Here is an 83,525-nt window from a genome sequence, read left to right on the forward strand (position 1 = left end):
TAGCATCTTCAGAGGCCACCTTTCCTTAAAACCTGATGCCAGGTCTTAAGCGTATCCGGTATTAGCCCTCGTTTCCAAGGGTTGTCCCGGCTTGTTGGGTAGGTTACCCACGCGTTACTCACCCGTCCGCCACTAAAACGCTCTCTAAGTAAACTTAGAGGTTGTTTCCGTTCGACTTGCATGTGTTAGGCACGCCGCCAGCGTTCGTCCTGAGCCAGGATCAAACTCTCCAAAAAAGTTATCTCACTTCTTCAGTAGAAGTTGATGTCTTGCTCATGATTTCATGATTCTTTCGGAACTCTTGCGAGTCCCTCTCATTGGCTGTCCTTGTTGTTTAGTTTTCAAAGACCACGGAATTGCATTTTAGCATTTTCAACATATGTTGTCAATAACTAATCTGCATCAATTTGATTTAAAAGCTCGAAGTTTTTAATCTCAGTCTCTTAAATCTTAGCGCTTCGTTTTGGCGCTCTGTTAGAATACATCCTTTAGCTCTTATTGTCAACTGTTTTTTTTGAATTTACATTGTAAGATAGTTCTCTTTTAAAAAATCCAAAAACTCTTGAGCCGCGTGGGGGAGATAACGACCTTTTTTCCATACTAAAGCCAGTTGAAGGTATAACTGTGAATCGGAAAAGGGACGGGAAACAATAATTTGAGAATCAAGTTCTTTGCAAATCTTGCTTGGCAGCAAGGCTAAACCCAGCTTAGCCGCCACCATTTGAGTCATCAACTCTCTCTGGGAAGTTTCGAAGGCAATCTCCGGATTAACTCCAGCTTTTTTACACTTATCTATAATCAGGTCATGAAGTTTATAATCGCTATTAAATAAAATGAGTTGTTCGCCATAAAAATCCTCATACTTAACACTGCCGCATTGGGCTAAAGGATGCTCCGGGTGCATAATTACGCTGAGCGGGTCTTGCTCGAACCAAATCCATTCAAAAAGATCACTGTCTTCGGGAGTAAAGATACCGATATCCAGCAATCCTTCCTGAAGAGATGCTTCTATTTTTTTGGGGCCAAACTCAAAGAGTTGAATTTGAATTTTAGGATACTCGTTTTTAAATGCGCTAAGCAAATGAGAAAATGTTGTAACCGCAGTTATCGGGGGTAACCCAATATGTATTTTTCCCGTTTGCAGTTTAGTAAGCCCTTCTAATTTGGTGTTGAGGTTGCGAAAAGATGCTACTATTTGTTGAGCCTGCTCAAGTATGATTTCTCCTGCATCTGTTAATTCAACATATTTAGTGCTGCGGTAAAATAAAGTTTTTCCTAATTCTATTTCTAAATCCTTAATCGCCTTACTTATAGAAGGCTGAGAGGTATGAGTAACCTCAGCGGCTTTACTGAAACTTTTGTGGCGTGAAACTTCGATAAAATATTCCAAATGTCTTATTTCCACTTACTTTTGCCGCCTTCCAAGTTTAAAGTACCTCTCCGAAATTATATCATATTTTAAGCCTGCTCTAAGACAGGAGGAGTGATAATTCGCGTTCCCTCCAACTTATAATAAAACGGCATTTGAATTATGATTTAAAATGCCGTTTTATTATAAGTTGTTCTTTGTTTTCAACTTACGAATTTGAAAAAGGTTATAAAAAAGAGCCTTAACTAGAAGGCCAATTTGTACACCAAAATTAAGCAACGGCAAAAATTTAAATCGCAAGCAACCACTAAGTTATTTTTACTGCAAATAGCAAGAAGGAGTATCACTTGCCACTTAAAAAAGTAGTTGCGACACTCCCGTGGTTTTTAGGGCTGTTCCGTCAATAATAGTTCAGGCTTTTTGTTTTACACTCTATCCCAGGCCAGATTCAGAACTCTTTTGGCATTCGCTATAATCAGATCAGGGTCCTCATCGCCGACAGGTTTGACTTCAAGGCTGACTACGGGCCGCTTTTCTTTGTTCAGATAGCCAATAGACAAGAGCACTCTAAGATAGGCTGCAACTTCAGCAACGTCATTCTCGCTGCCGGGAAAACCAAATCTTGGATGAGCGTCTCCATAGACGGGACAAGACTTATCTTTAACAACGGCATTACCTATGTGGGCATGGATTATGTGATCCCTGACGGGAATAAGGGATTCTTCCGGCGTTTCCCGCAGCTGCGGCAGGTGGCTTAGGTCTACCATGAGCCCGAAATTATCAAAGTCCTTACGAATTTCTTCGGCATATCGCTTCACTAGGTTAACCGGACCAATAACTGAACATTTGTCAACGTCATAATCAAAAACCTCCAGAGCCACTTTCATAGCTCCTTTTGCTTTGGCATAGGCACACAATTCTTTCGTCGACCTTATCAGCGCCTGGTAGGCCTGCTCCTTTTTATCTTCGGAATACTTGCCGCTCAGAAAAGCAAAATCCAGAGCCTCCATCTCATAGGCTTCGTCAATTCCTTCTTTCAAGTTAGCCAGAGCCTGCAGGCGTTCTTCCTCGTTGAGGCTATTAATATTCTGTTTGGTAGTCAAGAGCCTGGGCATACCGGCGTAGGCAAATTCCAAGTGCGATGTTTTAATGATATTCCTGACTTTGCTTCTGATTTCCGGGTCTTTTATCCAGGTCATTTCAACAACCTCAAAGTAATCGTCCGAAGCAACCCTTTTTAAGGTCTCCAAAATTGGCCCCTGGCCCTGCTCTGTGCTGGGGTAAGCCATAAAATGGACCAAACCTACTTTCATATAGCTTCGCATAGGCTCATTCATAAAAAGCACCCTCCATCAGATTCTCTAAAAAATTCATTTCTTCCGCCGTTGCGGCAACTAAGGGCAAGTGAGCTCCCGAATACCGTCGCGACAAGTACGATGACGGTATTGCCATAACGATTAAAATTCCTTGATGTTACTTAATCTTTTTGATTACTCTACTTCGATGATAAGGGGCTTACAAGGAATAGTAAAATATTGGTTTCGAATATACCGTATTTATTTAAAGAATAAATAACACCGGACTTTGAGGAAAAGAAAAGGGCTAAAGCTGCTCTGATGAGCCTCGATTGGCGACCATTTATTTAGCGCTTAAATACACTGTATTCTTAACCGGTATTTTACTTATCTTCAGGAGCTATCTACAATGAAGGTGAAACAAGCGCTTGTGAGATTTTGTTAAATAAAGGGGAAATGACCATGACTGTTATGAGATCAATGCTCTATGTTCCTGGCAACGATAAGAAAGCTCTGGAGGAAGCCTTAACTTTTAATGCTGATGTCATTGTTTTGGATCTTGAAGATCTCGTTCCGCCTGCCGAAAAAGAAAAAGCCCGGCAAATGGTTCGTGAAAATATTAAGTTATGTGGTTCAACCGGTGCGGAAGCTTGGGTGCGGGTTAACAGCTGGGAAACGAATATGACCAACGATGATTTGGAAGCTGTCGTGTACGCAGGACTCAAAGGGATCAATCTTACCAAAGTCGGGTGTGCCGCCGACGTACAGCGCCTTGACTGGAGATTGGAAGAACTGGAACGCAACCGCGGCCTGGAAACAGGCAGTATTAAAATCTGCCTGCTGGTGGAAACAGCTCTGGGTATCGTTAATGCCTATCAGTCTTGTGCGGCAAGTCCCCGCGTTGTCGCCGCCATCTTTGGCGCCGTTGACTACACTCGTGACATGCAAGTCAAATTGACATCCGAGGCTGTCGAGCAGCAATTCGCCCGGGGATATCTGGGCGTAGCGGCCAAAGCGGCCCGCATACTCGCCATTGATGCGCCATACCTTTCTTACCTGGATATCCCCGGATTTGAACGCAATGCCGCCGAAGGGCGGCAGATGGGCTATAAAGGCCGCATGATTGTTCACCCCAATTTGGTCGAAGCCTCAAACCGTCTTTATTCTCCGGACCCGGCAGATGTCGCATGGGCCAAAGACATCGTAAAAGTCTTCGAAGAAGAAGCTATCGCCAAAGGAAAAGCGGCCGTTTCTTTCAATAATAAAATGGTCGACACGCCGGTTTATCTTAACGCCCTTGATCTGCTCAAGGCCCAAAGTGAAATCGAGGCAAGGCTAAAAAAATAATCCGGCCTGAATATGTTAACTTCTGCAATTCCCCTATTCTAAACAAAGGACGGTGCCCTTTATGTCATTAAAAGATGATGCTTTAAAACTCCATGCTGATCATAGAGGAAAGATCGAAATCGCTCTAAAAGTTCCTTGTCGTGATCACAATGACTTAAGTCTTGCCTATTCGCCAGGTGTTGCCGAACCCTGTATGGAAATTGCCAAAGAACCCAAGCTGGTCAATGTCTACACGAACAGAGCCAACACCGTAGCCGTGATCTCAAATGGAACAGCCGTTCTTGGACTCGGTGATATTGGGCCGCGTGCCGCCATGCCCGTGATGGAAGGCAAATCCCTCCTTTTTAAGCACTTTGCCGGCGTCGATTCATTTCCGATCTGTGTGGATACAAAAGATATTGCTAAAATAGTGGAATTAGCTAAGTTGTTAGAACCCACCTTTGGCGGTATCAACCTGGAAGATATCAAGGCGCCGGAATGTTTTGAGATTGAGGAAAAATTGAAAGAGATTTATGACGGACCTGTCTTCCACGATGACCAGCACGGCACAGCAGTCGTAACCTTAGCCGCCATATTAAATGCTTTGAAAGTGGTTGACAAAGATTTGAAGGATGTCACTATTGTTACGAGCGGCGCGGGGGCAGCGGGTATGGCTATCGTCAAACTATTAATGGACTGCGGCCTTCAAAACGTGATCATGTGCGATACGAAAGGGACAATTTATGAGGGGCGTACGGAAGGGATGAATAAATATAAAGAAGAGATTGCCAGAAAGACCAATCGGGCACTGATCAAGGGCAATCTCGCCGCTGCCTTGAAAGGGGCCGACGTCTTTATCGGGATATCCGTAGGCAACACTGTCACTTCGGAAATGGTTCAAGCCATGGCAGAAAAACCCATCATTTTCGCCCAAGCCAACCCTGTTCCGGAAATTTGGCCGGAAGAAGCCCTGAAAGCAGGCGCAGCCGTGATTGGAACCGGCCGTTCCGACTTTCCCAATCAAATCAATAATATCCTGGCTTTCCCCGGTATTTTCCGAGGCGCCTTTGACTGCCAGGCCAAAGAAATTAACGGGGCCATGAAAATTGCCGCGGCCCAAGCTATTGCCTCTATCGTCAGCGCCCCGGAGCTCTCCGCGGACTATATTATTCCCAAGGCCTTTGACAACAGAGTTGCCCCTGCGGTGGCTGCCGCTGTCGCCACTGCAGCCATGGACAGCGGTGTGGCCAATAAGAAAGTAGATCCGGCAGATGTAGCCCAAAATTTACGCAACTTGCTTGCTTAAGATAGATAGTTGCATGATCTCAAACCGATTGCTTCTTTAATTACCTTTTTTAAAATGAAAAGGCTGCTTACAACCAAACCACAAATAGCTTTCCCCTACAACATCTTTAAGAATGGGGCAGTAACAAAATTACCTAACATTTGTTACTGCCCCCAATTTGCTATTTAGTTTTTTCGAAGTACAAATAAGGCCCAAAATAAACTTTTCCCGAGGTATTGAACTCCTTAAATAAACTATGAAAACTATAGTAATTTCTAATATATTACATAAAGCATCTGTATTTTTGTATTCGAAATAGTTTGCTAAGCTAACAATGAATAGCCGCTAAATTCAGAAGGGTGTGGTACTATGTTAGATATGCTCAAGCAGTTCATACCGCTGCTCTATGAGGCAATTTCAGGAAAGGGAACCGTTGTTGTTTTCGATCGGGAACATTATCTCGACGTAAAGCAAGGAACCCGTTTGGCCTTGAAGGTTCATGCCGGAGACAAGCTGCCCCCGGAATCCGGGGCTTTGGAAGCTCTTAGAACAGGAAGATTAGTCGTTAAAGAAAATGGACCTGAAGTTTTTGGCTTTCCCTACTATACTGTAGCTGTACCCTTTAAAACAAACGAACATGTTGTTGGAGGGATAGCTTTTTTAATTCCCAGCGCAGTAAAAAACTTGGAAGAGCAGTTAGTTCATTCGTCTCAGGAACTCGCTCATATTACAAAGGAAATTTCAGTCCTGACCAAGAATATGCTTGAACATTCCCTAAACCTCACTGAGTCCGCACAAAACTTATTAGAATCAGCCGATCTAGTCGAACAACATGTCGGCGAAACAGAAAGGCTGATGCAGTTTATTAATTCCGTTTCCAGGAATACTAAATTGTTAGGTTTGAACGCTTCTATTGAAGCGGCCCGCTCCGGAGAGCACGGACGCGGTTTTAAAATAGTCGCGGACGAAATCCACAAAATGGCTGATTCCAGCGCCAATTACGCTACGGAAACTCAAAACGTAATCCATGGCATTAATGACTTAATGGCAAAAGAAGGATTAGAGATTGAACAGGTTGCTGAGGGAATTAAAGCGGTTCACGCGGCAATCCAACAAATCAACAGGGCAATTGAAGTCATTGAAAATACCGCTGAGAATCTAAACACGCTTGCTCACAAAATTTAAATTGAATTAAGTTTTAATTATAAAAAAGAACAATACGTTGGCCGACATGTATCTTTTCGGCCAATGCATCGTTCTTAACTTAATTTAAAGCAGAATTAAGGTTGAATAACCGGCGTCGGCATTCCGACCAATAGCTCTTTGTTGTGAGACATCTTCTTTTCAGCTCTCTCTATTCCAGACAAAATTTCCTGAATTTTTACTTCACCTATTGTTCCGGAACAGGTGCCTTACAGGCTGCTTTGCTTTCAGGTTTCTGACCTAACTATAAAGGTTGAGATAGTCACATACAATCTAGATGTCTTATCATAAGCATTGAGCAATTCAATATATCGACCTTTAGCTATTTAAATATTTCTAAATCTTATCAGGAACAATTAACGCTTTTATGGTTAAGGAGGCATTTTTTGTGATTGCAGAATCGCTTAAGGTCTTTGTCACGGTTGTCGAGCAAAACAGTTTTTCTCGTGCCGCCGAAGAACTCTTTTTATCTCAGCCAAGCGTCAGTCTTCATATCCGCAACCTGGAAAATGAATTTGGGGCCAAACTTCTGCATCGCTCCTCCAGGCGCCTCAGCCTCACCCCAGCGGGAGAAGCTTTGCTTCGGCATGCCAAGGAAATTCTCATCCATTACGATCAGGCTAAAAATGAAATTAATGATCTCCGCCATGTTGTCAGTGGAACTTTGAAAATCGGCGCGAGCTTTACCATCGGCGAGTATGTGCTCCCCCGTTTTTTGGCAGAAGTTTCGGTAAATTATCCGAATGTTGATGTGGCGGTGACTATCGCCAATACGGAAGAGATCACTCAACTGCTGCACCAAAACCACTTGGACATCGGGATTGTTGAAGGACAGGTGACCCTTCCCGATATCGAAGCAGAACCTTTCATGCAGGACGACATGCTCTTAATCGTTCCCATCGGCCATCCCTTGAGTAAGCTCAGCAAAGTTTCAGCCCAAGACCTTCAGGACCAAGTTTGGATTTTGAGAGAATCCGGCTCAGGGACCCGTTCCTTCAGTGACGATCTCCTAAAATTGCTGCAAGTGAAAGTTAACCGTTCCTTTGTCTTTAGCAGCAACGAGGGTGTCAAAGAAGCCGTTATTAACGGCCTGGGAATCACGATTGTTTCCCGGCTCGTCGTTCACAAGGAAATCGCCGCCAAGGTAATCAAAACGGTGCCGATTAAGACAAAAGAAAAACTCCAGCTTTCCCGCCGCTTGAGTATTCTGCACAGTAAAGAACCGGCAAGCTCTAAAGCCGTTGAGGAATTTCTGGAGAAATTAAGACTGTTTGAATTATAAATTCCAGGGTTTCAGTCTATTAAGGGCAAATCCTTTAACTGATCGGAACCTAAAGAGAGCAGTTTGAACCCAAATTTCATTAACTGAACATCATCGTGACTGATCCTATCTAAAGCCTCTTCATCAAATTCTAAGTTCATCGCTTTAAACAGCTCACGATGGGTCATTAAGAAATCCTTGAAATTATCCAAATCATAACAGACCGTAAAAGACAGTTTTGCAATCCTTTCATCCGTTTCCTGGTCAGCGGTGAGCTTTAAATGATGAGGTATCTCCTTAAATCCTTGTTCCATTTCTTCATAAATCAACAAACCTTGATCCTGAACCCATTCCTTTACGGTTTGCGCCTTAGTCTCGTTTAAACCATGACAACGGCTGCTCTCAAAAACAAAAGAATATTTCCCTCCGCCCAGCATGTCCACCGGTGCAATCCGACAGGACCAGGGCCGCTCCGGGTAAACCCGGCATCCCTTCGGTGTGATAAAGGGACATTTCAGATTATCCGCCTCAGACATCTTGATCTGAACTACAGAGAAACCCGTCTGAGGTATATGTACTTTAAGAGTATAGTTTTCCAGAAATTCGCCCGACGAGAGGCCCAGGAAATTTTTCATCCGCAGCACATCGTAAGGGGTAAGAAAAATATTAATATCCCGGCAGCACTTTTTAAAACAATCCAGCCCGTCATGGCAGTGGAAGTTAAACTCACTGTCTTCCTTCAGGACTAAACGTCGGTGATCCATAAATTCGCCTCCTTTCAATCCTTTTTATTATAAAGCCTAAGACAACTTAAATCATTCTTTTACTGAAATTAAGCTGCGGTTCCCGGGAAGAAAAAATAGCTGCCCAAATTCTTTTAGGCAGCTTGCTTATCAACGTACTTATTTACTGCTTTTTAAATCGCTGTTCAAATATATATCCACTGCGTGCCCGGTATCTCTGTGACAGTCGAGGCAAGATTGAGACTTTCTGATAGTTTGATAATGATTCACCTTTGCTGTGTTTTTTAATCTAAGGGCTTGGGGAAATGCCGGGTTATCGCCCAGATGACATTCCAGACAATTTTGGTCAGATATAATTGCTCGAGTTGGTACGGTATAATCACCGCTAACATGTTGAAATACATAATTCAAGCCTCTGGCCTTGGCATGAAATTTTCCTAACTCTCCCCTGGGCTGGTGGCATTCAAGGCAATTGACGCTTTTATGGACCGACCCTTGCCAAGATGCCGCATATTGTTTGATCTCATGACATGATACACAAAATAGAGGATATGATGTAGCGTAATATCCGACTTGAAATAAGGCGTACAAACCTACCAGCGTTATTCCAACTCCTAAAATGATTTTTTTCCACATTGATGTCACCTCAATTAATACTTCAAAGGATAGTGTATGTAAATTTGCGATTGCTATTATCCCGGCTACTAACATAACCAACAAGTATTCCGAGGCTTAATCTCTGAAGTATTTCCTTTGGTTTAAATTAAACTCTCATACTAATTTGCGCCTAAAAGATTAGATATTTCACAATTCTTGACTGCCATACAGCTTTGTTACAGTGTCTTACCTAAATGAGAAATGTAATATATTAAACACAAATTAGTATCACAAGCGTTGCCCAAAAAATAAGAGATAGCCAAGTTTCTGATGGCTATCTCTGTTTCACATTTAAAATTTGTTTTAAGTATTTCCCCGTCTCATTGACTATTCTTCAATAGTAATGCAGTGTGCCGGGCAACCTTCAGCCGCTTCTTTAGCAGCTTCCTCACACTCACTTGGAACCGGGTTAGTGTAAGCTTCCGCCAATCCATCGGCCCCCATTCTAAATACTTCGGGGCAGAACGCCGGGCAGGATTCGCATCCGATGCACTCATTTTGATCTACTTCAGCAATCATAACTATAACCTCCCTAATTTTTAAAGGTTTTTCACAAATAGTTTACCACGAGATGCCCGTCTTGGGTAGTTTATCTATCCATAATAGCAAAACAGTTTTTCCCAGCTGCCCTAGTCCTCTGTCTGCCCTGATTTATGGCAATGCCAATGGTTTAACTCCGGCAAAACTAACTTTGAAACATGCACTCCAACAGAGAAATCCCGCTTTTCGTCTTAAAATATTTCTCTTTAAGAAGCTTTATGGCCTGTGCACTTAAATTGTCTTCAAAAATATTAACCAACAAATCTGCCTCCACCAAGATCTGAAAATCTCTGTTGTCTATTTTACTGTAAGTATGATGGTTTCCGATCAGATAACAAACCCTGTCAATAAATTCCCTTTCCAGTTGGAAATCAGATAAGAGTTTCCGCGCTATCGGCGGGCCTTCGATCTCCTGATAAGTTCCCGAGGATGAATTATGTTTTCGCTCGCTTTCCTTAATCCCGATATCATGCAGTACCGCCGCCACTTCCAGAACCTGAAGCTCTTCCCCACCAATTGTCTCAAGTTCTCCTAGAGTCTTAGCAAAACCATAGACTTTCAAAGCATGATTAATCCTTCTTACATCGTTGCCAAAATACTGGATCATTTTGAAGACTACATCTTTAGCCAGAGTATTTGTATTCACAACACCATCTCCTTTTCTTCTACAAATTAGAGCTAAATAATCGGCCAGAGCAAACTGGGCTGCGCCTCCTTTTCTTTATTCCTTTTGGTTATTTGAGCCAAGGTTTTCGCCAGGCGCTGCACACTTTCAAGCAAAATTGTTTCATTGTGGGCTGCAAAACAGAGGCGAAACTCCTGATCGCGGGAGGACACACTATAGAAGGCCTCTCCAGGTACAAAGGAAATGCGCTGCTTTGCAGCTTCTTGTAAAAGTCGCTGGGAAGAGACGGCCTGTTTCAATTGGCACCAAAAATAAAACCCTCCTTCAGGGATGACAAATTCAAGATCGTTGGCACAAAAACGCCGGAGAGCTTTAGCCATTGTATCCCGGCGTTTTTTATATTCCCTGTGCACTGTGCTCAGATGCTGAGCAAGCTTTCCTTCGTGCAAAAACATCGCCAAAAGCCATTGAGCTATGTTGTTGGAATGCAGATCAATCAATTGTTTTTCTAAAGCAAGCCGGTTGATTAGAACAGGCGGGCCGGCAAGATAACCTGTACGTAAACCGGGAAAGAGAATTTTCGAGAAAGTTCCCAGATAAATAACTCCTCCGTAAGAATCCAAAGCTTTTAAAGCCTGAGGAGGCCGTTCACCATAATATAAATCGCTGTAAGGATCATCTTCCACTATAACGAGCCGATGACGTTGGGCAAGGTTTAGCAAATCCCGGCGCTCGTTTTCCGGCATCACCCTACCCGTCGGATTTTGATAAGTAGGTATAACATAAAACAGTTTTGGCCGGTAGCGAATTAAAAAGTCCTCCAACAGTTCTAAAGACAACTTTTCCGAACACGGCAAGCTTAACACCCTTGCCCCTGCGGCCTGGAAAACCTGAATGGCGCCGATAAACGTCGGTGCTTCCACCACGACATAGTCGCCTGGCTCCACCAAGACTTTGCTAAGCAAATATAATCCTTGTTGAGACCCGGAAAGAGCAAGTATGTTTTCCGTCGAAGCTAATATACCTTTCTCATTCAACATAGCGGCAATTGCCAGTCGAAATGGCTGGTAACCTTCTATGGGAATATGGCCAAAATCGGCGGGAGAAGTCCTGCCAATTCTGGAGTTAAACAGCTCTCTAAAGGTATCCAGCGGATAAAGATCCGGATCAGGCATGCCGGCAGCCAGGGATATTGTTCCCGGCGCAGGGCTGGAAACTATCTCCCTCAGGATTGAAGCCAAGGGATTTTGAGGATAAGCCGTAAACAATTGAGGCCAGGGAACTTCTGACAGAGGCTCAGCATCCCTTGCCTGCGCCACATAAGTGCCGCTGCCCACTTTTGTCCATACCAATCCTTGTTGTTCTAACTTTCGATAAGCATTGATGGCAGTTGTACGACTTACCGCAAAGAGGTCGGCTAACTCCCGCTCCGGAGGGAGTTTCAGACCGGGAGGCAGAATCTGCTTTTGAATTTTATCCGCAACAACTAAAGCAATTTGCAGATAAAGCGGCCGCTTATCAGAAGCATTTAGTTCTGCTCTATTTAGATATTTGGTTATATCCACTTTCCACTTCTCCTTGTTTTATATCCAATTTTTATTATATATAGCTAATTGGATATTTACAATGTTCCTATTACTTATTAAGATTTAGGAAACTATAAGATGGGTGGAATAATTATGCAGTTGTCAAATCTCCTCACTGACAGAAGCAGGCGGGCAGAAGAAGCGTGGACAGCACTCTGCGACTGTATCCCAGTGGTGCTTGGGGTAGTGCCTTTCGGCATTACCTGCGGGATAATGGGCTTCGCGGCAAAAATGTCAGGAGCGGAAACCATTGCCATGTCGGTCTTTGTGTTTGCCGGCGCCTCACAGTTCATTGGCATTACCATGCTGGGAGCAGGCGTAACAGCTTGGGGAATTATCATAGTAACTACCTTAATGGTCAACTTGCGCCACTTAATTATGGGATCATCTTTAGCACCTTATATGATTAAACTGCCGCTTCCCTTCCAAGCGCTCCTGGCTTTCTTTTTGACCGATGAAGCTTATGCTCTGACCATCAGTCGGATTCACAAGAATGGCTACAGTGTGCTCTATCAATTAACTGTGAGTACGGTGCTTTATCTTGCTTGGGTTTCAGCTACTGCGGCCGGGGTCGTTTTGAGCAGCTATATTTCCGATCCTTTAACCTGGGGGCTCGATTTTGCCATGCCGGCAACGTTTTTGGTATTGTTAATCCCCCTCTTGAAAGACCGCACAAGTCTGATTGTCTTCGGCATTTCAGCGGCGGTCTCAGTATTTGCCGCCCAGTACTTGCCAGGGAAATGGTATATTATCATCGCCTGCCTTACAGCAAGTTTAGTCGGGGGCCTTTCCAAGGGGGATAGCAAACATGCGCAATGAAATTCTTAACATCATTATAGGCATGTCCCTGGTTACTTACTTCACTAGATTCGGTGCTCTGGCTTTGTTCCGCTTTACAGGAATGCCCACGTGGTTAGGCAGGTGGTTAAAATATGTCCCGATTGCTATCTTAACAGCCTTAATTGTACCGTCATTGCTTTTGCCCAAAGGATCTTTGGACATCAGTCTGAACAATCACTATCTAATCGCGGGTATAGCCGCTGCTTTCGCAGCTTATAAAAGCCGCAATATTATTGCCACCTTAGGACTTGGAATGTCGGTACTGTTTATTCTGAAGTTGTTATAAAAATTCCCTTGGGCCAATCCGGACAATAAAAGCAAGCGGCCTCACTGGTCGCTTGTGTGGTGAAAGCCTAATACGACATGTCACCCGGCATCAAAAGCCGATCCAGTCAATTGAAGCTTACCCAACAATATCTTGTCATAATATGAACCATCGATAAAATAATAGTCTTTCAATCGCCCTTCGCGCTTAAAACCGTTCTTTTCCAGTATTCGGAGGGAACCAACATTAGCTTCCACCACTTGGGCATGAAGTTTGTGGAGGTTAAGGGAACCAAAAGCGAATTCAGCCATTAGCGAAAGGGCTTCCGTGCCATAGCCCCGGCCCCAATGACTGCTATGAAAGACATAACCAATTTCGGCATGGTTTGCTTCATGATCAAAATTGAAAATCATGACTGTCCCGATGACTTCTTGGCTTAATTTGAGTACAACGGATGCATATAAATGGCTACCCGCCGCTTCACGTTGTAACATCTCTTCAATGTGCGTATGAGTTTCGTCTAAAGTTTTCATTAAGCGCCAGCCAATAAAACGTGAAACATTTTCATCCGATGCGTAGTTATGTATCGCCTGGATATCCTTTAATTCCAGGGCTTTAAAACGAATGTTCCCGCCTTCCAGCTTGTGAAATAAGTTTATATTCATCGTAATCCTCCATTTGCTAATGTTCTTAATAAATATACTTTGGAATTTGAACTTCTTTGCTTTTTATCACTACTTCGCCAGTAAAGAACATTTTCCTGAAAAATAATTACCAACTCAATTTTAAAGCCTATAATGTTCATTATAGCAAACTTTCCGGCTAGGTATAAAAAAGAAGAAGTCCTATAACCATGCGGGTTTCCGCAGTAAGGGCTTCTCCTTTTTGCTCGACTGTTCCTCTATAATGCTACTTACTGAGTAATACTATTCCTAGCAGTCATCGGGCAGGTATTATTCATCTATAGCCTTAACTGGCTGAAACAGTTGGAATTATGAGACTCTGGGTTCCTAATGTATAACCGGCATAATTAGTCGTTAAGGTGTAAGTTTGGCCGGCATTCAGAACTGCGCTGATTGTATAAGTCGCTCCTCCGTCGGTTGTTGTCACGCTTGTAATAACGATACGATTTCCCAAACTATCCAAAAGGGTAAAATTGTTTGTAGTCAGACCATTAAGTGGTGAGCTCAATCCCACTGTAAGCCCTGTCGTTGAAAGACCGCTGACAGTCAATGTTTCGTTGTTCGCACTGTAGGGCACTGTAAAGCTTTGCGCTGTTCCCAGAGTATTGCCCGCATAATTGGCTGTTAAAGTATAAATCTGGCCGGCTGTCAAGGCTGCACTGATTGTATAGGTCGCTCCTCCGTTGACGGTTGTCACGCCTGCAATAGGTACGTTATACCCCGAGCTATTGAGGAGAGTAAAGTTGTTTATGGTCAAACCATTGAGCACCGGATTTAATCCCACCGTGAGCCCCGTCGTTAATGGATTGCTGACAGTCAATGTTGTGCTGTTTGTGCTGTAGGGCACTGTGAAGCTTTGCGCTGTTCCCAGAGTATTACCCGCATAATTGGCTGTTAACGTGTAAGTCTGACCGGCAATCAAAGCTGCACTGACTGTATAGGTCGCTCCTCCGTTGGCGGTTGTCACGCCGATAATAGGTACGGTATACCCCGAGCTATTGAGGAGAGTGAAGTTATTTGCGCTTAAACCATTGAGCACCGGATTTAATCCCACCGTGAGCCCTGTCGTTAATGGATTGCTGACAGTCAATGTTGTGCTGTTTGTGCTGTAGGGCACTGTAAAGCTTTGCGCTGTTCCCAGAGTATTGCCCGCATAATTGGCTGTTAAAGTGTAAGTCTGACCGGCAGTCAAAGCTGCACTGATTGTGTAGGTCGCTCCTCCGTTGACGGTTGTCGCGCCTATAATAGGTACGGTATACCCCGAGCTATTGAGGAGGGTGAAGTTGTTTGCGCTTAAACCACTGAGCACCGGATTTAATCCCACCGTGAGCCCCGTCGTTAATGGATTGCTGACAGTCAATGTTGTGCTGTTTGTGCTGTAGGGCACTGTAAAGCTTTGCGCTGTTCCCAGAGCATTGCCCGCATAATTAGCTGTTAACGTGTAAGTCTGACCGGCAGTCAAAGCTGCACTGACTGTATAGGTTGCTCCTCCATTGACGGTTGTCACGCCTGCAATAGGTACGGTATACCCCGAGCTATTAAGGAGAGTGAAGTTGTTTATGGTCAAACCATTGAGTGCCGGATTTAATCCCACTGTAAATCCTGCTGTCGATGGGCTGCTTATTGCAATGGGAGCAGTTCCTGGAGATGTCGTAGAGTCTCCGAAGATCTCGTTGACTTGATTGATTACCCAATCAGGAACACCAACTGTTCCGCCAAGAACATTCACTTGTGGATTACTGCCTGTATTTCGAATAGTTATTAGATAATCTTGAATCGATGGGGGCAACTGCCTGGATTTTGGATCTATTAACAGAATTGGCGCATTGTTTTGCGCTGCCAATGTACTTCCGGAAAGTGCATCGGAATAATCAAGGCCGTTGGCAAGATAAATCTGTGTTGGGTTAGGGTAAAATTTCGTTAAGATTTGAGATAAGGTTTCAAACCGGTCCTGGCCGCCAAACCGCTGTATTTGGGCGTTAGGAGCTATACTCTGGAGTGCTGTTTGAAGGGAATCGTTGATCACGACTTTGCCCCCAACAATATAAATATTGGTAGGTTGATCTGTCGTAATGAAGTTTTTAACGGCATCGGGCAATTGGTTAGGGCCGCTCAAAAGAATTGGCCACCCTTTACTGGCAGCAAGTGAGGCAACGCCCAGCGCATCCGGAAATTCATTGCCGCTGGCAATAATAACGGGCGTTCCGGGGCTTATATTAAGGTTGCTGACAATCAGAGAGTTCGTGGCATAACGATCCAGGCCCCCCATACGCGACACGTGATAGCCCGCTTTATGTAGCCATTGTTCCACCTTTTGATTGATTATCCCTACTCCGCCGATAATTGTGACATTTCCTCCAGCTTTTAAATGGCTTTTAATAAAGTTCAAACTGACCTGTGAATCATTCACGTCAGTGCCTACAAGGATGATCGATGCTTTAAGTTTTGTTGCCAGAGTGCTCGCAGACAAAGCGTCAGGATAACTATAGGCTGAGGCAATTACTACATTTTGCATTTGTTGTCCCTGAAATTCCTGCTGGGCTATAGCCGTAGAGGTTTGGAACCGGTCATTACCTGCAAATCTGTTGTAATAGGGCCGAGCTTGAACAGTTCCAACCAATGTGAAGATGAGCAAAGTACTCGTTATAGCCGCCGTAGTCAATTTAGTTTTCTTTCTCAAACTTTTTCCCTCCTAAAAATTCATCGACAGCACTTTCTGTCTCAAAAAAATATACGGTTGATTTTCTGATTTTCAGGGGGGGTAAAAAGTTTCTATTAATTTTTTGCCTCAATCTTCTTAATAAAAGCCCAATACTTTATACGCTTTGAAGAAACTGAAAATAACCCCATTTGAGGGGTTATTCCAGAAATTGTTTACGATAAGGAGCCTATTAAGCTTACGATGCTTATTTTCTTTTTCTAATCACTGCTTTGCCATTTTCTTTCTCTTTTAAGCCGTTCTCCTTAGCTAATGGATCTGGTTTTTTGCTTTCATAAATGTGGGACATATGGTCTTTTCCGTTTCTTCTATTTTTTTGATTGTTTTTATGTTTACTGTTCTGACCGTCGTTTTTTTCCTTGTTATCTTTATCTTTCGATGGTTGTTCAAACCGTCTCCCCGGGTCGTTTGGAATATTAGCTGAAGAAGAGGATGGCAAGCCATCAGGCATAGATTTTTCTTTGGTTTTATTTGGATTATCTGTAGAGCCGGAATCTTGTTCCGCAGTCTCTTGCGTTCGAGGTAAGCCATACTCCAATCCCCGCTTCTCCACCTTGATCTGTGCCTGTACCTGAGGGTCTTCAAGTAAGCGAACCCGTTCTGAAGTGTCCTTTAATTTCTCGGGTTGTGTCACAGCTCCCGCCTTTTGGGCAGTTTGCCAAAGTGCATACTCTCCTAGAGTCAAGTCTCCTTGCTGCGCAAGCTCACACTCCTGAGAAGTCAAAGGGAACACTGCAACTTCTGGGGTAAATCCACTTTTTTTAACTGCCCCAGTAACCCATAAAGCGATCTGATTATCATTGATTTCTTGAGGCATTTGGCCTGCTGCTTTATCTGATAGCGGAGAATATCCTACCACAACCCATTGTTGCTCTGAGGTGAGAAATTTTTGATTGTAGGACTGGGTGATAATTTCTCCCAATACCTCATCAATTGGCTTTCCTGTCAGATTAACCTGGCTCAGCATACGCTTAGCATCATCGTTTTGCGTTTGAAACTTCAGGAGATGTCCCTGTGCGTCGATCGTAAATTGCAAACTCGGGTTAATATCGACGGATAACAAAGCCACCGCCGTCGGAGCCTGATATAAATTCCAGCCTAAAATGGCCGTTATGATTATAAGAAATAGTGCAGCTGCTCCTGCCCATAAGCGCAGCTCTCCAAAGCCAACTTTCCTTGTCGAAATCTCAATTTCTTCGCCGACTTCAGCATTTCGCCTCCTATAAATGTGGCGAAAGCTGCCGTCATTTCCTAAGACAGTGTAACGCAATCCGGATTTTTCCAAAACAACGGCTTTCATTTTACTCATCCTCTCCCCCCTTTCCCATTAGAGTACGTATTCTCTCAAATAAACATAGTCATGCTGATGCGCAATAAGTAAGGCAACGGCCAAGATATACTTTCGTCCCCGTTCCAAAACTTTTGGATGAATCTGAGTTTTCAAAGCTAAAGCCTGCATAGGGACTTTTCCAGTCCGTTCAGTATGTGCCCAAAGTTCTGCATCAGATGCCAATTCTCTGGCTGCTTTGAGAAGTGTCTCACGGGAATCCCGATGTTTTGGCGAAGCTGCAACTAAGTCCTGAAAGGTAAGCTTAACCGCCGCTAAAGCTTTGGTGAATTGCCGAATTTCCGCCACCCGTTCACCGGCTTGTTCTTTTTCTTTAAATTCATTCAAACTCAGATGAATTTCAACCTCTCGCCCAAAGCTCTCTTGGTCAAGGGAATTGGCCTGCTGCGATTTCTGTTTGCGATAGTAATCAATAAGCCGACGTTTAATCAAAATCCGTGCATAAGCTAAAAACGGCACCCCTTTATCTGCTATAAACCGGTCTATCGCTTCATTGAAAGCGATTAAGGCCTCTGACAATTCTTCATCTCTGCCCCATTCCAGAAACCGGAAACACACCTGGCTGGCCACATGACAAATAAACATTTGAGATTTGGCCAAGAAATCCTCTCGGATTTTTGAATCCTCTTTCAAATGCTGCCAGGTTAATTGGTCTTCCCATTCCGGCATGCCTTCCTCCTCCTACCTTTTTATACGCTGGAATTTCTATCTTTCAGGGGGCTTTTGCCCTAATCTCTGCAAATAGCTTCAATTATAAAAGAAATAAACTCTTTAACTTTCCTCTAACCTAAAAAATCCTTGTAACAATCTATTGAATTAATGAAGATCGAATAGATTCGGTAATTCGACATTTTATTGGCCATTTCCTTTTAAAACAACAGTATCGCCTCATGGAAATATCTTACATAGACAATTCTTTGGACTTGACTAGTTTTGTACACCATCTCAAAGCCACTTGAACACTCCCTATTCATCTTGATCTGAGCAGAAATAAGATATGAACAGCAATAAAATAACACATTAAATTTTTCACATCTATAGTTCTTTCTGCCCATTAGATAATTCATTTTAAGAATCCTTCAAATATAATTATTTAATTATTAATAGTAAAAAGCCCGGTATGCAGGGCTTCTTACTATTGTACCTATTTATTTTGGCGCTCCGATTTTCTCGAAAATAAATTTTATTTACTTCATAAACAATTTGTCCAACCTTTCGCTAAAACTAATGACTGTATGAGACGTTAATCGTTTCCCCAGGGCTACTCTATTAAATTAATTATGTTTTTAACTGTGTATCGGTTTTATTTCCTCAAGCTTTAGCGAAATCATTAGAAAAAGCCAATTGAATTTTTTATTGTGTAATCAGAAGCCATCATTGCATGTTCTCATGAACTGTAACTCCGTCTGGTCCAACTTGACTTTCATGTAGAAAGCTGGAAACACTTTCCCTTTGCATAAGGAAGCTTGTTTCTGAACCATCATCTGCTATGATTTATGTAGATAAGGGAGGGCAAGCATTGAAGTATACATCTGTTACAGTTGCTGAATTTATAAAACGGCCTAATAGATTTATTGCTCATGTGATGGTAGGCAATGAAGAAGAAATTGTTCATGTCAGAAATACGGGGCGGTGCAGAGAAATACTGCGAGAAGGAGCTGTGGTAGTCTTAGAAGCAGCCAAAAATAAGGAACGGAAAACAAAGTACTCAATAATAGCCGGATATAAAGGAGATACGCTAATCAACATTGATTCACAGATCCCCAATATGGTTGTCTATCAAGGAATTATAGAAGGAAACATCAAAGAATTTCATGACATTACAAAGCTGTCCAGAGAAACTGTTTACGGCAATTCCAGATTTGATTTGTACTTTGAAACTAAAGAACGAAAAGGATTTATAGAGGTAAAAGGAGTAACGCTGGAAACCGAAGGCATTGCCATGTTCCCGGATGCCCCAACTCAGAGGGGCTGTAAGCATATCTATGAAATGATCAAAGCTGTGGAAGAAGGATACGCCGGTTTCATTTCCTGATCCAACTGAAGGGAGTAAAGTATTTTACCCCCTTTGAGTTAAGGGACCCTGAATTTGCCAAGGCACTAAAATTTGCAAGTAAAAAAGGAGTGACAATCCTGGCCTATGATTCTGTAGTCCAGGAAGACGAAATAACTATAGGAACTCCAATAGAAGTCCGCTTTTAACATCGGACTGAATATTATTATAACTTCTTTGTATTGCAAAATTATTGTATATGGACTAATATGCCTGGCTTTAACAGCAACAATTTGGGGCGGAATTTACTTGGCTGGCCTTTTCTTGGTGAGCAAGCTTAATTTAAGGCCCATAATGTTATATCTTCTTAAGAGCCTTTCACTGTTCTAAAAACATAAGGTTACGGATATTTGAATCCGAATTCGAGACGTTCAATCGATTGATTATTAATGAATCTTATATTTAGAATCTAAGCCCCCAGATTGTTTTGTGCTTAAAAAATTATATAATAACTATATCTAGCAATTTATCCCAGAAAACTGCATATGTACTAAAACGTTTCAAGATTATGACGGGGAGGTAAAAACAAAATGATTGTAGAGGAGCAGTACAAGAAAAGATATAACTCAGGCGATACTCCCTGGGATATTGGCAAGCCCGACTTCAACCTTATTCAAACTATAGACACAATGGCTATCAAACCTTGCAAAGCACTGGACATTGGGTGCGGGTCCGGTAATAACTCAATCTGGCTTTCTCAAAATAATTTTGAGGTGACTGGTATTGATGCTTCGGAGATTGCCATACAAAAGGCGTTAGAGGAAGCTTCAAAAGCTGGTGTCAAATGTACTTTTGCGGTCAATGACTTCCTTAAAAACAAAGTCGCACAGGCCCCATTCGGCTTGGCCTTTGACAGGGGCTGTTTTCATTCCTTTAATTCAGATGAAGAACGGAAAGCGTTTGCTGAAAATGTAGCTTCCCATTTAGATAGGAATGGTCTGTGGCTGAGCATTATCGGTAATGCTGACGAGCAACGCAATATTCCAGGTCCACCGAGGCGTACTGCCAGAGATATTGTCATCTCCGTCGAACCTAATTTCGAAATCCTTTCACTCGTTTCAAGCCATTTCGGATCTAACCGTCCCAATCCCCCCAGAGCCTGGGTTTGCTTAATGCGTAAAAGAAACCTTGAATAATTCTACCGATCCTATCAACATGATTCTCGCAATTCGGAGGTGCCAATTATAATTGGCACCTCCGAATTATATAATAATAATTGCACAGTGGTAAGGTTCCTTGACATTGTCCTCAATTTTCTCATGGTTTACCAACCAACTTCTACTATAACGTTTCATAGGTATTCTTTAGTAATAAAGCATCCTTCTCCACTAGAGGCCCCTCCAAGATTACACATCCTTTGATGTCAAAATCTTTTATGGCTTTTAAACAGTCCACATACTTGAAATCACTGTCTAACAAGGGAAGATGGTTTTTCTCCCCTTTCTCATTATAATTTATCCCACCCATATGAATGTGTAAATCACTGAGAGCAGAACCTCCAAGCTCATCCTTAACATATTGCAGTATCTGGGCAAAATCATGATAGTCTTTTAAACACCCATTTCCTCTGGCATGAATATGAGAAAAGTCTATACATAACTTACAGGTATCAACTTCTTTACAAAGTAGCACTAACTCTTCAAGAGTCCCAAATTGGCTTACCTTCCCTGTCGTCTCCAGCCTATAATCAATTTCTTTGTAAGGAAGCTTCTGTAAGTTTTGTTTTATCGTTTTATAGGCTTCTTCTTTAGTGTCTTGCAGATAATAACCGGGATGAAATATCAAACTCCGGCCTTTAACCTTTGACAATCCTTCTATTGCTTTTATTATTCTTTCCCTCGACTGTTCCTGTTTATCAGATTGTTCTGCGTTTAGATTTATATAGTGTGAACCATGAGCCGACAGATAGAATTCATTGTCCAATTTAGCTTTTAATATAAGATCCTTATTTTTTTCCGTCACATTTACATTTCGCACAAAAAGGAGTTCCATTGCATCCAGGCCTATCGATTTTAAATATTTAATTCCCGAAGCATAGTCGATCTTTTTTAATCCGCTGCTTATTGGCAAGCCTGAAATTCCAAACAATAATTTATCCATGTTTCTATCCTTGTCTAAATATCTGGGCTCCTCTTGACCATCTACCCCTCAGCTTATATCTCCTAAATAAATTCTCCCTTCAAGTAAACCATCCTCTAAAATAAGGGATTTCAATATCTTGGGATAAAGTCTGTACTTACCCAGAGATTTCAATTCTACCCATTCTACGCCTATTTGCATCGTGTCCGGGACAATACCATTTCTTGCTTCAAATCCAGTATTCACAGAACAAATAAACATATATTCAATTTGATGTATTTCTGAGTCCTCAACGGAGAACTCGTGATTCTTGCCTATGTAGTCCCGCACATATCTTATATCCAGAACATCAACCTCCACTGATATTTCTTCGAGGCATTCCCGTTTCAACGCATCAACAATTGACTCGCCCGCTTCTTGTCCGCCACCCGGCAGCAAATAGAAAATTCCAAGTGAATCCTGATTTTTAGTAAGTAAGATTTTATTGTCTTTAATGATTATTGCTTTCGCAGAATTCCTAATTTGTCTCATTTTTATCCACCCCTTACGCAGATTACTCAGAAACTGGGCAGTTTTCTTAAGCGGCTGTCGTTATTGTAATGGCTGGCATATCCTCTGGAACGGAAAAGCATCAAACGCTCTTCTACAATGGTTTTCAAATTTAATGCAAGGCAAATTCAGTCTTGTCACATAGGATTAAGGAAATATGGCATACCAGCTAATGGATTTGCATAGGCGAATTTCCAAAGGTCTCGAATCACTTTCAGACTTTTCCCACCTGATAATATCTTTGGACAGATGGAAGAACTGTAACTGCTTGTATCATCAAGCCTAAGAAAACATAGAAGACGTGTATTCCCGCCATTTGTTTAATGAAAAAAGCCTCAATGGCTATCCAAATAATCAAAGCAAATCCTGTATAAAGAGAGTATGCCCACGACCAATGCATTTGGGAAAATAAATTCAGTCTATCAGCTGCTTTCCAATCCCATTTGGTGATAAGTGCATATGAAACAATTAAAGGTAACACACCGATTATTACAAAAAGAATAATTCCTGGTATCAAAAAATTGTTAAATGGAGAATTCTCCAGTAAGGTAATAGGCATCTTTATCAGCCCTCCACTGGGATCAATTATCAAAACCGTTCCACCAAAAACAGCTCCGATCCCCAAGATAAGGTGCAATGAAATAAGAATTAGACATGTAAATGGTTTCTTGCTTATTGAATTCGCCAAATTATCTCCCCGTTTCATAAAACCTTACATCGATTATTGCAATACCGCTACTGCCGACCTTGTCACTATCAGCCATCACGTCACATTCACAATTATTCCCTATCTCCTGCATAAAATAGTCAACTTGCGAAGTTTCCAGCCCCCACGACACTATTCTTCATGGTTCTTTACATAGAGCACATGTCTTCTTAATTTGTGACCCAATTCAACATTAGGGTTTTCAAATTCCTTCACATAGCTCATACCAATTCTTTTCATTACATTCATGGATCTTTCATTAAAAATAGAGGTGAATGAAACTATTCTCTTTAATCCTAATCTTTTAAATCCATAGTTGAGACACTCCCGGGCAGCCTCCTGTGCATATCCCTTGCCCCAGTAATTATAAGCTAACCGCCAACCCACTTCCACACATGGAGTGAAATCAGTCTGAAAACGCGGGATTGATAGCCCAACAAACCCAATAAATTCTTTCGTGGCTTTTATTTCAGTTGCCCAAAGGCCAAATCCATTATCAACTATGTGTGTATTTATTTTCTGTACCATTTCCAAAGTCTCTTCTTCAGACAGCAACTTCGGGAAAAACTCCATCACTTTAGGATCTCTATTCATTTCGGCAAATTTAGCCGTATCCGAATCCGTCCAGTTACGCAGTCCAAGTCTTGTTGTCTCAATGATATACATAAAAACCTCCGCTACCTAAATTTTTACTTCAACAAAGCATCACTGATATTCAATAGTTTTGTCGCAAATTTTTTCCGCAAATTGATTAGCTTTAAGTAGTAGTATTTCGATTAAACAATTTGATCTTCCGAATAATAGATATTTAAGGAAATATTGTGTATCAGTTATTCCGCTTCCTTACTAAGTATACAAAGCTCCCAAACTGTGCCTTTTCTTGATGGGCAATGAACTCTATAAATAGACCTGTCATCAGCCTCCCATGAGGGGAAACCTAAAGTTACTCTCCATATATACCAATCTAAAACATGCAACAAGGCCGCACATACCCCATTAGGCTTATGATAGGGATTTTTATACAAAAATTCATCCCCAAGGCTGTGATGGCATAAACCAGTTTTCTCTATCATTTTTATTTGAATAGGTCCTAGCCTACTCCACATTTCTTTATATTCCTTATCAGTCATATTTTTCTTGTCCATGTAATTCATTCCGTTCACTCTCCTATTCCTAAAAAGATTATACCCCGGTAAGTTCTAGATGGTTTTTTAAGTGCAAAAAGCCATCTTTACCATATACTTCCTCAAGTATATCATAAAAGATGGCTTCAATAATATTCAGGAACTTTTTTAGTCATTTGAATACTTACCGCTTGTAAATATCACTCACAAGCAACTGATATAGCTGCATATTCTGTTTTCTCGTGCGGTCGAGCTGTTCAACTTCACGCGGAATATTCATATTTGCGTAAGCATGGAAATAAAATACTACTTTATTGGTTATTATTGGTTCACTAAGAGTTACCTTTAGTGAACCATCAAATTTTGCCGGAGTCATTTAAGAAAACTCCAATCAGTACAAAAAAGAAGATACGATACAGATCTTCTGCTTTCTAATCTATGTTTATTTAGTCACCCAACAATCCCTACACCATTTTCAATTCTAATCCTCGTGCCAAATTCCACTGATAGTTCGCGCATCTCTGCAAGAATTCGTTCACCATCTTCTGCTGATGCGCATCCCGGAGACCCTTTTCTAGAACGATGACGATTAAAACCGAGTGAGACAGGATAAATAACTATATTTTGAACATTACCATCAATTACATCGAAAGAAGCGATAATAGACTCAAAGAACTTAGGATTGGTTTCACCAAGTATCCCACCTGATGCAATTCGATAGTCATACCCATCTGCTGTACATTGGTCAGAACTTAGATTACCAAACTTTTCATAGAACTCCGTAGGCGCCTTTTCAATCAACTCACATTGATAAAAAAAGTCACCAAGTCCATGAAAAATTGGGCGTTCCTTATAAATTTCAATTCCTCTTAAGACATGCGGACCATGACCTATATAGGCATGTGCACCCTCATCAATACACATATGAGCAAATTCACGTTGGAAATCGGCTAATTGTTCCTTGGCACTTCCTTTCATTTCATGTGAATGACAACTGACTAAAACAATATCTGCCTGGCGCTGGGCCTCTTTAATGGATTTTCTAATCCTCTTTTCATCCATTTCATCCAGCTTCGTATAGGTTCCGGGTTCACCAATTTCAAAGAGTTGATCCCCAAATTTAAAAATTTCTTCAGCTTGATTGGTAATTCGCTTGTTTATTTCTGTTTGCCCAGCAATTAACTTTAAACAATTTAATTCCTCTTCCCTGACTCTGTGTACAGTCATAAAACCAAGAGCATTTATTCCGGGTCTTCCAATAAAATCTCGTCGTTGTTCACCAGCGGGATGCCAATCACGAAAACTGGTATTAACCGCGATGAGGGCTACTCGGCCCTTAGAGGTTTCTAGATACTTAGGCCGACTTGCATCCGATAAATTTTTTCCGATACCAGCATAGACAATGCCTTCCCGGTCTAAATTTTCCATCGTTTTAAGAAGTCCTTGATGGGACCAATCTAAACTATGATTATTTGGCGCTCCCATCAAGTTGAACCCCAACCATCCTAAATCCGCCAATACAGACGGAGGTGCAGCAATCCAATCCCCTCCACTGTGCCTTGAAGGGTAAATATCGTCTTCATAATTATGAATTGAACTCTCTAAATTTGTAAATCGAACATCCGACTTGAGCAGAAGATCGCGAATAGCCAATAGTTTTGGATCATCCTTTGGCAAGCGAGTGATAGTAAGTGAATCTCCCGTCACTGAAACGGATAACTTCATGTTCATATTAATTAATTCTCCAATTTCTCAAAGCGTATAATTTGACCCCCTTCTTCATGAACCGTTCTGCCGAAATCAGCCAGTTGATCATTGCCATCAATAATAGTGAGAAAGTGGTTGCCAGCAATATTTCCATTCGGACAAGCTAGTACACATCCTCCCCAAGGAATAAAGATTTCTCCGCCCATTTGAAGATGTGGTACTCCACCTGGATACATCATAACTTCACCTTTAGAAGGTCGGCTCGACGCGTTTTCAAAAGGTACCGAGTGCCCTAGATCTTTTAGGCGAATAAAGCTCGCTTGCCCGCTCCAAGAAACATGGATAATTGTTTCTTGATAGGGAAGTAAGTTAAGAAACCATTCACAGGTTTTTGGAGATTTTTCCTCTTCTAAACGTGCAATAAATGTGAACTTCCCAGATGTAATTTTAATTTTTGTCATTTCAATTCCTCCATTTTTTTGCTTTAAGCTTTAGGGCTCTAATAAAATCAGAACATGCAATAATTATGCCAACCTTGTTAATTCAACGAAGTCTTCTTTACAAAAACGGCTACAAAAGCTGCCAGAACCAGACTGATTATAATCGCGAAGAACGTAGCGCTGTAATAACCCTTATTGACCTGAATCAGATAACCTAAAAGAAAAGGAGAAAATAATCCTGCTAATTGACCCGCTGTATTAACGAGTCCAGACGTCGATGCAATAATATGCCTGGGCAGCCCGTCAAATTGCATTCCTCCATATGAACCAAACGCTATAAACATAAATATTGCTGCCATACATTGGTAAATAATTGTTAATACATTCGTTTTGGCACTAAACATTAAATACATCGAAGCTGCTGCGAGTATAGCCGTTGGAATGAAGACCCATTTTCTTCTGCCCGTAAAATGATCGGAAAGATATCCACCGAAAATCATAGAAACCGTTCCTAAAAGATACGGTAAGGAACCTAAAATGCTGGTTTTAATTAACGAAAAACCTCTTTCCTTCATCAAATAAGAAGGAATCCAGGTTGTATAGCCCCAGTAGGTAAAATCAAAGAAAAACCATATTAACGCTAATTGCCATAGAATAGGTTTCGTCAGAAACTCTTTATAGGAAATTTGTGAGGATTTTGCCCTTGAACATTTAGGCAAATCCTCATCAAGTTCCATAAGTTCCGCTCTCGTTATTCTTGGGTTATCCTGAGGATCGTCTTTAAACCTAAACCATAAATAACTTGCTACAAGAAACATTGGAATACCCAGAACGATAAAAGTAATACGCCAACCATGAATCCCAATGATCGCGGCAGCCAACAGGGTCGACAATGCTGGTGCTAAACTATTTACCGAACCGCATATCGCATTAGCTGTAGCATACTTACTTCGCGGGAAGTACGTTGCCATCACTTTCATTTGTGAACCAGAGGATATTGACCCTCCAGCACCTAATAGAAATCGTGAGATTACTAGCATGGGATAAGTGTATGCCATTCCGGTTAAGGGAATAAAGAGCGCTGCCCATGCAGCCGATAAAGTCATTACTTTACGTGGGCCGATTTTATCGGTAATTAATCCACCGGGAATTTGAAACAGGGTTACACCTAAAAAGCTAAAACTAATGAGAAATCCTTGTGCCGCCTCATTAATATTAAACTCCCTGCCAATTAAGGGCAAGGATACATTCAGTATCATACGATCCATTAAATTAAAAAGCGAACAAAGTGTAAGAATCGTTAAAACCGAATATCGCGCTTTCCATAAAGGCGCACTTATCGGACACTGTATCAAACGGTCAATCAGTATGCCCCCTTTCCAGTAACCATCAATGACTCAAACCGGGATGGCAAGTTTCAGGATGGTTTGATATAACACATTGGCTCCATCCGAACAATCCTCTATGGAACTCCATTCCTTCGGGCTATGACTAATGCCATCTCTAGAACGTATAAAGATCATGCCCATTTGACAGAAATCTGCAAAACTGCCCGAATCATGTCCAGCCCCACTTGGAAGTTCGAAAACAGGGATGCCTAATGTTTCACAAGCCCCACTAATCACAATTTTCATGTCTGCATCGCATAACTTAGGTACACTATCTTTATTAAAAACTTTAAATTCCAATTCAACCTTACGTCGGTTGCAAATTTCTTTTGCCTGCAAATATATGGCATCAAGAACTGCGTCTCGGATAGCCGACGTTTGATCTCTAACATCGATACTAAATTCAACTTGCCCCGGAATGATATTTACTCCCCCGGGATGGGCATTGATTTTCCCTACAGTGGCTACCGCAGTTCCTGTTTTAGCAGCCTCTGTTTCGACCACTTGAATGATTTCTGCAGCAGCGACTAGGGGGTCTCTACGTAAATTCATTGGGGTTGCTCCGGCGTGACCAGCCTCTCCTTTGATCGCAAACCGCCCCCGTGACTGACAACAAATACCCGTTACAATACCAACTGAAAGATTTCTACTTTCGAGAACTTTTCCTTGCTCAATGTGTAACTCCACATGAGCCTTTGCGTATCCTGGAGGGAGTACTGCCTCATAAACTCGTTCTGGATCAATTCCTATATCTCTTAAGGCCTGACCAATGGAGATTCCCTCTCTGTCAGTATGGTCAAATATATCTGGCCGTCTTATCTCCATTAAACATCTTGCACTTGAATAGCCGGTAGAAAAGCGCGTCCCTTCTTCATCTCTGTATGCATAAACCTCAATCGGATGTAGCGTTACGATTCCTTGTTCATTCATCGTTTGAAGCACTTCGATACCTCCAAGGATACCCAGCCGTCCATCAAACATACCCCCATTATATACAGTATCAATATGCGACCCTGTCATGACCACAGGAGCTTGTGGGTTTAGCCCTTCTTTTCGGCCAATCAAATTTCCCGCCGCATCCATGCGCACGTCTAACCCTGCTTGTCGCATATAGCTAGCAACTAAGTTCATTGCTTCTTTCTCTTCTCGTGACAGGGCGACACACGTGACACCACCAGTCTCGTTTTTTCCTATTTGACCGAGTTCTTGAATACGATTATAGAGTCTTTCTTTATTAATCATCGTTTTTACCTCATAACTTTCAATTCACATATTCTGAGCGACAAAGATAATTCCTTGGCTTCTCGTCAGCGGAAAATGACAAGCCAAGAAATGATCCTCTTCATTTCCCATGAATTTTGGCTCTTCTAGCTTACATTTTTCGAATTACTTCCCACCTTTCAAAGCGGACATCCCAAAATCCATCTAACTTTTGAACTTTAGCTACTTATCTGAAGTTTTATGCAATTACCATGCCAGCCTAGACATTAAGCCAGAAGCGCTATACCGTAATAAAGTGATCTAAGCAAGATCTTGACTTTTAAGGGATGGTCAGCTATTATTTGGGCAATACTCGGTTATCTATTGGTTAGCTATTAATCACCATTAAAAGATAATAACCACTTCTGCTCTTACACAGAAATGGTTAATACTTAAATTATAAAAAAACCGAAGAAACCATAGGAGGTGGAGCAGAATGATGAGATTAGTGCTTATATCGGGTACCGAATCAACCCGCATTATGTTATTACAGCAGCTAAAAGAACTGTTACCAGAAGATATCCATATCGCAAGTTTCTCGATCGAATTAGGCATTAAAGAAAAATTCAATAATTCGATTGTTCTTTTTACAACTAGAAATGTATATAACCAAGCTGCGGGCTTTATTGATGACACTTGTAAAGCCATCGTGGCTCGTAGAACGTTGAATTTTTCCTACCTGGACAAACTTTACTCCATTCAAGATAATAGTAAAATTCTACTGGTAAATGACACCTATGGCTCAGCTTTAGAAGTGATAGAACTGTTTAAGCAAACAGGATTTAGTAACTTTTTATACACACCTTATTATCCAAATTGTGACCTGAAGTCTTTAGATTTTGATTATGTCCTAACTCCTGGAGAATTAGCTCTCTGTCCTCATGACATAGCTCCTATAATCAATATAGGAGGTAGGATTTTAGATATTACAAGCATTGTCGAACTTTTACACGCACTTGGTTTACTTGACGAACGGGCACATCTTGTTTCTGCCAAATACATTAAACAAATTATTTCTCAAGGTTGGGAACTCCACAATCAAACTCAAGATATTAGAAACATCAATGAATTCCTCTTTAAAGTGATCGACAGTGTTGATGATGGATTACTTTCGTATGACAATCAAGGATTAGTAAACCTAATTAATACGAATGCTTCGAAGGTCCTTAATATTCAATCCGGAAAACAATTGAAAACTTCATTGTTAATTCCCCACGAAGTTCAGAACTTTTTTCTAAATGAAACCATCGTCAATCAAATCTTTAGCATTTCTCACGCGGAATACCTATTTAATAAGTGGTATATTGATTCCACTAAATCTTATATTTGTACCATTAAAAATGTTCGAGAGCGAATTAATATTGAAAATCGCTTACGTAAAGAACTTAAAAAACAAGGATACTTTGCAAAGCATTCTTTTGAAAGTATTATACATAAATCACCAGAGATAAAGACAACGCTAGAAAAAAGCAAAAAATTAGCGGCAAGCGATTATAACATCTTAATTCTTGGCGAAAGCGGTACTGGAAAAGAACTCTTTGCTAGTGCGATTCATAACTATTCCCAACGCAGCTGCGGACCGTACCTAGCCGTTAATTTCTCCGCTCTGCCAGAAGAATTGATCGAGAGCGAACTTTTTGGTTACGAAGAAGGTGCTTTTACGGGCGCAAAAAAAGGTGGGAAAATTGGATTGTTCGAATTGGCTAATGGGGGAACTATTTTTCTCGATGAAATCGGAGATATCCCTCCAAAAATTCAACTTAGCCTTCTTCGCGTACTTCAAGAAAAGGAAATTCTCAAGGTCGGGGGAAACACTATAATCCCTGTTGATGTCCGTGTGATTGCAGCCACTAACAAAGATTTACTAAATCAAGTTGAAAAATCACTCTTCCGTGAGGATTTATATTATCGCCTGAAGAAACTCTATATTAACTTACCTCCTTTGCGGGAGCGCAAAGAAGATATAATCCCGTTATTTCAGCATTTTATTCAGGTCAAAAGTAGAAATAGTTATAAGATTTCTCCCGAAGTTGAAAAGATTCTACAGAACTACGGTTGGCCTGGAAATGTGCGCGAATTAGAGAATACTTCGGAATATATTTTGGCAATTTGCGATGAAGATATGATTATGCCCTATCATCTACCCGATGATATATGCGAAAGTAAAACTATCAATCTTCAATTAGATGAGCAAGAAAACTTCCTCCTTCAGGTTATCTATGACCATAATCAACGAAGAATAACAATTGGAAGAAAAAAGCTCTCCGAGCTTTCATTCACTGAAGGCCTTAACTTATCTGAACAACAGGTCAGAACTAGGATTGATAAGTTAGCAGCAAAAGGTTATATTAGGAAAATTCGCGGTAATCGAGGGCTTGAGTTGACAAATAAAGGAGAAGAGTTGACCAAAATTTCCTTATTGCAGGATACTAATACAAATGGCTGCTCCTGTATTATTTCTCCTTTAAAGCTATGATTGCATTTAAATTCTAGTATCTTTCGGTAATTTACCAACCTGGTAGTATACAACATTACCTGTTGTAATACAATTCCTGTCGTCCTCCGATTCTTTATCGGGCATTTTTCAGGTTCCTCTCAATCGCTTACTTATGTAGTTAAACCAAATACTTGTTATTTCATATATTCCTTCGCAGGATTTATGCCAATCTAATGTTGTAGATTTAAAAAGAACCATCCATGTCAATTGACAGTGATGGTTCTATCGTTTCTCGCATCCTTAATTAAGAAATTTATGAGACATGTTCGCTAAATTCACCCTCGTTAAAACTTAGTTCGGCAATTTGACCAGTTAAGACATCCCTTGCGCGATCTAAATCAAGTAAGCCTTCCCAACGAGCAACTATGAAAGTGGCTACAGAGTACCCCATAATGTTGACAAAGGTACGAATTTTACCCATAAATTGGTCAGGTCCAAACATAAGGGTTACAGCCACCGCAGGTATCATACCGGTAGCTGAGGCACTAGCTGTTAAGGCTACGTACGCTGAACCAGGTATTCCTGCCATACCTTTTGAAGTTAACATGAGAATTCCAACCAATGTCACTTGCTGTGTAAGGTTCATATTAATATTCAATGCCTGGGCAAGAAATACGACCGAAAGTGACAAATAAAGCGTAGCGCCATCCAAATTAAAGGTGTAACCCGTTGGTACTACCAAGCCAACAACAGAACTATGACAGCCTGCATGCTCGAATTTAGCCATTAATCGCGGCATTATGACTTCTGATGAACCGGTCGCAGCAGCAATGATAATTTCTTCTTTAATATATCGAATTAGCTGCCAAAGTCCTATCCCTCCAAAAACTCTTACTATAATGTGGAGTATAATGAGGAATATGAAAGAGGCCAAAACCATAGCAAAAATTAGCCTACCAAAAGAAATCAGCATTGCCGTTCCATACAGTCCAATACTATAAGCCATTGCGGCAAAGGTAACTGGTACAGAAAGCTTCATGATGAAACCGATAATTTTAAAGATTACTTCATTAAAATGTTCAATAACGTTTATAATAAGGTCGGCCCGTTCTTTTTTTATTTTCAAAAGTGCAAAACCAAACAGCAATGAAAATAGTAAGACCTGTAATAATTCATTATTCGCAAATGCACCGACGATACTATCGGGAATCATATGAAGAATGAATTGCGCTGTAGAGGGAATCTGAGCACCTTTCGTCTGCGCTAATAGGTCCTTCTCACTTAACTTAGTAGGATCGATATTCAACCCCATTCCAGGATGATAAATATTAGCGACTAGCATCCCTATAACCAAGGCTATTGACGTAACGACCTCGAAATAAAGAATGGTCTTTCCACCAATACGTCCGACTTTTTTGATATCCCCTACTTTAGCAATGCCGACCACAACGACTCCAAAAACTACTGGGGCAATAACCATCTTGATTAATTTAATAAACCCGTCTACGAAAGGTTTTAGTGGCGAGCCAATTGCCGGCCATAACCATCCTACAATAATTCCAAGGACCATTGCTGTAACAATTTGAAAAAACATGCCTTTATAAAAAGGTTGTTTAACTACTTTTGCTTTTTTAACATCGTCTTTTCCTAGCATATTTAGTTCCTCCCTTATTAAAAAGAATTAGCTATGAAATTTGTCGAAATCTTATAACTGGAGTTTTTTTAACTTTAACGCTATTCCTTAATAAGTGTTCTCCAATTGGGATAAAAGTCGCCTGGCCACTCCAACGCGCTTGAATCATTTTTGCTTTATACGGTAGGAGTTTGAGGAACCATTCAGATGTTTTTGGAGCGTTCTTTTCTTCCAACTTTTGCAATAAAGACAAATTTACCGGATGTGACTTTAATGAGTGTCATAATGCTAGATCCTCCAAAGGTTTTTGACTTTACGTTAGCATCTTAATTCGAAACCTTTTAACCATTTCATTGCGTCATAAAATCCCCCCATGTCTCATTTTGTCAAAATAAGTTAGTGATGATGTAATAGGCTATTTGCAATTACCGTGCCAGTTCAGTTAGTTGTTTAAAAAAATAAGTAATTTCTGAATAGCCCTAGTAGATTGAGAATTTCCCTACTAAAAGAAAATCAATCAAACATTTAGCATCATTTATATGAATGTAAAATGTAGTTCAATTTGCCTAGATTCTTTATTCGGTTATAAAATGGGTCCTAATGGTTAATATACTTTTAACCATTAGGACCCAAATCCAAGCCTGCAGTAAATTTAATGCAGCATGCCAATCTCTTAAATAATAAACGTGCTGTTTTTTCTATGCACAGTTGATTTAATAGCGGTATGCTCTTATAGCGTGTCATGTATATTTGTTTATCTCCCTGAGACTAATCGCTAATTCGGCACAGAAATATTTAGTTAAGCAAACCAACTTCCATTAATAATGTCTTTTGCATCACGTGTGAGAGGAATTACGTCGCTCTGGTCAATATAATTTACATTGAATTTTCGGTTTAGCGCAGCAAAATGTTGCAAACCAAAAGAAACACGTTTCAAATAAGAGTATGCACCTATGGCTCCGGTAGAGAACTGATTTGAAACATCACCATATAGACCCTTCAACTCCGATAATTCAATAAAGAGGTCTTCTTTGGTCTCACCATATCTTTTTAAATGAGGAGGTACCTGGCGATTTGCCTCAAGCATCTTCCCAATCTTTTCACCAACCATTGCTGCAGCCATGGTAGCACGACAAAGGCCCACAGCCGTAATATAAGGTGCGCCAATAGCCAGGGCTTTATATACTTGGTCTTCCGTAGTAAACCCACCCGTAATGCTAATTGCCGGAATGGTCCTGCCTTCCCCCTCCAACCTTTTACAGATAGATACCAAAGCGCTTTCTATGCAAATCGCTGGCAAACCCCATTCGTTCATCATCTTATTAGGGCTATAACCAGACCCTCCACCAGCACCGTCAAAGGTAACCATATCCACATCTGCTGCCATAGCCATCTTTAGCACCCGCTCCAAATCAGCACGATCAAAACCTGCCATTTTAAAATAAACATTTTTTAGCCCCATGGTACGTAACCTTTCAATACGAGGAAGCAAATTTTCCTCTGTCCACATAGGTAATCGGTTATAACTCCAGAAATTTGAACAGGATTTTTTTCTATAAGCTTCCTGGACAGCTGAATCACTGGGGTCGGGATGAACAATTAGCCCTTGTGCTTGCTTTTCCAATGCTTCTTTAAGCGACTTAATTCGGACAGCTGGCTGGGTACCTTTAGCCGATTGTCCGAATTTGAATTCAATGGCTGTGGCACCGCATTCTTTTAGTGCATATTCCGGTAGACCAGCCGCGTCATCCTCAGTATTGCATTGGAGAACGATTTGACCATAACCTCTGTCATATTTCCGGAATGAATTTAGTATCTCATTCAACATAGGGAAATAAGTAATCTTGCCATTATTATCATATTGCAATGCTGAATCTTTACTGGGAGATCCTTCTCCAATTACGCAAATATTGCACCAAATACCCTCCCGTTAATATTAAAGTGGGAAAAATCAATGGGCATATTTTTTTCAGAAGCTATTTGATTATTTCCAGTATTGGTAGGGTATACGGCAGCAGCGCCTAACACGGCGGATAAACCTATTTCACAAGGGCCTACGCAATCTGCTGTGCAAAATGAACACATGCCGGAACCAGGCGTAATGCGATTGCTGCGCATTTTAGTATCATTAAAAGCAGATTCAAGATTTGGACTGTAAGACATCATCGTTCATCCTTTCTTTAATCCCGCTGTTCTCCAGCTTAGCAACACTAGGTTCTGGGAGGGACAACTTTTCCATTTGTGCTAAACTTTGTTCGTGTTCTCTCAAGACTATTTCAAAATAGGTACCCGCCTCTCCCAGAATCACCATTAAATTATTGAAGACCTGCTGAGTCTGCCACTCTATATCATCCTGATCGATTTCTCCTGTCTGGATTTACTAGTAGGTGTCCTGTGGTAAAGATAAAATCCTCTACCTCAATCGCCTGGAAATATGGCCTGACCGTAACAACCGCTTTAGTCGTTAAAATTTCTTTCATAACAAGAACCTCCTTTTAGCATATTTATTGCAAACTTTATGCCAACATAGTTATAAATTACGACAAATTTAAAAATAACTCATACATACCTTGGAATATGTAAAGAAAATGGCATACCTAATTTGATGTCCTTAGGTATGCCATTTCATTTGTAGATTGTATTTTTCACCTTAAAACAGAACCAGTTATTAAAACATCCCTAGTAGACCTAATACACAAACTTAATTGTAAAAACGCATACTTAATTTGGTAAGAACAAACTCATTTTTTAAAGTACAAACTTTATTGAAAATACAACTACTGTCGCATGACAATAAAGTTGGTAACTAATTCAGGTTGGAAGCCCTTAATTTATGAGACGAATTGCTAATTAGCTTTACAATAAAGTTAGTAACTTTTGACTCATTCTTACAAAAAAATACTTTAATTTTTACAATAAACTTGGCAATAAGCGCTGTATCCCTTGATATAGACGGAAAGGACGAAGATTTTACCTTCGTCCTTTAACTATATAAGTTACCAACTTTATTGTGTCACTACAAACAACTTACCTAACCAAAATTCTTTACTCCACCGTCACGCTCTTCGCCAAATTCCTCGGCTTATCCACGTCACACCCTCTGGCAACGGATACATAATAAGCCAGAAGTTGAAGGGGAATGACGGTGAGGAGTGGGGCCAGTTCGTCTCTTGTCTCGGGAACGTAGATCACCTGATCCACAGACTTAGCCAGGCTGGTGTTGCCTTTATAAGTCAAGCCAAAGACTTTGGCATCCCGTGCTTTAACTTCTTTGATATTGGAAACAGTCTTATCAAAGACGTCCCGTTGGGTTGCCAGAGCTAAGACAGGGGTCTGTTCCGTAACGAGGGCCAGGGTCCCGTGTTTAAGCTCCCCAGCGGCATAGGCTTCGGCATGGATGTAGGAAATCTCCTTCATCTTCAGCGCTCCTTCCATAGCTACGGCCCAGTCCAAGGAACGGCCTAAGAAGAAAGTATCTTCTACGTCGACAAACGACTTAGCCAAGTCACGAAGAATGCTTTCCTGATCGAGGATTTCTTGTACCTGAGCAGGTACCTTTTTCAGGTCGCCAATGATTTCCCTGATCTTGGCGGAGGACAATGTCCTTTTGACTTGGGCCAGATACAATCCGAGTAATACCATGCCTTCCAGTTGAGTGGTATAGGCTTTCGTTGAGGCCACGGCAATTTCCGGACCCGCCCAGGTAAAGATCACATCATGGGCTTCCCGGGAGACAGTGCTGCCCACCACATTAGTTACGGCAATGACACGTGCTCCACGGTTTTTAGCTTCCCGCAGAGCCGCTAAGGTATCGGCGGTCTCACCGGATTGACTTACAACCACCACAAGGGTGTGTTCATCTATGAGCGGTGAGCGATAACGAAACTCAGAGGCAATATCTACCTCAACCGGGAGATGAGCCCAACGTTCAATCAACGTCTTTCCGACTAACCCGGCATGCCAAGCTGTCCCACAGGCGACGATATAGACTTTGTTAATTTGCGCAAGCTCTTCCGGCGTCAAATCTACTTCCTGAAGAACAACCCTTTCCTCTTCCAAGCGACCGAGCATTGTATCTCTCAAAGCGCGGGGCTGCTCGTGAATTTCTTTAAGCATGAAGTGCTCATAACCGCCTTTTTCGGCTGCTACAGCATCCCATTTGACATCCATAATTTCTTTGACACGAGGATTTCCGGCAAAGTCTGAAATATTAACTCCAGCTTCCGTGAGCACAACCATTTCCCCATCGTCAAGAATATACACCTTACGAGTATGGTTTAAGATGGCCGTAATATCACTTGCTACAAAAAATTCTCCGGTTCCAAGACCCACTACCATCGGACTGTCTTTACGGGCGGCCACCAGCTTATCCGGATCTTTGCGGCTGAGTACAACAATGGCAAAGGAACCGTGAATCACTTCCAATACTTTCCGGACAGCTGCTTCCAGATCTCCTGCGTAAGCATCTTCAACGAGATGCGCTAAAACTTCAGTGTCTGTTTCCGAAGCAAAATGATGTCCTTTTTCCAGGAGCTGATCTTTTAATTCCAGATAATTTTCTATGATGCCATTGTGCACGACTACAAAGTCTTGTCCGCAATCCCCGTGGGGATGCGCATTAACTTGGGAAGGCCGGCCATGAGTGGCCCAACGTGTATGCCCGATGCCAATGCAAGATTGGGAAAAGTTCTCCCCGATCTCTTCCTCCAAAGCAACCAGCTTGCCTACGCTTTTAGACACGGATATCCCTTCAGTATCCAATACAGCTACCCCAGCCGAGTCATATCCCCGATATTCTAATTTCTTTAAACCTTCCACCAAAATCGGAATAGCCACTTGTTTCCCTATATATCCAACAATACCACACATAGTTTCTTAACTCCTCTCAATCTTCAACATTGTCTAATTATCTTCTATCCATTCTCAAGCTCGATTTGAAGTAATCTCTTTAACTGTTCAAGCCCTAAAGGTTTCCCTTTCTAAGCAACATCTGATTTCAAATCTCTAAACACTGAATTCAAGGCATCACAAAAAGTCGTCCCGACCGGACGACTTCGTTGCTTCAGCTTCTGGGTATTGCACTTAAAAGGGGGAAGGAAAACTTGGCCGCTGCTCAAGGCATTGTCTTTGCATTTATCAGCCTTAGTGTGCACAACCACCCACTGACCTAATTATACTGCTGAGGGCATCCAACAAGGTTATGCTCTCCAAAAGTATAAAAAGGCAGACTATCCCCTTATCTTGTTCACTTACCCTTTGTCCCGGAAATTACTCCCCGGCTTTATGTAAGCGTAACGGTAACAAGCCCACCGAGAGGGACCCGCCGAATCCTTCGATAACCCTCTTCCTCGTCAACCTCAGGCGGAAACCCGTCTAAGGTCCTGGCGCTTCAACTATTCTGAAACAACGCAATATTAGGTTTGAACCCGCAGCAATTTCTAACTTCCCTTATTTTTCTTTTCTCAAGCACCACCTCTTTCAGATCGTAACCCGGCTCAACTTCTTTGGAGCGAGTTTCGGCCTTAAATTGCGCAAACAGGTTCATGCACTGAAACTTGATACGTATCTTTTATCACAAAGCTCCGTAAACTATCCTCTATCCTAAAGCATTTGGATACTATTAAACTATGCATTTAGGTGAGCACCTGTTCCAGCACATGAACCATTATACGCTAAAACTGAAAATTATCCAATGGTATCTTTATGCATCCTGCTGATTAATTATGTCGATGATGCTTTGGGCTAATTGCGTTAACTTATCCTGGTCAGGTCCTTCCACCATCACCCGAATCAAAGGCTCTGTTCCTGAGGGGCGAACCAAGACACGGCCTCGTTCACCCAAGGCATCTTCAGCTTCCTTAACCTTCGCCAGCACTCTTTCATCAGCCATAAGCCGTTCTTTATTTTTAACCCGGGCATTAAGGAGCACTTGAGGCAAACGCTGCATTTGAGAAGCAAGCTGAGAAAGCGGGGCTTGCCGCTCCTTGACCACAGTCAGCAAATGAAGGGCAGTTAGAAGTCCATCCCCCGTAGTGTTGTGATCCAAGAAAATAATATGCCCGGACTGTTCTCCGCCTAGTTTTGCTCCTGTTTTCAGCAGCTCTTCCATGACATAGCGGTCCCCCACTTGAGTCTCATAAACAGTAATTCCTGCTTCTTTGAGAGCAATGTGCAGCCCTAAATTGCTCATAACCGTTACAACTACGGCGTTTTCCGCTAGGTTCCCTTTCTCTTTCTGGGCCAAAGCGCAAATCACCATAATGAAGTCGCCATCCAGGATATTTCCAAGTTCATCTACGACGATCAGGCGGTCGGCATCACCGTCATTAGCCAGTCCTAAATCTGCGTCATGCTCCAAAACCGCACGCTGCAACTGTTCCGGATGGGTCGAGCCACAACCCGCATTAATATTTATCCCATCCGGTGTGTTAAAAATCGGGATAACCTCTACTCCAAATTCCCGCAGCACAGCAGGTCCGACATAGGATGCCGCACCATTAGCGCAATCTAAAACCACTTTAAGCCCGTCAAGACGTCCTATAGATTCTTTAAGAAAGTCTATATACCGTCGTCCGGCATCACCGACCTCAATCACCCGTCCGATTTCCCCGCCGATGGGAACTTCCCAAGGTTTTTCTTCACTTAAGACGATACTTTCAATTTCATCCTCGATAGCATCCGGCAGTTTAAATCCCGTAGCATCAAAAAACTTTATCCCATTGTCCTGAACCGGGTTATGAGATGCTGAGATAACAACACCCGCACTGACATCCAGGGTTCTCGTTAAATAAGCAATTCCTGGTGTCGGCAAAACACCGACGCGCAAAACATCCGCTCCCACAGAACAAATTCCGGAGATTAAGGCCGCCTCCAGCATATCCCCTGAAATCCGGGTATCCTTGCCTATTACAATTCGAGGGTGTGGATGCTCCTTGCTTAAAACATACGCACCTGCTTGCCCAAGACGAAAAGCAAGGTTCGGTGTCAACTGACTATTGGCCACGCCGCGTACCCCATCGGTTCCAAAGAGTCGCCCCAAGTCTTTTCTCTCCCTTTTTCTCTAAATTTAATTTAAGTCGTTTTTTAAATTTAACCTGGCACCATGTGCCCCTATAATTATAAACTTACAGACAAAATGTCAATACTTCTCAACTACTGATTTTTAATTCTTCACCCATGATTTTACGTCTGAAGAAGTCTTTTTGACACTCTCTTATTCTACTCTACCTTGGCGTATTGCGCCATAAGCTGCTCGGCCATTCTTAAGCCGTCTACAGCCGCACTGGTAATCCCTCCGGCATACCCAGCGCCTTCACCTGCCGGGAACAGCCCTGCCAGGCTTAAAGACTCCCCCCGTTCATTGCGCGGGATGCGAAGAGGAGAACTTGTCCTCGTTTCGACCCCTGTCAAAGTCGCTTTACTCCCGGCAAACCCTTTAATCCTGCCGTTAAAAACCTGCAAAGCTCTTACCAGTACTTCTCCTACCTGTCGCGGGAGAACGTCATGGAGATTGCAGGACACAACACCCGGGGTATAACTCGCGGGCAAATCTAAATGGCCGGATACCTTGCCCTCCAGAAAATCGGGAACACGCTGTACCGGGGCGCGATAAGCCCCTCCCCCGGCCGCAAATGCTTTCCGTTCCCATGTTCTTTGAAACTCCAGGCCTGCTAAAGGATGAGCCGTTGGAAAATCCTCCGCGCCCACCGTCACAACGATAGCACTGTTGGCAAAAGCCGTGTCCCGGGCAAATTCGCTCATTCCGTTAGTGACAACTCCTCCTTCTTCCGAGGCTGCAGCCACAACCTTTCCTCCCGGGCACATACAAAAAGCATAAGCCCCCCGACCCGTCTGTATGTCTTTGTACGTCAATTGATAATCTGCCGGCCCGAGCAAAGGATGTTCCTCAACACCGTATTGAGACAAATTGATAAGTGACTGCGGGTGCTCCACACGCAGCCCGACGGCAAAGCCCTTTCTTTCTAAACTAATGTTCTGAGCAAATAAAAACTCATAAACATCCCGGGCGCTGTGCCCGACAGCCAAAACTACAGCTTCCGCGGGAATTTCTTCCTGACCATTAACCGTGACACATTGTATCTGACCGCTTGAGGACGCTTTTAACCCTGTGACTTTAGCGCGAAAACGAATTTCTCCACCCAAGGATTGGATTTCCTGGCGAATTCCCCTGACCACTTCTTTGAGGATGTCCGTGCCAATGTGAGGTTTGGCCAAAAACAAAATCTCAGGTGATGCTCCGTGCTTCACAAAGGTTTCTAAAACTTCGCTAATCCGCCGGTCTTGAATGCGGGTCGTTAGTTTACCGTCTGAAAACGTTCCTGCCCCGCCTTCTCCGAACTGAACGTTGCTCTCGCTATCCAACAGCCCCGTCTGCCAAAACCCTTGAACTTTGCGCGTGCGTTCCTCCACTGAGTCACCCCGCTCCAGGACCAACGGCGCATATCCTCTCCGGGCTAAAGCAAGGGCAGCAAAATACCCCGCAGGACCGGAACCTACCACGATGGGACGATGTTTTAAAGTCCTGCCGGGTTGCGGCCAAACTATGGGAACCTCTTGCACAGCTTCTTTGAGTCCGGGAATTCTTGACAAGAGGCGATATCCTTCTTTATGAGAGATTTCCAGGGAAAATCTCAGGGTATAAACAAAAATAAGATGAGGTTTTTTGCGAGCATCCAGCGATCGGCGCAAGAAACGAAGACCCTGAATCATTGCTTCAGGGACCTTCAACTTGCGGGCCATCATAGCTCTCAAAAAGCCATCATCTTCCACCGGAATTCTAAGATCTGTCCATATTAAGTCCACTCTGACTGTTCTCCTTTAGCCATGAGTTTTAAGGCTATAGCTTACTTGCGGTGTTGTAGGCATGGTTACTCCCGGCGGGAGCTGCCAGAAAACCGATATGTTCGTATAGCTTCCCGCGGCTTGACCGGAAGCATCTACCCAAAGTTGGATTTGATCAGCAGTCACGTTTTTCAAAGTATCCGGAAGACCCTCAACCACAACATTAATTGGTGCTATGGGTTGGTCAATATCAAGGCCCGCACCCACATTCCGGATCTCAACCGGTACACTGGTAATGGTTTTTTGAATTGGCCCCGGCCCGATTTGAACAATAACACTTATGGTTGTCCCATCAAGGAACGAGACCCCCGCCGGCAGGGTAATTTTATCCAAAGGAATCTGAAAGGTCTTGTCCTCCGTAAGAGCGCTGAGATCAATGGGGCCAAGGCTCAAAGAATCAAATCCCTTTAAAGCCTGCGGTGTGCCGGTAACCTGCACGCTGGCCGGCGAAGGCAGTAAAGAGCTGAGTACCTTGCCTTGAGGCACCGTCCCGGTTGTCGTCACTTTTAGAGGAATCATTTTGGATGCCAATCCTTGGGACATGACCGGGACAATGACATCCACGCTGCTTGGGTAAGCAGTCAAAATATCCACACTCGGGTTGGGGCCTAAAATAGGCTTACCTTCTTTGTCCCGAAAACTAATCGGACGGGACGTTTGAACTGTATCGTCAGCTCCCGCAACGCTGACCTCTGCGACTACCTTATCCAACCCCCCGACAATCGTACTTGGACCTCGAACATTGACGGCCGAAGGTTTGACAATAGGAGTACCCGCCTGGAAACCGTCCGCAGGATTGCCCATTACGACAGCCTGTACCGCCACCGTCTTCTCCTGGACACTGTCTAAAACTAATTTAACACTTGCCGGTTGAACATCCACAACATTCGTTCCTGTTGGAGCATTGACATTAATTTTGTAACTGTGCTCTCCCGCAGTACCTCCCGTGAGGTCAATCTGAGCATAAATGTCTTTAATATTGGCACTGGGGTTAATCCCTTGGAAACGAACACTGACTAAAGGGAGCTGGCTCATAACGATCATATTCTGAGGCAAGTTGCTGACCACCAAAGGCACCGTTAGTGTCTGATCCGGTATTAACTTGTCGGAGGTAGTACCCTGGTTCATAACGAATACCCAAAAAAGAATTGCAAATAAGAAGGAAAGCAGCTTAACTCCAAGGTTTCGCCGTAAGATCTCTACCATGGACTACCACCTCCAAAACGGAATCGTCAGTGAAGAAGAGCTGTTGAGTTCTAATTCCTTCAGCAACAATTCGCGCAGCATTTTATCGTCCATAAAACGGGTCAGAGCACCATCAAGCCCGACGGAAATTGCCCCGGTTTCCTCAGAGACTACAATAGCTAAAGCGTCTGTGATCTCTGTCAACCCCAAAGCCGCCCGGTGTCGCGTACCCAAATCTTTTTGGATATTAGGATTTTCCGAGAGAGGAAGAAAGCAGCCGGCTGCAGCCACGCGATCCGAACGGATAATAACCGCACCATCATGCAGAGGGGTATTGGGAATAAAAATATTGACAAGAAATTCAGACGAGACCATCCCGTCAATTTTAATCCCGGTCTCTACAAAATCCTGTATTCCGGTTTTTCGCTCAATCACAATCAGAGCCCCTATCCGGTTCTTGGAAAGGACCTGAGTACAGCGCACCAATTCCTCGACAATTTGTTCCAAAGAATTAATACCTTGGGTTAAGGGATGACGAGTAATAAATCTTCCTCGTCCGAGTTGTTCTAAAAGTTTCCTAAGCTCCGGCTGGAATACTACCGGAATAGCTATAACAAACATTTGAAATAATTTAGCGAGTATCCAACTGATGGTACGCAACTGGAAATATTTCGCCAAGAGGTAAACAATTAAAAGTACCATGACACCCTTGACTAGCTGTACGGCGCGGGTTCGTTTAATGAGCATATAGAATTGGTAGAAGACCACAGTCACCACGAGAACATCAATTGCATCCAACCATCCAAAATTACGAAACTGAGACAAGACTTCAGTCATGGTCTTCCCCCCTTCTTATATACTCCATTTGGCAACAGAGTTACTTTCTAATCTATTTGATTCTCCATCGGTCTGAAAATCCCTTGCCCTTTTAAATATATTTTTTGGCAAAGAGTTAAATGATTTCCATACCTGCCAGAAGACCAAAACATCCTGTTAACATCATATCCCCATAAGGGGCTGCTTCATACCACTTAAGTGATTTTACCATACTTCTTCGCGGTCCGGTTACCACTACATATTCCCAACCCGGCTGCATCTCCGGATGCTGTACAGCTCCGTGGCCTCCGTTTTCGAAAATTTCCCCATTCGTTAACTCCGCTGCCTGAAAGCTTTGGATAAATTTAAGCAGAGTTTCAAGTGTCAGCATACCGGTGTGATGTTCAAAAATTCCGTAGACTCTCTGTCCGCGGATGGCCGCCGCGAGAGTATGAGAGTTTCCGATGTTTAGGGCTAAAATTCCTTGCTCCAGAAAAGGTTTAACGGAAGGATCGGCCATAATTCCTAAAAGCGCGGCAGTCCCCGTATCTGAGAGAACAGCAGCGGGTAAAATCTCCCGGACGGCCCGCATTCGCGTATAAACCTCAGGGATACCCCCCTTAAAAACAAGCGTCCGCAAATCCCCTCCATGGAATACAAAATCTTTCCAGAGCTTAAAGCGCAACGTTCGATTGCTTTCCGTTGTACTGAATCCGTGATCCTGCACCGCGACAGCCCAATTCTGAGGGTACTCCAAACCGAAGGCGGCGATAGCCTGTTTAAGGGCCGGGCTATCGATGTCTCCCAGCCTGATAGAGATTGCTGAAGCGGGAGCTTCCGCACAAAGCTCAACCCCCATGTTCTTGACAGTCTCTAAGTTATCGTTAAAAGTCAGGGCAGCCTGAGGAGTCGCGTAAGTTTTAAGGCCTGAGGCTAGATGCTCCTTTAGAGCAAGAACACAAGCCCCTCCACCCATCAGATGCCCTTGGAGGAAAATCTCCCGGCCTTGTGCGGTGGCCTTGCGAATCTCCGCGGCAACGATCTGAGTTCGGCTGGGTACAATAAACTTAGGACAGTTTTCCAAGGGTTTTCCCGGCTGATAGAGGAGAATATCCTGAGTGCCGGACCCTACATCGATAGCAATTATATTTTTAACCATGTTGAATCCTCCAACCTAGAATACAAAGGGGAATAGGATTGGCTCATTTAAGAAATTTCTTTCCCACCCAAGGTTTGAAAATTTTCACGGCTTGCTGCGGACAAAGCTCTTGGCAGCAAAAGCAGCGAATACAAGCTTCTAAATCAACGGCTGGGTGCTTCTGTTCATCCATCGTCAAAGCCTTTGGGGGGCAATTATTGATACAATCTTTACAGCCAACACACGCCGCGGGATTAAAAACAGGGCGCGGGCGCACACGATTAAGTACAAATTTCTTGGCTGCTTGTGGTAAGGGAACCATATCTAAAAAATTGGTAGAGACTGCTTTGGGGATTACAAAATCCTGAATACGCCAGAGAGAGCGGGCATCCCCTTTAAGTTGGATTTCCTCCATTCTGCTGACCAGCTCCCGATGGCGAGCCGCCATCACGGTTGGAACTCTTTCGGGTTTGAGGCCGATCAAATCAGCCGCTACGACATCCAGAGCGAAGGGGTCCGTACTTAATATCAGAGCACCGATGCTGCGTGGGCTGCCTGCAGAAGGTCCGTCCCCTTCCATCCCCACAATTCCGTCCATAATATTTAAGCTTGGCTTAGCCCAAGCTGCAATATCCACCAAAAGATCGGCAAAATCCGGAATTTTAAACATTTTAAGATGATACTCCGCCTTGAGGAGACCGGGGATAATTCCGAAAAGAATCTTCACTGCCCCGGTAAAGGTCATCATGCCATGAGTTTTGAGTTTGGAAAGCGGAATAATTACATCCGCATTGAGGGCGCAATTCGTTACGGTAAGGCTTTTCACCAGCTTTCCTTCCGGGTATTGGAGTGTAGTTTGACCGACATCTTCATTGAGAAGTGCTCCCGTCCGTTCAGCCACGTCGCGAAGACCCGAGCGCGTATAAATTGCCTGCAGAGCATTGACAGTATAAGGTCCGCCCGGACTGTCCCCGATAATGGGAATCCCGCCTGCTTCCTGAACCAGGCGAACTACGGCTTCAACGACACTGGGGTGAGTCGTTACAGCTTCTTCCGGCCGTTTTTTCATCAGCAAATTAACCTTAAGCAACACTTTTTGGCCGGGCTTGACAAATTCGGTCATACCTCCCCATTCTGCCAAACCGTCCCGTAAGCTCTGTTCCACATCGGCAGTATAATCCGGACAATATTTCAAGACTACTTTTGACTCCACATAAGGTCCCACCCTCTCCAGACTTTAAGAGATCTTCTCCTCCCATTTTCCTTCAACGTTTGCGATGGGCAAAGATGAGATGCCTAAGTCCCGAATTCAAATTCCTTTCAGTCTAATAACTAAATCAGTGTCTTATAATTCTCGCTAAATCTTGAATTTTATTATACCTCTTTTTATTCTGAGAGGGAAATTCTCCTTGCTTTAACGGTTCCTATCGTCCATAACTTACCATTTAGCTAAACCAACTTACCGTGTTATACTAAAGTTGTCATCGACAAGATTTCTTGTTTTTCGCTTAATAACTCGCGAGGAGGATAATTGTGAAAAAAACGTCAAGGCTTCTAGTTGGAATTCAGACCGTTTTAGTCATGACCATAATTGCCGCGCCTGCACAAGCTACCGTACTTATTGGTGCTCCTCAGTCTCTATCAGGTTCTGTCGTTACCCTTAACAAGACTAATTTAGGGGCGTCACCTTCAACCGCCGGCAATGTTGTTTCCTTAGGGAATTACGGCAATCAACCCGCTTCAACTCCGGTGACCGTTACACAAACTCCAAACTCCGCCTCTTCTCAGGGGACGCAGACAGTAACCGTTTCATACCCAACTGCCAATCAATCCCCGACAATAACCATCGGGCAGCCAAACCAAGGCGGAAACGTTGTCTCCCTAAAAAATATTAACACCCAGTCTGCCTCTGTTCCTGTAACAATCACTCCTACTACGCCAACAACTACCACACCCGCCGCACCGGCTTCAACAAATACGTCCTCATCAACATCTTCCCTTCCAGCCATTCCAACAGTGACTTCTCTGACAGCCGACAAACAGCAAATGGTGGATATGATTAATCAAGAGCGTATAGCTGCCGGTGTAAGCCCGCTCAAAGTGGATCTTCGCCTGGTCGCAGTGGGACAAGCCAAGGCTGATGACATGAAAGCCAACAACTACTTTGACCACACCTCTCCCACCTACGGAAGTCCCTGGGCTATGATGGAGCAAGTGGGACTAACAGTGGGTTGGGCCGGAGAAAACATCGCCGGCAATAATTCTGTTGCCGGAGCTATGGCGGCCTTTATGCAAAGCCCCGACCATAAAGCGAATATCCTTGATCCGCGCTTCACAGATGTTGGCATAGGGATTGCTTACGGAAGCGCTTATGGCAACTTGTATGTTCAAGAATTTTTACAAGAATAACGATTTATGTGACAAGGGCCTCCTGAACGGGGCCCTTTCTGTTTTCCTCACGTCAATGGATTTGGCGCACCAGTAAGTCATAATTTTTCAGGCACCCCACCTAAAATAATTTTTACAATTTTGCGGCTAACGTTAACCGTCTGATACTCCGGCGGCGGTTCCCAATCCCATCCTTGTGCTAAAACCGTTTTTACCGCCAGCGAGATTGCTTCAGGCTCGCATCCTGAAATGAGATTACTTCCTACCTCCAGGGTTTCCGGCCGTTCAGTGACATCACGCAGCGTCACGTTAGGTATTTTATAAAGACAGCACTCTTCCTGAACTGTCCCGCTGTCACTTAAAACACAGTAGGCATGTTGCTCTAGGGAAACAAAATCAAACAATCCCAGCGGCTCCACAACTCGAATCCCTCCTCCGGCCAGAGTTTTGTCTTGTCTTTCCAACTGGGACCGAGTGCGCGGATGCAGGCTGCAAATAAAAGGCATCCTGTATTCATCGACGAGCTTCCGCAAAGCAGCAATAAATTTGGTCAGTCGTCCTTCGTCGTCAACATTTTCAGCCCGGTGTAACGTCACCAGAAAATATCCTTTGCTGGTTAATCCCATCCTGTGCAACGCTTGGCTTTGTTCAATCTTGCCCGAGTAATACCTAAGCACTTCCCCTATGGGATTACCAGTGACATAAATACGTTTTCCTTCTATCCCTTCCCTCAGCAAATTTGCCCTGCTCCGTTCAGTATAGGGCAACAAGACATCGCTGCAGTGATCAACGATTCGTCGATTAATTTCCTCCGGTACCCGGTCATCATAACAACGATTGCCGGCCTCCATGTGATAGACCGGAATCTGCAGTCGCTTGGCGACCATTGATGCCAAAGCGCTATTGGTATCTCCTAAGATTAAGAGGCGATCAGGCTTTTCTCTAAGCATTACTTCTTCACACCGGCGCAGTATCTCAGCAATCTGTCCCATTAGGGTCTGGGACTGACAATCAAACAAGTAATCAGGTAGTCTAAGCTTCAATTCATCAAAGAAAATCTCACTTAAAGATCGATCAAAGTTTTGACCTGTATGCACAAAAATATGATTACACAAGTTATCCAAAAGGGGAATAATTCGGCTCAAGCGAATGATTTCCGGTCGTGTACCAAGTATTGTCATTATTTTCATCACAGGAATCCCCTTCTGCGCCTGGCGTTAACGTCTTAAATCAATGGTCGCTATAACGGTATTGGTGCTTCCATTAATGACTGAGAGCGTGTTATTGCCTTCGTTTGTTATATAAATTCTATTTGTTGTCGGATTAATCGTTATACCCTCCGGAAACGCCCCCACCAGAATATTGGCTATAACAGAATTAGAATTCCCGTCGATAACCGAAACTGTGCTGCTATTCCGGTTTGTAACGTAGATCCTATTCGTAGCAGGATTCACGCCTATTCCCATCGGGTTTGCGCCGACGTTCACACTGGCTATAACCGTATTGCCGGTTCCCTCAATGACCGAGACAGTATTGCCGGTATAATTGGCGACATAGATTCGGTTAGTTAGGGTATTGATGCCGATACCTAAGGGCCCTAAGCCCACTGAGACTGTGCCTTTAAAGCTATTGGATATTCCTTCGACGACTGAGACATTGTTACCGCTGAAACTGGGAACGTAAATCTGACTATTCGTTGACGAAACCATGAGCTCTTCCGGCAGAACGCGATAATTAAGTGTCAAATTTCCGGCAGAATCTTTTCCCCAAGCCGAGATTTCTATAGTATCCGAACTGGTGATAAACCGAAATTCAAAAGAATCAAACTGGGCGTAATAAATCTTATTTATTTCGTTTTTAGGCTCAACTGTCAGAATGTCTAAAACGTACTCCGTCTTAACCGTTTCATTCACATTCAGATAGAATCCCCGTATTTGAATGGAAGCACTAAAAAGACCCTGATTTCCAATCTTTACTGAAACCGTGGAATTTAGTTTTGCGCCGGAGATTCCATTATTCTTAATCAATCCGGTTGTTAATATCGCCATTGTGCCGCCTCCTTGACAAACCTGCTTTTTTCTTAAGCAGAGACTTCTGTACCTGGAAGCCTCTGCTTGTAAAGACAATTGAGGAATATTAGCTGAAGGCTTATTTCAACCACTCAGGAAAAAATTGTTTGGCTCTCTCTCTAACCGTCACAGAACACGCTTCGTCCGGATTTTGACTCATATTTTTGCCGTGCCAGCGGTAGGCCAGCAGATACTCCGACAAATATCCGCAATTATAATAACGCAAAAATCGAAACCACAAATCATAATCATGGGCTTGTGGCAGCTCTACATCGAAATTGCCCACTTGCTTTAAGGCAGAATTTCTCATCATCACGGACGATCCATTAATAAAACAGCCTTCCATAAGCTTTGTCACCATATCCTGCTTGTTGGGATAGTACGGAGAATCTACAGCATACTGTTCTTCACCGTCAGCATTGACAACTACAAAGCTCGTATAGCTAAAACCTAGGCTCGGATCAGTTTCCATTAAGGCAACTTGCTGGGCCACTTTGTCTCCTCTCATGGCATCGTCTGCACTTAACCAGCAGATGTACTTGCCAGTTGCCAGAGTAAGCCCCAGATTCAAAGCGCTGGGGGTCCCTCCATTTTTCTTGTAGACGTAATTGATTCTTGATTGATATGCTGCCACTACTTGGGCTGTCTCGTCTTGGGAACCATCATCAATCACCAATACTTCCAGATTGGGATATTTCTGTTCAAGCACACTATCTATTGCCTGGGGTAAATAGTGAGCGTGATTATAGGTTGGAATGACAACAGTAACTTTAGGGGACATCATTAGTGTCCCTCCCGGTAAATTTTCTTCATCCACTCCACTGTTATGGGCAATCCTTCTTCCAGCGTTACTTTCGGATCATGCCCAAGATCAGTCATTGCTTTGGTAATATCCGGCCGTTTGCTGACCGTATTGTGTTTATCTTCCGGAAGATAATTGACTAGCTTGGGATTGCCGCCGGTAAATTTAAGAACTAAATCACTTAAATCTTTAACACTGCGATACTCCATTCCACCGATGTTATATACCTCACCTGCTTTAAAATTACTGGCTACGTTAGCTATAGTTGGGATTAAATCGTCGACATACATAAAGACCCGATAGTATCCTTCAAAAACATCATAAGGTATTCCCAATAAAGCTCTATAAACAAACAGGCAAATCACGCTGCGGTAGGGATGATAATACTCCCCGGGGCCATAGGCGTTGAACAGACGCAGTCTGACGATATCAGATTGGTATCTTTTCTCGAAATTGATGATTTGAACTTCGTTGGCCCACTTCGTTAAGGCATAGTCATTATGCTGGATGATAGTTTTTCTCAAGGGCAAGTCCTCGGTTAAAAGAGGTTCCGCCGCTTCCCCATATATTTCAGAAGAACTTGTAAAGATCAGTTTGAAACCTTTCTTTAACTGCCATTCTAAAATATTGCGTGTCCCGATAACATTGGTCTTCCACAAAGTGTCATAATAATGCTCCCCGTTGATGCGGCCGAATTCAGCCGCCAAGTGATAGACATAATCATAGTTTTGTTCGAAAACACGTTCTAACTGACGGTATTCAGCAATATCAGCCCTAAAATATTTTTCTCCGGGATGATGTTGTAAATCAAGTTCCCAAACTTCATGCCCCCGTCGTTTCAAAACTTCAACCAGTCTGGAACCCAACGTTCCATGACTTCCGGTCACCAATATTTTGGCCATCTTATTTGCTCCTTTTTCCACGAATTTTTGAGAAGAATTTTGAATTCTTTAATTCCTGAGCCGTTCTGCGCCTGGAGATAGTATTAGGGGTTAAAGCTTTTTGTCGCTCTAATACCACCTGATTGACATCCATTGTCAGGTCCTTTTTTCCGCGTTCCTGATCATCCTCAACATAAACCTCAAAGCCTGCATCTTTCAGCTCAGTGGAAGTGAACAAAGGATCTTCCACCCAAACCGTATTTCCGGCCGCCTCCAAAGCTTTAACTAAGTCAACACCTCTGCTGTGCTTGAGATCCTTAACTCCGGTCTTATAGCTCAACCCTTTGACAATAATCTCTTTGCCGCTGCCAACTTGCCGTACAATCCTGTCACGGTACTCTTTATCTGCCAGCTCGGCACCTGCCAGCAAGGGAGAGTCACAAACAGTCCGCAAGAAGCCCATATCCTTGGGCAGGCACTCGCCGCCAATACCCCAGTCTGTGCCCAATAGTTCGACATTGCTCTTGCTGTTGACGGCTCGTCTCAACTCTTCATAATCCATACCTTGATCAACACAATAACCGTAAATTTCTTGCGCAAAAGCTACGTCAAGATAACGCTTGACATTTTCCACAACTTTAGATAGCTCCGCCACTTGGATATTAGAGACTTCAACCAGAAGAGGCACCAACGGGTTATAAAATTGACGCCCTTTTTCCATGCAGGCATTTGTAAAAGCTCCCATCACCCTTGGCGTATCGCAGACAGTTTTATCAACTCCGAACATAACCCTATGCGGTACATGAATCAGAAAAATGTCTTCCCCCAGAACAAACCCCTTTGTCTCTAAAAACTCACGTACACGCCGCATTGTCCCTAGTGGCAGTGTTGATTCAATAGAAATTAAAGAACCCGGAGTAATTTGCATATTGTTTAAAGCAGAAAATAAGTTTTCACCCTGGCTGCCTGTAGAAGGGGCCATTAACCAAACATCAATTCCCTGGATATCTTTATAATCCCCTGTCACGCTATAACCTTGTTGCTGTAATTCTTTGACCCTATGCTCATTCACATCAACACCTATGACATCACCTGAGTATTTTTGATCCAAGTAGGTGAAAAGATTAAAACCTATATTGCCTAAACCTACGACACATATTTTCATTATTGGACCCATCCTCCCCCAATCTCATCACTATAAGGTATGGAAGTCCACCTGATATTGACACAGTGTCAAAATGTTTCTCATAATTATTGCTACTTTGCCGCGATAAGCTACATACACTGTAAAGATACTGAAATATTCGACTCGGTCTAATACTACCCGACATTCGTCTTTGAACTGCGCTGACAGGATGGCCGAACACCCCTGTAGTCATGGACAGCGAGAATGGGCCGCCGGTCATGATAAATCGAGTGCACCTATAGTCCCAGCAAGGAGGATTTAGAATATGAAAATTGTTATTCCCGTATTAAGTCTGGAAACCGGAGGAACGCGCTTTATCTACCAGTTAGCAAATGAACTGGTAGATAAAGGACACAGCGTAGAAATTGTTCTTCCTGAACATGCCTGCGTAGCCTGGCCTTTAAGAGCAAAAATCACCCGCGTTAAAGAACTTACCCGAGACACCATACCTGCTGCTGATTTCCTGCTCCCTAATTTCTATCCCACTGTATTTCCCGCTTGGGAATCTAAAAAAGGCCGTGTCGTTCGACTTAGCCTTGGCTATGAACCTATATGGGTAAATGAAAAAGAAACGGCCCTGGCGTCCTACCTTATTGACGCCCCGATCATTTCCTTATCTCAATGGCACCGTCAGTTGATTCTCCAGGGAACTGGGCGGGACAGTACAATAATACCCGGAGGAGTTGACACTTCGATATTCCGTCCCTCTGCCAAAAAATCGTTGTCAACCGGACGTCCGGTGATTGCTTATATCCTGCGTTCCAAGGAACACGGCTATACTTGGAAAGGCAGCGATGACTTTTGGGAAGCCTGCCGGCAGCTTATTCAATTGGTTCCTAACTTTGAACTTAGAATTGTTGCTACCGAGGGAGCGAATTACCAGGCACCTCTTCCTTATGAGGTGGTGAACGCTCATTCAGATCTTGAAATGGCTCAATTTTACGCCCAAGCAGATATTTTTGTGTCAACCTCCTATTTTGAGTCGTTTTCTATGCCGCTTTTAGAGGCCATGGCCTGTTGTACAGCGGTTATAGCCACTGATAATGGCGGCAGTCGCGATTACACCAAAAATGGGGAGAACTGTTTACTTGTCCCCCCCAGCGATATTAAACAACTTACCCATGCGATGGCCCAACTATTAACTCAGGCAGAAAAGCGCAATCAGCTTGCTTTAAACGGCTTACAATTCGCTCAACCTTGGACCTGGCGGCGCTCCGCCGATCTGTTAGAAGCTTTGTTGTATCGGTTAATGCACACCTAACTATCAAGGTCAGCAATCCTTCCAAGCTAAAAGGGCATCCATTGGTTCGGCATTTTCGCCATAAGCCTCTACAAAGGCTTTATTTTTTTGATCATGAAACTTATTGAATATCACAATATTGTAATTGAGCTTTTGAAAGTCCTCAACTTCCCATCCCGAGCGATGCCGTTGATAAGCTTCTCCGCCTAGGCCATAATGGTCAAAGTCATTCTGGTGGAAAAAACCTCTTGGAGTAAAGACGATAACTTTTTTTACAGCAATCTCCTCCACTTGACGAAGAACGTCAAGGCCAATCTCCTTGTCCAAATGTTCAATGACATCAATCAACGTAACACTGTCCAGGGACTTAGGCAGGAATAGCTCACTGATACGCTCTGCTCTGTAATTAATTTTGATAAACTGCTCGCCTAGGTCAGCTTTCTCTAAATAAGGTCGATGAGCATCAACACCGATTTTGAAGGGGCAGCGTAACCCTTTCAGAGTTGCGCCCATACCACAGCCAACATCGAGAACAGTGTTAGATCCCAACAGCAGTTCGTTAATTGTGTCGAGGAAATTATCCTGATTTACGACATTGATAGTCACTGGCTGAAACTTCCTTCCACTCTGCATTTATTCATTTACTCAATATATGGTATTCAAAGTTTCCACTTTAGTACCGCCTGACACATAAACTAATTACAAGCATAATCTGTAGTATCGCAAAGTAAAAGGGAGGACAATCACGTTGAAAATTGTGTTTCCTGTTCTTAGTTTAGAAACTGGCGGAGGGGCCCGCTTTATATATCATCTCGCTAATTCCCTTGTGGATAAAGGACATGACATTGAAGTAGTAATGCCTGAAAGTGGAGCCCAAGTATGGCCGTTGCGGGCTAAACTCAAACGAGTAAAGGAATTAACCCCTTCCTCAATTCCTTCCGCGGATTTTATCCTGCCGAACTTCTATCTGACGGTTAAGCCAGCCTGGGAATCCGGAAAAGGGCGAGTTGTGCGTTTAAGCCTTGGCTATGAGCCTCTTTGGGTTCCTGATTCAGAAACAGCCAAGCAAACCTATATGATTGGCGCCCCAATAATGTCGATATCCCAATGGCACCGGCAAATTCTGCTTCAGGAGACCGGCTTGGAAAGTACAGTTATCTCCGGTGGAGTAGATACTTCGGTTTTCCATCCTTATCCTAAGCATTCCGAGCGCACAGGCCGCAAGAACATTTATTACATCTTGAGGGACCCTGCCTCCGGATATACCTGGAAAGGGGGAACCGATTTTTTTAATGCTATAACCCGCTTGAAAAACAGCGTTGACTTCGGGCTGACCATTTCCGTTCCTGAAAGTATTCCCTTTGCAAGTCTTTTCCCTTGCGAAATTAAAACAGCTGCGACAGATTTTGAGCTGGCTCAATTATATGCCAGTGCGGACCTTTTCGTTTATACCTCTTACTTTGAAGCATTCGGCCTGCCGCCTCTTGAAGCAATGGCTTGCGGCACAGCCGTAGTGACCACCGATTGCGGCGGAGTTCGTGATTATGTCAGAAGCGGAGAAAATTGCTTGCTGGTCCCTCCAAGTGACAGCGACCAATTAAGCAAGGCTATTTACAATCTCTTGACAAGAGATGCCGAACGTCAGCAAATTGCCGCCAGAGGGCATCTACTCGCTCAAGCTTGGACCTGGCAGCGGACCGCTAATCAAGTCGAAGCATTTTTACAGAGTCTCTAAGACAGAAAAACGGGTGGTGCTTATGCTCCACCCGTTTTTCCGTCTTTTTGTTTATTTGTTTACCTCGGAGAAACTTTTCCCAAGAAATGAGTTTGTAATAATTATCAGGTTACGTTTCCGAAGGCTTTATTTCTAAGATACCCTCTAAATACTTTTTGTTGTACAAAACCTGAGAATTATCCGGACGATATTTACGGGCAATTTCGTTGTGCTTGTAAGCAAGCTCATGTTTACCCAAGCGATCATAACAAACACATAATTGCAAATGTGGCAGCCACGTCCAGCAGGCTTCAATCATTGGTCCCCAGCTATTAGGCTTTTCCAACTGAGTTGCAAGTTTGTACCAGAAAACCCCTTGCTCATACTGCCCAGCGCCTAAGAAATGAAAGCCTAAGCGGCAACAAAATTCAGCTCTCGGAGGGGCATATTCAAAGGATTTAAAAGTATATTCAAGCTGCTTTTCTTTATCTCCCAATTTTTGAAAACAATCAGCTAGTTTCCCACACGCGGAAATATTATCTTCAACCCATCCTTGCCCGGTCTTTAAAAATTCTAAATAAGATTCAATAGCTTGATCATAGCATTGGTGCTCCAACAATTCATTAGCATAATAGTACAGGTCACGTGGAGAGAAGGTTTTACCTCTAGCTTTTTGTTTCTCATATATTTTAAGGTTACGGTCGGAATCATCACTTGCCGTCCCTTTATGCGTTACACAGATATCAGAATTCACAACATGTCCGTACACCTCTAAATACTCATGTACGGCTCCAATCCACTGAAAGTTCTTGCTTCGTTTAACCAAACGATTCCTGCGCAAACTAAAGGTAACCGCTCCATGCTGATCAAAGGCTAAAAGATAAGGCATATTGACAACATCAATTGAGGTGTCAAAATTCTTTTTAAGGTTTAATAATTTTTCACGGTCAGAGTCGGCTAATATATCATCAGCATCCAGCCAGAGAATATAGTCCATAGTTGCATTGCTGAAAGCAAAATTGCGAGCGGCGGCAAAATCATCAATCCAAGTAAACTCCAGGAGTTTATCCGTAAATTGTTTTACAATCTCCTTGGTACGATCTATTGAGCCTGTGTCAACAATAACTATTTCATCAGGTATATCCCTAACTGAGTTAAGACATCTTGCTATTGTAGTTTCTTCATTACGAACAATCATGCAAAGACTAATTTTGATTTCTTTACTTTCCATCTTCTTCTCCTTTAAAACATGTTACTACATAGTATTCAAAAATAAGCAATTGGGAAGTTAAACTACTTAAAATAGTCCCTTGGCAAAGCCAAGGGACTACAGCTTAAATTACAGTTGAAAAACATTCGATGGAACTAATAATTTCAATCTATTAGGGTCCAGTTGCTCCCGTGGCTCCAGTTTCCCCAGTCGCTCCTGTGGCTCCGGTATCGCCTGTCGCCCCGGTGGCTCCTGCGTCACCCGTTGCCCCAGTCACTCCTGTTGCTCCCGTCGCTCCGGTATCGCCTGTCGCCCCTGTGGCTCCTGCATCACCCGTTGCTCCAGTATCGCCTGTTGCTCCCGTCGCTCCGGCATCACCCGTCGCCCCGGTGGCTCCTGCGTCACCCGTTGCCCCGGTCACTCCTGTGGCTCCTGTCGCTCCGGCATCACCCGTCGCCCCTGTGGCTCCTGCGTCACCCGTTGCTCCAGTATCGCCTGTTGCTCCTGTCGCTCCGGTATCGCCTGTCGCCCCCGTGGCTCCTGCGGCTCCCGTCGCTCCGGTATCGCCTGTGGCTCCTGTCGCTCCGGCATCACCCGTCGCCCCTGTGGCTCCTACGGCTCCCGTCGCTCCGGTATCGCCTGTTGCCCCTGTCGCTCCTGCGGCTCCCGTTGCTCCGGTATCGCCTGTGGCTCCTGTCGCTCCGGTATCGCCTGTGGCTCCTGTCGCTCCGGCATCACCCGTCGCCCCCGTGGCTCCTGCGGCTCCCGTCGCTCCGGTATCGCCTGTGGCCCCTGTCGCTCCTGCGTCACCCGTTGCTCCAGTATCGCCTGTTGCCCCTGTCGCTCCTGCGTCACCTGTTGCTCCGGTCACTCCTGCGGCTCCCGTCGCTCCGGTATCGCCTGTGGCGCCTTAGGCTCCAGAGTCTACTGGTGCGCCCGACGCTCCTGGGTCTCCCGTCGCTCCGGGGGCTCCAGGCGCTCCCGTATCGCCTGTGGCCCCTCTCGCTCCTGGGTCACCTGTTGCGCCGGTCACTCCTGCGGCTCCCGTCGCACCGGTATCGCCTGTTGCCCCTGTCGCTCCTGCGGCTCCTGCGGCTCCCGTTGCTCCGGTCACTCCTGCGGCTCCCGTTGCTCCGGTCACTCCTGCGGCTCCCGTCGCTCCGGTATCGCCTGTTGCCCCTGTGGCTCCTGCGGCTCCCGTTGCCCCGGTCACTCCTGTGGCTCCCGTCGCTCCGGTATCACCTGTCGCCCCTGTGGCTCCTGCGGCTCCCGTTGCTCCGGTCACCCCTGTCGCCCCTGTGGCTCCTGTAGTTCCCGTTCCAATGGCTCCTGTTGCCCCGGTACTTCCTGTCATTCCTGTGGTTCCCGCTCCGGTAGCTCCTGTTGCCCCAGTTCCGCCCGTGGCTCCTGTTGCCCCGGTACTTCCTGTTGTTCCTGTGGTTCCCGCCCCAGTGGCTCCTGTCGCTCCGGTAGCCCCAGCAGCTCCAGTAGCTCCTGTTATACCTATAGGCCCCAAAATATCAAGTTCTGCGGGCAGTACGCGATGAGCCGGGACTAAGTTCCCTTCAGAATCTTTCCCCCACGCTGATATTTCCACAGTATCTGAGTTTGTTAAAAATTGAAACTCGAAGGCGTTAAACTGTGCAAAATAATCTCTCTCGGTGACATCCCCAGCTTCCAATGAAAATATTTCTTCAATATACTGTGTCTTTGTAGTCCCCGTTACGAAGAAACCTCGGATTTCAACGTTAGCAGTCACTACATCGTCATTAGCGATTCTCACTGTGAATGTTGACGATGGTCTTACACCGCCGACCGGAGTATTATCAATTAATCCGGTGGTTAATTCGGGCATTTTCTCCTCTCCTAACTTACTTATATTTAACTTTGTAATGTTCAATATATTTTTAGATATAGTCTTCTACTATTCTATTGTCCAAGTTCAGCTTTTGTGACTTGATCAATATTGTTTTTTTTGCTGTTATAATACAACTTTAAAAGAATATTTTTGCTCGCCGTCTTCAGATTCTGCCTCGCGGCGGCGCCCTTGCGTTAGGCTTCAGTTACTGCTACCTTCCCTCACTTCATAAGATAATTCTCATACCGGGCGCACTGCAAAACGAGAACATACCCGAAAGGATATGTTCTCGTATAAAGGGAATTAGACAAGGCGTATTACAGTAAGGGTAACACCGGCACCGCCCTGAAGTGTTGCCGCACCCAGCAGACCGAAGAATTGAAGCTGAAGCTGATCTCCAGCGGTCAGCGGGACGATGGTAGTGGCGCTGAAAGCTGAGGCACTAACGGCGGGGGTAAAAACAGATCCGGGAATTTCCGTGCCGTTTTGAAGTACCCGAGTGGACATAAGCAAAGCTGCGGTAACATTAGCCTGGTAAGTTACCAGATAGGTGCCCGTACTAGGAACGGTAAAGATTGAGTTTGTTCCATTGACAGTGAAGCTATCCAGGTTCTGGTTGTCGGGCAGGATTATCGTAGTACCGCCTAAAACCACGGCAATGGTGTCACCGGTGGCATTTTGTGCACTCATGGAATTTTCTGTGACAGAAGTCCCAGTAGCACCAGTTGCTCCGGTGTCGCCTGTCGCTCCCGCTGCTCCCGTGGCCCCTATCACTCCTGCTGCTCCTGTAGCCCCCGTAGCTCCTGTGGCCCCTGTCGCTCCTGTATCCCCCGTGGCCCCTGTCGCTCCTGCTACTCCTGTAGCTCCTGTGGCTCCTGTGGCCCCTGCTGCTCCTGTATCCCCCGTGGCCCCTGTCGCTCCTGCTACTCCTGTAGCTCCTGTGGCCCCTGCTGCTCCTGTATCCCCCGTGGCTCCTGTCGCTCCTGCTACTCCTGTAGCTCCTGTGGCCCCTGTCGCTCCTGCTACTCCTGTAGCTCCTGTGGCTCCTGTGGCCCCTGCTGCTCCTGTATCCCCCGTGGCCCCTGTCGCTCCTGCTGCTCCTGTATCCCCCGTGGCTCCTGTCGCTCCTGCTACTCCTGTAGCTCCTGTGGCTCCTGTGGCCCCTGCTGCTCCTGTATCCCCCGTGGCCCCTGTCGCTCCTGCTACTCCTGTAGCTCCTGTGGCTCCTGTGGCCCCTGCTGCTCCTGTATCCCCCGTGGCTCCTGTCGCTCCTGCTACTCCTGTAGCTCCTGTGGCTCCTGTGGCCCCTGCTGCTCCTGTATCCCCCGTGGCCCCTGTCGCTCCTGCTACTCCTGTAGCTCCTGTGGCCCCTGCTGCTCCTGTATCCCCCGTGGCCCCTGTCGCTCCTGCTACTCCTGTAGCTCCTGTGGCTCCTGTGGCCCCTGTGGCTCCTGTGGCTCCTGTGGCTCCTGTGGCTCCTGCTGCTCCTGTATCCCCCGTGGCCCCTGTCGCTCCTGCTACTCCTGTAGCTCCTGTAGCTCCTGTAGCTCCTGTAGCTCCTGTGGCTCCTGTGGCTCCTGTGGCTCCTGTGGCTCCTGTGGCTCCCGCTGCTCCCGTTGCTCCTGTAATTCCTGTCAATCCAATTGGCTCCAGCTCTGCAGCCACCAAACGGTGAGCTGTGGTTAGATCTCCAGCGGCGTCCTTTCCCCAGGCAGAAATCTCAACTGCATCAGAGCTGGTAAAAAACTGAAATTAAAATTCATCAAATTCCGCATAATAAATTCTTGTTGCTACTTCACCGGGATCTAAAACAAACAACTCCAAAACATACAATATTTTCGTAGTCCCAGCCACGTAAAAACCTTCAATTTGCACCGTTGAAGCAACTGTGTCGTCATTCGTGATTTTTACGGTAAACGTTACCGATGGTCTTATACCGGCGACTGGCGTATTTTCGATTAATCCGGTAGTTAATGAAGCCATTAGCCTCTCTCCTATTATTTTTGATATTGCCTATTGAACTAAATCAACTTCTTCGGCTACAATCCGATGAGCTGTCGTAAGGTTCCCAGCAGCGTCTTTTCCCCAAGCGGAAATAACAACGAACTGTGAACTAACGGTAAACTGAAACTCAAAAGCATCAAATTCAGCATAATAATTTCTTTGGGCTACTTCGCCTGGTGCAAGATTGAAAAGTTCCTGCACATACATTATCTTTGTAGTTCCACTTTGGTAGAACCCCTCGATTAGAACAGTTTCGTTAGCACTATCATCATTGGAAACCAGCACCGTAAGGGTTGAACTTGGTCTTACGCCTGAAACAGCAGTATTGTCAATTAAACCGGTTGTTAATAAGGCCATTCACTGCACCTCCTTTTTATGGGTACTTTATACTACGTAACTTGTACCAATTGTGTTACTTCGAACAATTTCCCCAATGACTGCATATCAAGTAATAATCCTTTCTGCAAATGAAATGAAAAATTCAATCCAAAACCTTTGCCTGAACCACTTACAAGAAAGCTAATGATCATAATCTCTCACTAAACGATTGGGCTTCTATAGGCATAATTGGATAAAAAGCAGTGAGGGTTCCAGCCGAATCCTTTCCCCGCACAGAAATAGCAACATCTTGAGAAGTAACAAAAAATTTAAACTCAAAGGCTTCATACGAGCTATAGTAATTTCGCAAATCTACAGTTCCTGCAGCAAGGATAAAAAAATCATCGACATATTTCACTTTTTGAGATCCGTTGTAAAAAAATCCATCAATTTGGATTGCCACGGCGGAAGTATCCTCGTTCGAGATCTCAACTAAAAATCGTACACTCTGGTTTTTATTTGCAGACTCTTTATTACTAATTAGACCCGTCGTTAAATAAGGCAACTAATTTCACCTCCAAATTATGGGCTTATTCATAATATTACTAATGTCCATTTTCTGTTACATAAAATTTCCTTTAAATCCATATCTGCGAAATGCAATGTCTCAAAATTAGTTTAAATGGCATGAGAATAAGAAAAAGCCAGGGGCAGTTCAATTTGCAACCCTGGCTTCCTTATTTTTTATAGCTTTCCCCACTCTTTGCCTTCATTCCTAACTATTTTACCGATTCTGGAAAAATACAAATTTTTGTTATAATCCCATTCAGGTGGACCCCCACCTTCATAATAGCCTTTAGCCCTCGGATGGTACAGATGCACCGTTATCGCATCCGTGTGACAATATTGACACCCGTTTTTCAACAAGCGATCAATCAAATCTCGATCATCGTAAGCAATTCCCACAAAATCTTCATCGTAGCCCCCAATCTCCATGAATTGGCTGCGATGCAAAGCCATCAAAAACGGCATCCTGGTGTCCAGGTTTATACATTTATTGTACGTTTCAAGATCAAATTTTCCGGCATTTTCAGTAAGGTATTCTAAAAAGACTCCCTCACGGTCATCTTTGCCAATCGGTATGCCTAACAATTTGGGGTTATCGGTAATTGCTTTCGTAAGCGAAGCTATCGTTTGATTGACATGGAACATTTCAGCACAGGAGAATACTAAAATATCCCCTGAAGATTGCTTGGCCCCGATATTAATCGCAAAACCAGGCACACGCCAAACAGAATGGCCATTAAGGTTTCTTTGTCCTGTAAATATATACTTTAAATTAAGTTTTTCTTTAAATTCATTGCAAATCTCTTCAGTTTCATCCTCAATCCCGTCATTAAGGACGATTGTTTCAAATTCATAGGGTATTTCCTTCAAAGATAATGAATATAATCCCCATCTTAATAGATGAGTTCTCTGAAATGTCGTTATGATAATCGACACTTTATGCTGTTCGAATACCTTTTTACGATTGGCTTTTTCAATCATCAATTTTTTGTGGATATCCTTGAGCAGGTACTGCCACTTTTGTTTAGAATCCTGAGTGGACCGTGGGATTATCTCAAAATCATGCTCCGGATAATCCAAAACAGTTTGAGCTGAATTTGCTACAAACTTATCAGCCCTCACTAAATTGATCTCTGTATTTGCATTTTGCATGCCTGAACTTTGCAGATTATCCTGCAACACTCCTATTGTATAGCGCGACGTGTCGATTCTACAGTTTGATAAGGCATCCTGCACAATTATTTCCACATCCGGATAATGGTCTCGGATATAAGTTTGCACATTGACCGCATAATCTCCCTGGTCCCCAATAAGTTGTTTATTGATCAACACCGAGGCAGGCAAAGACTCTTGTAAAAATCGCCAAAATTCCTGTTCGCTGCTTGAATCCAGGTTGGAATCATGACATAAGGCTATCTTTATTTTTCCCTGCCCACCTTCTATGGAAGCTAAACTGTCAAGCTCTCCCCACTGAAAATGATATACCAGGCTGTCAAACGCAGTTTGGTGCTTAATCCCCATGGCCTGAAGCTTCATGCTTAACACAGTATCTCCTGATATACAGGTTTCACCTCTTTTGGCAATCACCGGACGATATAAATCGCTGCCTAGGAGAACCTGCCCTTCAGGATACCCACCCACTTTTTCAAAATGTTCCTTGCGGATTAAGATAGGCATAAAGAGACCGCCGTCCAACAGCTTTTGTTCGGACAAATCCCGGGCAAACCGCTGAAATTCCCGTTCTTGATAGGAGGCATAATCCCTGCCGAAGTCCTTTTCCACGCCATATTGACCGCTGCGCAATTTACCGGACTCTACCAAACGAGACGCAACACAGTTTTCTCCGTTATAAGCCTGCCAAAGGCTGTCAAACCACCCCGGTGAAAAAGCCATATCCGTATTAATAAGCACAACAAAATCTCCCTGCGCCTTGCTGACCGCAAAATTATAGGCGCGGTAAACGTTATTGACATACCATTCCTTTTGCTGCTCGGGGGTATTTTCAAAAACATAGTGGGGTATATAATTATCTTCCAAATACTTGAGCACAGCAGAGTTAGCATCGTTAGCGACAAAGAAAAACTCTTTGTCACTCATATCCGTATACTTAAAAACTTGCTCATAGACAAATTTCAGCCATTCAACACTTTTATAAACCAAACAAATTATAGAAAATCTTGGCTTAAACACTTCGGCCCGATATTCCTCAACATAGGCTAAAGACTCCGCGAAGGTCATTGCTTGAGGCGCCTCATCGTCAACCCAGAGTCCTTCCGGGAAAAGCTCCCGGGGAACTTTTTCCGTCACAAGCTTTTCCTCACTGATTAAGCGGTCGAGCATATCATAGCCGCGTTGCCCGTGGGATTTGTAAACAAGATACTTGTAGGCTAAACGCTGCTGCGAAGAAAAGCCATAGTGCAATACTTGAACATCGAGGGTCCACTTCACAGTGCGAATCGTGGAAGGAAAAAGCGGCTGGTGAAGCCCAGGTTTTGTCTCATGAAAACAAATACCGGGAACAACTCGCCAAAGACGGCAGAACCATCCCGAATCATATAAACTGTCCATCCGTCTCCAGGAATTGCTCCGCCAAAGATTGATCTCATGCATATTTACGGCATCTATCTGGTTTTCATCACAATGGGCACATAATTCCTGAAGTTTCTCGGCCGCATTGGCAGTTAGGACTTCGTCTGCGTCTAACCACAAGATAAAGTCCGGCTGAAGTTTCAGGGCTTCTTGAAGCAGCAATTGTTTATGACTTCGCTCATTGACGAAATCGTTTTTAGTGGCTCGAATCACATAAGGAGTTTGCTTAAGCATATATTCATAGCTGCCGTCCGTGCTTCCGTCATCGTAGACAACCAAATCACTGACAACAGGCAAAATATTGCTTACAAACCGCTGCAGGTTGCCTTTACACAACTCATTATAGATTTGGCATATACAAACAATACGATAGTCCTTCACCGCAAAAATTCTCCTTTACCCATAGAGTCTTGATCCACGAGCAGATGATGCTTGCGCAATAATGCTTCCGTTTCTTCATAAGTCATGAGGAAATCTCCCGAGCTATACTCTTTCACCAGCGCTTGTTGAGTTGGTTCCGGTACAAAGAGTTCGGGAAGCATTGGTTTAATCGCATAGTAATCGCCGCGATCATAGGCCCGCCACGCTTCTTCTTCGGAAATCAGCACTTCGTGAACCTTTTCTCCTGGGCGAATTCCCGTATAGTTTATGGCTACCGTTCGCTTTCCGATTAAAACTTTGGCAATATCTTCGATACGTGCCGCGGGAATCTTCGGAATATAGATTTCCCCTGGTTTAGCCCCCAGTAAAGCTGCAAAAATGGTATCTACCGCGCTTTCTAAAGGCAGCAAAAATCTTGTCATTTCCTTGGTTGTAATTGTCAGCGGGCCACCGTGCTTAATTTGTTCATGAAATAGAGGTATGACAGAACCCCTGGAGGCAAGTACATTCCCGTAACGCACACAGATAAACCTAGTCTTGGGCAGCATCACATTTGCGGTAATAAAAATCCGTTCCTGCATCGCTTTGGAAATTCCCATAGCATTAACCGGCTTGCACGCTTTATCGGTAGAAACACCGACAACCGTTTCAACGCCGAGAGCCTTTTCATCAATAGCTCGCAGAATATTTTCCGCACCAATGATATTGGTCTGCACTGCCTCATAAGGAAAATACTCACATGAAGGCACCTGTTTGAGGGCAGCAGCATTGATAATAATATCCGCGTCTTTTAATACTGAACAAACAGAATGAAAATCACGAATATCTCCTATGCGAAACTCGATTAACCGAGCAAAATTATCATAAATCACTTCATCGGTCACATTTCCTTTATGCTGGTATTCAACTCGCATAGTATGCTGTTTGGCTTCATCTCGTGAAAAAATTATAATTTTTTGGGGAGAGCCGAGTTCTTTCTTAAGAAGCCTTCGAGTTAATACCTTGCCAAGTGAACCTGTGCCGCCGGTTATCACGATGACTTTATTATTAAAAATATCCATTATTATCCCCCTTGGCTTAACCGTTTTGATAGGGGCCCTGCAGATAATCTTTATACATTTCATGGACCAGGTCTTTCCATCCCGGTGGGTTATAACCGGTTAAGGTGCGAAACCTGGTCGAATCTAAGGACCGATCAACTAGAACACTATTATCCGGTTCGATGTTGATTGTTTTACCGTACTGAACAGCAATAAGTTTTAATAATTCATATTTGGAAATTGGATCTGAAGATACGTGGTAGAGACCTGCCATTTCAGGATAAGGGATTACAAAATCTCGAATAATTCGCGCCAATTCAACAGTCGGAAAACCTGAATAAATAGCTTTTCTAAAGCCACGTACCGTATCTTCTTGCTTGAGGAACCATTCAACTAAGCCATGGCTTCCTTTCAATTCATGCCCAATAATTGAAGTTCTTAAGGTAACACAATGAGGAGAAGTGACTTCTCCAAGGAATTTTGTTCTGCCATAGAGATCCGGGGCATTGGAAAAATCCTCTTCCGTGTAACTTCCTTTTTTTCCGTCGAAAACACAATCTGTGCTGACATGGATCATTCTCGCGCCCGCCGCACTGCAGAGCAAGGCAATACGATGCGGTAAAAGTGCATTCATGGTTATTGTCATCACCGAATCTTGAGCCTTAGGCACTTGTTTAATAATGCCAATACAATTCACGACTAAGTCCGGTTTGACCTCTGTAAAAACCCTTACAAGGCTATCTTCATGAAGGATATCTACATCTTGAAGCACCATTTTTTTTCTCTCTGTTGACAACCACCCTGACAACTCTTTCGAAGAGCGGACGGAAGTGTAAACTTCAAGTCCCGAATCTTCCGAAAGAAAGCGGAACAGGGCATGCCCTAACATCCCTGATCCCCCCAAGATCAACACCTTACTCATGCCCTTCGTACTCCTATTCACACGATTCCCTTTAGAGAAGCTTCAATTGGCTATACTTTTCTTTAGCTTTTTCCAGATCGGCTATCGTTCCAATATCAAACCAAAGATCCTCGCTTTCATAGCTCACAGCCTTGGCCTGTTCTAAGATAAGGCGCTGAACCAAATCCGGCATATCAAAGCGCGCATTCTCAGGAATTAAGGGAAGAATCCGTTTGTTTATAACGTAAATCCCCATACTCGCCCAGTAATCAATCGTTGGTTTTTCGGAATAAGCGGTAATTTGGCCGTTCTTAGTTTCCAAGACACCGAATGATGAGCAAACTGACTTTTTCTGCACCGCTACCGTCATATCTGCCTGCATAGCTAAATGATGCTTATACAACGCTTCGAAATCTAAAGTCGTTAACTCGTCTCCGTTAACGACAAGAAAATTATCCTCTAAATCTTCAATCAGCCTTAAGGGACCAGCCGTTCCCAAGGGATCTGTTTCTACCGAATAGCGAATTGTCAAGCCAAAATAACTGCCGTCTTGAAAATATAGTTTAATGAAGTCGGCCAGATATCCCAGACACATGATAATTTCATCAACCCCTGCCCGTTGGAGTTGATGCACAAGTATCTCGGCTATCGGCTTATCCCCGATGGGAAAAAGGGGCTTGGGCAAAATTCGGGAAAACGGGTCCAGGCGTACTCCTCGACCTCCTGCTAATATAATAGCTTGCATTGTATCTCCCCTCTTCCCTTATATTTGATATTTACCTATTTGAAAGCGATCTAAATGAGAGGCGATCCAAGCCATTGTTCTTTTCACGCCTTCTTCGAGAGGAACCTGAGGCTCCCATCCCAGCGTTTCTTTAGCCAGACGATTATCTGCCAACAGGCGGCTAACCTCGCTTCGGCTTGGGCGGACCCTGGACTCATCCACGACGATCCTGGCCTTACTCTGGAGGCTTTTAATAACTACCTGGGCTAATTCTCCGATAGAAATTTCCTTTCCTGAGCCTACGTTAATCACCTTTCCCAGCGCCGCTTGCTTTTGAGCCGCTCGCATGAAACCATCGACAGTATCTGTAACAAATGTGAAATCACGCAAGGTTTCAGTATTGCCAAGACGTATTTCTTCACAAGCAAGAGCCTGGGTAATCAGCGTCGGTATGACAGCGCGCGCAGACTGCCGGGGCCCATAACAATTGAAAGGTCTCACTGTCGCCACAGGCAGGTTATATGAAGCATAAAAGCTCTCCGCTAATTTATCTGCCCCGATTTTACTGGCTGAATATGGAGACTGACCTTGAAGGGGATGTTCTTCATCGATTGGGACATAACGTGCTGATCCATACACTTCGCTTGTAGACGTATGGACAATCCGCTCTACACCAAGGTCTCGTGCCGCTGTAAGAATGTTAAACGTTCCCATGATATTAGTTTCGACGACCTCACGGGGATTCTTATAGGAATAAGGAATACCTACCAATGCACCCAGATGAAAAATCGTATTGCACCCTTTTACTGATCGTTCAATGACATCGGCGTCGCGCAGATCACCGGCAACTATTTCCAACTCAGAAAGCAACTGGGGATCTAAATCCTCCAGATTTCCACGACCATCTCGAGAATTATAGCGAATAAAGACACGGACTCTAGCACCTGCTTTAACTAAGGCCTCTGTTAAATGACTCCCGATAAAGCCACCCGCTCCTGTTACTAAAACCTGCTTTTGCTCCCACATTACGTTTATCCCCCCTCTGCAATAACTGATATATCGTATGTTAGTGTTTGTATATCTGACACACGTTGTACATCATGGGAAGTGCAAGCCAATAACTTGCAGAGGAAGAGAAATGAGGTACCCTTTTAGGTACCCCAAAGTGAATACTTCATATATGTATAAAGACTTTACTGAACTTGCCGGCTCACGGGAAACAATGGGACAGAGCCTGCGCAAAAGAGGGACCTTTCAATACAGAAGGGTCCCTTTTCATACCTAAACTATCGGATTCAATTCTGCAGGAAGTACACGTTGAGCTGCAATTAAATCTCCGAGGGCATCCTGACCCCAAGCGGAAATTTCCAGGCTTCCGGCGGTAACAAACTGAAATTCAAAAGCATCGAAGTCCGCAAAATAATTTCTAAGAGCTGCTGTATTGGGTGGAACGGCAAACGACTCCAATACATAAGTGTCTTTTACAGTATCTCCGATTAAACGTATTCCTGTGATTTGAACAGTACCGGGTATAGCTAGATCTTCATTAGAGATTCTTACCTGAAAATTCGCCGCAGGTCTCAGGCCCAAAATAGGATTATTATCAATCAGCCCTGTCGTTAAAATAGCCATTTGAGTTCATCACTCAACCTTTCCAATTGCTTTGCGTTATTTTATAAAATGTTAACTAGTCCATTATATGAGCGGCTTGTCTAATTGTGTAACTGTTTGTTGCTGTTTAAGCTGAGAAACATAGAAATTATTATCCTCTTGTTTTCTCCAAAGCCTTTAAATATCTTGGAGCAAGCCGCTCCCATTCTAAGCTTAAGGCCTTTTCATGCCCGTTTGCCGCTAAAGATTTTAAGAACACGGGATTATCGATAGCTGTTCGCAAAGTATCGGCTAACTGTTTCACATTACCGGGTTCAAAGGTTAACGCACAAGAGTCCGAAACTAGTTCGGCCAACCCGCCGGCTCTTGAAGCAATTATAGGGATTCCAATTGACATGCCTTCTAAGGCGACTAATCCGTAGGCTTCACGGCGGCTTGGGACAACAAGGGCTGCCGACCGGCCCATCCATCGCCATAATTCCGAGCTCGGCTGCCAGCCATAGAATTTTATCCAGCTGCCAAGCTTTTTTGATTGGACCAATCTTCTCAAATGATCTTCATAATAAGCCGCTCCCTTGCCGATTATATTCAACCGAGCCTGACGTCCGCTTTGCTTTACTAACCAAACGGCCTGGATTAAATCTTCAATTCCTTTATAATCCAACAATCTGCCGACATAAAGGAATTCATTGGTGCTCTCAGGCTGCCAGTGTTCCTGCGGACAGGTTATGCCGAGAGGCAGGACCTCCGTTTTAGAAAAGTATTGAGGATATCGCTCTGTTAGATAGTTTCTTTCACTCTGACTTATAAGGTGAATGCGTTGACAGCGCATCAGCAAATCTTCCTGGATTTTGAACTGAGCTTGCAGCTCCGGTTCCGGGCCATCTCCTAATTCCTTACGCAAAAAAGAATATACAGTGTATAAAATAGGAACAGTTCCTTTTGAAAGCGTATAAGCCAATGGAATAAAGTTTATAGCATGGCAATGTATTAAATCCCATTCTTGTTTAAGTTCGGGAAAAGTCTGCAAAGCAGCTTCGCTATTAATCATTCCGAGATACCCAAAATATTGGCTACGCGGCAGTCCCAATACGTTCATCCGGCAACCGCGCAAATCCCATCTTGGTGTTACCCAGTCGCTGCGCGCTACTATGACAGTCTGTTGTATCCCCCAACGATCAAGCATCTGCAGCATACCTGTTGCCGCTGTTCCCGCCCCGCCAAAACTCTCTTCCGCAAATTCATTTGTCAAGGATAATACCTTCAAACAAATCACCCCCATATCCTATCCTATGCGACAAGCCTCAAGGGGTGCCGGTTAAAATTATTTAACCTGATTTCCAATTCCCAATTTACAAATTACCGACATATCCTATTAAATATAATGATACTTGAAGACAGGACTGTCCATAACTCGAACAGAGTGTCGAGACAAGAGCATCCCCCTGGATGTCCGGATGCCGGGATGGACCGATGGTCTGACGCCGCACTGCCAAGGATGGCAGTAATCGGCACATGAGGAGGTAATCATGCCAACCTTCATCTATCCTCCCTCAATTCCTTGGAATTGGATGTTCCAGCGCCCACAGCAACTTCTTGGGCAAATTTCTTCATCTGGCCAGACAGTTCTTTATGAAGACCTGGGAAACTTCCCTCAGCCTAAAATCAAGAGCTTATCCTCCAGCCTGCATCTTTGTCAAGGAATTTCAGCTCTGAAAGTTCCCCATTCAAGACCGCGCATTCTTTGGTTAACCGTTCCATCTCATATAAACTCTATTTCTAACTACAATCCCGATCTCGTCATTTATGATGCTGTTGATGAGCCAAAGGATGAGTTTGCAAGTTGGGCCCCCTACTATCCCGCGATCATCCAAAATGCAGATCTTATTTTTTGCAGCAGTCAAAGTATCTATGATTATTTTCACCCAAGGCACCCACAAGTTCATTTAGTTCCCAACGGCGTTGATTACGTGCACTTTGCCTCCGGCCCGAACAAACGCCCTCGTGATCTGCCCTTAGGGAAGCCTATTATCGGCTATAGTGGTGCGATTGCTCCTTGGGTTAATTGGGATCTGCTCAAAAAAGTGATTGAAGAGAATCCTGAATTCAACTTCATATTTATAGGTGCTTTCTTTCAACTTCACAAATTTCCTTTAAAGAATAAAAATGTATACTACCTTGGCTTGAAATCTTATCATGAGCTTCCTGATTATTTTCATTACTTTGATGTAGGCCTTATTCCATTTCTTCAAACAGAAATGACCAAAGGATGCAATCCCATCAAGCTTTATGAATATTACGCTGCAGGCATACAAGTGCTGGCAACCCCTCTTCCGGAATTGCTCTCCGTTCCGAAAATTAATCTTGAGAGTAACCCTCATCTCTTCTCTCTGCGCTTAAGACATTTATTGGAAGAAAGTGATTCCGGCAAGCCTCAGCGAATGGCTTACGCCCAGGCCAATGACTGGGCGGAACGAACCGGCAGAATGCTTCAGCAAATTTACAGGATGACTTACCGAAATAAAGAAAGCGTGTAACACCCACGACTACAGGCGAATACAATACGGTGAAAGTCCTGCTCAGTCTAACTATTGCTTTATCAAAAGGGGGGGAATACACACATGCTATTTGAAACCCATGCTTGGGTAACTCTCGACAACGCAGTCGCCATATATAACGTATACAGCGATGTGCTCGTCGCTACCATCCCGGTAGGCATTGCGCCGGCTTTCCCAAGGCGCACGCCGGATGGTACCAAAGTTCTGGTCCCTAATCAAGGGAGTAACACCGTCTCAGTCTTATGTACTTCTGCCAACCGTGTTTTGGCAACTATTCCAGTGGGGCTTGCTCCCACCGCAGTAGCCATTGACCCAACCAGCACAACTGCTTATGTGACAAACTCCGGGAGCGGAACTGTTTCCGTTATCAGTATTCCAACGGATACAGTCGTGAGTACCATCACAGTTGGCACAAATCCTGTGGACGTTACCATTGCCCGCGATGGCAGCCGTGTCTATGTCAGCAATGCCGGCAGCAATTCAGTTTCTGTTATCAACCCCGTTACGAACACCGTTATAGCCACAATTCCAGTCGGGACTGCACCTAACGGTTTAGCGGTTAGTTTAGATAATTCAAGGCTCTTTGTCGTCAATAGCGGAAGCAACGATGTCAGCGTCATCAATACGGCCAACAATACTTTGATCAGTACAATTCCTGTCGGCTCCAATCCACAGAAAATCGCGGCTAATCCTGTTAATCCGATCTTCATGTATGTAACCAACTTCAGTTCAAACAGCGTTAGCGTCATCTCCACCACAGGATTAAACGTCGTCACCACAGTTCCCGTTGGCCTTAATCCTCTTGGTATAGATGTCACAGGTGATGGCACCCAAGTCTGGGTTGCTAATGAAGGAGACAGCTCAATTAGCATAATTAATACCAGCACCAACACAATTGCGGCCGCCCTTCCCACCTCTTTCCCGCCCCGTGGAGTCACGGTCGGCAGAGTTGGATCAGCTTTATCTCCAAGTGAACCCATTGATTTAACAGATCCTTATCAACTGGAAGAAATCACCGAATCAGTCTGTATCATTGTCGAAAAAGTATACGCCAGCTGCGTGCAAAGAGAATGCTTCCCTGCTTTCACAATCACATTGCCCACAGGCGTACCTCCGTTCACCTTTATCAGCATGACCTTTGCAACCGGCGTGATCGTTCCCGGAAGTATTGTTATTACTCCAATACCGTCACGACCAAATTTCTCCAGGGTTCAATTCACAATTCAAATTCCTTACACCCTAACTTTGCGAGATTCCACAGGCGCTTTGTTTACTCTGACAGGTAATCTTCCGGATATTAACAAAGACATTGTCATGTACTTCCCGCCGACACGCCCAGAATTCGATTTCAACCTCCGTGTTGAGACGAGAACCGAAGTTCTTACAAGCCCAGTGTTTACCTCGACAACTATTCAAATCGCCATTGGCAGCTTCGTAATCACTAAAGTAACAGGCGTTGTTCAGCTTCTTGTACCTGCCTTTGGCTTCTGCCCAGAACCACCTGCTTGTGAAGAATTCCCTGTCATCCCGCAAAATCCATGCCTCAACTTCTTCGATCCCACTCTTACCCCATTCCCAAGTGACTTTTTCCCACCACAACTGGATAATTGCTAGTTGTTCTCTATCTTGTGACTTCTTGCCCATCAAATAGAAAGGGCCGTCCACAAACGGCCTTTTCTGTTTAACAAATAATTTTAACCCAGATATCAAATCCGTTTACATGGCCATGAAAACAAAGGAAGTGATCGCATTGGCGTTCGTAAACCGAACTACGTTTACTCCCCTGCTTCTTACTTACGAGAATGAATCCAGCTACTTACACGTCGATTCCCAAGGATGCGCCCTTTTTAAAGCAGACAGTTTGGAACCCTACTACAAAATTCAGGACCCTCTTTTATTAGCCCACGGAATCATGACTGACCCTGAAACGATTCATTTGGTCGTCCTGAAAACAAATGGCGAACTCTGCTATACGCTTATCCCTCGTTCTTCAGCTCCTCAGACAACTTTGATTGCCAAATTAGATGTACGAGCTACTAAATACCGCCGGCTCTTTCTTTTCCCACAGGGTAAAATGATACATATTTTCTACGCTTGTTCCCACCAAGCCATTCGGGATCTGTGGCGAATCGAACACCGTTTTTGGAATGGAACAACCTGGAATAGCGTTCATTTAGGAGAAGTTGTACACCCACGGGAACCTCTCTATCATGTCAACATTGACGGTCAGGGGAACCTTCATTTAATCACCCTGACTTTCCAGGGACGGTACTCACTCCTCTTTACCAATCGTTTTAATGGGACATTTCATATCTGGGGCTCACCAATCGAAACTCTGAAAATATCCGGCGAAGTCGTGGATATGGGCGCACTGATGACCTCAGACAATGTTCATCACCTTTTCTGGGTCATAAAAACCTCAGGGGGACAGTTTGAAGTACGTTGGGCTCAACAAACCAACGCACTTGAATTAACGGGGGACTGGCACCCATCGCCTGCCCCCATAAAAACGTTCCCCCCTCCCTGGAGAAATATCGGCTCCCTCGAAATTAACGGCGTCATTTGGCTCCTAATTCACACAGATGAAGAAACATTGCTGCTCAATGACGGAGCTGGTTGGAGATCAGTCTCTTCCCATCTCCACTCCCACCGCCCTATACAATGGGTGCATAAAGATAAAAGGAATTTCCACCAAACATATTGGCTGGAAGATCAAACCAAAGGGCGCACTCCAGTATATCAGCGCGAATTAGGTTTAGTTCTCAACACTACGCCACAGCTTACACATTTTCAGCCCATCCAGCCGAGGGCAACCGCCCAAACTCCACCTCCTGTTCCGGCTTTCTATCCTGAGGTATCCTCTTCAACTTCTTATCCCGTCTCACCCGTTTTGATTTCAGACAATTCAAATCCTCCAAAAGTTGTTGAATCTTCCTCGGAAGAAATTCCTCAACCTCAGCCTGTTCAGGAAGCCACCCAGCTTCAGCCCATTCAAGAAATCCCTCAACTTCAAGCCGTTCAGGAAACTCCTCAGCTTCAAGCCGCCCAAGAAACCTCCCAACCTCAACCCGATCAAGAAACCTCTCCGCCTCAATCTGTCCAAGAAACCTCCCAGCCTCAGCCTGATCAGGAGAATCCTCAACTGGAACTATTAATCACGACCGTTGCTCAGCTTGAACAAGAAAATTCTAATCTCAGCCTGACCGTACAAACCATGCTTTCCAAGTTTGATCAAATCCTCAGCGTTCTCTCAGAAAATGTCCTGATGCCAAAGCAGGAAATAGCTGTTGCGGAAGACTCCGAACAAACCCCGGCTTTAGCTGAAATTCCCGTTGACGAGCTGGAACCTTTTAAAGAGGCTATGTCTAATTTGGAAAAAGAAACTCAAAGCCTTTCTCAAGTTCTTCGGGTTATGTTAACCAAGCAAGAAGAAAACGACTCTTCTTTAGAAAAACTTGGCACACAAATCAGCCAGCTTCAAGAAAAAAACACTCTGAAAAACAAAGGAGGATTTTGGAACAAATGGATCACATAAATTTACACACCAACCTTGCAGAGATTTTATCTAAGTATCCTCAAACATCCGTTACTTTACGGAAATTCGGCATCACTTGCGCTGGATGAGGAGCAAAACAATTACTCACTATGAGTGTTGAGCAGGCTGCTCAACGATACCATCTTAACCCGGCAACTCTAATCGAATCCTTGGAATTTACCATTGAAAAAAACCCTCACCAATGGAGACAGTATTAATGAAGATCTTATTTTTAAATGATTCATCCTTATTAAGCCATGGCTTGGCCTCTGGTTTTTCTTCTGCCGATAACCTTCAGTACCTTCCAGTTCGTTTGCCTGATTGGGAGAGTCGTTTAGAACAACTGTTTAAAACCTGGAAACCTGATTTTGCTTTTGCCGAAGGGGTTTCGATCTCAACTGCAGCTCAAAAACTTTTTCCTCTCTTAAGACGGTATTCCGTTCCACTTGTCTATTGGGCCATTGACGACCCGCCGGACTGGCGCCGCATGTCCCGCCCTTTGGCACGCGGAGCCAGTCTGGTACTCACTCCGGCTGAAGAATGTCTGCCTCTATATCGCCGGGACAAAATTCGGGCGCTCTATTTCCACTTCGCCTGCAACCCATCCTTTCATCGCCCTGTTGAACCATCGCTTGAATATGACAGCGATTTGCTTTTAGTCGCTAATTATTACACTTCTTACCCACAAAGAACTGTTGGCTTAGAAACTATCCTTACCCCTTTGCTCTCGGGGCTAAGCCACTTAAAAGTTTATGGTGACGAACATTGGTTGTCCAATACGGACCACTATCGTTTGCCGCCTGATTTTTACAAGGGGTATTTACCCTATAATCAGCTGCCCTGTGCTTACTCGTCGGCTAAGATTGTCTTAGGACTGAATTCCGTGATTACTTCTCCGACGATGATGAGTATGCGCACCTTTGAAGCCTTAGGATGCCGTGCATTTTTCCTAACTCACTGGTCACCGGCGCTTGAAAACCTTTTTCAAAATCATGTTCATCTTGTTTGGAGCCGTCATCCCGATGAGACGTTGGAGCTCGTACGTTTTTATCTTCAGCGCGAGGATCTGCGCTTAAAGATTGCCCGCCAAGGCCAGGAAGAAGTTTACCGTAATCATACCTATCAACAGAGAGTCCAATCTGTTCGAGCCATACTCGAAAGAATTTAATCTTTAATGCTTAAATTGCCAACAAGCAAAAGCTTAAGATTTTAGAGTATTCTAGGGAGGAGTCTTTTGATGAAAATACTTTTTCAAGCGCGCCCGGATTTCATGAAAAACCCTGCCGGAGATACTGTTCAATTGGTTTCAACTGGTCAAGGGCTTAAAAACCTGGGAATCGAAGTGCACTTTTCCGCAGATCCAAATCTTGATTTAACGCCTTATGACCTGGTTCACATATTTAACCTTACCAGGATTAAAGAAAGCTACATGTTCTTTTGCAACGCTCAAAAACAGCAAAAGAAAATCGTTCTTTCCCCCATTTATTGGCCGCCAATTGCTTTCTTAAGCCGGGAAGGCAATCATACCAATGCTCTGGCCGCTTGGAAACATATGCAGCCTATGCGTGCACGTCTTATTCGAGAATCCCATCTTTTGCTTCCCAATAGTCAGATAGAAATGAAAGTTCTTCAGCAAGATTTCCCTGAAACCGCTCCCTATCAGGTTATTCCCAATGGGTTCCCCGATTCGTTTCTTGGTGCCCTTCCCGATCCTTTTCGGGAACAATTTCCCGCTATTCCTGAAGAATTTGTACTCTGTGCCGCTAGAATTTCCCCGCGTAAAAATCAACTCTGGTTGGCAAAAATCTCTCAAGAGCTGGGGCTTTCCGTAGTATTATTGGGGCCTGTCAACGACCGGGCCTATTTCCAAACTTTAACTTCTTTTACCAACGTCTATTATCTCGGTACTTTGCAGGGAAAACTTCTTGCTTCCGCTTATTCCGCAGCTAAAGCCCATGCCCTGCCAAGCTGGTTTGAAACTCCAGGCCTGTCCAGCATTGAGGCCGGGGCCTGCGGTACAGTTGTTATTTCCACCGATCAAGGAAGCCCCAGAGAATACTTCCAGGATATGGCCCTTTATGTGCGCCCTCTCCATGACCAAAGCCTGCGCTCAGCCTTGGAACAATCCTTTCAGGCGTCTCCCCAGCCCCTTATGAAACATATTCAAAAGCATTATCCTTGGTCAAACATCTCCCAAATGACCTTAGAGGCATATCAAACTCTTTTGCAGGAATAAAATAAATCCACCTGAACTAATCTAAAATTCAACTTTTACAATCAAAAGGGACCAACCATGGTGGTCGATCCCTTTCTTATTTAAGCTTTACTCAGCCGGTCCAACAACCTTTCCATCATTAGCTGAAAATCATTTTTTACACGCTCAGCCTTTACACTGAGATTAAGAAAGTCAAGAGCTCCGACGACAGATCCGCACTCGGCACACTGAACGAAAAGCACGGCTCGCGTCGTTCCTTCAAGGTTGTTGGCGTGGACAACCTCAAATTTATCACTGCCACATTTTGAACATCGGGATTGCGCCATACTCATACCTCCTATTCCGAGGCTAAGCATAAATATTTCACGGCTAATTCGCTCTGCTTTATAAAACTGAACGTTATGACAGACAAGTTCCTCTCTTATTGACCCGACATTTTGGGATTTTTCTCAACAGACTGGAAAAAATCATGAGTAAAGTTTGCTCCCTTCCCGATTACAAGACCTGTTATGGCCACCCCTATCATAGGATTTAAGATGTTAACCTTTAATAGATCCATTGCATTAATATTTGCTTGGAAAGCAAGCAGTAAACCACAGGCTAAACTCAATAACTGCAGGGTCAAAGGCCTAAATTTATCTGGAAAAAATGGGATAGCATAAACAATCGTTTTAAAAATTTCAACGATTTTCTCCACAACAACGGCCAAGAGAAAAACTAAGGCAAGCCCGTCCATATTTATCTCTCCTCTGAAAAATCCTAGCTCATAGTCTATTTTATTCCTATAAGCTTATATGGTTCTTTCAAGGCGATTTCAAAAACCGGCTCTCAGTCGCTGAAATTTTATTAAGCCATTTTTAAACCTTCCCAATTATTAATTTTGAGCCTGAACCCAAACTCTCAAGTGTGTTAAGCCATTAGCCCAATAAGATATTCTAGTGTAACGCAGAAAAGTTTCTGAAGAAAGAATGATCAACGTTTCCGGTGCAGCCTCTCGCGGCGCACCCTCTGCCGCCCAATGCAGTCCGTCCGGGCTAAACTCTATTTGCACGCTTGCCGATAGATTTCCGAAATTATAAATTGCAAAGGAAAAGCGACCCAGTGCAGCAACGTCGCGCGTAGTTGTCGAAGACATTGTCAAGCTTGCTGTGACATCTTCAAGGCTTTCCTGAAAACCATGTCCGAAAATCTCCACTTGTGCCCGCCCACAGCTCGAAGTAGCTAAAGGAGCCTGGCCACTTCCATAGATTTGGATTCGATCGCGCAGCGGAGTTAAGTTGCGAATATCCGCATGAACTTTCGCTTGAACATTGACGGGAACATGTAAAGGAATTGGCGTTGCAAGCCGGATTGGTTTAAGAATTTCCCCGATGGACTGAATGTACTCAAGGGGAGGGGCCTTGTGCTCATTCTTGCTTTTCTTCTTCCATCTTTTGAGGGGCAGCGGACAAGCAAGAAGTTTGCAGATTGACAACTTTCCCGACCCCAGAACCCCGACTTCAAGACGTAGAAACTTTATGTTTGAAGCAAGGCCAACAGTTTGCTTAAATTGCGTCTGCTTTTCCTGTTCTAACCGCGGGTGAAAGCTAAATTCCCACGGCAGCATAACGTTGCCCTTCAAATTCACAGGGTAGAGCCGCAAATAGCCTTTCGATTCAGGCTGTTGGCTTTTAAAAACTACTTTAATTAACCAGTGTTCGTCTTTCCCGACGGCTAAGGAACTTTCAACGGTTTGAACAATTCCCGCCCGAGTGATTGTCGAATTGCTAATTTCCAAAACATGTTCAGTCTGTGACTCTTGCTTATATTTCCAGCTTGTAGCTTGATTCCCTCCAATTGGCAGCCAAGCCTCAGGAAAGTCCTGCGCGGAGCATTTTTCCGAAAAATCACCGTTTAAGATTTGATTAGTTTCTCTACCAAGCACACGTTCCATTTTAATCAGCTCCCTGTCTGGGCATTAACGACTTTAATTTATCCTATCAAGTTTTCGCGAAAAATATCACTTGAACTAGCCGTTTTTAGAGGATTTTACTTGACATTTATTTACTCTATGTCAACTTTTCTTATTTTTTTCTTTTAAAATAGCAATCCAGAAACTGGGCATTGATTCCTTCCCTATTTCGTGCTAAATTAGGGTTGTACAAAGGATCTAAGAAGATAAAGATAATTGCGCAAAACTAAAACCTCCCGACGGGGAGGTTTCTTTTTATCGTTTTATTGCGATTAAATTTTTAAATACAATACCTTCTAAACCTTCATAGGCATGATTTTTACACTTCCCCAAACTGCCAAGCGTTCGTTCTTGATAACAAGGCAACCGCTGACTCCCGGAATTTGAGAAGCAAACTCAATCGTTCGCTCCAAATCTTCCTCTGATTGGACAAGGTTGCCACAAGCGGTCGCCACAGCATCTGCCAAAGCCACAGACGGCGAGAGGACCACAACTGCATCCGCTTTGCCAAAACTTAAAGAGGGACCTACCTTGCCGGAAGAAGTGCATATGCCAAGGGGGGTTTGTTCGGGACGAATTTCCAGCGCTACACGATTCGACAAGGGAGAATTTCCTGCGAAGATCCCCACTTTACGCAAGCGAGTCGATCTTATAAAGATATCCCCGCCGTTTTCTACGATCACATCCCGGGAGCGTTTCACAATTGCTTTTCCTACCCACTCCGCCACAGCTCCCGCGACAGCGGCCATTGGACCTACTCCTGCCGACTGCCCGGCTTCAGCCATGGCTTTTACAATCAGAGGCGCATGCTCGGGAACGCCGTAAGGGACTAAAGCTTTCAGAAACCCCGGATCTTGCCGGATATACTCTTCCAAAGGCTTTCGGCAAGCTCGAATCGTCTCTTCAATCCACCCCACCAATTCCGGAGAAAATCGTTCTCTGCGAACTCCGATATCCAGATCCGTTTCTTGCACAGTAATTTGAAAATGCACCAAGTCCTCTTGTCGATGCTGTTCCCGATACGTACGTTCTAAGTAGTCCACTTACAGGTGAACCTCCATGGCCCGCATCGGGCATATTTTTGTGCAAAGCATACAGACGATACATTGATCTCCATCAAAGTGAACCTCCATCGAAGGACGTTCCATATACAACGCCCCTGTCGGACAAACCCCGGTGCAGGCTCCACACATAACACATTTTTCTTCAATGCGTGCAATTCCCTGTTTAAGATCTTGAACAGAAACCCCCAGTTCCCGCAAATAGGTTAACCCTTGTTCACTTTGCTCTCCTGTGACCTCTAAAACCATGGTTCCTTCTTTTTGGGGATTAACATCTGCCTTCACGATATTAACGACCAAATCAAAGTCTTTCACCAGGCGATAAACAATCGGCTTCACCGAGATATCTGTCCCAAAGCGCAAAACAATTCTTTTCGGTGACATAATCAAACCTCCTTTAAACTATGGGCTACAATACCATCGGCAGGAGAGGGAAGAAGTTTGACAGGCTCCGTCAATAAAAAGTCGCCCTTTGCAATCCACTGTTTAAGAGTCGAAGCGATCTCCCGAGCCCTAGGCATACTCGACAAAGGAGCCGTTTGTATTTCCTTGCCTCTTACTTGAATCTTGCCGCTTTTCAACTCAGCATAGCTGACATAACCCAAGTTTCCAGGGGTAAAGGAGGGATATGCTTCGCCATAGTCGACGATGGGGGCATACAGATCTTCATCTTTCATAGCAGCATAGCGGGCAATTTCTTCATTAAGAATAGGGATTGGTATGCCTATACCCACACTAAGGGTCGCCCCATATCCCAAAAAGCTGGTACCGACCAACCACTTGGGGCTCATTTGTTTAAGGTCTCCGATTACGGCAAGCGTCCCACCAGCACCGCCGAGTTCTTTGTCATCAACTTTAGTTATGGAGGGAAAATGTTGAGTCCCATTCCAGGCTACATACCCTATCCCACCACCGAGGAAAATCTTCGTGCCGACTCCAATCGTTTTAAAGTGCGGATCTTTTAAAAGAGGACTCAATTCCCCGGACGTGGAGTAGTTGGCGTTCCCCAGCTGGGGTTTTAACATGCCCATATAGGTATAAATCGTGTGATCTGTTAAATTTACGGCACAGTTGTAATTCTGATAGGCATTGCGAGGATTGAAAAGAATAGCTTCGTTGATCTCACCAAGGGTTATCGTCGTTTCAAAAGCCTTGCGCGGGTAGCAATTCGTACCATAAGCAATTGCTTTAAGCCGAACAGGCTTACCTGCAACCAGGTCTTGAATAACATGTCCGCCGCCATAACGAAACTCACCCGGATAGTTATTATTCAAAGGATCATCCTCCGGCAGTTCCGCCGCCCCTAAATAGGCATCTACAGCCGCTATTCCCGCATAGGCGGATACTCCGTTCAGCCAAACTTTCTGCATTTTCATACGAGGCTTAGTATGCCCAAAACTTAAAAAGGCCCCTGAAGAACACATCGGCGCAAAAGTTCCTGTAGTGACGACATCTACCTCCCGGGCAGCCTGGGAAAGTCCTTTTTCCTCGACCAAGGCTATGAGTTCCTCTGCAGTCACTACGACCGCTTTACCGGCTTTGATCTTGGCGTTAATCTCTGCGTACGTCTTTTCAACACTCATGAAACATCCCACCTCCAGATTTTGTTGCAGCTTTATCCTCATCCTTGTCGATCCTAATGGGCATCGAAAAGGCCCCTTCTAGCAGAAGAGGCCAAATTACGTCATCGACACTCCTCTTATCTATCAGAAGAATTCACTCCTGCAAGAATTAGCACCATGCTTTGAGCAAAAACAGGGTTTTTGCAAACAAAGCGGGTTGCCGGGTTTCATTGGGCTAGTCCCTCCACCACTCCGGATAAGAGCATACCTATTAAATTCACTACGCTGAGTCTAACATTTGTTACATATCATGTCAATATAATCTCAAAATAATTAATACAGAAGTTTAACCTTCGAGCTTTTCGCATAATTAATGCTTCACCGGGAACCCTAAAACTATTGTAGCGAGGAGGGAATACTATGCATCAGACGAATCAAACCAAACCGCAAAAACGCCCTTTCCCGAAACGTGAAGAACTCCCTTACGAACACTTGCCAGACCAAGATGGACGAACTGACTATGGCAAAGATAAAGAAACAACCTATCCAAAATAAGGTTTTGATCCCCTCTCAACCTATTGCCAAAGGAGGTGCTTCCTATGTCTAATAAGACGGCAGATACAACAAAAAGCGGCAAACCGGACCGGGGGAAAAACTCCCCGTTTCAAAAAAAGACACCACAAAACCGGGCCTAAAAACCCGGTTTTTGTTTTATGCCTTAATTATATTAGCTTTAACTCTTATTTTCTATCTTAGAGAGGCAATTCATTTTATAATTATTTCCCAAATCAAATTTAAATAAATTCTTCTCAGCTTAAAGGAGAGATTAAAATCTTAAGGTTTTAGGACAATAATCTTTTTGTTATAATTAAAAGGATTATACCCATTTTAAAATAGTCTTGTTTTGCTATTAGGTCAATGAGTCCTTATAAGGGAAATCAAGAATTATTAGGCGGTGTTATTTTATGAAAAAAATCGAAGCGATTATACGACCGGAAAAACTCAACGATGTTAAGTCCGCTCTGTCAAATTTAGGAGTTAACGGCATGACTGTCTCTAATGTTTCAGGGTTTGGAAATCAAAAGGGGTATACTCAAATTTATCGGGGACAAGAAATTGTTACAAAACTATTGCCTAAAATAAAACTTGAGGTTGTCGTTTCTTCCGCTAAACTTGATGAAGTCATCTCCTCTATTGTTGAGGCTGCCAAAACTGACAAATTTGGAGATGGTAAGATCTTCATTTACGAGGTAGCCGATGCGGTCAGAATCAGAACAGGTGAACATGGTGAAAAAGCTCTTTAACCTCAAATGAAAACATTATATCCCCCAGGTCTCCCCGATCGCGTGGATGCCCAAAAAGGTAATTTGCCGGCGATGAAACCATTCCAGAAGCGCCCAACCAAACATTCCGGCGCTCCTGCTATTTGTGTTGTCGCTAGGGCTAGAACAGCAAGCCTATTAGCACCTATTGTTCCCCCGGCCTACAGCTATTTGTCTCTTGCAAAGAAAACAAAATAGCAAAAACAAGGCTCCAAAATGGCGTCAATAAAGGACACCGTTTTGGAGCCTCATTGCTCCTTACAAAACGACAAAAATACTCTTTAATTATAGCTTTCTCCACTGCTACTTGTCTAGGCTTTTTCAATACCTAATATTGTATACATTATTTTAAATAGTTGGCTACTGCGGCAGCCGTATCATATTTGCTATTTCCTGAAAGCAGCACTTCATTCGGATGATTCGTTGTCGGCCCCCCCCACAACGATTAATTTCTTGGCACTCATAGCATCCTTAGGTACGGAATGATCGTCCGGCCGGATGATCAAGGCGCTATTGCCATTTTTTAACGAGACTTCTGTACCCGACCAATACTCTTCTTTGGTATAATGTTATACAGCCACTTCCAGCATATCCCTTCACCCTTCCAGATATTGACTTCCAACATAGTCACAACTTCCCCGTGCAGGAGCAACAGCTAGGGCCTTTCGCACATTGTGGTCTTTAAGTTTTGCGGCATCGGATGAGTTGTCAATGAA

The 83,525-nt window shown here is 43.8% G+C and carries 74 protein-coding genes, 1 rRNA gene, 2 pseudogenes and 1 riboswitch; of the genes and pseudogenes, 19 read left to right on the forward strand and 58 right to left on the reverse strand.

All coding sequences use genetic code 11. The features are described from left to right. The 3 genes from REC12_RS03315 to REC12_RS03325 form a co-directional block, all read right to left on the reverse strand. Nucleotides 1–236 (reverse strand): 16S ribosomal RNA (locus REC12_RS03315); the annotation flags it as partial. Nucleotides 237–520: 284 nt separating this feature from the next. Next, complete coding sequence (locus REC12_RS03320; protein ID WP_308892376.1) at nt 521–1,405, reverse strand: LysR family transcriptional regulator; 885 nt, start codon at nt 1,403–1,405, stop codon at nt 521–523. A gap of 389 nt (nt 1,406–1,794) precedes the next feature. Then, complete coding sequence (locus REC12_RS03325) at nt 1,795–2,706, reverse strand: sugar phosphate isomerase/epimerase family protein (protein WP_308892378.1); 912 nt, start codon at nt 2,704–2,706, stop codon at nt 1,795–1,797. Nucleotides 2,707–3,126: 420 nt separating this feature from the next. Between REC12_RS03325 and REC12_RS03330 the strand changes: the two genes are divergently transcribed. From REC12_RS03330 to REC12_RS03345, 4 genes are all read left to right on the forward strand, one after another. Next, the gene (locus tag REC12_RS03330; RefSeq protein ID WP_308892380.1) at nt 3,127–4,011 is read left to right on the forward strand and encodes an HpcH/HpaI aldolase/citrate lyase family protein; all 885 of its coding nucleotides are present in this window, start codon (nt 3,127–3,129) and stop codon (nt 4,009–4,011) included. 61 nt (nt 4,012–4,072) lie between these two features. Then, a complete protein-coding gene (locus REC12_RS03335) occupies nt 4,073–5,296 on the forward strand; it encodes an NAD(P)-dependent malic enzyme (RefSeq protein WP_308892381.1) in 1,224 nt (407 codons plus the stop codon). 348 nt (nt 5,297–5,644) lie between these two features. Continuing rightward, complete coding sequence (locus tag REC12_RS03340; protein ID WP_308892383.1) at nt 5,645–6,460, forward strand: methyl-accepting chemotaxis protein; 816 nt, start codon at nt 5,645–5,647, stop codon at nt 6,458–6,460. Nucleotides 6,461–6,866: 406 nt separating this feature from the next. Next, nucleotides 6,867–7,760 carry a LysR family transcriptional regulator gene (locus REC12_RS03345; protein WP_308892385.1) on the forward strand — a complete coding sequence of 298 codons (894 nt, stop codon included), beginning with the start codon at nt 6,867–6,869 and terminating at the stop codon, nt 7,758–7,760. Between the two features lie 11 nt (nt 7,761–7,771). Here REC12_RS03345 and REC12_RS03350 read toward each other — a convergent pair whose 3' ends face one another. From REC12_RS03350 to pdxR, 5 genes are all read right to left on the reverse strand, one after another. After that, on the reverse strand, nt 7,772–8,503 hold the full coding sequence (locus REC12_RS03350; RefSeq protein WP_308892387.1) for a YkgJ family cysteine cluster protein: 732 nt from the start codon (nt 8,501–8,503) through the stop codon (nt 7,772–7,774). Nucleotides 8,504–8,641: 138 nt separating this feature from the next. Further along, nucleotides 8,642–9,193, reverse strand: coding sequence for a cytochrome c3 family protein (locus tag REC12_RS03355; RefSeq protein WP_308892389.1), 552 nt, complete (start codon nt 9,191–9,193; stop codon nt 8,642–8,644). A 273-nt stretch (nt 9,194–9,466) separates the two neighbouring features. Beyond that, nucleotides 9,467–9,658: a ferredoxin gene (locus tag REC12_RS03360; protein ID WP_308892390.1), complete on the reverse strand. Its 192-nt coding sequence runs from the start codon at nt 9,656–9,658 to the stop codon at nt 9,467–9,469. Between the two features lie 166 nt (nt 9,659–9,824). Beyond that, nucleotides 9,825–10,286 carry an HD domain-containing protein gene (locus REC12_RS03365; protein ID WP_308892463.1) on the reverse strand — a complete coding sequence of 154 codons (462 nt, stop codon included), beginning with the start codon at nt 10,284–10,286 and terminating at the stop codon, nt 9,825–9,827. A gap of 71 nt (nt 10,287–10,357) precedes the next feature. Beyond that, nucleotides 10,358–11,869: a MocR-like pyridoxine biosynthesis transcription factor PdxR gene (gene pdxR, locus REC12_RS03370; RefSeq protein ID WP_308892392.1), complete on the reverse strand. Its 1,512-nt coding sequence runs from the start codon at nt 11,867–11,869 to the stop codon at nt 10,358–10,360. Nucleotides 11,870–11,983: 114 nt separating this feature from the next. On the opposite strand from pdxR, the gene REC12_RS03375 reads away from it, so the two are divergent. Both REC12_RS03375 and REC12_RS03380 read left to right on the forward strand, forming a co-directional pair. Next, a complete protein-coding gene (locus REC12_RS03375) occupies nt 11,984–12,709 on the forward strand; it encodes an AzlC family ABC transporter permease (protein WP_308892394.1) in 726 nt (241 codons plus the stop codon). Next, the gene (locus REC12_RS03380; protein WP_308892396.1) at nt 12,699–13,016 is read left to right on the forward strand and encodes a branched-chain amino acid transport AzlD family protein; all 318 of its coding nucleotides are present in this window, start codon (nt 12,699–12,701) and stop codon (nt 13,014–13,016) included. Before REC12_RS03375 ends, REC12_RS03380 begins: the two co-directional genes overlap by 11 nt. An 80-nt stretch (nt 13,017–13,096) precedes the next feature. On the opposite strand, the gene REC12_RS03385 is transcribed toward REC12_RS03380, so the two are convergent. The 4 genes from REC12_RS03385 to sigI all read right to left on the reverse strand — a co-directional run bounded on the left by REC12_RS03385 (nt 13,097) and on the right by sigI (nt 18,414). After that, the gene (locus tag REC12_RS03385; RefSeq protein WP_308892398.1) at nt 13,097–13,660 is read right to left on the reverse strand and encodes a GNAT family N-acetyltransferase; all 564 of its coding nucleotides are present in this window, start codon (nt 13,658–13,660) and stop codon (nt 13,097–13,099) included. Nucleotides 13,661–13,964: 304 nt separating this feature from the next. Next, nucleotides 13,965–16,358: a cell wall-binding repeat-containing protein gene (locus REC12_RS03390; protein ID WP_308892400.1), complete on the reverse strand. Its 2,394-nt coding sequence runs from the start codon at nt 16,356–16,358 to the stop codon at nt 13,965–13,967. Nucleotides 16,359–16,584: 226 nt separating this feature from the next. Beyond that, the gene (locus tag REC12_RS03395) at nt 16,585–17,697 is read right to left on the reverse strand and encodes an anti-sigma factor domain-containing protein (RefSeq protein ID WP_308892402.1); all 1,113 of its coding nucleotides are present in this window, start codon (nt 17,695–17,697) and stop codon (nt 16,585–16,587) included. A gap of 27 nt (nt 17,698–17,724) precedes the next feature. Next, nucleotides 17,725–18,414, reverse strand: coding sequence for an RNA polymerase sigma-I factor (gene sigI, locus REC12_RS03400; protein ID WP_308892406.1), 690 nt, complete (start codon nt 18,412–18,414; stop codon nt 17,725–17,727). Between the two features lie 850 nt (nt 18,415–19,264). Between sigI and sfsA the strand changes: the two are divergent. Further along, a pseudogene (sfsA, locus tag REC12_RS03405) lies at nt 19,265–19,947 on the forward strand (DNA/RNA nuclease SfsA). A 381-nt stretch (nt 19,948–20,328) separates the two neighbouring features. Continuing rightward, nucleotides 20,329–20,934 carry a class I SAM-dependent methyltransferase gene (locus REC12_RS03410; protein ID WP_374214163.1) on the forward strand — a complete coding sequence of 202 codons (606 nt, stop codon included), beginning with the start codon at nt 20,329–20,331 and terminating at the stop codon, nt 20,932–20,934. A gap of 145 nt (nt 20,935–21,079) precedes the next feature. Here REC12_RS03410 and REC12_RS03415 read toward each other — a convergent pair whose 3' ends face one another. The 9 genes from REC12_RS03415 to REC12_RS03455 form a co-directional block, all read right to left on the reverse strand. Next, nucleotides 21,080–21,898, reverse strand: coding sequence for a TIM barrel protein (locus REC12_RS03415; RefSeq protein ID WP_308892407.1), 819 nt, complete (start codon nt 21,896–21,898; stop codon nt 21,080–21,082). 48 nt (nt 21,899–21,946) lie between these two features. Beyond that, on the reverse strand, nt 21,947–22,408 hold the full coding sequence (locus tag REC12_RS03420) for an NUDIX domain-containing protein (protein ID WP_308892408.1): 462 nt from the start codon (nt 22,406–22,408) through the stop codon (nt 21,947–21,949). Between the two features lie 232 nt (nt 22,409–22,640). Continuing rightward, complete coding sequence (locus REC12_RS03425) at nt 22,641–22,985, reverse strand: hypothetical protein (RefSeq protein WP_308892409.1); 345 nt, start codon at nt 22,983–22,985, stop codon at nt 22,641–22,643. 279 nt (nt 22,986–23,264) lie between these two features. After that, complete coding sequence (locus REC12_RS03430) at nt 23,265–23,798, reverse strand: GNAT family N-acetyltransferase (protein WP_308892410.1); 534 nt, start codon at nt 23,796–23,798, stop codon at nt 23,265–23,267. Between the two features lie 164 nt (nt 23,799–23,962). Then, nucleotides 23,963–24,286, reverse strand: coding sequence for a hypothetical protein (locus REC12_RS03435; protein WP_308892411.1), 324 nt, complete (start codon nt 24,284–24,286; stop codon nt 23,963–23,965). A gap of 420 nt (nt 24,287–24,706) precedes the next feature. Next, nucleotides 24,707–25,987, reverse strand: a complete 1,281-nt coding sequence (locus tag REC12_RS03440) for a CapA family protein (protein WP_308892412.1) — start codon at nt 25,985–25,987, stop codon at nt 24,707–24,709. A gap of 5 nt (nt 25,988–25,992) precedes the next feature. After that, nucleotides 25,993–26,424 carry a DUF3830 family protein gene (locus REC12_RS03445; RefSeq protein ID WP_308892413.1) on the reverse strand — a complete coding sequence of 144 codons (432 nt, stop codon included), beginning with the start codon at nt 26,422–26,424 and terminating at the stop codon, nt 25,993–25,995. Nucleotides 26,425–26,501: 77 nt separating this feature from the next. Continuing rightward, nucleotides 26,502–27,758, reverse strand: coding sequence for an MFS transporter (locus tag REC12_RS03450; protein ID WP_308892414.1), 1,257 nt, complete (start codon nt 27,756–27,758; stop codon nt 26,502–26,504). Nucleotides 27,759–27,800: 42 nt separating this feature from the next. Continuing rightward, nucleotides 27,801–29,033: a Zn-dependent hydrolase gene (locus REC12_RS03455; protein WP_308892415.1), complete on the reverse strand. Its 1,233-nt coding sequence runs from the start codon at nt 29,031–29,033 to the stop codon at nt 27,801–27,803. Nucleotides 29,034–29,487: 454 nt separating this feature from the next. Here REC12_RS03455 and REC12_RS03460 point away from each other — a divergent pair, with 454 nt between their 5' ends. After that, complete coding sequence (locus tag REC12_RS03460; protein WP_308892416.1) at nt 29,488–31,527, forward strand: sigma 54-interacting transcriptional regulator; 2,040 nt, start codon at nt 29,488–29,490, stop codon at nt 31,525–31,527. Nucleotides 31,528–31,801: 274 nt separating this feature from the next. On the opposite strand, the gene REC12_RS03465 is transcribed toward REC12_RS03460, so the two are convergent. The 12 genes from REC12_RS03465 to REC12_RS03520 all read right to left on the reverse strand — a co-directional run bounded on the left by REC12_RS03465 (nt 31,802) and on the right by REC12_RS03520 (nt 46,335). After that, the gene (locus REC12_RS03465) at nt 31,802–33,142 is read right to left on the reverse strand and encodes a cation:dicarboxylate symporter family transporter (RefSeq protein WP_308892417.1); all 1,341 of its coding nucleotides are present in this window, start codon (nt 33,140–33,142) and stop codon (nt 31,802–31,804) included. Between the two features lie 31 nt (nt 33,143–33,173). Beyond that, entirely contained in the window at nt 33,174–33,374 is a 201-nt protein-coding gene (locus REC12_RS03470) for a DUF3830 family protein (RefSeq protein ID WP_308892418.1), read from the reverse strand. A gap of 546 nt (nt 33,375–33,920) precedes the next feature. Next, nucleotides 33,921–34,988, reverse strand: coding sequence for a glutamate synthase-related protein (locus REC12_RS03475; RefSeq protein WP_308892419.1), 1,068 nt, complete (start codon nt 34,986–34,988; stop codon nt 33,921–33,923). Between the two features lie 32 nt (nt 34,989–35,020). Continuing rightward, on the reverse strand, nt 35,021–35,287 hold the full coding sequence (locus tag REC12_RS03480) for a hypothetical protein (RefSeq protein WP_308892420.1): 267 nt from the start codon (nt 35,285–35,287) through the stop codon (nt 35,021–35,023). 182 nt (nt 35,288–35,469) lie between these two features. Further along, nucleotides 35,470–35,601 (reverse strand): hypothetical protein, encoded by a 132-nt coding sequence (locus tag REC12_RS03485; protein ID WP_308892421.1) that lies wholly within the window; start codon nt 35,599–35,601, stop codon nt 35,470–35,472. 565 nt (nt 35,602–36,166) lie between these two features. Further along, entirely contained in the window at nt 36,167–37,990 is a 1,824-nt protein-coding gene (glmS, locus tag REC12_RS03490; protein ID WP_308892422.1) for a glutamine--fructose-6-phosphate transaminase (isomerizing), read from the reverse strand. 832 nt (nt 37,991–38,822) lie between these two features. Beyond that, nucleotides 38,823–40,160, reverse strand: a complete 1,338-nt coding sequence (gene glmM, locus REC12_RS03495) for a phosphoglucosamine mutase (RefSeq protein WP_308892423.1) — start codon at nt 40,158–40,160, stop codon at nt 38,823–38,825. A gap of 179 nt (nt 40,161–40,339) precedes the next feature. After that, a complete protein-coding gene (locus REC12_RS03500; RefSeq protein WP_308892424.1) occupies nt 40,340–41,944 on the reverse strand; it encodes an NAD(P)/FAD-dependent oxidoreductase in 1,605 nt (534 codons plus the stop codon). A 15-nt stretch (nt 41,945–41,959) separates the two neighbouring features. Further along, the gene (locus tag REC12_RS03505; protein WP_308892425.1) at nt 41,960–43,189 is read right to left on the reverse strand and encodes a CdaR family protein; all 1,230 of its coding nucleotides are present in this window, start codon (nt 43,187–43,189) and stop codon (nt 41,960–41,962) included. Between the two features lie 3 nt (nt 43,190–43,192). After that, nucleotides 43,193–44,005: a diadenylate cyclase CdaA gene (gene cdaA, locus REC12_RS03510; RefSeq protein ID WP_308892426.1), complete on the reverse strand. Its 813-nt coding sequence runs from the start codon at nt 44,003–44,005 to the stop codon at nt 43,193–43,195. 115 nt (nt 44,006–44,120) lie between these two features. After that, nucleotides 44,121–45,143, reverse strand: a complete 1,023-nt coding sequence (locus REC12_RS03515; protein WP_308892427.1) for a DUF1786 domain-containing protein — start codon at nt 45,141–45,143, stop codon at nt 44,121–44,123. A gap of 43 nt (nt 45,144–45,186) precedes the next feature. Then, nucleotides 45,187–46,335 carry a DUF362 domain-containing protein gene (locus REC12_RS03520; RefSeq protein ID WP_308892428.1) on the reverse strand — a complete coding sequence of 383 codons (1,149 nt, stop codon included), beginning with the start codon at nt 46,333–46,335 and terminating at the stop codon, nt 45,187–45,189. 320 nt (nt 46,336–46,655) lie between these two features. Here REC12_RS03520 and REC12_RS03525 point away from each other — a divergent pair, with 320 nt between their 5' ends. Next, nucleotides 46,656–47,531 carry a CAP domain-containing protein gene (locus tag REC12_RS03525; protein WP_308892429.1) on the forward strand — a complete coding sequence of 292 codons (876 nt, stop codon included), beginning with the start codon at nt 46,656–46,658 and terminating at the stop codon, nt 47,529–47,531. A gap of 77 nt (nt 47,532–47,608) precedes the next feature. Here the strand turns inward: REC12_RS03525 and wecB are convergent, their stop codons facing one another. From wecB to REC12_RS03550, 5 genes are all read right to left on the reverse strand, one after another. Further along, nucleotides 47,609–48,700 carry a non-hydrolyzing UDP-N-acetylglucosamine 2-epimerase gene (gene wecB, locus REC12_RS03530; protein ID WP_308892430.1) on the reverse strand — a complete coding sequence of 364 codons (1,092 nt, stop codon included), beginning with the start codon at nt 48,698–48,700 and terminating at the stop codon, nt 47,609–47,611. A gap of 27 nt (nt 48,701–48,727) precedes the next feature. Further along, the gene (locus REC12_RS03535) at nt 48,728–49,558 is read right to left on the reverse strand and encodes a YncE family protein (RefSeq protein WP_308892431.1); all 831 of its coding nucleotides are present in this window, start codon (nt 49,556–49,558) and stop codon (nt 48,728–48,730) included. 100 nt (nt 49,559–49,658) lie between these two features. Continuing rightward, a complete protein-coding gene (locus REC12_RS03540) occupies nt 49,659–50,363 on the reverse strand; it encodes a glycosyltransferase (protein WP_308892432.1) in 705 nt (234 codons plus the stop codon). After that, nucleotides 50,363–51,283: an NAD-dependent epimerase/dehydratase family protein gene (locus tag REC12_RS03545; protein WP_308892433.1), complete on the reverse strand. Its 921-nt coding sequence runs from the start codon at nt 51,281–51,283 to the stop codon at nt 50,363–50,365. Before REC12_RS03545 ends, REC12_RS03540 begins: the two co-directional genes overlap by 1 nt. A 1-nt stretch (nt 51,284) precedes the next feature. Beyond that, nucleotides 51,285–52,427 (reverse strand): NAD-binding protein, encoded by a 1,143-nt coding sequence (locus tag REC12_RS03550; protein ID WP_308892434.1) that lies wholly within the window; start codon nt 52,425–52,427, stop codon nt 51,285–51,287. Nucleotides 52,428–52,713: 286 nt separating this feature from the next. On the opposite strand from REC12_RS03550, the gene REC12_RS03555 reads away from it, so the two are divergent. Continuing rightward, a complete protein-coding gene (locus REC12_RS03555; RefSeq protein WP_308892435.1) occupies nt 52,714–53,709 on the forward strand; it encodes a glycosyltransferase family 4 protein in 996 nt (331 codons plus the stop codon). Between the two features lie 9 nt (nt 53,710–53,718). Here REC12_RS03555 and REC12_RS03560 read toward each other — a convergent pair whose 3' ends face one another. Next, nucleotides 53,719–54,294 carry a class I SAM-dependent methyltransferase gene (locus REC12_RS03560; RefSeq protein WP_308892436.1) on the reverse strand — a complete coding sequence of 192 codons (576 nt, stop codon included), beginning with the start codon at nt 54,292–54,294 and terminating at the stop codon, nt 53,719–53,721. Between the two features lie 142 nt (nt 54,295–54,436). Here REC12_RS03560 and REC12_RS03565 point away from each other — a divergent pair, with 142 nt between their 5' ends. Beyond that, nucleotides 54,437–55,423: a glycosyltransferase family 4 protein gene (locus REC12_RS03565; RefSeq protein ID WP_308892437.1), complete on the forward strand. Its 987-nt coding sequence runs from the start codon at nt 54,437–54,439 to the stop codon at nt 55,421–55,423. A gap of 109 nt (nt 55,424–55,532) precedes the next feature. Here REC12_RS03565 and REC12_RS03570 read toward each other — a convergent pair whose 3' ends face one another. The 13 genes and pseudogenes from REC12_RS03570 to REC12_RS03630 all read right to left on the reverse strand — a co-directional run bounded on the left by REC12_RS03570 (nt 55,533) and on the right by REC12_RS03630 (nt 69,881). Beyond that, nucleotides 55,533–56,633 (reverse strand): tetratricopeptide repeat-containing glycosyltransferase family 2 protein, encoded by a 1,101-nt coding sequence (locus tag REC12_RS03570; protein WP_308892438.1) that lies wholly within the window; start codon nt 56,631–56,633, stop codon nt 55,533–55,535. Nucleotides 56,634–56,784: 151 nt separating this feature from the next. Next, nucleotides 56,785–58,467, reverse strand: a pseudogene (locus REC12_RS03575) (collagen-like triple helix repeat-containing protein). Nucleotides 58,468–58,773: 306 nt separating this feature from the next. Then, complete coding sequence (locus REC12_RS03580) at nt 58,774–60,108, reverse strand: BclA C-terminal domain-containing protein (RefSeq protein WP_374214164.1); 1,335 nt, start codon at nt 60,106–60,108, stop codon at nt 58,774–58,776. A gap of 114 nt (nt 60,109–60,222) precedes the next feature. Then, nucleotides 60,223–60,453: a hypothetical protein gene (locus REC12_RS03585; protein ID WP_308892440.1), complete on the reverse strand. Its 231-nt coding sequence runs from the start codon at nt 60,451–60,453 to the stop codon at nt 60,223–60,225. Nucleotides 60,454–60,483: 30 nt separating this feature from the next. Continuing rightward, nucleotides 60,484–60,831: a hypothetical protein gene (locus REC12_RS03590; protein ID WP_308892441.1), complete on the reverse strand. Its 348-nt coding sequence runs from the start codon at nt 60,829–60,831 to the stop codon at nt 60,484–60,486. A 169-nt stretch (nt 60,832–61,000) separates the two neighbouring features. After that, on the reverse strand, nt 61,001–61,357 hold the full coding sequence (locus tag REC12_RS03595) for a hypothetical protein (RefSeq protein WP_308892442.1): 357 nt from the start codon (nt 61,355–61,357) through the stop codon (nt 61,001–61,003). Nucleotides 61,358–61,536: 179 nt separating this feature from the next. Beyond that, entirely contained in the window at nt 61,537–64,329 is a 2,793-nt protein-coding gene (locus REC12_RS03600; RefSeq protein WP_308892443.1) for a glycosyltransferase family 2 protein, read from the reverse strand. Next, nucleotides 64,326–65,390 carry a polysaccharide biosynthesis protein gene (locus tag REC12_RS03605; protein WP_308892444.1) on the reverse strand — a complete coding sequence of 355 codons (1,065 nt, stop codon included), beginning with the start codon at nt 65,388–65,390 and terminating at the stop codon, nt 64,326–64,328. Before REC12_RS03605 ends, REC12_RS03600 begins: the two co-directional genes overlap by 4 nt. Nucleotides 65,391–65,406: 16 nt before the next feature. Next, nucleotides 65,407–66,291: a dTDP-4-dehydrorhamnose reductase family protein gene (locus REC12_RS03610; RefSeq protein ID WP_308892445.1), complete on the reverse strand. Its 885-nt coding sequence runs from the start codon at nt 66,289–66,291 to the stop codon at nt 65,407–65,409. Nucleotides 66,292–66,322: 31 nt separating this feature from the next. Then, nucleotides 66,323–67,015: a sugar phosphate nucleotidyltransferase gene (locus REC12_RS03615; protein WP_308892446.1), complete on the reverse strand. Its 693-nt coding sequence runs from the start codon at nt 67,013–67,015 to the stop codon at nt 66,323–66,325. An 18-nt stretch (nt 67,016–67,033) separates the two neighbouring features. Next, nucleotides 67,034–68,020, reverse strand: a complete 987-nt coding sequence (locus REC12_RS03620) for an SDR family NAD(P)-dependent oxidoreductase (RefSeq protein ID WP_308892447.1) — start codon at nt 68,018–68,020, stop codon at nt 67,034–67,036. Nucleotides 68,021–68,275: 255 nt separating this feature from the next. Next, nucleotides 68,276–68,626, reverse strand: coding sequence for a hypothetical protein (locus tag REC12_RS03625; RefSeq protein ID WP_308892448.1), 351 nt, complete (start codon nt 68,624–68,626; stop codon nt 68,276–68,278). A gap of 130 nt (nt 68,627–68,756) precedes the next feature. Continuing rightward, entirely contained in the window at nt 68,757–69,881 is a 1,125-nt protein-coding gene (locus tag REC12_RS03630; protein ID WP_308892449.1) for a glycosyltransferase family 4 protein, read from the reverse strand. A 253-nt stretch (nt 69,882–70,134) separates the two neighbouring features. Here REC12_RS03630 and REC12_RS03635 point away from each other — a divergent pair, with 253 nt between their 5' ends. The 5 genes from REC12_RS03635 (at nt 70,135) to REC12_RS03655 (ending at nt 76,934) form a co-directional block, all read left to right on the forward strand. After that, nucleotides 70,135–71,142, forward strand: coding sequence for a glycosyltransferase family protein (locus REC12_RS03635; RefSeq protein WP_308892450.1), 1,008 nt, complete (start codon nt 70,135–70,137; stop codon nt 71,140–71,142). A gap of 84 nt (nt 71,143–71,226) precedes the next feature. Beyond that, nucleotides 71,227–72,777, forward strand: coding sequence for a YncE family protein (locus tag REC12_RS03640; protein ID WP_308892451.1), 1,551 nt, complete (start codon nt 71,227–71,229; stop codon nt 72,775–72,777). Nucleotides 72,778–72,904: 127 nt separating this feature from the next. Further along, a complete protein-coding gene (locus REC12_RS03645) occupies nt 72,905–74,698 on the forward strand; it encodes a hypothetical protein (RefSeq protein WP_308892452.1) in 1,794 nt (597 codons plus the stop codon). A gap of 217 nt (nt 74,699–74,915) precedes the next feature. Further along, nucleotides 74,916–75,866: a CgeB family protein gene (locus REC12_RS03650; RefSeq protein ID WP_308892453.1), complete on the forward strand. Its 951-nt coding sequence runs from the start codon at nt 74,916–74,918 to the stop codon at nt 75,864–75,866. A gap of 69 nt (nt 75,867–75,935) precedes the next feature. After that, complete coding sequence (locus REC12_RS03655; RefSeq protein ID WP_308892454.1) at nt 75,936–76,934, forward strand: glycosyltransferase family 4 protein; 999 nt, start codon at nt 75,936–75,938, stop codon at nt 76,932–76,934. An 80-nt stretch (nt 76,935–77,014) separates the two neighbouring features. Here REC12_RS03655 and REC12_RS03660 read toward each other — a convergent pair whose 3' ends face one another. From REC12_RS03660 to REC12_RS03685, 6 genes are all read right to left on the reverse strand, one after another. Then, nucleotides 77,015–77,239, reverse strand: a complete 225-nt coding sequence (locus REC12_RS03660) for a hypothetical protein (RefSeq protein WP_308892455.1) — start codon at nt 77,237–77,239, stop codon at nt 77,015–77,017. Between the two features lie 95 nt (nt 77,240–77,334). Then, complete coding sequence (locus REC12_RS03665; RefSeq protein ID WP_308892456.1) at nt 77,335–77,649, reverse strand: hypothetical protein; 315 nt, start codon at nt 77,647–77,649, stop codon at nt 77,335–77,337. 138 nt (nt 77,650–77,787) lie between these two features. Continuing rightward, the gene (locus REC12_RS03670) at nt 77,788–78,846 is read right to left on the reverse strand and encodes a DUF6385 domain-containing protein (RefSeq protein ID WP_308892457.1); all 1,059 of its coding nucleotides are present in this window, start codon (nt 78,844–78,846) and stop codon (nt 77,788–77,790) included. A gap of 314 nt (nt 78,847–79,160) precedes the next feature. Next, entirely contained in the window at nt 79,161–79,907 is a 747-nt protein-coding gene (locus REC12_RS03675; protein WP_308892458.1) for a UPF0280 family protein, read from the reverse strand. Then, entirely contained in the window at nt 79,908–80,309 is a 402-nt protein-coding gene (locus REC12_RS03680; RefSeq protein WP_308892459.1) for an NIL domain-containing protein, read from the reverse strand. A 2-nt stretch (nt 80,310–80,311) separates the two neighbouring features. After that, a complete protein-coding gene (locus REC12_RS03685) occupies nt 80,312–81,508 on the reverse strand; it encodes a homocysteine biosynthesis protein (protein ID WP_308892460.1) in 1,197 nt (398 codons plus the stop codon). Nucleotides 81,509–81,621: 113 nt separating this feature from the next. After that, nucleotides 81,622–81,750: riboswitch (SAM riboswitch) on the reverse strand. Between the two features lie 157 nt (nt 81,751–81,907). Here REC12_RS03685 and REC12_RS03690 point away from each other — a divergent pair. Together REC12_RS03690 and REC12_RS03695 are read left to right on the forward strand one after the other, a co-directional pair. After that, nucleotides 81,908–82,042 carry a hypothetical protein gene (locus REC12_RS03690; protein WP_308892461.1) on the forward strand — a complete coding sequence of 45 codons (135 nt, stop codon included), beginning with the start codon at nt 81,908–81,910 and terminating at the stop codon, nt 82,040–82,042. A 410-nt stretch (nt 82,043–82,452) separates the two neighbouring features. Further along, on the forward strand, nt 82,453–82,791 hold the full coding sequence (locus REC12_RS03695; protein ID WP_308892462.1) for a P-II family nitrogen regulator: 339 nt from the start codon (nt 82,453–82,455) through the stop codon (nt 82,789–82,791). Nucleotides 82,792–83,525: the final 734 nt, after the last annotated feature.

The organism is Candidatus Desulfosporosinus nitrosoreducens, from assembly GCF_030954495.1.
In the GTDB taxonomy this organism is placed as follows: domain Bacteria; phylum Bacillota; class Desulfitobacteriia; order Desulfitobacteriales; family Desulfitobacteriaceae; genus Desulfosporosinus; species Desulfosporosinus nitrosoreducens.

Bases quoted from the DNA above. Each gene is read 5' to 3' on its own strand.
- REC12_RS03325 (WP_308892378.1), bottom strand. From the start codon at position 2,706: ATGAATGAGCCTATGCGAAGCTATATGAAAGTAGGTTTGGTCCATTTT.
- REC12_RS03330 (WP_308892380.1), top strand. From the start codon at position 3,127: ATGACTGTTATGAGATCAATGCTCTATGTTCCTGGCAACGATAAGAAA.
- REC12_RS03335 (WP_308892381.1), top strand. From the start codon at position 4,073: ATGTCATTAAAAGATGATGCTTTAAAACTCCATGCTGATCATAGAGGA.
- REC12_RS03340 (WP_308892383.1), top strand. From the start codon at position 5,645: ATGTTAGATATGCTCAAGCAGTTCATACCGCTGCTCTATGAGGCAATT.
- REC12_RS03350 (WP_308892387.1), bottom strand. From the start codon at position 8,503: ATGGATCACCGACGTTTAGTCCTGAAGGAAGACAGTGAGTTTAACTTC.
- REC12_RS03355 (WP_308892389.1), bottom strand. From the start codon at position 9,193: ATGTTAGTAGCCGGGATAATAGCAATCGCAAATTTACATACACTATCC.
- REC12_RS03360 (WP_308892390.1), bottom strand. From the start codon at position 9,658: ATGATTGCTGAAGTAGATCAAAATGAGTGCATCGGATGCGAATCCTGC.
- REC12_RS03365 (WP_308892463.1), bottom strand. From the start codon at position 10,286: ATGATCCAGTATTTTGGCAACGATGTAAGAAGGATTAATCATGCTTTG.
- REC12_RS03375 (WP_308892394.1), top strand. From the start codon at position 11,984: ATGCAGTTGTCAAATCTCCTCACTGACAGAAGCAGGCGGGCAGAAGAA.
- REC12_RS03380 (WP_308892396.1), top strand. From the start codon at position 12,699: ATGCGCAATGAAATTCTTAACATCATTATAGGCATGTCCCTGGTTACT.
- REC12_RS03385 (WP_308892398.1), bottom strand. From the start codon at position 13,660: ATGAATATAAACTTATTTCACAAGCTGGAAGGCGGGAACATTCGTTTT.
- REC12_RS03395 (WP_308892402.1), bottom strand. From the start codon at position 17,697: ATGAAAGCCGTTGTTTTGGAAAAATCCGGATTGCGTTACACTGTCTTA.
- sigI (WP_308892406.1), bottom strand. From the start codon at position 18,414: ATGCCGGAATGGGAAGACCAATTAACCTGGCAGCATTTGAAAGAGGAT.
- REC12_RS03410 (WP_374214163.1), top strand. From the start codon at position 20,329: ATGATTGTAGAGGAGCAGTACAAGAAAAGATATAACTCAGGCGATACT.
- REC12_RS03415 (WP_308892407.1), bottom strand. From the start codon at position 21,898: ATGGATAAATTATTGTTTGGAATTTCAGGCTTGCCAATAAGCAGCGGA.
- REC12_RS03420 (WP_308892408.1), bottom strand. From the start codon at position 22,408: ATGAGACAAATTAGGAATTCTGCGAAAGCAATAATCATTAAAGACAAT.
- REC12_RS03425 (WP_308892409.1), bottom strand. From the start codon at position 22,985: ATGCCTATTACCTTACTGGAGAATTCTCCATTTAACAATTTTTTGATA.
- REC12_RS03430 (WP_308892410.1), bottom strand. From the start codon at position 23,798: ATGTATATCATTGAGACAACAAGACTTGGACTGCGTAACTGGACGGAT.
- REC12_RS03435 (WP_308892411.1), bottom strand. From the start codon at position 24,286: ATGAATTACATGGACAAGAAAAATATGACTGATAAGGAATATAAAGAA.
- REC12_RS03440 (WP_308892412.1), bottom strand. From the start codon at position 25,987: ATGAACATGAAGTTATCCGTTTCAGTGACGGGAGATTCACTTACTATC.
- REC12_RS03445 (WP_308892413.1), bottom strand. From the start codon at position 26,424: ATGACAAAAATTAAAATTACATCTGGGAAGTTCACATTTATTGCACGT.
- REC12_RS03455 (WP_308892415.1), bottom strand. From the start codon at position 29,033: ATGATTAATAAAGAAAGACTCTATAATCGTATTCAAGAACTCGGTCAA.
- REC12_RS03460 (WP_308892416.1), top strand. From the start codon at position 29,488: ATGATGAGATTAGTGCTTATATCGGGTACCGAATCAACCCGCATTATG.
- REC12_RS03465 (WP_308892417.1), bottom strand. From the start codon at position 33,142: ATGCTAGGAAAAGACGATGTTAAAAAAGCAAAAGTAGTTAAACAACCT.
- REC12_RS03480 (WP_308892420.1), bottom strand. From the start codon at position 35,287: ATGATGTCTTACAGTCCAAATCTTGAATCTGCTTTTAATGATACTAAA.
- REC12_RS03485 (WP_308892421.1), bottom strand. From the start codon at position 35,601: ATGAAAGAAATTTTAACGACTAAAGCGGTTGTTACGGTCAGGCCATAT.
- glmS (WP_308892422.1), bottom strand. From the start codon at position 37,990: ATGTGTGGTATTGTTGGATATATAGGGAAACAAGTGGCTATTCCGATT.
- REC12_RS03505 (WP_308892425.1), bottom strand. From the start codon at position 43,189: ATGGTAGAGATCTTACGGCGAAACCTTGGAGTTAAGCTGCTTTCCTTC.
- cdaA (WP_308892426.1), bottom strand. From the start codon at position 44,005: ATGACTGAAGTCTTGTCTCAGTTTCGTAATTTTGGATGGTTGGATGCA.
- REC12_RS03515 (WP_308892427.1), bottom strand. From the start codon at position 45,143: ATGGTTAAAAATATAATTGCTATCGATGTAGGGTCCGGCACTCAGGAT.
- wecB (WP_308892430.1), bottom strand. From the start codon at position 48,700: ATGAAAATAATGACAATACTTGGTACACGACCGGAAATCATTCGCTTG.
- REC12_RS03535 (WP_308892431.1), bottom strand. From the start codon at position 49,558: ATGGCGATATTAACAACCGGATTGATTAAGAATAATGGAATCTCCGGC.
- REC12_RS03540 (WP_308892432.1), bottom strand. From the start codon at position 50,363: ATGATGTCCCCTAAAGTTACTGTTGTCATTCCAACCTATAATCACGCT.
- REC12_RS03545 (WP_308892433.1), bottom strand. From the start codon at position 51,283: ATGGCCAAAATATTGGTGACCGGAAGTCATGGAACGTTGGGTTCCAGA.
- REC12_RS03550 (WP_308892434.1), bottom strand. From the start codon at position 52,427: ATGAAAATATGTGTCGTAGGTTTAGGCAATATAGGTTTTAATCTTTTC.
- REC12_RS03555 (WP_308892435.1), top strand. From the start codon at position 52,714: ATGAAAATTGTTATTCCCGTATTAAGTCTGGAAACCGGAGGAACGCGC.
- REC12_RS03570 (WP_308892438.1), bottom strand. From the start codon at position 56,633: ATGGAAAGTAAAGAAATCAAAATTAGTCTTTGCATGATTGTTCGTAAT.
- REC12_RS03585 (WP_308892440.1), bottom strand. From the start codon at position 60,453: ATGGCTTCATTAACTACCGGATTAATCGAAAATACGCCAGTCGCCGGT.
- REC12_RS03590 (WP_308892441.1), bottom strand. From the start codon at position 60,831: ATGGCCTTATTAACAACCGGTTTAATTGACAATACTGCTGTTTCAGGC.
- REC12_RS03605 (WP_308892444.1), bottom strand. From the start codon at position 65,390: ATGGATATTTTTAATAATAAAGTCATCGTGATAACCGGCGGCACAGGT.
- REC12_RS03610 (WP_308892445.1), bottom strand. From the start codon at position 66,291: ATGAGTAAGGTGTTGATCTTGGGGGGATCAGGGATGTTAGGGCATGCC.
- REC12_RS03615 (WP_308892446.1), bottom strand. From the start codon at position 67,015: ATGCAAGCTATTATATTAGCAGGAGGTCGAGGAGTACGCCTGGACCCG.
- REC12_RS03620 (WP_308892447.1), bottom strand. From the start codon at position 68,020: ATGTGGGAGCAAAAGCAGGTTTTAGTAACAGGAGCGGGTGGCTTTATC.
- REC12_RS03625 (WP_308892448.1), bottom strand. From the start codon at position 68,626: ATGGCTATTTTAACGACAGGGCTGATTGATAATAATCCTATTTTGGGC.
- REC12_RS03635 (WP_308892450.1), top strand. From the start codon at position 70,135: ATGCCAACCTTCATCTATCCTCCCTCAATTCCTTGGAATTGGATGTTC.
- REC12_RS03640 (WP_308892451.1), top strand. From the start codon at position 71,227: ATGCTATTTGAAACCCATGCTTGGGTAACTCTCGACAACGCAGTCGCC.
- REC12_RS03650 (WP_308892453.1), top strand. From the start codon at position 74,916: ATGAAGATCTTATTTTTAAATGATTCATCCTTATTAAGCCATGGCTTG.
- REC12_RS03655 (WP_308892454.1), top strand. From the start codon at position 75,936: ATGAAAATACTTTTTCAAGCGCGCCCGGATTTCATGAAAAACCCTGCC.
- REC12_RS03660 (WP_308892455.1), bottom strand. From the start codon at position 77,239: ATGGCGCAATCCCGATGTTCAAAATGTGGCAGTGATAAATTTGAGGTT.
- REC12_RS03665 (WP_308892456.1), bottom strand. From the start codon at position 77,649: ATGGACGGGCTTGCCTTAGTTTTTCTCTTGGCCGTTGTTGTGGAGAAA.
- REC12_RS03670 (WP_308892457.1), bottom strand. From the start codon at position 78,846: ATGGAACGTGTGCTTGGTAGAGAAACTAATCAAATCTTAAACGGTGAT.
- REC12_RS03680 (WP_308892459.1), bottom strand. From the start codon at position 80,309: ATGTCACCGAAAAGAATTGTTTTGCGCTTTGGGACAGATATCTCGGTG.
- REC12_RS03685 (WP_308892460.1), bottom strand. From the start codon at position 81,508: ATGAGTGTTGAAAAGACGTACGCAGAGATTAACGCCAAGATCAAAGCC.
- REC12_RS03690 (WP_308892461.1), top strand. From the start codon at position 81,908: ATGCATCAGACGAATCAAACCAAACCGCAAAAACGCCCTTTCCCGAAA.
- REC12_RS03695 (WP_308892462.1), top strand. From the start codon at position 82,453: ATGAAAAAAATCGAAGCGATTATACGACCGGAAAAACTCAACGATGTT.